Genomic DNA, 80,817 nt, shown 5'->3' with positions numbered 1-80,817 from the left:
CGCGGGGCCCGGCCCCCCCCCTGCCCGGCCCCGCCCCCCCCCCCGGGGGGGGGGGGGGGGGGGCCCCCGGGGGGGGGGGGGGGGCGGGCGGGGGGGGGGGGGGGGGTGCCCCCCCCCCCCCCCCCCCCGGTGATCGCCGCGGAGGAGAAGACGAGGGAGCCCGGACGCGGCGGTTCCGCGGCGGCGTGGACCCGCGCGACGCCGGTCACCGAAGTGTCAGTAGGGGTTGCTACTATCGTCGGGCGGGCAACCGCTCGTCGATAAAGGCAAACCCGGTGCGAGCCGGGGACGCAAAGCCACGGGACCCACGCGGTCAGCCGGGCCGCCGAAGAGAACAGGTCCATGGAGTATGGCTCGGACAACCCAATTCAATATCGCTCCTGACCCGATCGGACGCCATGCCCGCGGGCTCGCGTCAGACGACGCACAGAGCCATCGCGGGACATGCCGGCATGAGTAGCCCCGGTTCCGGGGAGCTGCGGGCGGCCGTGGTCATCGAGGACGACCTCGATATCCGCAACCTGGTCTCGGCCATCCTCGCGCAGGGAGGCTTCCAGGTCACCGGTGCGGCCACGGGCCGGGAGGGCGTCGACGTCGTCCGGCAGGAACATCCGACAGTGGTGACGCTCGACATCGGGCTACCGGACATCGACGGCTACGAGGTGCTGCGGCGGATCCGCTCCACCACCGACTGCTACGTGATCGTCCTGAGCGGTCGCGACGACGAGCTCGACATCCTGACCGCCCTCCAGGCCGGCGCCGACGACTACGTCCTGAAGCCGTTCCGCCCCCGCGAACTGCGGGCCCGTATCGACGCGATGCTCCGCAGGCCCCGGGCCGAGCAGGTGGCGCAGCACCCGTCGGCGCGGTCCGCCTCGCCCGCCGCTGCCCCCGTCCGCACCGAGGACGATCCGCGGGAGCTGTCCGACACCCTCCTGCGCAACGGCATCCTCGTCGTGGACGGCGAGGCCCGCACGGCGAGTTGTGCCGGTGTCGAGTTGCCGCTCACGAAGACCGAGTTCAATCTCCTCCACGAACTGATGCGCAGCAACGGTGCCGTGCGGACCAAGGAGGAGCTGGTGCGTGTGTCGCGGGGCCGGGACTACCGCGGCTACAACTTCGTGAGCCGCACGGACGAGCGGGCCATCGAGGTGCACATCGCCAACCTCCGCCAGAAGCTCGCCCGGACGAAAGGGGATCCGGATGTGATCGTCACCGTACGTGGTGTCGGCTTCCGGATCGTGCCGGGGAGCGCCACGTCGCGCTGAACCGGCGTCATGGGTGTTCGGGGTAGATGTCCCGGAGTTCGCTGACGGTCCCGGCAGCGCAGGCACGCAGCAGCGCCACGGTGCGCCGGGCACCGTCGAGGTTCCCGGCCACGATCAGGCGGTGGGTCGTCCGTCCTGCCTGGACGAGGCGCAGGGCTCCCACCATCGCTGACGACGCTGTCACGCTCAGCACGGCGTCCTCGGCGCCGCGGGGATCCCCCTCCGCGATCCGAAGGTCCAGCCGGTCGATCTTCCCCGCCAGCCCGGCACAGAAATCGCGGGCGAACCGGTGCACGGCCGCCGGGTCGGAGAAGTCGCGCTCCATCTCCTGCAGGACGCGCGGGTCGAGGACCTGCACGGCCTTCCCGGGCGCGTCCGGGACTTCGACGTCTCCCCCGAGGGGCGCGACGCCACGGTCCTGGTGCCGGCCAGGGATAGGCGGGACGGGGTGGATGGGCACAGTCCAAGGGTAGTGACCCGCACCCCGCACGGAGCAGTCCCTCGATGTTCTTGCGCAAAGCTTGCGGAAGGATACCGACCCGTGGTCACCGGAGCTCCCGTCGGCAGTGCCGGCCCTGCGTCCGGGGCAGGTCCGGGCCGATGGCGCGGGCCTCGACCCCCCGGCGCTACGCCGTGAGGTCCTTCAATCCTGCCCCCGCCGCGGCCCGCCACTCGGCCCGGTACTCGGCGTGGCCCGCCCACGGACGGGCGAGCAGGCGGAGGACACCCGCGCTGTGGCGCGTGTCGAGCTCCATGACGGCGTAGCGGAGGAGCTCACGCTTGCCCTCGCACTCCGCGAGGACGCGCTGGGGGTCGTACCAGCCCCCTACCCCCCACACTTCCTCCGGGAGGCTGCCCCTACGGGCCGCATTCTCGTCCTCGGTGATGCGTGCGTCCAGAAAAGCGGCGATGTCGTCCATACGTAGAGGGTAGCGAGCTTCACGCGTATAAGCGCCACGCCACGGGCACCTTAAATTTCCCGCGCCTCCCGCCGGACCCTAGGGGTTCCGCCGTACGGCGTGGCCCGCAGGGGAAGACGGCCGGCCGAGCGGCAGGTCCACCCGGAACCGTGTGCGGCCGGGCGCGCTGCTCACGCTGATCCCCCCACCGTTGGCTTCCACGAGCGCCTGGACGATGGCGAGTCCGAGCCCGGTGCTGCCGGCGTTCGCCGATCGGGCGGCGTCGCCCCTGCTGAACCTCGTGAAGATGGTGTCGAGGAGCGCGGGATCGATCCCCGGCCCGGAGTCGGTGACGGTGATGCTGACCGTGCCACCCGTGACGGTGAGGGCCGTGGCGATGGCAGTGCCCGGGGGCGTGTGCTTGTGCGCGTTGGACAGCAGGTTGATGAGCACCTGCCGGACTTCCGCTTCGACGGCCAGCACCTCGACGGGCTCGGCGGGCAGGTCGAGGCTCCAGGAGTACCCCGGGGCCGCGACCCGGGCGTCGCTCGTCGTCTCAATCACGAGTTCGGTGAGGTCGACGTCGGTCGCCTCTCCGCGCTGGCCCTCGTCGAGGCGCGCGAGGAGCAGGAGGTCCTCGACGAGCGAGGACATGCGCCTCGATTCGCTGTCCACGCGCTCGAGCGCGGCCCGTCCGGACGGGCTGACCGCCTCGCTCATGAGGACGAGCTCGGTGTACCCGCGGATCGAGGTGAGGGGCGTGCGGAGCTCGTGACTGGCGTCGGCCACGAACTGGCGGACCTTGAGCTCGCTCGCGTGGCGTTCCCGGAGGGCACTCGTGACGTGGTCGATCATCCCGTTGAGGGCCAGCCCGACGGTCCCGACCTCCGTACCGGGCCGTGCCACGGCCGGAGGGACACGGACGGGGACGGCCACCTCCCCCGAGGAGAGGGGCAACTGCGAGACGGAGGTCGCGACGGCGGACAGTTCCTCGAGCGGACGCAGCGACCGGCGGATGATCACGGTCCCGGCGAGTCCGGTGAGCACCAGGCCGGCGAGGGAGAGGCCTGCGACGGTGATGTCGAGGGACACGAGCGTGCTGTCGCGCTCGGTCGTGGAGAGGCCCGTGACCAGGACGCCCCCGCCGGAGCCGCCGGCGTCACCGGGGAGGACCGCCGCATCCACACGGTAGTGGCCGGTGCTCAGGGTCAGTTCCTCGGGGCCTGCCACCGGATCGAGGCCTGCCAGCAGGTCGAGGTCCGCGGCGGCGAGGGGATCGGTGCTGCCGTCGTCCTGCACGAGGGCGGAGCTCCGCACGTCGCCTGCGTCGAACACCGCGTTGAGGGTCCCGGGGCGCTGCCCGGCCGCGTTCTCCGGATCGACGTCACGCGAGGGTCGCTGGTCGTCGCCGGGAGGGCGACCGCCGGGGAACCCCGCCCGACCTGCGGCGGGGGTGAGGGCATCGTCGAGCTGCCCGGTGAGGTAGGTGCTCATCGCGAGGTGGCTGAGGACACCGATCGCCATGCAGATCGTCGTGAGGAGGGCGAGCGTCGCGAGGATCAGCTTGGTCCGCAGGTGGAGCTGCCTGCGGCCTGCCGCCGGGCGGGCCCGGGGGGTGCCGGGAGCCGTCACGGAGCTGCGGGCTTGAGGACGTACCCGGCGCCGCGCACCGTGTGGATCATGGGCGTGCGCCCGACGTCGATCTTCTTGCGGAGGTAGGAGATGTAGAGCTCGACGATGTTCGCCTGGCCGCCGAAATCGTAGTTCCAGACGTTGTCGAGGATCTGCGACTTGCTGACCACGCGGCGCGGGTTCTCCATCAGGTAGCGCAGCAGCTCCCACTGGGTGGAGGTCAGGGCGATGTCGTCGCCGCCACGCGTGACCTCGCGCGTGTCGACGTTCATCACGAGGTCACCGACGACCAGTTCGGCGGAATCGGACGCCGCGACGCCCGAGCGCTGGACGAGGCGATGGAGGCGCAGCATCAGCTCCTCCATGCTGAAGGGCTTCGTGACGTAGTCGTCGCCGCCCGCGGACAGCCCGGAGATGCGGTCCTGCACGGCGTCCTTCGCGGTGAGGAACAGTGCGGGGACGTTCGGTGCGAAGGCGCGGATCTTCTTCAGCGCCTCGATACCGTCCACCCCCGGCATCATGACATCGAGGACCAGGACGTCGGGGCGGAAGTCCCGCGCGGCGGACACCGCGGTGCGGCCGTCGTTCGCCGTCGTCACGCTCCAGCCGGCCATGCGCAGGCCCATGCTGACGAGTTCCGCGAGGCTCGTCTCGTCGTCCACCACGAGCGCCCGGATGGGGCTGCCGTCGGGGTGCGCGAGGCGCGGCAGGTTGTCGGTCATGGAGTGGTGCGAGGCGTCGGCCATCGGGTCTTCCTGAAAGCGTCGGAGGTCGTCCTGGGGGACCGGCGCGGGCCGGGCGGGGCATTGCGGTCCAGTATCCACCACGGCGGACGGCGGGCGACGGGACGGTCAGGCCCGCAGGGGGCCGGCGGCGGCGCCTCGGTCGAGCGAACCGCCCGTGTCCTGACGGCGGACGATCGCCTGTTCGGCAGGCGCGGCGGCGACGACGACGGCGTGCGCATCCGCCGCGGGAGCGGCCCCGGCGCTCGCCGGGGCGAACGCCGTGGTGCCGAGCACCGCGGCCAGCGCCATCGCACCCAGCGCGGCCCGCAGGCCCCTGCGTCCGGGCGCGAGGTCGGGGGTGGGGCGATAGCTGATCATGGTGTCCTCCAGGTGGATCGGTCGTTGTTCCTCCACTGTGCCGCCCGCACCTAGCGCGCTCCTTTTCGGAAGCTGTGCGGCCGCTGTGCAGGAGACGTCCAGCGCCCGGACGCCGATGGCACTCGTGGCACACACGGGCGGGGCGTCGGACACCGACCGGAGCCGCCCCCGCCCGCTGTGCCGACGCAGGGCCGCAGGACCGATCCGGCGGGCTACCGCGGGGACGGCACCGTGCCCAGCTTGGACGGCCACCAGATCCTCGGCCCGATGTCGTAGGCCAGCGCGGGGATCAGCAGCGACCGCACCAGCACGGTGTCGAGCAGCACGCCGAACGCCACGATGAAGGCGATCTGCGCGAGGAACAGCACCGGGATGACACCGAGCGCCGCGAAGGTCGCGGCGAGCACCACGCCTGCGGAGGTGATGACCCCGCCGGTGACCCCGAGCCCGCGCAGGATGCCGGGCCGCGTGCCGATCCGGAGGGACTCCTCCCGGACCCGGGTCATCAGGAAGATGTTGTAGTCCACTCCCAGGGCCACCAGGAACACGAAGCCGAACAGCGGCACCGACGCGTCGGCCCCCTCGAACCCGAGGACGGTGTTGAACACCACCGCCGAGACACCGAGGGCCGTGGCATAGGAGAGGGCCACGCTGGCCACGAGGAGGACCGGTGCGAGCACGGAACGGAGCAGGATGATCAGCACGACGAGGATGACTGCGAGGACGATCGGGATGATCTTGACGAGGTCGGCGAGCGCGGTGTCGTTCGTGTCGATCGCCACCGCCGTGACACCGCCCACCAGCGCGTTTCCTCCGCCGGCGTCGTCGAGCGCGGTCCGCAGCCCGCGGACCACGTCCTCCGCCTGCTCGGAGTCGGCCTGGTACTCGAGCGTGCCGCTGATGAGGACCTGCCCGTCCTCGACGACGGCGGCGCCGCCCGGGTCGGCGGTCAGGGCGGCGTCGGAGATGCCCTGCTGCGCCGAGACGACGTCGAGCACGGCCTCCTGATCGGCGTCCGGGGCGATGACGTAGACGGGACTCCCGGAGCCGGCGTCGAAGTGGCGGGCGAGGGCCTCCTGGCCGTCGACCGCGTTGGACGGCGTCAGGATCAGGGCGGACTGCGGGACGCCGTTGGCCTGCAGCTGGGTCAGCCCGAGGGCGCCCGCCACCAGGATGAGCAGTGACGCGATCCACAGCACGCGCGGGCGGCGTCCGACGAGCAGGGCCACGCGCCGCCAGAGCCCCTTCAGCCGTTCGAGCCCGGTCTCCGGCCCGGCGTCGGTCGCCGCGGCATGCCTGCCGTGGTGCGGGGCGACGACGGCGGCCGACTCGGGGTCGTAGCGCGGGAGCAGGGGCCAGAAGGCCACCCTGCCGAACAGGAGGAGGAGCGCGGGGAGGAGCGTGAGTGCCGCGGCGAGCGAGAAGGCGATGCCGATGGCGGCGATCGGCCCGAGGCTCCGGTTCGAGTTGAGATCCGAGAAGAGCAGGCACAACAGGCCGAGGATCACGGTGGCGCCGGAGGCGAGGATCGGCTCGAACGAACCGCGGTAGGCCGCGCGCATGGCCTCCCACTTCGTCTCGTTCTCCATGAGCGCCTCCCGGAACCGGGCGACGAGCAGCAGCGCGTAGTCCGTGGCGGCGCCGATCACGAGGATCGAGAGGATGCCCTGGCTCTGGCCGCTGAGCTGGATCACGTCGAGCGTCGCGAGCCAGAAGACCAGCAGGATCGACGTCGCCAGCGCGAACACCGAGGTCAGCAGGACGAGGAACGGCAGCACGACCGAGCGGTACACGGCGAGGAGGATGATGAACACCGCACCGAGCGCCACGCCGAGCAGGATGCCGTCGATCCCGCCGAACGCCCCGACGAGGTCGTTGGCGAAGCCCGCGGGTCCGGTGACGTACCCGGTCACGCCGTCGGGCAGGTCGTCGTCGAGGATGGTGCGCAACTCGCCGACCACCTCCGCGAGTTCCGCGTCGGAGGAGACGAAGGCGATGTACTGGACGGCGAACCCGTCCTCGGACGGGACCGGCCCGGCCACCGCCGGTGCACCCGCGGCCGGCGGTTCGAGCCCTTCGACCTCCCCGAGCCTGGCGGCGAGGTCCTCGAAGGGGCCGAGGTCCTGCGGCTCGATCGCCGTGTCCGATTCGGCGAGAATCACTGCGGGGACGGCATCGGAGTCGCTGAAGCGCTGCTGCAGTTCGCCCGCCTCCGTCGACTCGGCGCTCGCGGGCAGGAACGACGCCTGGTCGTTGCTCGAGACCTCCTCGAGCCGTCCGAACGTGGGCCCGCCGACCGCCGCCCCGATCAGCCAGACCAGGACGACGACCGCGGGCAACAGCACCCTCAACCACCTGCTCTTCATGGACTTCCCTGCCTTCCCGAAGTTATCTCTATGACAAAGTATATCTATGGTGGAGATAATTGTAACCGGCCTAAACTGAAGGGGAAAGAAGGCGAGGACCCATGGCCGCGAGGGAAGATCTCATGGCACTGTTACGGCAGTTCACCGTCGAGACGGACCGCTACGTCGATGTCGCGAGCGAGCGCGACAGCCTCTACCGCACCGACCTGCACGCCCTGAGCATCATGATGGGCGCGGCCCGTGCCGGGCTCACCGTCACCCCCGGCCTGCTGCGGGAGGAGCTGAACCTCAGTTCGCCCGCCACGACGGCCCTCGTCGACCGCCTCGATTCGGCCGGCCACGTGACCCGGCGTCGCAGCGACGTCGACCGGCGGCAGGTCCACCTCGAGATGACCGAGAAGGCACGCTCCACGGGGGCGATGCTGTTCGCCCCCCTCGCCCGCCACATCAACGCCGCCCTCGACCGCTACTCCGAGGAGCAGCTGGAGCTCCTGCGTGACATGCTGCAGGATGTTACCGAGGCGACGGTCGCGGCCCGGGATGTTGCGCTGGACGACGTGGACGCTGGCTGAGGCCCCTTCCGGCGGTTAGCCTTCGGATCATGAACGACGAGGTCTACTCCCACGGACACCACCCGAGCGTCACGACGGCACACGCAGCGCGGACCGTCGCGTCCTCGGCCGCCTACCTCGAGCCCTTCCTCGAGGCCGGGCTGGACGTACTGGACATCGGCTGCGGACCGGGCAGCATCACGGCCGGGTTCGCCGACCTCGTGGCCCCGGGCTCGGTGGTGGGCGTCGACAGCTCGGCGGACGTCGTCGCGCAGGCGTCCCGGTCCTACGCCGACGTGGCGAACATCGCGTTCCGCGAGGGCAACGTGTACGACCTCGACGTCCCCGACGAATCGTTCGACGTCGTCCACGCGCACCAGCTCCTGCAGCACCTGGCCGACCCCGTGGCGGCACTCCGCGAGATGCGGCGCGTCGTCCGGCCCGGCGGGATCGTCGCCGCACGCGAGGCCGACTTCGGCGCCATGACCTGGTTCCCTGCCGTCGGCGAACTCGACGAGTGGCGTGAGCTCTACCGCACTCTCGCCCGCGCCAACGGGGGCGAGCCCGACGCCGGACGCCGCCTCCCTGGCTGGGCGGCCGAGGCGGGGTTCGCCGACGTCGAGGTGTCGTCGTCGAACTGGATCTACGTCACGGTCGAGGACCGCCGCGTCCACGCGGAGTCCTGGGCCGAGCGGGTGCTGCACTCGGCCTTCGCCGGGCAGACCCTCGAGCGCGGTCTGGCCGATCAGCGCACCCTCGAGCGGCTGGCGGAGGGGTGGCGCAGCTGGTCGAGGGCCGACGGCGGCGTGTTCCTGATGCCGAGCCTGGAGATCCTCGCGCGGGACTGACCCGACGGGGCCCCCTCGCCGACCCTGCCCGGGGCCGGTACCGCAGCTAGGCTGGCCCGATGTACCGCATCGTCACCGTCTGCACCGGGAACATCTGCCGCTCCCCCATGGCCGAACTCATGCTGACCCGTGCGTTCGAGGAGGCGGGCATGGCGGACGACGTCACCGTCGACTCCGCGGGCACCACCGACTGGGAGGCGGGCAGGCCCATCGACGAACGGGCGGCGGCGAAGCTGGCCGAGCTCGGCATCGACAGCAACCGGCACAGGGCACGCCGCTTCGAGCCGGGCTGGTACGGCGAGCGCGACCTCATCCTCGCACTCGACCTGGACCACTACAGCCACCTGCGCGAGAACTCCCCCGACGAGGACGCGCGGGAGAAGATCCACCTCCTCCGCGAGTTCGACCCCTCGACGACGGACACCGGACTGGAACACCTCGGCATCTACGACCCCTGGTACGGCGACGCGAGCGACTTCGAGGCCACCTGGAAGATGGTCGACGGCGCGGTCGACGGCGTCGTGCGGTTCGTACGCCATGAACTCGACGCCGACGGTCCGGACGCCTGACGCGCCGTGCGTACCATGATCGGGTGAACCCCTCCCTCTGGCTGGCGCTCCTCGGCGCCCAGACGCTCATCAGCTTCATGCCCGGCGCGGGAGCCGTGAACACCATGAGCAACGCCCTCACGGCCGGATTCCGCCGCTCCATCTGGGGCATCCTCGGGCAGCAGGCGGCCCTGCTGGTGCACATCGCCATCGCCGGCGCGGGCGTCGGGCTCCTCGTCGCAAAGTCACCCCTCGCCTTCGACCTGATCCGTTACACGGGCGCCGCGTACCTCGTCTACCTCGGCGTGCGGAAATTCCTGCAGAAACCCGACCACAGCGGGGTCCGCGCACTGCAGGGCGGTGAGGGGTCCCTCTCGATGTTCCGCCGCGGCGTGTGGGTCAACCTGCTCAACCCGAAGGCCATCGTCTTCTTCCTCGCGCTCATCCCCCAGTTCATCCGGCCGGAGGAGCCCCTGCTGCGCCAGTACGGGGCGCTGACCGCCACGGTGATCGTCGTCGACGTCCTCGTCATGTGGTTCTTCTATGCCGGCACCGCACGCTCGTTCCGGCGCTTCACGGCGGACGACCGCGGCCAGCTCGTCCTCAACCGCACCTTCGGTTCCCTCTTCGTCGGCGTCGGCGCGCTGCTCGCCCTGGCCTGACCCGTGCCCGCCACACCCGGTACCGCGCCCGCCACCCCGCCCCTGCTCATCGCGATCGACGGGCGGTCCGGTGCCGGCAAGACGACCCTCGCCGTCGAACTCGCCGCCCTGCTCCGCGAGCACCACACGGTCGGCCTCTTCCACCTCGAGGACATCTACCCGGGGTGGGACGGGCTCGACGCCGGGATCACCCGCTACGTGGAGCACGTCCTCACCCCGCTGCGTGAGGGGCGGACGGCACGGTGGAACGCCTGGGACTGGACGCGGGGAGAGGACGGTGCGGAGCGCACGACGACGGCGGCCGACATCGTGCTCCTGGAGGGCGTGGGCGCCGCGGCGGCGGCGGCGCGCTCCCGGCTCGACGCCGTCATCTGGGTGGAGGCCGACGCGCAGGTCCGGCAGCGGACCGCGATCGAGCGCGACGGCGACGCCTACGCCCCGTTCTGGCAGCGCTGGGCCGACCAGGAGGACGCCTGGCTGGCGGCCGACGACCCCGGCGCGGCCGCCGACGTCGTCGTGCAGGGCCACCACGGGCCACCGTCGCCACAAGCCGTACGCCTCGCCCTCACCGGGCTGCCCTCCTGCACCGTGCTGCTGGCGCCGGAGCGTGCGGGCCGGCGCGGGCTCGTCCTCGACTGCGAGCGCCTTCCGGCCTCCCCGGATGCTGCGGCACTGTTCTCCACCCTGTACGGCGACGCGCCCGCGGCGGTCTGGCTCGACAGCTCGGACGCCGGGACGAACCCCCTGACGAACGGGCGCAACCGTTTCAGCATCATGGCCGACGCCGGCGGCACCTTTGGGCAGAGCGCCCTGCACCGGGGCGGCGTCACGGACATCGTGGCCGGGCCGGTGACGACACGGATCAGGGAGCCCTTCTTCCGCTGGCTCGACGACGTCTGGGGCCGGCGGGCCGTGCGTGTGCCCGACGGCCTCGCCTGCGACTTCGGGCTCGGCTGGCTCGGCTACCTCGGCTACGGACTCAAGCGGGAGACGGGCGGTGCCGCCGCCTCGCCCGTGGGGGACCTGCCCGATGCCGCGCTCCTCTTCGCGGGCCGCGCCGTCGTCCTCGACCACGCCGACGGCGCCGTCTTCCTCCTGACCCTCTCCGACGGACGGCCCGACCCCGACCGCGACGCCTGGCTGTCCCGGGCACGGGACGCCGTCGCCGCACCCGGCCCTCCGCCGGTGCCGCCCCCGCTGCCGGTACCCCGCTTCGCAGCGCGGGATACGCGGGACGGGTACCTCGCGAAGATCCGCCGGGCGCAGGCCGAGATCGCCGACGGCAACACCTACGAGGTGTGCCTGACGACGTCGCTGTCGGCGCGGATCGACGGCGCGGACCGCGTGGACCCGCTGGACGCGTACCTCCGACTGCGCGCCGTGAGCCCCGCACCGTTCGCCCACTACCTGCGCTTCCCGGGGTTCGCCGTCGCGAGTACCTCCCCGGAGCGTTTCCTGCGGCTCACCACCGACGGACGGATGCGCGCCGAACCGATCAAGGGGACGCGGGGACGCTCGGCCGACCCCGCCACGGACGCCGCCCTGCTCGACGAGCTCAGGACGTCCGCGAAGGACCGCGCGGAGAACATCATGATCGTCGACCTCCTACGCAACGACCTCTCCCACCACGCGGTGCCGGGCTCGGTCGCGGTGAGCCGGCTGTGCGACATCGAGACGTACGCGACGGTGCACCAGATGGTCAGCACCATCGATGCCCGCCTGCGCCCGGGGAGTGCGCGGGCCGGGGTCGTCGCCTCGGCCTTCCCCGCCGGCTCGATGACCGGGGCGCCGAAGATCAGCACCATGGCGATCCTCGACCGGCTCGAGGGGGCGCCGCGCGGCCCCTACTCCGGCGCCGCCGGATATTTCAGCCTCACGGGTGCCACGGATCTCGCCGTGGTCATCCGCACCCTCGTCCTCGAGGAGGTCGAGGCGGTCGGGGAGGGTGCGGGGGACGGCGGCGGCACCCGCCTGACGCTCGGCGTGGGCGGGGCGATCACCGCCGACTCGGATCCCGGGGAGGAGTGGGAGGAGGTGCGCACGAAGGCGCGCGGGGTTCTCTCGGCCCTCGGCGCGGTCTTCCCGTCGGACGACGGGGTGCACGATCGTCCCGACGCCGCCGAGGGGTCTGCGACGCCCGGAGCGCGGGACCGTCCGGGTGCGGTCGCAGCGGCGGACTAACCGACCGGCCCCCGCCACATCTCGTCCTGGACGTGCCGGGCGAAGGCCCGCAGGTCGCGGACGTCGTTCTCCGTGAAATCCCGTGGCCTGTCGTCCATGACGCACAGCGAGCCGATGCGCCACCCGTCCGGGGTGGTGAGCGGGTGACCGGCATAGAGGCGGACCTTCGGGCCGCCCGTGACGAGGGGGTGTTCCCGGTAGGTGAGGTGCGCGAGGGCGTCGGGGATCACGAGGGTGCGGTCCGCCGCGATCGTCACGGCGCAGAGCGACAGGCCGATGGGCAGGTCCTCGCCGATGGGTCCCGCCAGGGACTTGATCACCTGCCGGTCCTCGGCGATGAGGGCGATCGAGGACGAGCTCACGTCGAACCACTCCCGGGTCCGGGCGGTCAGGCGGTCGAACCGGGCCTCGGCGCCGGTGTCGAGCAGGCCCGACCCGTGGAGGGCCTGGACGCGCTGGAACTCCAGATCCTCCAGCAGGTCCGAGGAAGGGCCCGCCGGTGCGCCTGCGACCGCGTTGCCGATCGGGGCCTCGGGTCGGAGCGCACGGCGGTCGAACCCGTACCCGTCGGGGTCGGTGGTCAACGGCCGGAGATACTCCTCGAACCCCGAGGAGGACGCGGCCCGGTCGGTGCTGTAGTGCGCGCCGTCGGCCATGGACCCGGTGGTGTCGATGATCTCGTTGATCGCGTGGGCGATGAGGTCCCGGTCGCGGGACGGCAGGCGCGTCAGGCCCCGGAGGTATCCCTCGACCTCGAACTCGTCGTGGGTGCCGCCCATCGCGGTGTAGCTCATGCCCACGTGCTCGAGGTCGATGCCTGCTGCACGGGTCGCTTCGAGGGCTGTCCACTGCTGGAGGTACGCGTCTGTCATCGGTGGTTCCTTTCCCGTCGTCGACGATCCCAGGAGGATGCACCGGAAGCCGCCACGGCTGCCTTCCATCGTAGGACCCCCGGCCTCCCGGGCGTGGGAACGTCGGGGATCGGCGCGGGGGTGGACAAAGGGACGGGATTCCGCATGCCCCGCCGGAGCCGACGGCGGGCAGCGGACCGCTGGCCGTATAGTTCTCGGGAGTGGTACCGCGTTCCGGGTACCACCGAACCGGCTCAGCAGGGAGCCCTCCTTCCGTGGTGCGAGCACTGTGCGATGAATGGACGAAGGCCTCAATGCCTGATGAAGACGAACTCGCCTACGAGACCGAGCAGGATCCGGTCGGGGCGCTCCTGCAGGACATGGTCCTCGAGAGCGAGGACGTGCAGGACTTCCTCGCCGGGCTCGCGACCATGGCCTCCGAAGCGTTCACCGGGGCGTACGGCGAGGTGTTCTGCGGGGTGACGCTCCTGCGTCCGCGGTCCATGATCACCGTCGCGAGCAGCAGCGACCGGGCCCGTGAGGTCGACGAGGTGCAGTACGGGTTCGACGACGGCCCCTGCCTCAGGGCTGCCCGCACCGGCGCCACGGTGCACATCCGGGACTTCCTGACCGAGGAGCGCTTCCCCGAGTACCGTGAGGCCATCGCGTCCTACGGACTCCGCTCCGCGCTCGGCATCCCCATCCGGCTCGAGGACGGGGCCAGTGCGGGTCTCGACTTCTACTCCACCAGTCCGGACGTCTTCGACGAGAAGGGCATCGCGGTCGCCGAGGGCCTGGCACGCGACGCCTCGCGGTCCCTGCGGCTGGCCGTCCGCATCGCCACGCTGAGCGAGGACAGCCGCAACCTGAAGGCCGCGATGACGTCCCGCACCACGATCGACACGGCCGTCGGCGCGATCATGGCCCAGAACAGGTGCACGCAGAAGGAGGCGTTCGCGATCCTCCGGCGGGCGTCGTCCTCCCGGAACGTGAAATTGCGGGACCTCGCCGTCACCATCCTCGCGTCGGTCGGTCAGACGGAACCCCTTGCCACCCACTTCGACCACTGAGCCCGGTGACACCCTCCCGCGCGGCCAGGGTCGGGTCATGAGCGCCCTCACCCCCGTCACCCTGCACGGCACCCGCGTCGTCCTCGAGCCGCTCGCGCCCGAGCACCACGACGGTCTCGTCGCGGCAGCCCGCGACGGGGAGCTGTGGAGGCTCTGGTACACCTCGGTGCCCACGCCGGAGGGCATGGCACGGGAGATCGACCGGCGGCTCGCGCTGCAGGGCTCGGGCACGATGCTGCCCTTCACCACGCGGCTGGCCTCCGACGACGGGTCCGGCAGGATCATCGGCATGACCACCTACATGAACATCGACCGGGACACGCCGCGGGTCGAGATCGGATCCACCTGGAACGCAGCCTCGGCCCAGCGGACCGGCACCAACACGGAATCCAAGTACCTCCTGCTCCGCCACGCCTTCGAGGTGATCGGGTGCCCGGCGGTGGAGTTCCGCACGCACTGGCTCAACCACCAGTCGCGCGAGGCGATCACCCGGCTCGGCGCGAAGCAGGACGGCGTGCTCAGGAGCCACACCCGGTCCGGGAACGGGGAACTGCGCGACACCGTCGTCTACTCGATCCTCTCCCACGAGTGGCCCATGGTGCGCGACCACCTCCTCTTCAGGATGTCGGCCCACTGAGCATCCGCCCGGCGGTCCGTTGTCAACCGGATCCTGCCGGTACCGTCCTCCTTCCGGCGGGTGCAGGATGAAGGCGTCAGACCGCGGCAGCTCCGGTGGGCCGCGGACCGGTTCGACTGAAAGCAGGCTCTATGGCGGACATTGGTGGAATGGCTGACAAGGCCAAGGATTACGCACAGGACAACCCCGAGAAGGTGGACCAGGCCAAGGACAAGGCCAAGGACGCCGTCGACGGAAAGAACGACGATCAGAAGTAGCTGATCCCCGACCGGAGGCCGGGCCGCGCAATCGCGGCCCGGCCTCCGCTGCCTGCGCAGGATGCCGCCACCCGCCGCCGGGGCCGCCGCACGGGCTCGCCGGGCCGACGAAGATCGCGACAGGATTGTGTCCGCAATCCCTTGACCCGCTATTTGTTACCGTTCACAATTGCCGCAGGGCTCCCCGCCCCTGCAGCAACGACGGTGCAGATAGCCCCTTGCTGTGGTCCCGAATCGTAGGAGGCAGCAGTGTTCAGGAAATCCCTCGTGGCGGTCGTTGCCGCCACCACCCTCGCCCTCACGGCCTGCGGCGGCGGGTCCGGTTCCGATTCCGGGGGCGGTGGCGCCTCCGACGACACGATCACCATGGGCTTCGCCCAGGTCGGCGCGGAGAGCGGCTGGCGCACCGCCAACACCAAGTCGATCCAGGAATCCGCGGAGGAAGCGGGCGTCGACCTCAAGTTCTCGGACGCGCAGCAGAAGCAGGAGAACCAGATCAAGGCGATCCGGTCCTACATCCAGCAGCAGGTGGACGTCATCGCCTTCTCCCCCGTCGTCGAATCCGGCTGGGACACCGTGCTGAAGGAGGCGAAGGACGCGGAGATCCCCGTCATCCTCACCGACCGGTCCGTCGACTCCACCGACACCTCGCTCTACAGGACCTTCCTCGGCTCGGACTTCGTGGAGGAGGGCAAGAAGGCCGGCGACTGGCTCGTCGAGGACTCGGCCTCGGCCGAGGGTCCGGTCAACATCGTGGAGCTGCAGGGCACCACCGGAGCGGCCCCGGCCATCGACAGGAAGGAAGGGTTCGAGGCGGCCATCGCGGCGGACCCCGACCTCACGATCGTCGAGTCGCAGACCGGCGACTTCACGCGGAGCGGTGGCAAGCAGGTGATGGAGGCGTTCCTGAAGAACACCCCCGACATCGACGTGGTCTACGCCCACAACGACGACATGGGCCTGGGCGCCATCGAGGCCATCGAGGCCGCCGGCAAGGTGCCCGGCCAGGACATCAAGATCATCACCGTGGACGCGGTGAAGGACGGCATGACCGCCCTCGCGGAGGGCAAGATCAACTACATCGTCGAGTGCAACCCGCTCCTCGGTGACCAGCTGATGGACCTGGCGGCCAAGGTGGTCGCGGGTGAGGAGGTACCGGCACGCGTCGTCACCGAGGAGACCACCTTCACGCCCGAGCAGGCCAAGGAAGTCCTCGCGAGCCGCGAGTACTAGGAACCGACCCGGCCGTCCCCCGGGACGGCAGGGTCGCCAGGAGATCGGGATGCGGTGGGCCGGGCCCGCCGCATCCCGGGCACAGGAGGCAGATCCATGACCGAGACCGTCCCCGTGGTGGACATGCAGGGCATCTCCATCGCCTTCCCGGGCGTGAAGGCGCTCGACGGCGTCGACTTCCGGCTGTTCCCCGGGGAGGTCCACGCCCTCCTGGGCGAGAACGGCGCCGGGAAATCCACCCTCATCAAGGCACTCACGGGGGTCTACGCGGTCGACGACGGCACCATCACCGTGATGGGGACCCGTCAGAGCTTCGCGACGCCGGCGGCGGCGCAGGCTGCCGGGATCAGCACCGTGTACCAGGAGGTGAACCTCTGCCCCAACCTCTCCGTGGAGGAGAACATCCTGCTCGGGCGTGAACCCCGCAGGCGTGGCGGGATCCACTGGCGGAACGTCCGCCGGAGGGCGGAGGAGGTGCTCGAGCAGCTGCAGCTGGGACACATCGATCCCCGGTCCGTCCTGTCCTCGCACTCCATCGCCATCCAGCAGCTCGTCGCCATCGCACGCGCCATGCAGGTCGACGCCAGGGTGCTCATCCTCGACGAGCCCACCTCCAGCCTCGACGCCGACGAGGTCCAGCAGCTGTTCTCGGTCATCCGTACCCTGCGCGACCGGGGCGTCGCGATCCTGTTCGTGTCCCACTTCCTCGAGCAGGTGTACGAGGTCTCCGACCGCATGACGGTCCTCCGCAACGGCAGGCTCGTGGGTGAGTACCTGACTCCCGACCTGCCGCGCATGGGCCTGATCTCGAAGATGATCGGCAAGGAGCTGGACGCCCTGGCCGAACTCGAGGAGGCGGAGAGCCGCCGCCATCCGGACCGCACGCAGGAGGTCCCGTTCCTCCGCGCGGAGGGCCTGGGCCGGAAGGGCTCCGTCCGGGACGTCACGGTCACCGTCCACGCCGGTGAGATCCTCGGCCTCGCAGGTCTGCTCGGGTCCGGCCGGACCGAGACGGCCAGGCTCCTCTTCGGCGCCGACAGGGCGGACCAGGGGCAGCTCAGCATCGGCGGGACCGCCCGCACCCTGCGCACCCCGCGATCCGCCATCGACCGGGGCATCGCGTTCTCCTCCGAGAACCGGAAGGAGGAGGGACTGATCGGGGACCTCTCGGTGCGCGACAACCTGATCCTGGCCCTGCAGGCGGGCAAGGGCTGGTGGCGCCGCGTCCCCCGGACCACACAGGACGAACTGGCCGAGCGGTTCATCAGGGCGCTCGACATCCGCCCCTCCAACAAGGACTCGCTCATCCGGGACCTCAGCGGAGGCAACCAGCAGAAGGTGCTGCTCGCACGCTGGCTCATCACCGATCCGAAACTGCTCATCCTCGACGAGCCGACCCGGGGCATCGACATCGGCGCCAAGACGCAGATCCAGAAGCTCATCAGCAGCCTCGCGGCCGACGGCATGTCCGTCGTCTTCATCTCGGCCGAACTCGAGGAAGTGCTGCGCCTCAGCGACCACATCGCCATCCTCAAGGACCGGCAGATGGTGGCGGACATACCCAACGACGGAGTCACCATGGAAGACGTCATGACGGTCATCGCGGGGACGAACGCATGAGCGCGCTGCTGAGGCACCGCCTCACCTGGCCCGTCCTCGCACTGGTCCTCCTGCTCCTGCTCAACCAGCTCTTCCGGGCGGACTTCCTCTCCGTCCGCGTCCAGGACGGCCACCTGTTCGGGAGCCTCATCGACATCCTCCGCAACGGGGCCCCGACCATCCTGATCGCCCTCGGGATGACGCTCGTCATCGCCTCACGGGGCATCGACCTGTCGGTGGGTGCCGTCGCGGCGATCGCCGGCGCCGTCTCCTGCATGTACATCTACAGTTCCCCCGACCCGACCTCCCTGCGGACCGCCGCCACGGGCGTCGCGATCGCCGTCGTCGCCGGCCTCGTCCTCGGCGCGTGGAACGGCTTCCTGGTCTCGGTCATCGGGATCCAGCCCATCATCGCCACGCTCGTCCTCATGACCGCCGGCCGGGGACTGGCGCAGCTGGTCACCGACGGCCAGATCATCTCCGTCTCCAACGACTCCTACCAGGCGATCGGCGCCGGCTTCTTCCTGGGCCTGCCCATCTCGATCCTCATCGCGGCGGCCGCGTTCGGCGTCGCGGGCCTGCTCACGCGCCGCACGGCCCTCGGCACGCTCATCGAGGCCGTGGGCATCAACCCCGTGGCCAGCCGCCTCGCCGGACTCGATGCCCGCACCATCACCTGGACGGTCTACATCTTCAGCGGACTGTGCGCGGCGGTCGCCGGGCTCATGATCAGCTCGAACGTCACGGCTGCGGACTCCAACAACGCCGGGCTGTACATCGAGATGGACGCCATCCTCGCCGTCGTCATCGGCGGCACCTCCCTCGCCGGGGGCCGGTACAGCCTCGTGGGGACGCTCGTCGGAGCGCTCATCATCCAGACCCTGACCACCACCGTCTACACGCTGGGCATCCCGCCCGAAGCCACCCTGGTCTTCAAGGCGCTCGTGGTGATCATCGTCTGCCTCCTGCAGTCCAGCAGGGCCCGCACCCTCCTCGGCCGACGCAGGCGCCCCGTGACCGAGCAGTCCCAGGTGGAGGTGGCCGTCTGATGTCCGTCCTCACGCGCACACCCGCACCGCTCGACCGCTCCCGCCTCAGCCGGCTGCAGGGCAGGGCGCGGTACGCGCCGACCCTCGCGACGGTGGGCCTGTTCCTCGCGATGTTCGCCGTCGGCGCCGCCATGTACCCGGGGTTCCTGTCCGGGCAGGTCTTCCTCAACCTCCTGATCGACAACACCTTCCTGATCGTGCTCGCCGTCGGCATGACGTTCGTGATCCTCACCGGGGGCATCGACCTGTCGGTCGGCTCCGTCGTCGCGCTGTCCATGATGATCGCCGCCTCCCTCCTGCAGGCCGGCTGGAACCCGGTCGCCATGATCGCCCTCGTGCTCCTGACGGGCGCGACCTTCGGCCTGCTCATGGGGCTGGTCATCCAGGTCTTCGAGATCCAGCCGTTCATCGTCACCCTCGCGGGCCTGTTCCTCGCGCGTGGGCTCTGCTACGTCATCAGCGTCGACTCCATCACGGTGACCGACCCGTTCTTCACGTCCATGGCCCAGGCGAGGATCCCGCTGGTGGGGAAGCTGTTCGTCTCCCCCGGCGTCGTGATCGCGCTGCTCGTCGTCGCCGTCGCGTTCTACGTGCTGCACCAGACGCGGTTCGGCCGGACGGTGTACGCCATCGGCGGCGGGGAGTCCTCGGCGCTGCTCATGGGCCTCGCCGTCCCCCGCACGAAGGTCCTCGTGTACGGGATCAGCGGGGTGTGCTCCTCGATCGCCGGGATCCTGTTCTCGTTCTACAGCCTGTCCGGGTACAGCCTGGCGGCCACGGGGCTGGAGCTGGACGCGATCGCCGCCGTGGTGGTGGGCGGGACGCTCCTGACCGGAGGGTACGGCTACGTGCTCGGCTCCCTCGCGGGGGTGCTCGTCCTCGGCATCGTCCAGACCTTCATCTCCTACGAGGGCACCCTCAGCTCCTGGTGGACGCGCATCGTGATCGGCGCCCTGCTCCTCGCGTTCATCCTGCTGCAGAAACTCTTCACCCGGAAGGTGAGACTCACCTGACGACCGCGGATCGACCGGCCGATACGCTGGGCCCATGACCGTTCTCGTGTTCCTCGACCCCGCCTCCGACGACGGCAGGGTCGCCGACGCCTCACAGCCGCAGCTCCTGGCCACCGATCTCGGAGCCACGCGCGGGGACGGGGTCTTCGAATCGATGCTGGCCGTCGACGGGACGCCCCGCAAGGAACAGGCGCACCTGGCCAGGCTCGCGTCGTCGGCCGCCGCCCTCGACCTCGCAGTGCCCGGCGCCGACGCGTGGAGCCGGGCCATCCGCACCGGCCTCCGCGAGTTCGCCGCGGCGGACCCGGGCAGGAGCACCGCCGTCGTGAAGCTGGTCGCCACCCGCGGGGTGGAGGGCGCGGGACGGGCGACGGCGTGGGTACAGGTGGCGCCCGTCCCGGCGGCCACGCTGGCGCAGCGCGAAAAGGGCCTGAAGGTCCTCCTGCTCGAGCGCGGGTACGACAGCACCGTGGGACAGCGCGCGCCGTGGCTGCTCCTGGGGGCCAAGACCCTCTCCTACGCGGTCAACATGGCCGCGATCCGCCACGCGAAGGCCGCCGGCGCCGACGACGTCATCTTCACCTCCTCCGACGGCAAGGTCCTCGAGGGGCCCACCTCCACCGTGCTGCTCGCCCGCGAGCGTGACGGGCGGAAGACCCTCGTCACACCGCAGCTCGAGAGCGGCATCCTGGCGGGCACCTCGCAGGCCGCACTGTTCACGGCGGCGAAGGAGCAGGGGTGGGAGCTCGGGTACGGTCCGCTCGAACCGCACCACCTCTTCGAGGCCGACGCCGTCTGGCTCATCTCGAGCATCCGGCTCCTCGCCCCGGTCCTCTCGCTCGACGGCCGGGAGCTCCGTACCTCGGCCGCCCTGACCGCCGAACTCAGCGGACTCGTCGACCGTTTCGTGTAATCTCCGCCACACAATGCGCCCCGACAGGCGGATTTCCACGTCAAGGAACGGAATAGTGACGTTCCCGTTTTGACCCGGCCCTCCGTGCTGCCCTAGCGTTTTGCTCAAATCAAGAGTTCCAGCCATCGGCCCTGGCCGGCTGGACAGCAACCCTCTCCCGTAGTGGGGTGCTCCAGGTGAAGATTCGGCCGCCGGGTCCAGTCCCCCGGTTGGCAAGTACGGCGTCGTGCGGTCCGTCCCGGTGTTTCGTCCGGGTCCGCCCGCCACAGCGCGCACAGCCCAGAACAGCGAGCGTGTCACCCAGCAGCCAGTAGCCCCCCGCCGGCCCCCGGCGCCCAGCAGCCCCACCCAGCGCGCCCTCACCCGGGCACGCCTCCAAGAAGGACACCATGAACCTCTCCCGCAAGGTCCTCGCGGCACTGACCGTGCCCCTGCTCGCCCTGACCGTCTCCTGCGGCAGCAGCAGCAGCAGCGAACCCACCGAGACCACCGACGCCCTGGCCGGCAGCGACCAGCAGTCGCTGGACAAGTACACCACCGACACCACCACCCCGGTCGAGGAGATCGACACGGCGGAACTCGGCCTCATCACCGACGGCACGCTGCGCGTCGGCACGCTCTCCGACGCCCCGCCGAACATCTTCCTGGAGGACGGCGTCTTCACCGGCTACGACAACGAACTGCTGCGCGCCATCGGCGACAAGCTCGGCCTCGAGGTGGAGTTCGCGTCCACCGACTTCTCCGCGCTCCTCGCCCAGGTGCAGAACAAGCAGTACGACGTCGGATCGTCGTCGATCTCCACGACGGAGGCCCGTCGCGAGAACGTCGGCTTCACCAACGGCTACGACTTCGGCTACATGGCCGTCGTCGCGAAGAACGGCTCCTCGGTCACCGGCTTCGACTCGCTGTCCGAGAGCACCCGCATCGGCGTGGTCCAGGGCACCGTCCAGGACGACTACGTCTCCAACACCCTCGGCCTCGAGCCCGTGCGCTTCCCGGACTACAACACCGTGTACGCCAACGTGAAGAACGGCCAGGTGGACGCGTGGGTCGCGCCGTCGCAGCAGGCCACCGGGCAGGTGAAGGAAGGCGACGACACCACGATCGCCGAGACGATCATCAACACCGAGAACTTCACCGCGTACGCCGTGAACAGCGAGAACCAGCCGCTCATCGACGCCCTCAACGCTGGCCTCGACGCCGTCGTCGCCGACGGCACCTGGACGGAGCTCACCCAGGAGTGGTACCCGGACCGCGAGATGCCCTCCGACTGGAAGCCCGGCAGCAAAGCCGTGGAAGTAAAGTAGCGGTCGCTGCATGGATGCCCTCGAACAGCTCGGGAAGACGTTCTTCGACTGGGAGGCGATGGCCGCCGTCCTGCCCGACCTCCTGACCGTCGGACTGCCGAACACGCTCATGCTCGCCCTCGCGTCAGGGATCATCGGGACGATCGTCGGCATGATCCTCGCGATCATGGGGATCTCGCGGAACCGGGTGCTGCGGTGGATCGCCCGCATCTACACGGACATCTTCCGCGGGCTCCCCGCCGTCGTGATCATCCTGCTCATCGGCCTCGGGCTCGGGCCGATTCTCCGGCAGGTGACGGGCAGCACCAGCCCGTACCCCCTGGGCATCCTCGCCCTCTCGCTGATCGCCTCGGCGTACATCGGCGAGATCTTCCGGTCCGGCATCCAGAGCGTGGAGAAGGGCCAGCTGGAGGCCTCGCGTGCCCTGGGCTTCAGTTACAGCTCGTCCATGCAGCTCGTGGTGGTCCCCCAGGGCGTGCGGCGTGTGCTGCCCGCCCTGGTGAACCAGTTCATCTCGCTCATCAAGGAGTCGTCGCTGATCTACTTCATCGGCCTCGTCGCCAGTGAGCGGGAACTCTTCCGGGTCGGCAACGACGCCGCGAGCAACACCGGCAACCTGTCGCCGCTCATCGCGGCCGGCGTGCTCTACCTGTGCCTGACCATCCCTCTGACGCACCTGGTCAACTTCATCGACAACCGGCTCCGTGTGGGCAAGAAGCAGAAGCCCGAACCGGACGAACTGGCCGCGAAGATCGGCGAAGGAGCAAAGGCGTGACGACTCTCGAATCGGGAACCCTGACCGGGCAGAACCTGCACCTGTCCTTCGGCTCCAACCATGTGCTGCGCGGTATCGACCTGCACGTGGAGCAGGGCACGACGGCGTCCGTCATCGGCCCGTCGGGCTCCGGGAAGTCGACGCTCCTGCGCGTCCTGAACCGGCTGATCGAACCGGACGAGGGGGACATCCTGCTCGACGGCCGGTCCGTCCTCAAGGACAACCCGGACGAGCTGCGGCGGCGCATCGGCATGGTCTTCCAGCAGTTCAACCTGTTCCCGCACAAGACCGTGCTGGAGAACGTCTCGCTGGCCCTCCGGAAGCTCCGCCGGATGCCGGCCGGCGAGGCGCGGGAGAAGGCCCTCGCCCAGCTGGACCTCGTGGGGCTGAAGCACAAGGCCGACGTCCGTCCGGGCAACCTCTCGGGCGGGCAGCAGCAGCGCGTGGCCATCGCGCGGGCGCTCGCCATGGACCCCGAGGTGATGTTCTTCGACGAGGCGACCTCCGCGTTGGACCCCGAACTCGTCAAGGGCGTGCTCGCCCTCATGGCGGATCTCGCGGCGGCGGGCATGACCATGGTCGTCGTCACCCATGAGATGGGTTTCTCGCGCAACGTCTCCGACACCGTGACCTTCATGGATGCCGGCGTCGTGGTGGAGACCGGCCCACCGGCCGCGCTCTTCGACGATCCGCGGACGCCGCGCCTGAAGTCGTTCCTCTCGGACGTGCTCTAGGCCCTGCGTCAGTCCCGGCACGGGGGTCCGCATCGGCGGGCCCCCGTGCCGTTCACGGTGAACCCTCCCGGGACGCCGCGGCGCCCCGGGGCCCGGGAGGCCCGGGAGGCCCGGTCAGGAGAGCAGGAAGTTCCACGTCCCGGCGAGCCTTGCCGCCGTCACCGCGCCCGCGGCGATGAGCAGCCCGACGCCGGCGACGACGGCGTCGAGCCCCGAGAAGGTGCTCGTCCGGGCCCAGGTGCGGCTCGCGCCGCCGAAGCCGCGCGCCTCCATCGCCGTCGCGAGGCGGGTGGCCCGGCGGATGGCCTGAACGATCAGCCCGAAGGACTGCCCCAGCAGGTTCCGGGCGCGGGCGAGCACGGAGCCGTCCGAGCCGATGCCGCGGGCGTGCCGCGCGAGCCCGAGGGTCTCCCACTGCTCCACGAGGAGCCCCACGAGCCGCAGCGCTGCCAGCCCGCCGAGGACGAAGCGGTGGGGCAGGTGCAGCTTCTGCGCGAGGGCGTCGGCGAGGTCCGTGGGGTCCGTGGTGAGGAGGATGAAGATGCCCGGCAGCGCCAGCCCCAGTCCCCTCAGCCCGACGGCGACGCCGGCGGCCACGGATCCCTCGGTGAACAGGAACGGCCCGGCATCGAGCAGGACCGCGCCGGTCTTCTCGGCGAGCAGGGCGGTCCCGTAGGCGCCGACCACGGCGGCGACGAGGAGCGGCCAGATGCGCCGGGCGAGGCCGCCGATGCTGATGCCCAGCAGCGGCATGAGGGCGAGCTCGCAGGCGAGGACCACCGCGGCGCTCACCCAGTCGATGCTGGCCAGGAGCGCCAGCGTGATCGCGACGGCGGCGAAGAGCTTGGACACGGGATTGGCCCGCAGCAGCGTCCTCCCCGTGAGGACCGGGGTCAGGTAATCGCCGCTCATCGGGCCACCAGCCGTCCTGCTCCGCCGGAGATGTGCAGGGTCGCACCTCCGAGGGCGGCGATGAACTCGGCGTCGTGCGTCACCGAGAGGACCGCGACGCCGTCGTCGACGAGTTCGCGCAGCAGGGTCACGAGCTCGGCCCAGGTCAGGGCGTCCTGGCCGAATGTCGGTTCGTCGAGGATGAGGACGCGCGGGGCCGTGGCGAGCATCGTCGCGACGGACAGGCGCCGCTTCTCCCCGCCGGAGAGCGTGAACGGGTTGGCCTTCAGCAGGTGCGTGAGGCGCAGCCGCTCGGCGACCGCCCCGCTGCGGGCCGGGTCCACGGCGCCGGCCTGCCGCGGCCCGAAGGCGAGCTCGTCCTCGACGCTCGCGGTGAGGAACTGGTGCTCGGGCTCCTGGAAGACGGTCCCGATACGCTGGACGAGCTGTGCCGACCGCCAGCGGAACGGGTCGCTGCCGGCCGTTCCCGCGAGGGCCGGCGCGGCGGAGAGGCGTCCGGCGCGGGGGCGCAGCAGGCCCCCGAGCGTCAGGACCGCCGTCGACTTCCCGGCGCCGTTGGGCCCGGTGATGCTCAGGGCTCCCCCGGACCGGACCTGCAGATCGAGGTCTCCGACGGCGACCCGACCACGGCGGGTCCTGGCGACGCCGAGACCCTCCGCCGACAGGAGGGTTCCGCCCCCGGGTCCGGAGGGCACCGTCCCGCCGACCGCCGGTGGCCGCCCCGGCACCCACACACCGGCGGAGGCGAGGCGCGCCCGGGTGTCCTCCTGCCCCAGTACGGTGCCCGGTGTGCCGTCGGCGAGGATGCCTCCCGCGGCGTCGAGGACGATCACGCGGTCGACGACGTCGGCCCAGACGGCCACACGGTGCTCGACGACGACGAGCGTGGCCCCGGTGCGGTCGAGCACCCTGACGACGGCGTCGCGGACCTCCAGGACGCCCTCCGGGTCGAGGTTCGCGGTGGGTTCGTCCAGCAGGAGCAGCCCGGGTTCCATCGCGAGGACGGAGGCGAGGGCGAGGCGCTGCTTCTGGCCGCCGGACAGCGCGGTGGTCGGGTGGTCGAGGGGCAGGTCGAGGCCGACGTCGTCGAGCGCCCGGCCCACACGACGCCAGATCTCCTCCCGGGGCACGGCGAGGTTCTCGGCGGCGAAGGCCACCTCGTCGCCCACGCGCGCGAGGACCACCTGCGTCTCGGGGTCCTGGAGCACGAGCCCGGCCCTCCCCCGCGCCGCCGCGGGCGGGGCGCCGTCGAGCAGGAGTGCGCCCTCCTGCTCGCCCTCGTCGTGGCTCCCGAGCAACCCGGCCAGGCCGTGGAGCACCGTGGACTTGCCGGCTCCCGAGGCACCGAGGAGCAGCACGCGTTCGCCCGGCCGGAGGTCGAGGTCCAGGTGGCGTGCGGCGAAGGCCCTGCGGCCTGCGTGGCGCCACCCCCATCCCCGGGCGCGGACGTGCACGGGGCCCGGGGACGGGGCTGCTGTCACACGTCCGCCGTACGGCCCGCTGCGAAGGCGGACAGGACGCCCGTCCGCGCGAGTCCGCGCATCGCCAGCCAGGACAGCAGGCCCGCGATGACGATGCCGGAGATGCCGGCGAACAGCGCGTAGAGGAGCTTGAACTCGAACGCCCAGAGCGCGTTGTAGAGGATGTTCTCGCTGATCGCGAGCGCCAGGCCCGCCCCGAGGCCGGCGAGCAGCGCGACCGGGAGGTTCCACCGACGGTAGAGGAAGAGCAGGAACACGAGCTCGGCACCCGCGCCCTGGATGGCGCCGGAGAGCAGCACGCTGATGCCGAACTGCGTGCCGATGAGAGCAGAGACCGCCGCGGCGAGGGTCTCGCAGTAGATGGCGGCCCCGGGCTTGCGGATGATGAGCCCGCCGAGCACGCCCGCGATGAGCCAGCCGCCCGTGTACAGGCCGCCGAGGGGCGGGAAGCCGGCGGTGAGGAGACTGATGCCCGAGTAGCCGGCGGACCACGCGAAGAACAGCACGCCGACGGCGACGGCGATGACCGACGCCACGACGATGTCGACGACGCGCCACTGACGGGTGGGTGTCGGGGTGCCCGGAAGGGCTGTTGATGATGCCATGGGATTCCTCCTGGGATGCAGGAGGGGAGGGCGACGGGCCGTCGCCGAAGCGATGTCCGTGCACCCTGAGAACTCGACTCCCTTCGCCGGTACTAGCCGGATCAGGTTCGAGGGTCTGCGGCGGTCCGCACTCTCAGCGCCCGCTCCGGCAGCATGCTGCGGATCGGCGCTCCCCTGTCGTTGTTGGTTGAGCGCTACCGATCCTACACCGGCGGATCACGGCGCCGTGCGCCGGTTCCCGGGTCTCCGCGCCCCACCGCCCTCCCTGCGAAGGGGCGCGGAGCACGACTAGGCTAGGGCGAGGACTATTCGGACCAGAAGGAGAAACCATGACCCCGGTGTTCAAGTTGCTCGGCGTCGGCATGAGCGTTGGTGCGGGCTTCGTCGGGACGAAGCTCGTCGACTTCCTGTGGGAGAAGATCACGGGCGAGGCGCCCCCGAAGAGCAAGGACGGGCTCGAGAACACGCTGCGTTCCGCCCTGGTGTTCGCCATCGTCTCGGGTGCCGTGAGCACCACGATCCAGGTGCTCACCAACCGCTCCACGCAGAAGGCCATCGACCGGTTCTCGAAGACCCGCGACCTGACCTGAGCCGCGACGGAAGGGGAGGAGGGACACCCGTTCGGGGCGTCCCTCCTCCCCTTCGTCGTCCTACTCCGCGCCCTCGATGTGCAGTCCGGGTGTCACGGCCTGCACGATGCGATGCAGGCTCATGGCGATCGCGGCCGCCGCACCGAAGGGCATGTCCCTGGACGACGACTCGTAGGCCGCGGCCGCCAGCACCCTGAGGCTGTCCTGCGCCGTCCGGAGCGTGGCGGCATCGTCCTCCTCGACCGTCCAGAGGTCGAGGACGTCCCCCACGGCCGTGAAGGCGCGCTGGAGGGGTGGCCGCACCGCCGCCGGGATCGGGTGCTCGCGGGGCGTCCCGTGCAGCCCGTCCTGCAGCATGTTGGTGATGTTCAGCGTGTGGGCCGCGACGACCTCCAGGACCTCGACGTGCTCGTAGTCGCGCTGCACGTCGCGCGGGTGGAAGCGCCGTCGCACGTTCCCTTCCGGCTCTCGTCCGCGTACTGCAGGGCGTCCCGCGCGTTCCGGGCGGACGCCGTGAGATCGTCCCGCCGCTCCGACCAGCGCGGGTCGTCCGCGACCCAGTTCTCCTCGAGGGCCTCGCCCATCTCCTGCAGCTGCCGCGCCGCGGTCCTGCGGAGCCGGCTCATCTGGCCGACGGCGTCGTTCAGATGGAGCGGCGGCAGGATCAGCGCGCTCACCGCGAGCCCCACCCCCACCCCCACCACCGTCTGGACGAAGTAGCCCAGCGAGTAGCCGAGGTTCTCGTCGCCGATGACGAGGACGAACAGCCCGGCGGAGGCGATCCCCGAGCCGCCGCCCGCCGTCCTCCTCAGGGCGCCGGCCAGCAGCACGCCCACCCCGACGACGAAGGCGATCGTCCCCCAGTTCGGATCCCCGGCCCAGACCGCGATGTGCGCCAGGACGATCCCGATGGTGAGGCCGATGACGGTCTGCAGCCCCGACTTGAGCGTTCCCGCGACCGTCGGATAGATCGCGAGCAGCGCACCGAGCGGCGCGTAGTAGGGATACCGGGAGGCCTCCCCCGGGATGGCGAGCGCGATGGTCCAGGCGAGGGCGGCGGCGAGGGCGGCCTTCGCTGCGAGCAGGAGCTGGGGGTTGAGCACCGCGGACCGCAGGCGGTCCTTCAGGTCGTCGTCGAGGCGGGCGGCGAGGACGCCACGGCCGGTGGGGATCCTGTTCTTGGCCATCCTGCAGTATCGCAGCCGCGCATGGGACGGGGCCGGGCGCGTCGGGGTTGACGCCGTTGGGATGACCAGTGGATCCCCCGTTCCGTCTCAGGGATGACGCGCCGGGAGGCGCCGGTCCCTACGCTGGACGGGTCGACGGAAGGACGCGGCATGCGATTCGTGCACAGCAGGGCCCTCTGGTTCGTTGCCACCGTGCTGGTGGTGACGCCGATCCTCGTCGCCGCCCACACCGAGACCGGTCGGGGGCTGCAGGCCGCGGTCCTCCTCAGCCTCGCGACGGCGGTGGCGATCGGCGGCCTCAACGCGGCCCTCCTCGGTCGGCGGAAGCACACGCCGGCGACCGGTCGGGAAGCACGAAGGACCGCCCCGGGCGGGACGGTCCTTCAGCGCGAGCAGAGGGATTAGGCCCGCGTCGAGCGGGCTGCCTGTTCGCTGCGCACGAGCGCCCGGTGCTCCTCGATGCGTGCCTGCTGGAGCGGCGTCCTGCTGTTCAGGAACCACGCGCCGCCGAGCAGGATGAACCAGAGGGGTGCCACGAACAGCGCGAGGCGGGTGTCCTCGGCCTGCGCGAGGGCGACGAGCATGAACAGGAAGAACGCCAGGACCACGTACGGCATGAACGAGGACCCGGGCATCTTGAACGTCGACCGCTCGTGCAGTTCGGGTCGGCGACGGCGGAACGCCAGGTAGCTGATGAGGATCATGGACCAGACGAACATCGTCAGGACCGAGGCCACCGAGGTGACGATCGTGAAGGCGCCGATCACGGAATCGCCCGAGTAGAGCAGGATCAGCCCGGCGAGCAGGAAGATGCAGGAGAACAGCAGGGCGTTCTGCGGCACCTTGCGGGAGCTGAGCCTGCCGAACGATTCCGGTGCGTTGCCGTCCTGCGCCAGTCCGAAGACCATGCGGGACGTCGAGTAGATACCCGAGTTGGCGCTGGAGGCGGCCGACGTCAGCACGACGAGGTTCACCACGACGGCGGCGACGCCGAGGCCCGCGAGCGTGAACATGCCGATGAACGGGCTGTTCGCGGCGTCGATGGTCCGCCACGGGTTGACCGCCATGATGACGGTGAGCGCACCGACGTAGAAGAGCAGGACGCGGATGGGGATCGAGTTGACGGCGCGGGGCAGCGTCTTCTCGGGGTCCTTCGTCTCCGCGGCCGCGGTGCCGACGAGTTCGATGCCGGCGAACGCGAAGATCGCGATCTGGAAGCCGAGGATGAAGCCGAAGAGGCCGTGCGGGAACATGCCGCCGTCGTTCCAGATGTTGGCCAGGTCCGCCACCTGGCCGCCGGGTGACTGGAAGCGTGTGGCGATCATGACGATGCCGGTGACGATCAGCGCGAGGATGGCGACCACCTTGATGATGGCGAACCAGAACTCCGCCTCACCGAACGCCTTCACGGTCGGGAGGTTCAGCAGTACCAGCACCACGGGGGTGGCGAGCGCGGGGATCCACAGCGGGGTGCCGGGCGCGAGGATGTCCACGTAGCCCGCGATGGCCACGATGTCGGCGACGCCGGTGACCACCCAGAAGAACCAGTAGGACCAGCCCGTGAAGAATCCGGCCCAGGGGCCGAGCAGGTCGCCGGCGAAGTCGCTGAAGGACTTGTACTCGAGGTTGGAGAGCAGGATCTCGCCCATGGCGCGCATGACGAAGAACAGCATGAAGCCGATGATCATGTACACGAAGATCACCGAGGGGCCGGCGAGCGAGATGGTCTTGCCGGAGCCCATGAACAGGCCGGTGCCGATGGCCCCGCCGATGGCGAGCAGCTGGATGTGGCGGTTGCTCAGGGAGCGGCTCAGGTGGGGTGACGCGTGCTGGTCGCCGACGGCGCGGGCCGCGGAGACCTGCGCCGGGGAAGCGGATTCAGGCATGGGGTATGGGTTCCTTCCGCGGTCGCAGGACATGCGGTGATGCTGCGAGCGCGTGGGTCGGGACGATGGGGGCAGACCTAAAACCCTGAACGGTCCGTGGGCGTGAGTCAAATCACGGGCGCCCCGCCCGGGTCAGGCACCGACGACGGTGAGCCATCCGGCGAGGGCCAGGAGGGTGACGACGAGGACCGGGATGGTCAGGACGATGCCGGTGCGGAAGTACTGGCCCCAGCCGATGTGGATGCCCTTGCGGTCCAGCACGTGGAGCCACAGGAGCGTCGCAAGGCTCCCGATGGGGGTGATCTTCGGGCCGAGGTCGGAACCGATCACGTTCGCGTAGATCATCGCCTCCTGCGTCAGTCCGGTGGCGCCGGCGGAGCCGATGGCGAGGGCCGCGATGAGGACGGTGGGCATGTTGTTCATCAGGGACGCGAGGACGGCGACGATCACGCCGACGCCGAGTGCGGTGAGCAGCACACCGTTGCCGCCGACCGCCGAGAAGACGCCGGCGAGTCGGTCGGTGAGGCCCTGGTTCCGCAGCCCGTAGACGACCAGGTACATGCCGAGGGAGAACAGGACGACCTGCCAGGGCGCCTCCTTCAGGATCCGCGGGACCGAGATCCTCCCGTCCGGGAGCGCGACGGCGCCTCCGCTGCCCGGCGTGGGTACGGCCGCGTCGTCGTCCGGGCGGGACGCGGTGGCACCGCCGCTGCCGGGTCCGGCCGTCGAGCGGTGGGCTGCACCGACGGTCTCGTAGTCGGTGTCCCGCACCGGGCCGGGGGTGCCGGCACGGGTCGGCATGCGGGTGAAGAGGAAGGCGGGTCGGCGGGAGGCGACGAGCACGAGGACGACGGCACCGAGGCCCGCGACGGCGGAGAGCGGGAGGTGCAGGGGGTCGGCGGCGAAGTAGCCCACCAGCAGCATCCCGAGGACCACCCAACCGGTCCTGAAGGTCAGCGGATCCGCGATGGCCGATCCCGGGCTCGGCAGCACGGTGACGTCGTAGTGGCGCGGGATGGCCTTGCGGAAGAACAGGAGCAGGACGCCGAGGCTCGCGGCGACGGACACCAGTCCGACCGGGACCATGACGACGGCGTAGCGGGCGAAGCCGATGTCGAAGAAGTCGGCGGTGACGATGTTCACGAGGTTCGACACGACCAGGGGCAGGCTGCCGGCGTCGGCGATGAACCCGCAGGCGATGACGAATGCGAGCGACGCCCTGGCCGGGAACTCGAGGGCGAGGAGCATCTGGATGACGATCGGCGTGAGGATCAGCGCCGCCCCGTCGTTGGCGAAGACCGCCGCGATGGCTGCCCCGAGCAGCACGACGAGGGTGAACAGCAGCCGTCCGTTGCCGCGCCCCCAGCGTGCGACGTGCAGGGCCGCCCAGGTGAAGAACCCGGATTCGTCGAGGATCAGGGAGATGATGACGATCGCCACGAACGCGAACGTCGCGTTCCACACGATGTCCCAGACGATGGGGATGTCGGACAGGCTCACGACGGTGGTGAGCAGCGCGACCGCGGCCCCGCCGAGCGCGGACCAGCCGATGCCGAGGCCCTTGGGTTGCCAGATGACCAGGGTCAGGGTGGCGAGGAAGATCAGGATGGCGACCACGGTCATGGCGGCAGGGCTCCTTGGGGAGGACGACGCAGGAGAAACCCACGGAAGGACACGGGCAGGGAGGAGCAGGCGAAAGCAGGAGGAAACGGGTGGGCAGGACACTGGATGCGATCGGCAGTCGAGGGTGGTTCTCGGTCGTCGGCAGGCGTGACGCCCGACCGGCGTGGACGGCCGCTGCGGGGCCTATGCCGTGGTGAGGGTGGCGTGCAGGGTGATGACGCGGGCGAGGATGTCGTCGCGGACGAGCCGCATGCGTTCGATGCCGTCGATGCCGCGGTCGCTGGGCTCGTCGGTGTCCCACCGTTCGTAGCGGGTGCCCGGGATCTCGTCGACCCGGGCCTCGGCGCCGAGGATCACGACGACGTCCGCCTGGTTCTGGTCCTCGGCGGTGATCCGGCGGGGGACGTTCCGGCTGATGTCGACTCCCACCTCGGCGAGGACCTCCGCGGAGAGGGCGTTGACGGCGGAGCCCGGCTTCGATCCGGCCGATGCCGCTGTGACGGAACCGCCGGCGACCTTCTCCATGAGGCCGGCGGCCATCTGTGACTTGCCGCCGTTCTTCACGCACACGAACAGGACGGAGGGCGTGTCAGCCTTGAAGCTCACGGGGATGCTCAATTCTTCTGATCGGGCCGGGAAGGGTGCGGGGTCATCGGGCTTCGGTGAGGACACCGGCAAGGGAGTTCAGGGCGCCGGGCACGATCGAGAAGTACGCCCAGACGCCGCGCTTCTCACGGTGCAGGATGCCCGCATCGACGAGGATCTTCAGGTGATGCGACACCGTGGGCTGCCCCAGATCCAGGGGCTCCGTGAGGTCGCAGACACACGCCTCGTTCCCGGGACTGGAGGAGATCAGGGAAACCAGGCGCAGGCGGTTCGGATCGGCGATCGCCTTGAACTGCTTCGCCAGGCCTTCGGCCCGGTCCGCACTCATCGCAGGCGCCCCGGACGGCACGCAGCAACGACTCTCGCCGGTCGCATCGAGCGGCGCAGGGGCCGTCCCGGGGGCTGCAGGGTCCGTCGTCCTGGGCTCGGAGATCGTCGTCATACGCTCAGCATACCCTCGCATTGACAATCGTCGATATATCTCCTCATACTCGGTATCGACGCCACGCGACTCCTGGTTCGACTCCGCCCCACGAGGCACCTGACCGGGGTCGGCTCCTACTCCCCACGCGCCTACCCGGGTTCCCCGGATGCGCTGAACGAAGGATCATCATGAGCACCGAGACAGCAGCAGCGACGACACCCGTCGAGGAGAAGAAGCCCTCGGTCCTGTTCGTCTGCGTGCACAATGCAGGCCGGTCCCAGATGGCTGCGGCCTACCTGAACCACCTGTCCGAGGGGCGTATCGAGGTCCTGTCCGCCGGGTCGCAGCCCGCGGACCAGGTCAATCCCGCCGCCGTCGAGGCGATGAAGGAGGAGGGCATCGACATCACGGCCGAGACCCCGAAGATCCTCACTCCCGAAGCGGTCAAGGCCTCCGACGTCGTCGTGACCATGGGGTGCGGGGACGAGTGCCCGTACTTCCCCGGCAAGCGGTACGAGGACTGGGTCCTCGAGGACCCGGCGGGCAAGGGTGTCGAGTCCGTGCGCCCGATCCGCGACGAGATCAAGGGCCGCATCCGGCAGCTCATCGGTGAACTCCTGCCCGCCACCGGCGCCGGCATCGGCACGCCGAGCGCCTGACCCGCGGGCCCGCATCGCCCGTCGCTCCCAGGATTCGGAAGGCACCGCCATGACAGATGTCCAGCAGGAGAGAATCATCGTCGTCGACCCGCCCACCCCGACGAACCTCCACGGCGTCATCGCCGGCGGGGACGCCGTGGATCACCGCTACCGGCAGGGCATCACCGCCGCCGGTTCCGGGTGCGCCGCAGCGCTGGACGCCGCACGGTACCGCGCCGCACTCGAGGACGCTCCCAGCATCGCCACCGCCCTCATCGAGGAGAACGCCCATGTCTGACCTCCCCAGCACCCCGGACCCCGCCGGCCTGCCCGTCGCCGTCATCGGCGCCGGGCCGATCGGCCTGTCGGCGGCCGCGAACCTCCTCGAGCACGGTCTGACGCCGATCGTCCTCGAGCAGGGCGAGAGCGTCGGTGCGGCGATCCGGCAGTGGGCGCACATCCGCCTCTTCTCGCCCTGGCAGTACGACATCGACCCCGCAGCCCGGCGGCTCCTCGAGCCCACCGGCTGGGTCGGACCGCGGCCGACCGCCCTCCCCTACGGGCGGGAGCTGGTGGAGTCCTACCTCGAACCCCTCGCCGCCATCCCGTCGATCGCCGAGACGCTCCGCTTCAGGAGCACGGTCATCGCGGTCACCCGCCTCGGCATGGACAAGACGCGCACCAGGGACCGCGACACCACGCCGTTCATCGTGCGCGTCAGCAGCCCCGAGGGCACCACCGATCACCTCGTGCGCGCCGTCATCGACGCCTCCGGCACGTGGGACCAGCCCAACCCGGTCGGGCAGGCAGGGCTGCAGGCAGCCGGCGAGGACGCGGCGTCCTCGTTCATCACCACGGCGTTGCCCGACGTGGTCGGCGCCGAACGCGACCGTTTCGCCGGGAAGACGGTGATGGTCGTCGGCGCCGGGCACTCGGCTGCGAACACGCTCATCAATCTCGGCCAGGTCGCCAAGAACGAACCCGGGACCAGGATCCTGTGGGCGGTGCGTGGCAGCGGATCCGTGCAGCGCCTCTACGGCGGCGGGGACCTCGACGGGCTACCTGCCCGCGGAGCCCTCGGCAGCAGGCTGAAGACCCTCGTCGGCGACGGCGTCGTCGAACTGATCACGCACTTCACCATCACCGGCCTCGCGACCGCAGGGCAGGGCCTCGCCGTGACGGCGACGACGCCCGACGGCGTCCGGACCATCGACGTCGACGTGCTCGTGCCGGCTACCGGGTTCCGACCGAACCTCGCGATGCTGCGTGAGCTCCGGCTGGAGCTGGACCCCGCGGTCGAGGCTCCGCGGGCCCTCGGCCCCCTGATCGACCCGGAATTCCATTCCTGCGGGACCGTCCCGGCGCATGGCGCGGACGTCCTCGCTCACCCCGAGAAGGACTTCTACCTGGTCGGGATGAAGTCCTATGGACGGGCGCCGACCTTCCTGCTCGCCACGGGGTACGAGCAGGTTCGTTCCGTCACCGCGGCGATCGCCGGAGACACCGCGGCGGCATCGTGCCTGCGGCTCGAGCTACCCGAGACGGGGGTCTGCAGCACCGACCTCGGCGGTTCCTGCGACGGACCTGCCGCAACCATGCCCAGCGAAGCCGATGGGTCCCGCGGTGCGTCCTGCGGAACCGATGCATCAGCTGACGCCGATGCGGACGGGTGCTGCTCCGCACCCCGGTTGGTGACGATCGGCTTCCCCACGGGCACAGCGCACGGCCGGTCCGGCGACTCGGACTACTGATCACACCACCGCCCTGATCCACCGAGCGGACCGAGGCGGGACAGGAGGAGGACCCGGCGGGCGGATCCGCCCGCCGGTGAGCGCACCAGAAAGGACAGCACGATGAGCACGTCACCGACTGCAGATGCCCCCACCGGCACCCATGAGCACGTCCTGCACCGCATCAGCGACGAACTCGCCGCGGTCTTCGACGGCGTGTTCGGGCCCGACATGGTCGAGCGCTACGTCTTCGAGTCCTACGCAGCCCTCGCCCGCACGGCGAAGATCAGGACCTACCTGCCGATCATCACGCGCCGGTTCGCCCGTGACCGGCTCGATGCCCTCGCCCACGCCCAGGGCAAGCGGCCCAGCGGCGTCCCGGAAGTCCTCTTCGTCTGTGTCCAGAACGCCGGCCGCTCCCAGATGGCCGCAGCCCTCCTCAGGGACCTCACCCAGGGCTCGGTGAATGTCCGCTCCGCAGGCTCGATGCCCGCCGAGCACCTCGACGAGAACGTCGTCACCGCCATGCACGAGATCGGCCTGAACCTCGACGAGCAGTTCCCCAAACCCCTCACCGACGACGTCGTCCGTGCGGCGGACGTCGTCATCACCATGGGATGCGGAGACACCTGCCCCATCTACCCCGGCAAGAAGTACGAGGACTGGAACATCAGCGACCCCGCCGCGATGGACCTCGAAGGAGTCCGCACCGTTCGTGAGGTGCTCAGAACACGGGTCGACAACCTCGCCTCGCAACTCGTGCGCCTGCCCTAGCCGCCCGAACAGCCCCCTCCGGCTCCAGGGCGGGGCCGCCGTCGGGCCCCTTCTCTCGCCCTCCGGACAGCGGCATACTTGCCGCATGACGATCCTCGGCACCCAGGACATCCTCGACGCAGGGCTCGACGACTGGCGCAGACTCGCGCAGGCCCTGCATGCCCGCTTCCTGACGCGCGACTTCGCCACGGGCCTCGCGTTCGTCGCCGCCATCGGTGAACTCGCTGAGGACGCGGGCCACCACCCCGACGTCGCGCTCACCTACCCCCACGTCGATGTGAAGCTCCTCAGCCACGACGCGTCCGGGGTGACGCAGCGCGACGTCGAGCTCGCCCGCCACATCAGTGCGGTCGCCGCGGAGCGGGGCGTCGCCGCCGACCCCGCGGCCCCCGCCGTCGTCGAGCTCGCCCTCGACACGGCCGATGTCGCCGCGATCGGTCCGTTCTGGGCGGCCCTGCTGACCGGTGACGCGGGCGCGGCGGACGGGGACGACGTCGCGGACCCGGGCGGGCAGGTGCCGCTCCTGTGGTTCCAGCACACCGACGCGCACGAGACCCCGCGGCAGCGCTTCCACCTGGATGTGTGGGTACCGCACGACGCGGCCGAAGCGCGGATCGCCGCGGCGGTCGCCGCCGGGGGCACCGTGGTCGACGACGACGCGGCCCCCGCCTTCACCGTGCTGGCGGACGCCGAGGGCAACCGGGCGTGCGTGTGCACGATGCTCGAACGCTGAACGGCCGACGCGGAGACGACGATGACACACGAGAGCACGGCACAGGAGAACGTCGAGGTCCTCGTGGTCGGCGCCGGTCCCACGGGGCTGATGCTGGCGAACTGGCTCGTGAAGCTGGGGGTGCGCATCGCTGTGATCGACGGCAAGGACGGGCCGACCGTGGAGTCACGGGCCCTCGGTGTGCATTCGCGGTCGATGGAGATCTACGACCAGCTCGGGGTCGTCGACCGCGTGCTGGCCGAGGCCGTGCACGTGCAGTCGATCCGGCAGGGCTTCGAGCGCGCCTCGTTCGCGCCCGTCCCGCTCAGCAGGCTGGGCCGGGGCATCACGCCCTACCCCGGCCTGTACATCCTGGAGCAGAGCGCGAACGAGCGGATCCTCGGCGAGAACCTGCGGGCGCTCGGCGGGTCGGTGCTGTGGCAGCACCGGCTGTCGGCGCTGGAGCAGGTCGACGACGGCGTCCTCGCCGTCGTCGGGGGTCCTGCCGGGCCCTCGACGATCCGTGCACGCTTCGCGGTCGGCTGCGACGGGGCGTCGTCCACCGTCCGCTCCCTGTGCGGGACCGCCTTCGAGGGGACGACGAGCCGGCAGACCTTCTACCTCGTCGACGCGGTGGGCGTCGGCGGGCTGACCTCCTCGTCCATCAACGTCCGCCTGGGCGCCACCGCGTTCCTTCTCGCATTCCCCATGCGGCCTGCCGGAGACGGGCGGACGGGGCAGCGCCTGATCGGCATCGCGGGCGACGACGACGCCCCGGCCGTCACCGAGGAGTTCGCGCGCCGCCGCATGTCCGAGGTGTTCGGCGTCACGTACGAGGGCTCCCGCTGGTACTCCACCTACCGCGTGCACCACCGGATCGCCGCGCACTTCCGGACCGGCTCCGTGTTCCTCGCCGGCGACGCGGCCCACGTGCATTCCCCGGTCGGAGCACAGGGCATGAACACCGGGCTCCAGGACGCCCACAACCTCGCGTTCAAGCTCGACGACGTCGTGTCCGGGCGCACCCCCGAACCTCTCCTCGACCGCTACGAGGCCGAGCGCAGGCCGGTGGCCGTGCGCCTCCTGCAGACGACGGACACGGTGTTCCGTGGGCTCACGTCCGGCACGAGGCGGGCCGTCCTGGTGCGCCGGTACGTGCCGCGGGTGGTGCTGCCCGTGGCCCTCGCCGTGCTGCCCCGTCTGCCGATCGGCCGCCGCCTCGCGGGGTACCTCGGCCAGGTGCGCATCCACTACCGGGTGGACGGGTCCCCCGGGGGGCGACGCAGGGATGCGGTCATCGGGCGCCGCCTGCCCTGGACCGGTGACAACTTCCGGGTGCTCCGGTCCGCTACGTGGCAACTCCACCTCTACGCGGCGGACGACGCCGCGGCACGCGAGGCCGTCCCCACGGCCGACGAGCTCGGGCTCCCCCTGCACACCTTCGCGTCGTCCGGCTCGACCCGCCTCCGTCCCGGCCTGCTGTACCTCGTGCGGCCCGACGGGTTCGTGGCTGCCGCGGCCGTTCCCGCGGAAGCGCTCTCCGCGTTCCGGGCGGCGCGGGCCCACCTCCCGCTCCCCTCGTCGCGACCCTCGCCGCGACCCTCGCCGCGACCCTCGGAAGGACGATCATGACGGACACCATCGACACCGGGGTGGCCCCCTCCGGCACCGGCTGCAGGGACTGCGACGACGCGGGCGGCTGGTGGGTGCACCTGCGCCGCTGCGCCGCGTGCGGTCAAGTGGGGTGCTGCGACAGTTCACCGTCGCAGCATGCTTCAGCACACGCCGCGACGGCGGGACATCCGGTGGCCATGTCCTTCGAGCCGGATGAGGACTGGTTCTGGGATTACAGCACGCAGCAGTTCATGGACGGTCCGGCCCTCAGGGAACCCACCAGCCGCCCGGCCGACCAGCCCGCCCCCGGCCCGGCAGGACGCGTGCCGGCCGACTGGCGGCAGAGGATCCACTGAGCCGCACAGCAACCCCGTTCGTCGGAGTGGCCGACATCGCAGCCGTGCGGGTGTCCCGGGATGACCGGGAGGTCGCTGCCGGACCTTTACCAAGCCGGCTTGCCATTCCTCCAGCTACACCGTAGGATCTACGGTGTAGAGCGACCGTTGAGCAACTGCGGATCCTTCGGCTCACATTCCCGAGAATCAGCCCCCTTGCGGGCCTTTCTTGCCGTTTTCCGGCCCCTCACCCGTTTCAGGAGAAACCCTTGGCTAACAGCAACACCGCGCACAGCAACCACACCACCGGCGATCGCGCCGTGGACCGCCGCTCGACCGAGACGAAGGCCTCGACGAAGACCACCGAGTTCTTCGCCTACATCGCGATGGTCGTCGCGACCGTCGTCACGGCGCTCGTCGTCGGGGACGGCGACAACGAGGACGGTATGGACATGTTCAACGCCCACCAGGGCATGGAACTCATCACCTACCTCACCATCGCCTACATGATCGCCCGTGGACTGGCGAAGTCCGGCAGCCGCGAGCACTACAGCGCCTAGCACTTCCCGTCATCCCCGCACCGGAGCAACCCTCCGATGCGGGGATGACGTGTATCCCGGCCGCCGCCGACGACCCTGAGGAACGCCGTGAACCCGACCGGGAGCGGTCGACCCGCCACCACGACCGACGGAGCCACCGACATGACGCCCGAGACGATAACCGAGACGACCGAGACGACCGAGACGACCGCCGGGCGGGCCACGGACGTCACCCGCGACGCGATCCCCGCGGTGCTCGCCCAGGATCGGCTGTCGTGCCGGGTGCACCTCTCCCGGCGCGCCCCGGCGCCCGGACGGTCCCGCCCGCTCTTCGTGATGGTGCACGGGATCGGGATGTCCCACCGCTACTACGACAAGCTGCAGCGGAAGCTCATCGAGCACGGGGACACCCTCATCCTGGACCTCCCGGGTTTCGGCGGGACCGCGACGCCCGACCGGCCCCTCGGTGTCGGGGACTACGCGGTGCTGATCGCACAGGCACTGGACGAGGAGGGCGCACGGGGGTGCGTGGTGATCGGCCACTCGATGGGCGCACAGTTCTCGACCGAGCTCGCCATCAGCCGCCCCGACCTGGTCTCCCACCTCGTCCTGATCGGACCCGTCACCGACGTCGAGCACCGGTCCCCGATCAAGCATGCACTCATGCTCGCCACCGACACGCTGGTCGAACGTCCCGTCACGAACCTGATGGTCGCGACCGCCTATGCCCAGTGCGGGATCCCCTGGTACCTGCAGGAACTGCCCGTCATGCTCGGCTACCGCCTCGACGACAGGCTGCCCCTGGTGACCTGTCCCGTCCTGGTCCTCCGGGGGACCCTGGACATCATCGCCGGCCGGGACTGGTGCGAGAAGCTCAGCAGCAACGCACGGCGAGGTCGCCTCGTCCAGATCACCGGCCAGCCGCACGCGGCCCACCGCGGCGGCGCCGCCACGGTCGCCACGGCGGTCCTGGATCTCGTCCACGACCATCCGTCGCTCCAGGCCCCGTCGGCGCCGGGCGCTCAGGAAGCGGCTTCCGCCGGCGGCCCCACCCACGCGGACCGCTCGGTGAGGTCCTACCCCCTGGAGCAGGACGCGCCGGCGAGGACCGTCGAGATGCGCGGCATCACCGTCCAGGACCGGCAGTGCCGCTCCTACGTCATCGGACACAGCGCGGAGAAGCAGCGGACGGACCCCGGCGAGGGCCCGGCTCCGGTATTCGTGCTCATCCACGGGATCGGCATGTCGCACCGCTACTTCCACCGGCTCGGCTCCCTCCTGTCGGCCCATGGCGAGGTCCACCTGATCGACCTGCCCGGGTACGGGTGGACGAAACGGCCTGCGCACGCCTCCACCACCAAGGCGACGGCGGAGCTCGTCGGGGCGCTCCTCGACGAAGCAGGCGTGTCGTCCTGCGTCGTCGTCGGGCACTCCATGGGGGCGCAGAGCGCCACCGAACTCGCCCTCGAACGACCCGACCTCGTGTCGCACCTCGTCCTGATCGGTGCCGCCGTGGACGCGGAACGCCGTACGGTCCATCAGCAGGCCCTGACCCTGGGCATCAACTCCGTCCTGGAGAAGCCGCTGCTGAGCATGGTGCAGTTCTTCGACGTCCTGCGGTGCGGGCCACGCTGGTACCTGGCCCAACTGGAACTGGCGATGGGCTACCCCCTCGAGGACAGGCTTCCCCTGGCCCACCAGCCGGTCCTCGTGCTCCGGGGTTCACGCGACATCGTCGCCGGGGACGCCTGGTCCCGACGGCTCGCCCGCGGGTCCAGGCGTGGCGAGGCATCCATGATCGACGGCGCACCCCATGCCGCCCATCACAGCGCTCCCGACGCCGTGGCAGCGGCCGTCATCGGCTTCCTCGGTCGGGGCCGGGCCGCCTGAGCCCCCCAGCCTCTCCGTTGTCCGGCGGGCCGACGGACCGGTCACGGGTCGCGCGTTGCACGGCAGTGGCGACGGCGACAGGGTCCGGCCCCTTCTTCCCGGTTCGACATCGCCGCCGATGTCCGTCCTACCGGGAAGTACGCCTGACAGGTCCAGCAGCGGGCCAGGCCTGTGCAGTGGCGGCGGAGACGTGGTGGCAGCGCCCGTACTCCTGCCTCCACCGCCCCCAAGGCCGTGCGGCCCTGGTCGGATCGACGGACCGTCGACCACGACCCGCCGCCTCCCGGACCACTGCGGCGACCCACCTCCGGTGCGTGCCGACATCGGCCTGCCGCCAGGACGGCGCGTGCTGTCTCGCTGAGGGTCAGGTCATTCGCGAAGGCATGCGCCTTGAGCAGCAGCGCGTCGCTGACATCCGTGCGGGTCCGGGCGAGGACCATGCCTGCTGCCTGGTGGATCTTCCGCCCTGGGCGGTGAGCCGGAGCTCAACCATGACTCAGCGCCCTCCCGCTCGGCGCCCCGCCGCTCGTCCGGTCTGAAGCCGTCACCCGCTGGGTGAACCAGTGGATCAGGGAGCGGCTCGAGGTCTCGCACACGCGTCGGGGTGAGTGCTGCAGGGCATGCCATGATTCGACGTCGGCACCGGCACCGGCGTCCTCGAGGAACCGGGTGAGCGGACAATCCTCCAACGGCAGGGGATGCGGCGCGTCCAGGCGGGCGAACTGCCAGTGGTAGGCCAGGGCACCCAGGGCCGTCTGCACCGGCGATCGGTGGAGCCCGAAGGTGAACGAGGCCAACCACCGGGCGCAGTCTTCCGGAGCCAGGGGTTCGGTGAAGAAGTAGCCCTGGCCCAGGGGTGCGCCGAGGACGATCGCGGCCTCGGTCAGGCTCCGTTCCTCCAGCCCCTCGATGACGACGTCGATCGCCAGGTCCCGGCCCATCTGGATGAGGGTCGCCATGATGCTGAGCGTCTCCAGGGGCCTGGCGTAGACGTGCCTGAACAGTCCGCGGTCGAGCTTGATGGCGCTGAAGGGGAAGGAGGACAGCCGTTGCAGACTGCTGTAGCCGGAGCCGAGGTCGTCCATGGCGAGGCCCACCCCCAGAGCGGTGAGTCCCTGCAACCCGGCCCGCTGCGACTCGAGCGTCATGGTCTGGGATTCCAGCAGTTCCAGGCCCAGCCTGCCCGGGCGGATACCGCGGGTGTCGAGCAGATCCTTCACGATCACCGCCAGCGAACCGCTCTCCAGGATCTCGGGCGGCAGGTTCACCGACAGGTCATGGTGGGTACCGGCGCTGTCCCAGGAACCGATGATGTCCAGCGCCTGCTCGAGGACGCCGACGAACAGCACGCGCTGATCCTCCGTGTCCAGGTGGGGCAGGAACTCGCCGGGATACGCGATCCGCCCTTCCGGTAGCCTCAGCCGGGCCAGCGCCTCGAGGAGGTGGACCGACCCGTCGCGGAGATCCACCACGGGTTGGAGGTGCACCACGATGTTCCCGCGGCGCAGGGCATCACGGAAGACGTCCGCCCCGACGGCGCGGCCTCGTGCAGGCTCGTCGCTGCGGGCCTCGGCGGGGGCGGTCGGCCGTGCCTGCCGGGCAGGCACGTCGGGAGATGGCTGGGCGGCGGCCTGCCACCAGGTCGACCTCGGGTGAGGCCTTCTCTTGGTCGCATAGAGGGCGTCGTCGGCGCTGCGCAGGATCGACCGGCTGTCGGTGCCGTCGTCGGGGACCAGCGCGATCCCCATGCTCATGCCGAGGGCCACCTGCTGTCCGTCCACGCTGAAGGGCAGCTCGACGGCGCGGTGGAGACCGCCGAGGATGTCCTGGAGGTCCCTGGACGAGGTATCCCGGGAGATGTCCCGAAGGATGAGGAGGAACTCGTCGCCTCCCATCCGGGCGAGCAGATCCCCTTCGCGCAGGCGCGAGAGGACGCGGGACGCCCACTGCTGCAGCACGGAGTCCCCGGCGGCATGCCCGAGGGTGTTGTTCACGACGCGGAAGTCGTCCAGATCGATCAATCCGATCGCCGTCGTCAGGCCCCTGGAGGGTGGGCCCTGAACTGCTTCCTCCACGGCCCGCTCGGCGGCCGAACGGTTCGGGAGTCCTGTCACATGGTCATGGAGGGCCTGTGTCTCCAATTGCTTGAGCAGCGCGATCTTGTTGCTGATATCGCGTTGGACGCTCACGTAATGGGTGACCTCGGATTCGTTCCCGACGCGCATCGGGATGATCCTCAGTTCGGTCCAGAACGCGGATCCGTCCTTGCGGTAGTTCAGCAATTCCCCTTCGAACACCTCACCCGAGGCCAGGACCTCCCTCATCCGTCGCGTCATCCCGGCGTCCGTGCCCGGCCCCTGCAGGATCCGGCAGTTCCGCCCCACGAGGTCGGCCGACCGGTATCCGGTGATCGCCGTGAAGGAAGCCGACACGTGGACGATCGCCTGGGTGGAATCCGCGATCACGGCGATGTCCGCCGTCGCCGTCCGGGCCGCAGTGAGCACCGCCGCGAGGCCTGCGGCCTCGTGGCCGTCGACATCGGCGTCGCCGGTCCTGGTGCCGTCACCTGCGCTTGTCCGCGGAAGCAAGCTCATGATTACCCTCGAGAGTTCAGCTGGTGGAGGTGGGACTTCTGCCGTCATGCCCGGACGACCTGCGATCAGGGCACGACGAGGCAGCGAGAAGAAGTGGGATGTCAGCGGATGAGGTCGCCCGGGTACTGCTCGGGGCAGCGCCCGGCAGTATGCTCGAACTATGCCCTACACCATCGCTCTACGCTGTAGATGCTACGGCGTAGATATAGTGCTCGCAAGTCGACCCACCGAAGGGTGAAGGGAAGGATTCCGATGAGCAACCGCAAGGCATCGGTCGATGCAGATCCGGCCGATACGCCCATAGATCCACCCGCAGATCCACCCCGGGTTGCCGGCAGCACCGGACGGGGCAAGGGCCGGCAGGGGGACGTCCGCCTGAACCGCGACGTCGTCCTGCGGGCGGCCCTCGACCTGGTCGACGCGGAAGGACTCGAGGCACTGTCCATGCGCCGGCTGGGGAACAGGCTCGGCAAGGACCCGATGGCCCTCTACCGGTACGCGGAGAACCGGGACGCGCTCCTCGACGGCCTGACCGAACTCCTGCTCGATCAGTGGATCGTGGCGAAGGCCGACGACGCGTCGTCCTGGCAGGGGCAGCTCCGCGAGGCCGCCCACGACTTCCGCGCCCTGGTCCTCGCCCACCGCCATGTCGTCCCGCTCCTGGTGACCCGCCCCCTGTCCACCCCCATGGGATTGCGACCCCTGGGCGCGTTGCGGCCCCTGGAGCAGATCCTGGCCGTCCTCAGCAGTGCCGGATTCGAGCCGGCTGATGCCCTCCACGCATACCGCGCCTACTACGGTTTCCTGATCGGCCACATCCTCAACGAGCTCGAGGAATTCGTCGTCAACCCCGACGAGGACGAGCTCGGCCTGAAGCTCGGCCTCCATCGCCTGCCCAAGAAGGATTTCCCGCACCTGCGTGAGCTCGCACCGATGCTGCTGAACTACGACGGAGAGGCGGAACTCGAGCAGGGCATCACCATCCTGCTGCAGGGCCTCGAAGCACAGCTGCGCAGCGCGCCGACGACGGACTGACGCACCGCCGCGGGATTCCCGCACCCCGGAGCCCCTGTCCACGGGCCCGTCACGCGTCGGACCACGGCCAGGGTGTCGTCGGCCACTGCCGGCCCGGGTCAGTCCTCCGGGACGTCACGGGAGGGGCTCGAAGGCTCGGCGTTGATCTCGTCCTCCACGAGACCTGCCAGCTTCCGCAGGAACCGGCCGTCAGCGGCGGAGAAGCCACGCGGCTCCTGGTCGATGACGCAGAGCGTGCCGACGGTCCACCCGCCGGGCCCCCGGAGCGGGTAGCCGGCATAGAAACGGATGAACGGCTCCCCCACGACGAGCGGATTCGTGCCGAAGCGCTCGTCCTCGAGCGCGTCCCTGATGATGAGCGGACCGGCGTTGCGGATCGTGGCATGACAGAACGTGATCTCCCGCGGGAGGTCCTGCTCGATGGGCCCGATCACTGACTTCAGGAACATGCGGCGGTCATCGAGCAACGCGATGATCGACGAGCTGACGTCGAAGTACTCCTTCGCCTGCTCCGTGTAGCGATCGAACCGGGCCTCGGGTTGGGAGTCCAGCAGCTGCGTCCGGTCCAGCGCCGCCAGGCGTTCGGTCTCCTGCTCCTCGGCGCTGAACAGGAAGGCGCCCATCGCGCCGAGGGCTCGCCGCGAGTCCTCGCCGGAGAGACCCGGCTCGTCCTCGGCATCGGTCGGCACCCGGACCCGCACCGGTGACAGCTCGAGCAGTTCGTTCGTGGCTTCCGCGAGAAGATTGCGTTCGTACGCCGGGAGCGAGAGGAGGCCGGCCAGATATGCCTGGACCTCGAAGGCCGAGATCGCCCCGCCGAGCCCGTAGTACCGCACCCACACGTCCTCGATGCTCAGGCCCGTCTCGGAGAGAGCGAACATGGTCATCTTGATCTGTACTCGCCCGTTCATGTACACCCACCGGAGTCGACGGAAATTTCCCACCCGGACTTCACCTCGCCGCCGAGACCCGCGATGATAAGCGCCCTTAGTACCCAAGGATAGCGGTCGTCCCCGTGGGAGGAGGACGTCGGCCGCGCGACCGGCGCCCCACTCCGACCCCGCCGACCGGGACGCCGCCCGGGCGCTATGCGGCTTCCCGGGAGGGAAGGACGTCGTCGAGGTACGCGCGGAGTGCACGCGGGCTGAAGGGCTTCGCCACGAAGTGATCCGAACCGGCTGCCAGGCACTGCTCCTCGGTGAGCTGCGGAGGCCGTGCGGAGATCGTGAGGATGTGCGCGTCGGATCGGGCTCGGAGCTGGGGGCACAAGTCGATGCCGTCCACGTCCGGGAGATTGAGGTCGAGGGTGATGAGGCTCGGCCGGATGGTGTCGACGAGGCGCTGCCCCTCGGCCCCCGTGCCGGCCTCGTGCACGGTGAAGTCCCTGTCCGACAGCACGATGACGAGCAGCCGGCGGATGTCGGCGTCGTCCTCGATGACGACCGCGCTGCGCTGCAGCCTGTTCATTGCCGACCCTAACTCCAGTACCCCGTGATCATCGGAAACCCTACCGTCCACGGGGGGGAGGCACCGCGGTGGCGGCGCCTCCCCACCACGGCTTGACAGGCCGGCACGGGGCAGGGCGGGCAGACGGGAACCTCAGGCGCGGGTCGGCGGGATGTTGTGGTTGCGGCGGAACAGGTTGTGCGGATCATGGTGATCCTTCAGTGCCGTCAGGCGCGCGAGGATGTCCGGGCCGTAGGTCTGCTGCGCGGCCTCCCGCGCATCGATCCCGGCGTCTGCGCCCATGAAGTTGAGGTACTGCCCGCGGTCCGCGAAGGGCTGCATGAGTGCATGGGCCCTCCGCGCGAAGGCGCTCAGCCGCCCGTCCTCGCCGGCGTCCTGCCAGAAGCCGTAGATGTTCAGCCAGTACCGGGCCGACCGGTTCGGGAAGGCGGTGGCATCCTCGCCGACCCGGCCGAACGCCCCACCCATCAGGTGGATGTCGATGCCGGTCCCCGCCCAGGTCACCTCGGACGCGAAACCGGCCAGGACGTCGACGACGTCGTCGTCCAGCCGGGAGAAGGACACGTTCTTCCAGTACCCGCGGGAGCCCCGCGGGAACAGCGCGTCCATCGCCGACTGCCACTCGAGCCAGTCCGCCGGCCCCACCTCCTCCTCGTCCGGCGGCGCGAGGTCCCTCAACCGCTCGATGTACTCGAGGCCCGTCCCGTGGTCCTCCGCCGCCCAGGCGAACCCGACCACCATCCACGGTTCGTCCCCCATCCCGAGCTCCGCCGGGAGCACCAGGAAGGAGACGATGGGATTCATCTCGTCCGGCAGGTCGGTCGACCAGCGGTCGAACGCACCGAGTGCCTCCTTCCAGCGCGGGCGCCGGTAGAAGAAGTTGCCGCCGAGGACGGCCGACGGCAGCGGGCGGGCACGGAAGGTGAAGGAGGACGCCACACCGAAGTTGCCGCCCCCTCCACGCAGGCCCCAGAACAGCTCCGGGTTCTCCTGCTCACCGGCGCGGACATGCTCTCCCTCCGCCGTGACGAGGTCGACGGACACGAGGTTGTCGAGGGTCAGGCCGTCGGTGCGGGTCAGCCACCCCACACCCCCGCCGAGTGTCAGCCCTGCCACACCGGTGCCGCTGATCACCCCGAGCGGGACGGCGAGCCCGTGACCGGCAGTGGCGCGGTCCACGTCCGCAAGGGTCGCCCCGGGTTCGACGGTCACGAGGAGGCGCCGGGCATCGACCGTCACGCCCCGGAGTCCGCCGAGGTCCAGCACGATGCCGCCGTCCACCGTGCCGTGGCCGGCGATGTTGTGGCCTCCGCCGCGCACGGCCAGCGGCAGTCCGGTGGAGCGGACCGCCGCGAGGACGGGGTCGATGTCCGCCACGGATCCTGCGCGGACGACGGCGCGGGGATGCAGGTCGATCATCCCGTTCCACACCTTCCGCGCCTCGTCGTAGAGCGGATCCCCCGGCTCGATGAGGGACCCGGTGAGCCGGGTCCGCAGCCGGCGCAGGGCGTCGAGGGTCTGCTGCTCCGCTTCACTTCCATGGATCGTCGTCATGTCCTTGCCTCCTTCGTGGGGTGACCCCTCGGGTCCGGCGGCGCATCCTTGTGCCGCTGCATCGAGACTAGGGAGGCGGTGGAGGACCCGGCATCGGGCAAATCATGTATCTTCGCCCGCCCTCGCGGTATCGCCCCGTCAGCGGATGGCACCGGATCCCAGTCGCGCCAGCCCGTGATCGTGGGCCCACGCGGCGGCAGCGGTCCGGGAGGACACCCCGATCTTCACGAAGATGTTCGCCAGGTGCCGGCCGACGGTCTTCTCGCTGATGAACAGCTGCGCTGCGACGTCGCGGTTGGAGCTGCCGGCGGCGACGGCGCCCAGGACCTCGACCTCGCGGGCGGTCAGTCCTCCCGGCGCGCTCGCCGCCCGGTGGCGGACGGCGACGGGCGCTGCGCCCAGCTCCCGGAAGATGGCCTCCGCCGCGGCGACGCTGCGCCGGGCCGACTCGCCGCGGCCCAACTCCTCCAGCGCGCTCCCCTGCCAGAGGAGGACCCGCCCCAGGTCGTGGCGGGCACCGATGCTGCGGTAGAACCGCGCTGCCCTCTCGAGGGCTTCGAGGGCTCCTGCCGGACGCCGACGGCTGAGCAGCACCATGCCCCGGGCGGAGGCGGCCCACGCCTCGAAGCCCGGGCTGGCGCACTGTCCGGCCACCGTCTCCAGTTCCGCGGCCAGCGCGTCCGCCTGGGCCGTACGGCCGGTGGCCAGGGCGATCTCGACGCCCGCGGGCAGCAGGCGTACCCGGCCGATCCGATGCCGGGACCCCAGGGACGAGGACAGCGCGCTCCAGGCCTGCTCGGACCGTCCGGCGGCGAAGTCCAGCAGGGTCCTGCCCGGCTGCGGGTCGATGCCGAGCGACTCCGCCCGGTCGTAGGCGGTGCGGGCCCCCGTAGGGTCTCCGCGCAGCCGCCGGAGCTCCCCCAGCTGGTAAAACCCCTCCCCCGCCGCCCACACGTTCCGGACGGCGAGCTGCTCGCTCTCCTGCTCGATGCGCGGCTCCACCTCGTCCCAGCCGCCCTCGATGCTCATCAGCTCGAGCCGGTGCACACGGCACACGCCGGAATACATCACCTCGTTCCCCACGCGGGCACACCAGCGCTCGGTCGCCGCGGTCCATGCCAGCATGCGACGGTAGTCCGCCAGCTCGTGGCAGAGGTGGATGACGGTGCAGTAGATGTCTCCCACCCACACCAGCGGGACCCGGTCCGCGAGGACCGGGAGCATCGCCTCGTCCAGTTCGGCGAAACCGACGTCCGTGCTGCCCGCCCGGAGGTTGGCGAGCCCGGACAACACGAGCCCCAGGGACACGAGGGCGGGTTCCCCGAAGCGCCGGCCCATGTCCTGGAGCTGCTCGGGATATGCCGGCCGGGAGAGCACGCCGGCGAACTCGAGCTCCACGGCCGCCTCGAGGTAGTGGAGATAGCCGTGCGCCGGCCCTTCGGGCACGTCCCGCAGGATCCTGCGGGCCCGGCTGACCCAGCCCGATCCGACGGTCACGTCCCCGCGGAGTACCCACTGCAGGCCCAGCTCCAGCGCGGTCATGGCGGCCGCCTCCGGCGACGACGCCGCCCGGCGGCGGTGGAACACCTCTTCCGAGAGCTCCAGATTCTCCTTGACCAGGCCCAGCCACCACGCCGACCTCGCAAGCGCCTCGAGGTCGTCGACGGCGAGGGACGACGGCCCGGCGGCCCCGAGGGACGTGTAGGCCGTGCGCCAGTCACCCCGGGCGTACGCTTCCCGCCCGGTCTCGACTGGCCCTGCACCGCCGCCCGTGCCCATCAGGCGTCCATGCTATTCCTCCCCCGCGCGGACGGCACCAGCCCTGGCGCACTTCGCGCGAGGGGATGATGCAGGCGATCACGTCCGATCGCCGCCGGCACCCCCATCGGGGGCATCGGTCCTGCCGGGACCTCCGTGGTCGCCGTCGGCGGCCCGTGCGACGACGTCGTCGAGCTCGTCGAGGGTGAGCAGGTCGCGCCGCAGGTGCCGTGTGCGGTAGCCCGCCCGGCCGACCATGTGCGCCGAGACGGGACTGGTGAGCAGCTGGAACACCCAGCACAGCACGAGGACGGGCACCAGGATCCAGCTCCTGTTGTCGACGGCCAGCGCGAGCAGGAGGAGCAGGAGCCCGAGGACCTGCGGCTTGGTGGCGGCATGCATCCGGGAGAGCAGGTCGGGGAAGCGGACGAGGCCGATGCCCGCTGCGAGGGACATCAGGGCCCCGCCGATGAGGAGCGCCGAGACGACGACGTCGTGGACCATGCCGCTACTTCCTGTCCGTCACGAAGCGGGCCACGGTGACGGAGCCGATGAACCCGATGAGCGAGATCGTGACGAGCAGGATCAGGTTGTCGAGGTGCCGGTTCACCACCATGTTCAGGACGAGCGCCGCGCCGATGATGGCCAGGACGACGTCGAGTGCCAGCACGCGGTCGAGGATCGAGGGTCCGCGCACCGCCCGGTAGAGCGCGAGGGCCGCCGCCACGGAGAGTATTCCTCCCATGACATACGCCACGACGGTCATCGGCTCGCCTCCTCGGCCCGGAGCGCTGCGAGGTCCCTGGAGCTCCCCATGACGCGGATGAGCCAGGCCTCCGTGGCCCGGACATCGCGGCGGACGGCCTCGGCGTCCTCCACGGAGGCCACGTTGAGGCAGTGGAGGTAGAGCGTGGACGTCGAGCGGTCCACCTCGAGCACCAGCGACCCCGGGATCAGCGAGATGGCGTGGCCGGTGGCGGTGACCAGGAAGTCGGAGTGGCTGCGCAGGGCGACGGCCACCACGGCGTTGCGGAGCGTCGGGCCCCGCGTCACCGCGAGCCAGAACACCTGGACGCTCGCCGTGACCAGCTGGAGGAGGAACCGCCCGAGGAACGGCACCAGCCAGAGCACGCTGAAGCGGCCCGTCAGCTCGACGGGCGGGAGATAGAAGAAGTTCACGACGACGTAGGCGATGAGGGCGCCGAACACCAGGTTCCCCGGACTGAAGTCCTGCCAGAGGGCGCCCCACACGAGCACGAGCCAGATGACGAGCGGGAGCTCGGTGATCAGCGGGATGTGGCGGCGGTTCATCCGTCGGCCCCCACTCCGAGCACGGCCTCGATGTAGGGGGTGCGGTCGAGCATCTCCTGGGCCGCGTCGTCGCTCAGGGTGAAGAGGGGGCCGGCGAGGAGCGTGAGGGCGAGTCCGAGCGCCACGAGGCCGATGGTGGGGCCGGTCATGGTCCCGGGCAGCAGCGTGACGGGATCCTTGCCCGCGAACTTCCCGGTCTCCTCGCCGGTCACGTGGCGCGAGGTCCCCACGCTGGAGCCGTCGGCCTTGCTGGCGAGCAGGATGGGGTCCGGGTCCTCCGCGTCGGCCGGGCTGCGCCAGAAGGCGCGGTTCCAGACGCGCGCCATGACCAGCAGCGTGAGCAGGCTCGTGAGCACTCCTCCGGCCACCAGCACGTAGGCGAGCGGCGTCCCGAGCTCCACCCCGGCCTGGATGAGCCCGAGCTTGCCGAGGAAGCCCGAGAAGGGCGGGATGCCCGCGAGGTTCATGGCCGGCAGGAAGAAGAGGATGCCGAGGAGCGGCGAGAGCTTCGCGAGTCCGCCGAGCCGGTCCATGTTCGCCGTGCCGCCGCGGCGCTCGATGAGACCCGTGACGAGGAACAGGCTCGTCTGCACGGTGATGTGGTGCGCCACGTAGTAGACGGCGGCACCGAGTCCGATCCGCGTGGAGATGGCCAGTCCGAAGACCATGTACCCGATGTGGCTGACGAGGGTGAAGGACAGCAGCCTCTTGAGGTCGGACTGCGCGAGGGCACCGAGGATCCCCACGATCATCGTGAGCAGGGCGACCACCATGAGGAGGGTGTTGATGCGGTCGCCGGGGAAGAGCAGTGTCTCCACCCGGACCATGGCGTACACGCCCACCTTGGTGAGCAGGCCGGCGAACACCGCGGTCACGGGCGCGGGCGCCGTCGGATAGGAGTCCGGCAGCCAGAAGGAGAGCGGGAAGACGGCTGCCTTGATGCCGAAGGCCACGAGCAGCATGAGGTGCAGCACCAGCTGCGTCGCAGGGTCCACCGACTCCAGCTTCACCGCGAGGTCCGCCATGTTGACCGTCCCGGTGGCGCCGTAGATCATCGCGATGGCGATGAGGAACAGCATCGAGGACACCACGCTGACGACGACGTACGTCACGCCCGCCCGGATGCGCGGCGCCGTCCCGCCCAGGGTCATCAGGACGTAGCTGGCGGTGAGGAGGATCTCGAAGCCGACGTACAGGTTGAAGAGGTCGCCCGTGAGGAAGGCGTTGGACACCCCGGCGACGAGGATCAGGTAGGTGGGATGGAAGATCGACACCGGGCCGTCCTCGTCGCCGTCGGCCATGCCCTGGCCCGCGGCGTAGATCAGCACCGCGAGGCTGACGGCGGACGAGACGACGAGCATGAGCGCGGAGAACTGGTCCACCACGAGCACGATCCCGAACGGCGGCGCCCAGCCCCCGAGCCGCACCGCGTGGGTCCCGGCGGACGGCGCGGCGAGGAGCATGACGACCTCGATCAGCAGGGTGATGCTGAGGGTCGTGATGCTGACCGCGCGCTGCGCCCGCGAGTGGCGGAGGAGCAGGAAGGTCACGGCGGCCCCGAGGAACGGCAGGACGACGGCGAGGGGGGCGAGGTCGGCAGCGATCACGGGGTGTCCTCCGGCCGGTCGGCGCGGTCCCCGCCGGACGCGGACGTCCCGGCCGGTTCGGGGGCTGACCCGTCGTCGGAGAATTCGGTGGTGTCGGCGGCGATGTCGGCGTCGTCCTCGTAGTCGTAGCTGGGCTGGTCCGCGACCCGGCGGTCCTCGGGGTCGTCCTGCACGTCGTCCTGGCGCCCGAGCACCCAGGAGCGGTAGATGATGCCGAGCATGAACGCCGTGACGGCGAACGTGATGACGATCGCCGTCAGGATCAGCGCCTGCGGCAGGCTGTCGGTGTAGTCCTCCGCGGGGGTCCCGGAGACGTAGAGCGGGGACTTGCCCCCGCCCCCGCTCATGGAGAGGAGGAGGATGTTCGCGCCGTTGCCGAGGAGGATCAGGCCGAGCAGCACCCTGGTGAGGCTGCGCTCGAGCAGGAGGTAGATGCCGGCGGCGAAGAAGACGGCCATGAGCACGATCAGGGTGATGTCGACGGTCATGGCCGGATCCCCTCGGTGGCGGGCGGGACGAGGGCGTCCGCCCCGGAGTCCTCCTCGACGGGATCGTCGGACTCGCTGCGCTCGTCGATCTCGGAGCCCAGGCTGCGGAGGACATCGAGCACCAGCCCGACGACGATGATGTACACGCCGATGTCGAAGACGGTGGACGTCACGAACTTCACGTCGCCGAACACGGGCAGCCAGAACTCGAGGATGTAGCTCTCGAGGACGGCGCCGCCGAACAAGAGCGGCGCTGCGGCGGTCACGGACACGATCGCGAGCCCGACGCCGAGCAGGGTGCCGGCGCTCACCGGGCTCGCCTCGGCGAGTTCGAAGCGGCCTCCCGCGAGGTAGCGGATGGCCAGGGCGATTCCGGCGGTGAGCCCTCCGGCGAAGCCCCCGCCGGGCAGGTTGTGGCCCGCGACGAGCAGGTAGACGGACAGCAGGATGATGGTGTGGAAGAGGAGCCGCGTGACGACCTCGAAGATGATCGACCGGCGCTCGGGGGCGAGGGTCCGCCCGGCGACGAGCCACGGGTCGCGCGGGACGTCCGCGAAGCGGGCCGCGAGCGCGAGCGCGGCGCCCGAACGGCCACGGGCGTCGAGGAGTTCCTGGCCCCTGTCCACCGACCCGTCCTCGACGCCGTCGGCCCGGCGCCGGTGGTCGCTGCGGCCCCTGATGAAGATCAGGCTGGCGACGCCGGTGGCGGCGAGGGCCAGCACGGTGATCTCGCCGAGGGTGTCCCAGGCGCGGATGTCCACGAGCAGCACGTTGACGGCGTTCGCGCCGCCGCCGTCGTCGTAGGCCAGCTGCGGGTAGGCGAGCGAGATCGGGGCGGCGTTCCGGGAGGCCATCGCCGACATCGCGATGACGGCCATGATGCCGCCGAACGCGATGCCCAACCCTGCGCGCAGCAGGCGGTGCCGGCTCTCGGCGCGGTTCCACAGCCTCGCGGGCAGCGACCGCAGGGCGAGCACGAAGGCCACGAGCACGATCGTCTCGACGAGCATCTGCGTCAGCGCGAGATCGGGTGCCCCGTGCAGGGCGAACATCGCCGCCATGCCGTAGCCGGTGATCCCGACCATGAGCACCGCCATGAAGCGCTTGTTCGAGCGCAGCGCCGCGACGATCCCCACGATGACGGCACCCGCCACCACGACCTGCGCCGGGGACTGGGCGATCCTGAAGCCGGTGGGCAGCGGGGCGTCGAAGATGACGAGGGCGGTCAGCGGCGTGACGACGGCGGTGGTGAGGATGACGAAGAGGTAGAACGCCAGGGAACCGCGCTGCGTCCGTCCGGTGATCCAGACGGCGACGTCGTCGAGCACGCCGATCACCGACCGGTAGACCACTTCCGCCTCACGCATCGACGGGAGGCGCCCCTGGAACCGCTCGAAGGGCCTGCGGAAGAGGTAGAGCGCCGTTCCGGCGGCCAGGGTGATGCCGGAGAGCAGCAGCGGGAGCCCGAAGCCGTGCCACAGGGCCAGGTGCGGCGCGGCGCCGTCGGACGCGAAGAGGGTGGCGTACGGCTGGACGACGCTGTCGAGCGGTGCGGGCCAGAGGCCGAACACCACGGAGGCGACGGCGAGCAGGGCGGGCGCCAGCACGAAGGAGACGCGGACGCGCTTGAAGGTGGTCCGCGCCCGGCCGTGCTTGAGCGCGAAGGCCCCCCACACGAACCGCGCACTGTAGGCGAACGTGAGGATGGACCCGAGCACCATGCCGCCGAGGAGCAGGATCCCGGCGAGGCCACCCTCGGCCCGGTGCGCGAGCGCCTCGAACACCGATTCCTTCGCGACGAACCCGAGCAGCGACGGGACACCTGCCATGGATCCCGCGGCCACGAGGGCGACGGCGAAGAGCACGGGCGAGGTGGCCCCCACGCCGGACAGGACGCGGAGGTCGCGCGTCCCGGACTGGTGGTCGATGATGCCGACCACGAGGAAGAGCGTCGCCTTGAAGAAACCGTGGGCGAGGAGCAGGCCCAGGCCGGCGACGGCGCCGTCCCGCCCGCCGAGCCCCACCACCATGGTGAGGAAGCCGAGCTGGCTCACGGTCCCGTACGCCAGGACGAGCTTGAGGTCGAACTGCCGCAGCGCCCGCCAGCCGCCGAGCAGCATCGTCGCCATGCCGAGCACGAAGATCAGGGGATGCCAGAACGCCGTCTCGCTGAAGCCGGGGGCGAAGCGGGCGACGAGGAAGACCCCGGCCTTCACCATCGCCGCGGCGTGGAGGTACGCGCTGACCGGGGTCGGCGCCGCCATGGCTGCGGGCAGCCAGAAGTGGAACGGGACCAGCGCCGACTTGGTGACGGCTCCGACCAGCACCAGGGCGATCGCGACGTCCACGAGCGTCCCGCGCGCCACGAGGCGTTCGGCGTCCGCGAGGATCTCCGAGATGCGGTAGGTCCCCGCCTCCTGACCCAGCATGACCAGTCCCACGAGCATCGCCAGGCCGCCGAAGGTCGTGATGATGAGGGCCTGCAGGGCGGACCGGCGGGCGGAGAGGCGGTGCCGTGAGTAGCCGATGAGCAGGTAGGAGAGGATCGTCGTGAGTTCCCAGAAGATGAACATCAGGATCAGGTCGTCGGCGAGGACCAGCCCGAACATCGCGGCCGCGAAGGCGAGGAGCTGCGCCCCGAAGGCGCCGACGTCGGGGTCGTCGTTCTTGAAGTACCGCGCGCAGTAGAAGAGTACGAGGGCCCCGACGCCGAGGATCAGGATGCAGAGGACGGCCGCGAGCGCGTCGAGCCGGAAGGCGAGCTCGAGCTGGAGGCTGGGGATCCACGGGACGACGACCGACGGCGGGGCGGCCGGTGCGCCGGTCGGCGCGGACTGGTCGGCGGCGAGGACTCCCGGCAGCTCGACGAGCAGCCAGGCGAAGGCCGCCGCGGGTGCTGCGGCGAGGACGAAGAAGGCGGATCTGCCGAGCCGGGAGAAGAGGACGGGCGCTCCGAGTGCCAGCGCGAACATCGCGATCAGCACGGTGAGCATGGGGAGTCTCGATCTTCCGCTGGGGGACGGTCGGGCTCCGTCCAGTCTACCGAAGGAATTACTCCAACCTTCCACCGATCGGACGCGGGACTCGCCCTCCGTCGCCGGAGCGAGCCCCGGCGTGACCTACGTCCCGCGGCGTTAGCATTCAGCTATGAGTACGCATCAGCAGCTTCCACCGCCCGCGGAGGCCCCTGCACCCCTGCCGGTCGTGGGTTCCGGCCGCATCTTCAGCAGGCCTGTCCTCGCCTGGGCGTCCTGGGACTGGGGCTCGGCCGCGTTCAACGCCGTCATGACCACGTTCGTGTTCACGGTCTACCTCACGTCGGAGGCGTTCGGCGGGGAGGAGCGGGCGTCGCAGGTCCTCGGGTGGGGCCTCGCCGGCGCGGGCCTGCTGATCGCGCTCCTCGCGCCCGTCATGGGCCAGCGCTCGGACAGCGGCGGGCGCCGGAAGCTGTGGCTGGGCGTCAACAGCGCGATCGTCGCCGTCCTCACGGCCCTGTGCTTCTTCGTGTTCCCCAGCCCGGAGATGCTGATCCTCGGCGTCGCGCTGATCGCCGCCGCGAACATCTTCTTCGAGTTCGCCGGAGTGAACTACAACGCGATGCTGACCCAGATCTCCACGCCGTCCACGATCGGCCGGGTCAGCGGCTTCGGCTGGGCCATGGGGTACGTGGGCGGCATCGCGGCCCTGGTGGTGGTCCTCGTGGTGTTCATCCAGCCCGTCGTCGAGTGGCCGGGGGCATCCAGCGAGGACGGGCTGAACATCCGCCTGGTGGCCGTCTTCTCGGCGCTGTGGTTCGCGGCGTTCGCGGTTCCGGTGATGTTCGCGGTGCCGGAGGTGCCGCGGCGCGCGAAAGCGGCCCAGTTGGGCTTCCTCGCGTCCTACGGGCTGCTGGTGCGGCGTGTGAGGGCGATCTACCGGGAGAGCCCCCACACCATCTTCTTCCTGCTCGCCAGCGCCATCTTCCGCGACGGACTCGCCGCCGTCTTCACCTTCGGCGGGATCCTCGCGGCGGGAGCCTTCGGCTTCTCGGCGAGCATGGTGATCGTCTTCGCGATCGCCGCCAACGTCATCGCCGCGGCCGGAGCCATCGTCGGCGGCTTCCTCGACGACCGGGTGGGCCCCAAGCGCGTGATCATCGGCGCCCTGGTCGGCCTGCTGGTCGCCGGCACGGCGATCCTCGTCCTGGGGACGCGCACGCATTCCTTCTTCGGCATGGACTGGACCTCGGACACCACGTTCTGGGTCTTCGGCCTGCTGCTGACCCTCTTCGTCGGCCCGGCCCAGGCATCGTCACGCGCCTACCTCGCGCGCCTCGCCCCCGTGGGGGACGAGGGGGAACTGTTCGGCCTGTACGCGACGACGGGCCGGGCGGTGAGCTTCCTCGCCCCGACCCTCTTCGCCCTGTGCATCGGGATCTTCGGCTCGCAGCTCTACGGCGTGATCGGCATCCTCGTGGTCCTCCTCGCCGGGCTCCTCGTCCTGCTCCCGGTCAAGCCCCCCGCGCGCGTGACGCGCGCCGTCGTGCCGGAGGCCTGAGCCGCCGTCGCGCCGGAGGCCCGGTCCCGCGATCGGGGCGGCAGGTGCCCCTAGATCCGGGTGCGGTGGAAGTTCAGGTGGCTGCGCGACGCCGTCGGGCCCCGCTGGCCCTGGTACCGGTTGCCGTACTCGCCCGAGCCGTAGGGGTGCTCGGCCGGGGAGGTCAGCTTGAAGAAGCACAGCTGCCCGATCTTCGACCCCGGCCACAGCTTGATCGGCAGGGTCGCCATGTTGGACAGCTCGAGGGTCACGTGACCGGAGAACCCGGGGTCGATGAACCCGGCCGTGGAGTGGGTGAGGAGCCCGAGGCGGCCGAGCGAGGACTTCCCCTCGAGGCGCGCCGCGATGTCGTCGGGCAGCGTCACGGTCTCGTAGGTGGAGCCGAGCACGAACTCGCCGGGGTGCAGGATGAACGGCTCGTCAGGGGTCACCTCGACGAGCCGCGTGAGCTCCGGCTGGTCCTCGGCGGGATCGATGTGCGCGTACTTGTGGTTGTCGAACAGCCGGAAGTAGCGGTCGATGCGGACGTCGACGCTCGAGGGCTGCACCATCGCGGGATCGTGCGGGTCGAGGACGATCCGCCCGGCGTCGAGTTCTGCTCGGATGTCGCGGTCTGAGATCAGCACCGTCCAAAACTACCAGCCCCGCGGGGACGTCCCCGGCGGGTCCCGGAACCTCCGTCAGCGCCCGATCTCGGTGCGGACGGCGAACAGCTCCGGGAAGAACGTGAGTTCCAGTGCGCGCTGGAGGAACCCGACGCCGGACGAGCCGCCCGTCCCCGCCTTGAACCCGATGGTCCGGGCGACCGTCTTCAGGTGCCGGAACCGCCAGAGCTGGAAGTTGTCCTCGAGGTCCACGAGTTCCTCGCACGCCTCGTAGATGTCCCAGTTCCCCGGGGCGTCCTCGTACACCTGCTTGTACACGGCGACCAGCGCGGGCGTGAACTCGTGCGCCAGGCTGACGTCCCGCTCCAGCAGGTCCGCCGGGACGGCGTAGCCGCGCCGGGACAGCAGGGCGATGAACTCGTCGTACACGCTGCTCTGCGCCAGGAGTTCGGTGAGCAGCGCGCGGGCGGCCAGGTCGGCGTCGAACACCTGCAGCATGGCCGCGTTCTTGTTGCCGAGGAGGAACTCCACGGCCCGGTACTGGTAGGACTGGAAGCCGCTCGACGAGCCCAGATCGCCGCGGAACTCGGCGTACTCGGACGGGGTGAGGGTCGCCAGCACGGACCACTGCTCCGTCAGCGAGCGCTGGATGTGCTTGATACGGGCGACGCCCTTCATCGCGGCCCGCAGGTCGTCCGCCCGCAGGTGGACCCGCACGGCGCGCAACTCGTGCAGCACCAGCTTCAGCCACAGCTCCGAGGTCTGGTGCTGGATGATGAAGAGCATCTCGTCGTGGTGCTCCGGCGAGCTCACGGGATGCTGGGCGTCCAGCAGCCGGTCCAGCTCCAGGTACGAGCCGTAGCTCATCTTGTCCGAGAAGTCCCGCTCGATGCCCTGCTCCAGGCCGCGGGTGTTCCGCTCCACGCTCATGCGGCAAGACTACGCGGCGCCGATCATCCTCCGAATGTCGGCCTGCCCGTCTACGGTGGGACCAATTCGAGGAGGCTCCCATGCAGCGAATCCACTGCAGCATCATCCCGCCGCACCTGCTCACGCGCCTCGCGGCCGTCCGGGACGCCCGGCTGTCCGTCGCGTCCGAGGCGGCCCGGCACGCGCTGCTGGAGCTCGCCCCCCTGCTGCAGGTCCGCTCGGAGGTGCTCCGCGCCCCGGTGCGCCCCGGCTCGGCCGTGATGGGGACGCTGACCCGCCGCATCTCCGACGCCGGCGGGCGCGAGGACCTCCCGGGGACCCTCGTGCGGCGGGAGGGGGCCCCGGCGACCGGCGACGCCGCGACGGACGAGGCCTACGACGGACTCGGTGCCACCTACCGGCTGTTCAGCGAGGAGTACGGGCGGTCCTCGATCGACGGCGCGGGCAAGCCGCTCGAGGCCACGGTGCACTACGGGTCCACCTACGACAACGCCTTCTGGGACGGCGAGCGCATGGTGTTCGGCGACGGCGACGGCGAGGTCTTCGGGCGCTTCACGGCGTCCCTCACCGTGATCAGCCACGAACTCACGCACGGCTTCACGCAGTACTCCACCAATCTCGAGTACCAGGGCCAGTCGGGCGCCCTCAACGAGTCCCTGTCGGACGTCTTCGGCGTCCTCGTGGAGCAGCGCGAACTGGGCCAGCAGGCTGCTGCCGCGTCCTGGCTCGTGGGGGCGGGGATCTTCACGGCGGCGGTGGAGGGCAGGGCGCTGCGTTCGCTGGCCGCTCCGGGAACCGCCTACGACGACGACGTCCTCGGCAGGGACCCCCAGCCGGCGACCATGGCGGACTACGTGGAGACGACGTCCGACAACGGTGGAGTCCACATCAACTCGGGCATCCCCAACCACGCGTTCTACCTCGCGGCCATGGCCCTCGGCGGCCGGGCCTGGGAAGGCGCGGGCCGTATCTGGTACGACGCCGTCCTCAGCGGCAGCGTCCCCCCGGACTGCGACTTCCGTGCGTTCGCCCGGGCCACCGGGGAGGCGGCGGAGAAGCGTTTCGGGCCCGGCAGCCGGGAGGCGGCAGCGGTCGCCGACGCCTGGGTGCGGGTCGGCGTGCTGCCGTGAGGATCGAGATCACCCGCTCGGGCGGCTTCGGCGGCGTCACCCGGTCGTGGAGCCTAGATGTGAGCCGCACGGAGGCCGAGCAGCGCTGGCTCCCGCTCGCGGCGGCGGAAGCCGGGACGGACGCGGAGGGCCCGGAGTCCGACGCGACGGGCGCCTCCCGGCGGGGAGCAGCCCCGCAGGGGGGCGGCGTGCAGCGTGACCGCTTCACGTACCGGATCGCGATCGGCTACACAGAGGTGTACCTCTCCGAGAGCCATCTGGGCGACCCGTGGCGGGAACTGATCGAACGGGCGCGGGCCGCGGCGGCCCCGGGTGCTCCGGCCGCAGCGGCGACGCCGGTACCTGGTTCGACGGAGCGCACCGGACCGGTCGGGGACGCGGATCCCGGGAAGCCGGAAGAACTGTTGTAAGGTGATGGAGCGGTTCCACCACCGTGCGGGCGTAGCTCAATGGTAGAGCGCTAGCTTCCCAAGCTCGATACGCGGGTTCGATTCCCGTCGCCCGCTCCCTGCCCCTGACGGGGCCCCACGGTGTATGCCAGGTGTGCCCAAGGACACCTCCCCCGCCCGACGTCCGGCCCGGGATCGGCAGTATCCTTGAGGCGATGAATCGCACACTGTTCAAGTCCAAGATCCACCGCGCCACCGTCACCCACGCGGACCTCCACTACGTCGGTTCCGTGACCGTGGACCTCGACCTGCTCGACGCCGCGGACATCCTGCCCGGCGAACTGGTCTCGATCGTCGACATCACGAACGGCGCGCGGCTCGAGACCTACACCATCGCCGGCGAGCGCGGGTCGGGCGTGATCGGGATCAATGGTGCAGCCGCGCACCTGGTGCAGCGAGGCGACCTCGTCATCCTCATCACCTATGCCCAGATGACCACCGAGGAGGCTCGCGCGTTCGTCCCCACCGTGGTGCACGTCGACGCGGACAACCGGATCGTCGAGCTCGGCTCCGATCCTGCGGAAGCGCTCACGGGCGACGTCGAACGCCCTCCCTTCGCACTGGACGATTCCGCCGCCTCCTGAGGCCGGGCCTGCACGAACACCCTCGTCACGGGATCGTCAGTAGCCTGTCTGGCGATTTGGGACGGCAGGGCATAGGGTCGAAAAGCAAGGTTGCTTAGGCTGTCGATTCGACCGAACCGTCAGCCGGGTTGTCTACAAGGATGTGGAGGCTCGGTACGAATGCCCGTTAGTCGAAGAACGCCCGGCGCCGTGAAGCGCCGCCCGAAATCCGCCGCCCTGGCGGGTCTCGTGATGGGCACGCTGGTGATGAGCGGCTGCGGCCCCGCATCCGCGGACAACACCCTCACCTGGTACATCAATCCGGACGCCGGCGGCCAGGCCGCCATCGCCCAGAAGTGCAGCGACGAGTCCGGTGGCCGCTACAGCATCGAGACCTCGCTCCTCCCGAACGACGCGGCCTCCCAGCGCGAACAGCTCGCACGCCGCCTGGCAGCGGGTGACACGTCGCTCGACATCATGAGCCTCGACCCGCCCTTCGTCCCCGAACTCGCCGAACCCGGCTTCCTCGCGCCGGTGCCCGAGGACGTCGCGGAGGCCACCACGGAGAACGTCGTCGAGGGCGCCATCGCCGGGGCCACCTGGAAGGACGAACTCGTCACCGTCCCGTTCTGGGCCAACACGCAGATCCTCTGGTACCGGAAGTCCGTGGCGCAGGCCGCAGGGATCGACGTGACCCAGCCCGTCACCTGGGAGCAGGTCATGGAGGCGGCGCGGACCCAGGAGAAGACCCTCGGGGTGCAGGGCCAGCAGGGCGAATCCATGACGGTGTGGGTCAACGCCCTCGTCGAATCGGCCGGCGGGTCGATCATCGTGGACCCCGAGGCCACGGCGGAGACCGTCGAACTCGGTCTGGACACCGAGGCCGGGGTCGCCGCCGCCGAAGTCATCTCCACGATCGGCAAGGACGGCCTCGGCGGTCCGGGGCTCCCCACACAGGACGAGAGCGCCTCCCTCATCGGTTTCCAGGGGGACGCCGGATCCTTCATGGTGAACTGGCCGTTCGTCTGGCCCGCCACCGTCGCCGCCGTCGAAGCGGGCACCCTGGACCAGGCGGTCCTCGACGACATCGGGTGGGGCATCTACCCCAGGATGACGGAGGACCAGGAGGCGGCCCCACCGCTCGGGGGCATCAACCTCGGCGTGGGAGCGCAGAGCGACAACCCGGAGCTCGCCTACGAGGCGATCGAATGCATCGTCTCGGTCGAGAACCAGTCGGAGTACTTCGTCACCAACGGCAACCCGCCGGCCAACACGGAAGCCTACGAGGACCCCCGGATCGAGGAGTCCTTCCCCATGGCCGACACCATCAGGGACTCCCTCCAGGCCGCGGCACCCCGCCCGCAGACCCCGTTCTACAACGAGGTCTCCACCGGCATCCAGCAGACCTGGGCGCCACCCTCCGCCGTCGACCCGGACAGCACGCCCGCGTCGTCGAGCGACTTCATCACATCGGTCCTCAGAGGGGAGCAACTCCTGTGACCTCCGCCATCCCAGCGAAGACGACCACGGCGTCACCCGGCGAACCGGGCCCGAGCCTCGAGGCGGGCAGCCGCAACGGCAACCGCGCGAAGACCGGCAGGGTCCCGAGGCAGTACAGCGACCGCACCCGCGCGGAGCGGCGGCTCGGCTGGATCCTCGCCGGTCCCGCGTTCATCATCATGCTGCTCGTGACGCTGTACCCGATCCTGCAGGCCATCTACGAGTCGCTGTTCCGGTTCCGGCTGACGGCGCCCGACGAGCGGGCGTTCATCGGCCTCGAGAACTACATCGTGATCCTGACCGATCCCGTGTGGTGGTCCGGTCTGTGGACGACGGTACTGATCACCGTCATCACCGTGGCCGTCGAGCTCGTCCTCGGCTTCGCCCTGGCCCTCGTGATGCACAAGGCGCTGAAATCGGTCAGGGGTGCCCTGCGCACCGCGATCCTCGTGCCGTACGGCATCATCACCGTGGTCTCGGCCTTCGCGTGGTTCTACGCCTTCGACATCAACTCGGGCTACGTCAACAGCTGGTTCGCCTGGCTGCCGGGCATCGACGAGAACCTCAACTGGTTCGCCCAGGGGCCCACCGCCCTGTTCGTCATCATGGCCTCCGAGATCTGGAAGACCACACCGTTCATCTCGCTGCTCCTCCTCGCCGGCCTCGCGCAGGTACCGGACGAGCTCAGCGAAGCGGCGAAGGTCGACGGCGCCACCTGGTGGGAGCAGATGCGCAAGGTCATCATCCCGAACATGAAGGCCGCGATCATGGTCGCCGTCCTGTTCAGGGCCCTCGACGCCTTCCGCATCTTCGACAACGTGTTCATCATGACCAACGGCGCCTACGGCACGGAGGTGCTCTCGCTGCTCGCCTACCGGCAGTCCATCAGCAGACTGGAGATCGGACTCGGGTCGGCCGTGTCCGTGCTCCTGTTCCTCTGCGTCCTGCTGATCTGCTTCGTGGCGATCAAGCTGTTCAAGGTCGATCTCGCCGGATCGCAGGGAGGAAAGTAATGACGAACACCAGCACCAGGAACAAGGTCCTCTGGACCATCGTCACGATCCTCGTCCTCCTCTACGCGCTCTTCCCGGTGGCCTCGATCCTCGCCACGTCCTTCAAGTCCCCGAGTGACCTGACGAGCGGGAAGTTCCTCCCCTCGTCGGGCACGGCGACCACGGGCAACTACGAGCAGATCCTCGTCGGCGACGCCCAGGGGCTGTTCCTCTCGGCCCTCCGCAACTCCATCGGCATCTCGCTCATCGCGACGTTCATCGCCGTCGTCCTGGCCACGCTGTGCGCCTACGCGATCGCCCGACTGGACTTCCCCGGCAAGAAGCTCATCCTGACCACGGCGCTGGCTGTCTCGATCTTCCCCGTCATCTCGATCGTGACCCCCCTGTTCAACCTGTGGCGCACCATCGGCCTCTACGACACGTGGCTCGGCCTCATCATCCCGTACCTGTCGCTCACGCTCCCCATCTCCATCTGGACCCTCGCCGCGTTCTTCCGGCAGATCCCCTGGGAACTGGAGCAGGCGGCCCAGGTGGACGGTGCGACGACGTGGCAGGCGTTCCGCAAGGCCATCGTCCCGCTCGCCCTGCCGGGGGTGTTCACGACGGCGATCATCGCGTTCTTCATCGCGTGGAACGACTTCGTGTACGGCATCTCGCTGACGTCCACCGAGGCGGCGCGGCCCGTACCCGCCGCACTCGCGTTCTTCACCGGGGCCTCGCAGTTCGAGTCGCCGACCGGAGCCATCTCGGCGGCCGCGATCATCGTCACGATCCCGGTGGTCCTCCTGGTCCTCCTCTTCCAACGCCAGATCGTCTCCGGCCTGACCTCGGGCGCCGTCAAGGGCTGACGGCCCTTCACGGCGCGCTCAAGAAAAGGAATTGCACCATGGCATCAATCACCCTCAACCACCTGGTCAAGAAATACGGCGACGGCTTCCCCGCCGTCAACGACATCAGCATCGACATCGCCGACGGGGAGTTCATCATCCTCGTTGGCCCGTCCGGCTGCGGGAAGTCCACGCTGCTGCGCATGATCGTCGGCCTCGAGGACATCACGGACGGCGACCTCCTCATCGACGGGCAGCGCGTCAACGACAAGGCACCACGCGACCGCAACCTCGCGATGGTGTTCCAGAACTACGCCCTGTACCCGCACCTGACGGTGTACGAGAACATCGCGTTCCCCCTGCGACTGGCCAAGGGCAAGCACTCCGAGGACCAGGTGGACAAGCTCGTCACCGAGGCCGCGGCGACGCTCGAGCTCACCGACCACCTGCAGCGCAAGCCGGCGAACCTCTCGGGCGGCCAGCGGCAGCGCGTCGCGATGGGCCGGGCGATCGTCCGCCAGGCCGACGCGTTCCTCTTCGACGAGCCGCTGTCCAACCTGGACGCCAAGCTGCGCGGCCAGATGCGGTCCGAGATCTCCCAGATGCAGCGGCGCCTCGGCGTCACCTCGGTCTACGTGACGCACGACCAGACCGAGGCGATGACCCTCGGTGACCGCGTGGCGGTGCTGAAGAAGGGCGAGCTGCAGCAGATCGCGTCCCCCCGGGAGCTGTACGAGCAGCCGGTGAACCTCTTCGTGGCCGGCTTCATCGGCTCGCCGTCGATGAATTTCCTGCCGGCCACCCTGGACGGCACCACGCTGAGCACCGCCATCGGCGACATCCGGATCCCCGAGGAGAAGGCCGCCAAGGCGGCCGGCAAGAGGGTGGTCCTCGTGGGCGTCCGTCCGGAGTTCTTCGAGGACGCGAAGCTCGTCGAGGACAGCAAGCGCCCCCACGGCTCCACGTTCATGGCGACCCTGACGCACACCGAATGGCTCGGCAACGAGCAGTACGGGTACATCAACTTCGATCCGGCACCCGAGATGCGGGAACTGCTCAACAGCCTCGCCCGCGACATGGACGCCGACGAGCTACGCCCCCAGGTGGTGGTCACCCTCGACGCCGCGAGCCGCATCCGCGGCGGGCGCGAGGCCGAGATCTGGCTGGACACGCGGAAGCTCCACCTGTTCGACGCGGAGTCGGGCCTGAACCTGACGCGCGACGCCGAGGCCGGCGACGCGCTGACGCGTGAAGCGGCCGAGGACCGTGCGGAGGAGATCGCCACCGCCCAGCAGGCGGACCGGCAGGGAGGCAGCGCCTTCGGCAACAGCCCCTCGGCGGGCGGGACCGCCACGGTGGACGCCGGGGTGGGCCGTTCCGGCGGCGCATCCGCGGCCGGCGGCAAGCACGCCGCCGGCTGACCGGTCCCCGCCAGGGCGGGCAGCGACGGCAGGACCGGCACCCGATCGGGTGCCGGTCCTGCTGTGTAGTGTGGCCCTATGGTCGAACACGACGGCGCGGCCCAGGTCGCCGCCATCACCGCCGGATACGCCTTCGATGGGCCGACCCTGCACCTCGGTGCGGCCCTCGTGGGCGGCACACTGCACGACGACGCGCAGGTCCGCCTGCCGCTCGCGATGATGAACCGCCACGGGCTGATCGCGGGCGCGACGGGTACCGGCAAGACCGTGACGCTGCAGGTCCTCGCCGAACAGCTCTCCGCGCAGGGCGTCCCCGTGTTCCTGTCCGACATCAAGGGTGACCTCACCGGCCTCACCACGCCGGGAACGGCCTCCGAGCGGCTCACGAAGCGGACGGCGAGCGTCGGACAGGACTGGAGGCCGACCGGCTTCCCCGTGGAGTTCCTGTCCCTCGGCGGAGGGGAGGGCATCCCCGTCCGGGCCACCGTCTCCTCCTTCGGACCCCTCCTCCTCAGCCGGGTCCTCGACCTCAACGAGACGCAGGAGTCGAGCCTGCAGCTCGTCTTCCACTACGCGGACAGGAACGGCCTGGAGCTCTACGACCTCGCCGACCTCCGCGCCGTCATCGGCTTCCTCACCTCGGACGAGGGCAAGGACGCCCTCGCCTCCCTCGGTGGGCTGTCCCGTGCCACGGCCGGGGTGATCCTGCGCGAGCTCGTGACGCTCGAGGCCCAGGGCATGGACACGTTCTTCGGCGAACCGGAATTCGACACCGCGGACCTCCTCCGCACCGCCCCGGACGGCCGCGGCATCATCACGGCGCTGGAACTCGTCAGCGTGCAGCAGAAGCCGCGGCTGTTCTCCACCTTCCTCATGTGGCTGCTCGCCGACCTCTTCGCCGAGCTGCCCGAGGTCGGCGACGTCGACAAGCCCCGTCTCGTGTTCTTCCTCGACGAGGCGCACCTGCTCTTCACCGGCTCCTCCAAGGCCTTCCGCGAATCCATCCAGGCCACGGTGCGCCTCATCCGGTCCAAGGGTGTGGGCATTTTCTTCATCACGCAGACTCCGAAGGACGTGCCCGGCGAGGTGCTCGGCCAGCTGGCCAACCGCATCCAGCACGCACTGCGCGCCTTCACGCCCGACGATGCGAAGGCCCTCCGCGCCACCGTCTCCACCTTCCCCATGAGCGCCTACGACCTGGAGGAGGTCCTGACCTCGGCGGGCATCGGCGAGGCCGTGGTCACGGTGATGAACGAGCGCGGCGCCCCCACACCGGTCGCCTGGACGCGGCTCCGCTCCCCCGAGTCCGTCATGGGCCGGGCGCCCGAGGGGACGGTGCCCGCCGTCGTCGCCTCCTCGCCCCTGCTGGCCCGGTACAGCCAGGCCGTGGACCGCCACTCCGCCTACGAGAAGCTCACCGGCCGGGCCGGCACTGTGCCGACCGGGGCTCCCGGGACGCCCTCGGGGGGATCGGGAACCGTCGGGGAGCCTGCCGCGTCCCGCCAGGCACGCGACGACGAGGCACGGCGCATCGAGGAGGAGATCCTCGGCCTCCCGTCCCGTCCGGCGCCGCGGCGTGCCGACGGTCCCCCGAGGGACGAGCGGCGGGACAGGGCCCGGGCCGAAGGGCGCAGCTCCGAACGCTCCGGGGGCGACAGTCGCGACGACCGTGACGGTGGGTACACCGACCCGTACGACGGCGGGTACCGGACGGGCGGGACGCCACAGCGCCGCGGCCCCGACCGGGACGAGATGGCCGATCTCGCCCTGAAGGCCGCCGGGGTCATCGGCAAGGAGCTGGCGCGTGGCCTGTTCGGCACGAAACGCCGCAAGCGCCCATGGTAGGGCCCGACGTCCCTGCCGCAGCCCCCGAAGGACGCACCCCGTGGTCGTGATCGAGTTCGTGACGGCGGCCCTGACGGCGCTCGGCCTCGGGCTGCTCCTCGCCGCGCTCGTCATCCGCCTGGTCTACGGCTCATGGATCAGGACGCAGGCCATCACCTACGACCACGAGGGGCACCCCTACCTCCGCTGGCACGACCACCGGTACCGGATCGTCGAGGCGCTGTGGTCCAGCGGTGTGCGACGGCGGCGGGATGTCGGGCCGCCGCGGCCTCCCGGCGTGGATGTCATCATCTTCTACCAGGCCCGCCACCCCACGCAGTGGTCGCTCGAGGAGCCGTACCGGGGCACCCGGGTGGTCGCCGTCGTCGGGCTCGCGTGCGCGGTGCTCGGGGCGCTCCTGGGCTTCCTCCCCGGCTGACCACCGGCCGGTCCCCGGATCGGCTGTCCGGCGGTACCGGCACAGCCGGTACCGTGGAGGGGTGCAAACCACTCCCGTCGTCAAGGTGCTCGCGGCCTGGCTGCTCGGTCTCCTGCTGGTCGGCACGAGCTTCTTCGCGACCGTCTCCCTCCTCAATGCGCGGCTGTACGGCCCCGAACACCAGGTGGGCCTGTACCTCGAGGCCCTGCGCGACGGCGAGGGCGGGAAGGCCCTGGGCCTGCTCAACGCGTCGGTACCGGACGGGGCCAACCCCGCACTGCTGGACGGGGAGGCCCTCCGCCGGGCCGGCGCCTCCCTGGAGGACGTGGCGGTCGGCGAGGCGCGCGAGACGGGCGCGGACCACGTCGAGGTCCCCGTCACCTACACGCTCGACGGGGCCGGGACGACCACGACCTTCCCCCTCCGGCGCATCGGCACCGAGTGGGGGCTGTTCAACGTGTGGCGGTTCGAGCAGGGCGCCCTCCCGACCGTCGAGGTGTCGGTGGTCAACAGCGTCCAGGCCACGGTGAACGGCATCGACGTCGGCCTTCCGGACGGCAGGGCCACCCTCGCGTCCTTCTACCCGACAGCGGTCACGGCGCAGTACGAGGGGAAGTACTTCTCGGCGCCCGAGCGCCATGTGACGGTCACCGGCAGGGAGGCGCCGCCTCCCCTGGCCCTCGCCACCGAGGTGACACCGGAACTGACCCGGGCGGTCGACGAGCAGCTCCACGCCTTCCTCGACGGATGCGCGCAGCAGACCGTCTTCCAGCCCACGAACTGCCCGTTCAACTACCTGACCGACGAGCGGCTGGCCGGCGACATCACCTGGTCCATCGAGGAGTACCCCGCGGCGTCCGTCACGCCGAAGGACGGCGGGTGGCACCTGGCGCCGCTGCAGGGTTCAGCCCGCATCGACACGCAGCTCCGCGATTTCTTCTCGGGCGCCGTCCGGGACGTGTCGGAGGCCGTGCCGTTCGAGTTCGGCGCAGACCTCGAGGTGACCGGTGACGCCGTCACCGTCACGCCCGTCGTCCGCTACTAGGCGACGAGACCGTGGTAGGGCCTCCGGGCGTCCCAGCCGTGCATCACGGGATGAGGCGCTCCGCGCGGTAGCGGTCGAACAGGGCGAAGAACGCGTCCGGCGTCCTGCGGTATCCGGTGAACCCGGCCACGCGGCTCTTGCCCATGTCCGTGACCACTTCGATGCCGCGCCCGAGGTCGCTGTCGGTGTGCCACCAGGAGGCCATCCGGTCCAGCCGCGGTTCGGCCAGCCCCTGGCGCTGCGCGATCCCCGCCCACTCCTCGTCCCGGCCGGCCATCGCCTGTTCGAGCGGCCGCGGCGCCCCGCTGTAGCCCTCCCACTCCACGCCGAAGTAGGCGGCGAGCTGCGGCCACAGCCAGCGCCACCGGAAGACGTCGCCGTTGACGATGTTGAAGGCCTGATCGGCGGCGGCGGGAGTCGTGGCGGCCCACAGCATGTGCTCGGCGAGGACGCCGGCGTCGGTCATGTCGGTGAGCCCGTTCCACTGCGTCTCCGAGCCGGGGAAGACGAAGGGCTCCCCCGCCTCACGGCAGAGGGTGGCCTGCGTGGCGAGGGTCAGCCCCATGTTCATGGCGTTGCCCACCGCATGGCCGATCACCGTGTGCGCGCGGTGCACGGACCAGCCGAACCCCTGCTCCGCGGCGGCGGCGAACAGCTCGTCCTCCTGGGCGTAGTAGAAGTTCCGCACCGGCAGGCGCGGTTCCTCCTCGTGGAACGGCGTGTCGGCCATCTGCCCGGCGGCGTACGCCTCGAACGGCCCGAGATAGTGCTTCAGCCCCGTCATGAGGGCCACATGGGCCACGGCCTTGCCGCGGAGGGCGACCAGCAGATCGCGCAGCATGCCCGCGTTCACCTCGATGTTCTCCTCCTCGGTGTCCCGGCGGGACCAGGCGGTGAAGAAGACGTGCGTGGGGCGCTCGGGTGCGAGGACCGCGGACAGCGCGTCGACCGAGGTGAGGTCCGCGGAGAGCCAGCGGACGCCGTCGCGCTCCGCGCCGGGTGTGCGGGACAGCGCCAGCACCGGCCACCCCTCCGAGGTGAGCCTCTCGACGAGCGCCGAGCCGGCGATGCCCGTGGCCCCCACCACGAGCGCCGTCCGCTGTTCCTGTACTGCTGGTCCGTTGTCTGTCGTCATGGTGCGCTCCTCGACGTGGTGCTCCCGTGCGTCGCACGGTGCCACGGGTTGCATGGGTGAAGCCGGTGGGTGGGTGCAGGTCCGGGGGACTCCGCACCGGGTGTGGGCACCCGGCGCGGCGGCCCCCGCTAGCGGAAGGTCAGTCGAGGCCCCGCAGGTCCAGGGTCAGGGCCGTGTCGCCGTCGGCCGTGACCGACACCGGGATGCCCCAGTCCTGCTGGTACAGGTGGCAGGCCGCGTGGTCGGGGATCTCCCCGCCCGGCTCGCCGTCGCAGGACGCCGCCCGCGCGGTGATGTGGAGGACGCCGTCGCCCGCGTCGGGGGACAGCACGAGCTCCCGCGTGAGCCCCGTGGACGTGCCGCCGCCGGAGACGAGCAGGGACTCGGGGGACGCGCTGATCTTCAGCTGCGTGGGATCACCCCAGCGGTCGTCGAGCTTCTGGCCGCTGGGCGCGGCGAAGCGGACGGTCAGCGCGACCGGGCCTGCGGCCATCGGCGTCTTCGGCCGCTGCGTCTGGGACGCCCCCTCGTCGACGGCGAGCGCCTCCTTGGGCAGCGGCACGCGGACGAGCTGGTGCCGGTTGGTCTCGACGACGATCAGCAGCGGGTCGCCGCCGTCGGCCACGGGGGTCAGGTCGACGAGGACGTCGGACGGCTCGGACAGTCCGCGCAGCAGCGTGGACACCTGGCGTGTGGCCGGGTCGTAGCGGCGGACGGCTCCGTTGTAGGTGTCGGCGATCGCGATGGAGCCGTCGGGCAGGGCGGTGACGCCGAGCGGGTGCTGCAGGCGTGCCTGGTCGGCGTCGCCGTCGCGGAACCCGAAGTCGAACAGCCCGGTCCCGATGGCCGTCTGCACCTGGACCCGGTTGCGCCCGTTGACCTCGAGGAAGGACAGGATCCGCACGGAGGACGTCTCGGAGTCGGCGATCCAGATGGAGCCGTTCGCGTCCTCGGCGAGGCCGGAGGACTGCGCGAACCAGGCCGCGGAGGCGTCGCCGTCGAGCAGTCCCTCGAGGCCCGTCCCCGCGAGGACCTCGACGGCGTGGGTGCGGGGGTCGTAGCTGAAGATCTGGTGCGTGCCGGCCATGGCGATGACGACCCGGTCCAGGACCGAGGAGTAGAGCACGTCCCAGGGGGAGGACAGGGACACGCCCAGGGCGTCGGTACCGAGGTGCGTCTCGGTGAGGCGCGGCGTCTCGCTCGGGGCGCCGACCTCGTACGCGTTCTCCTGCCGGCCCGTCTTGGTGTGGTTCCCGGCGTCGAGGAGGCGCTGGGTCCCGTTGCCGGCGAGCGTTCGGACCTCGCCGGTTGCGAGGTCCACGCCGCGCAGCCGGTGGTTGACGGAATCGGCGACGACGACGTCGTACCCGACCTCCGCGGCGAGCCCGGCCGGCAGGAGGGCGACGCCCTGGGGCTCGTTGAACTCGGCCTCGCCCGCTGTGCCGTCACGGAAGCCCTTGGTGCCGGAGCCGATGGTGCGGCGCACGGTGACGAGGTCCGCCTCGAGCTCCACGAGCCGGTGGTGGCCGGTGTCCCCGGCGAGGAAGGTGCCGGTGGCAGGCAGGGCGAGGAGCTTGCCCGGGAACTTCAGCTCCCCGGCGGTACTCTCCGCCGGGACGTAGGGCCCGTCCCCCCGGTGCAGGGTGCCCTTCGCTTCGTGCTCTGCCACGAGCTCCTCGACGAGCGAGGTCAGACCGGCGGCGTGGCCCTCACCGGAGAGGTGCGCCACGATGTAGCCCTCGGGGTCGATGACCACGAGCGTGGGCCACGCGCGCGCCGTGTAGGCCTGCCACGTGGTGAGTTCCGGGTCGTCCAGCACCGGGTGGTGGATGTCGTAGCGTTCGACGGCGGCGGCGAGCGCCACCGGGTCGGCCTCGTGCTCGAACTTCGGGGAGTGCACGCCGACGGTCACGAGCACGTCCGAGTACTGCTCCTCGAGGGGGCGCAGCTCGTCGAGGACGTGCAGGCAGTTGATACAGCAGAAGGTCCAGAAATCGAGGATCAGAACCTTGCCTCGGAAGTCCTCCAACGAGAGGTCCTTGTCCCCGGTATTCAGCCAACCGCGCCCGGTCAGCTCGGAGGCACGGACTCGGTAGGCGGTGCGCACGGTGGTCTCGGTCATTCGGTCTCCCCTGCAGGATCTCCTGCGGTCGTGGCCCTCGCCGCGGGCTGCTGCCCGGGACGGCGGGATCCGGCGTCGCGCGCCGCAAGGTCGGCGAACATGCTGTTGTAAGCCGTCAGGTCGGCGTCGTTATTCCTGTCCGCCGCACGATCCTTGCGTTTGGTCTCCCGGGCGTCCGACTTCGACCACATGATCGCGACGCCGATCGCGAGCAGCAGCGTCGGGATCTCGCCGACGCCCCACGTCACCGCGCCTCCCACCTGCTGGTCGGCGAGCGCCGAGGCTCCCCACTCGCGGCCCATGTTGCCGAACCAGGAGGCCTCGAGCAGCGACGTGGAGCCCATGAGGGTGACGCCGAAGAAGGCGTGGAAGGCCATGGTCGCGAAGAGGAGCAGGATCCGCATGGGGAAGGGTGCCCGGAACGGGACGGGGTCGGAGCCGATCATCGAGAGCACGAAGATGTACCCGGTGATGAGGAAGTGCGTGATCATCAGCTCGTGGCCCACGTGCTCGCGGAGCGCGAACCCGAAGAGCGGCGAGTAGTAGAAGACGACGATGGAGGCCACGAAGTTGCCGGCCGCGAAGAGCGGGTGCGTGATGATCCTCGACGGCCAGGAATGCACGATCACGAGGATCCACTCGCGGAGGCCGCGGGTCCCGTCGCGTCGCGCGCCGAGCGCCCTGAGCGCCAGCGTGACGGGCGCGCCGAGGACGAGGAACAACGGCACCACCATGGTCAACGCCATGTGGTCGATCATGTGGGCGCTGAACAGCACCATGCCGTAGATGGCGGGGGCGCCGGACGTGAAGTAGGTCAGCAGGCACAGGCCCACGAGCCAGCTGCCGAGCTTCAGCGGGGACCAGGAGTCGCCGCGACGGTACAGCTTGACCGCGCCGAGGACGTAGGCGACGCCGAGGGTCAGGGCGACCGTGATCCACAGCCAGTCGGGCCGCCACTCGCTGAGCCAGCGGTCCAGGGTGGGGTCGGGCGGGAGGTCGTACCCGGTCAGGATCCGGGCGGGGCCGGCCTCGGTGGGCAGCTCCTCCGCGCGCGGCGGTGCGGTGCGGCCGAGGGCGCCGGCCACACCGGACACCGCGGCCATGATCACGAGTTCGACGGTGATGAGCTGCCACAGCACCCGCCGGGCGGAGAGCTTCGATGCCGCGGTCCCGGCCGGGGCCTCCAGCTGCGGGATGATCCACTGCCGGTGCATCCAGCCGATGCCGCCCAGCAGCAGCGTGGCGATGGTCTTGAAGGTGACGAGCAGTCCCCACTGCGAGCTGAGCTGCGCGAGGTCCGTGATCCGGAGGCTCGCGTTCACCACGCCGGAGCCCACCACGAGGAGGAACGCGAAGCCGGCCAGCGCCGAGAAGCGCTTGAGGACCGGCAATGTCTGGTCCCCCAGCTTGCCGCTGACGACGGCGAGGGAGATGATCCCGCCGATCCACAGGCAGACCCCGACGAGATGCAGCGCGATCGAGTTGACGGCGGCGTTGTGGTCGTCGCCGCTGGCCGAGTGCCCGATCAGCGCCATGGGCAGCAGGTTCAGGAGTGCGAGTACCAGCGCCAGTGCCAGCCCCGTCTGCGAGCGCACCCCGAACAGGACCGTGGCAAGGACGGCGGAGACGATGGACGTCACGAGCCAGGCACGGCCGGTGGAGAAATCGGTGAGGAAGGCCGCGAGCCCCTGCGTGTAGGAGGGGTCGGTGCTGAGCGGGAGGCCCGCCGCGTCGGAGTAGGTGAAGACCATGACGCCGAGCGCCCCGAGCGTCCAGACGACGGCGGAGACGGACGCGAGGAGCAGGACGCGGGAGAAGGCGGGGTGCTCGGCGGCACCGTCCCGGGGCTTGCGCCCCCTGGTGCCGACCTGCCGGGGCAGCATGACGACGGCGAAGACGAGGGCGCCGATGGTCGCGGCGGCCGCCGTGTTGTTGAGGACCTTGGCGACAGGGAGCCCCCACCGGGTCAGGGCGCCGGGGTCACCGAGCTGCCGGGCCGCCGCGGCTCCCGAGAACAGCAGGGCCACCACGAGTGCGGCGAGGACGGCGACGCCGCCGAGGATCAGCCAGGCGGTCCCGATGGCGCGCTCCGGGGAGGTGCTGGCGAGCGTCTCGCGCGGATGATTGGCAGTAGTCGACACATACACCATTCTCTACCCGCAGTAGAAATAGGGCCAATCCCGCGGGGTCCCTCCCGCCTGCGGGGAGCCGGGACGACGGAGGGCCGCTGCCCTGCAGGCAGCGGCCCTCCGGTGGAACAGGGACTACTTGGCGGAAGCCTTCAGCTTCGAGCCGGCGGTCAGCTTGACGCTGTGGCCGGCGGCGATCTGGATGGTCTCGCCGGTCTGGGGGTTGCGGCCGGTGCGCGCTGCGCGGCTGGTGCGCTCGACGGCGAGCCATCCGGGGATGGTGATCTTCTCGTCCTTGGCGATGGACTCGGCGAAGACGTCGAACAGGGCGTCGAGGACGCCGTTGACGGCGGCCTGGCTGGTGTCAGCCTTCGCTGCTACCTCGGCAACAAGTTCACTACGGTTTTTAGCCAATTTAGGTCCTCCTGGACGTCACTCTGCGGAACGAGCTTTTCGCGGTATTCGAAAGCCTCTGTCCGAAAACCTATCAGCTTGGACGCCCTGCCCCGCGTGTTTACGCGGCTTTTCGACCGGATCAGGGTCGTTTCGGGCCAGTTTCGGCGTCTCCCGCGCACATCCGGCGGAGAAAACGGAGAAGCCGGCAACCCGTGGTTGCCGGCTTCTCCGGTGTCGTGCATGGTCGTGCGGGGGCCTGGGCCCGGGTGGCTGTTACCAGCTCGACTTGGTCACGCCGGGCAGCTCGCCGCGGTGCGCCATGTCGCGGAAGCGGATACGCGAGATACCGAACTTCTGGAGCGTGCCACGGGGGCGGCCGTCGATCTGGTCGCGGTTGCGCAGGCGCACCGGCGAGGCGTTGCGCGGGAGCTTCTGCAGGCCGAGGCGTGCCGCTTCGCGTGCTTCGTCGGTGGCGTTCTCGTCGACGAGGGTCTTCTTGAGCTCGAGGCGCTTGGCCGCGTAGCGCTTGACGATGACCTTGCGCTGCTCGTTGCGAGCAATCTTTGACTTCTTGGCCATAGTTAGCGCTCCTCTCGGAATTCGACGTGCTTGCGGATCTTGGGGTCGTACTTCATCAGGACCATGCGGTCCGGATCGTTACGACGGTTCTTGCGCGTCACATAGGTGTAGCCCGTCCCTGCGGTGGACTTCAGCTTGATGATGGGACGTACGTCCTTGTCCTTTGCCATCAGAGCTTCACTCCCCTCGCGAGAATCGACGCGACGACAGCGTCGATGCCGCGGACGTCGATCGTCTTGATGCCGCGGGCGGAGACCTGCAGCGTCACATTGCGGCGCAGGGAAGGCACGTAGTAGCGCTTCTTCTGAATATTGGGGTCGAACCGGCGCTTGTTGCGGCGGTGCGAGTGCGAAATGCTGTGTCCAAAGCCGGGCTCGGCTCCGGTCACTTGGCAGTGGGCTGCCATAACTCTCCTCCAGATTAGATGAACGTGACGGAATCACTTGTTGAGCGTCCCGCCACCAGTAATGACACCGCTATTACTGCAGCTTTCCGGAGGTTGGCCTGGCAGGGTGAGAACCTGCCGAAGCGCCTCGCCGCGGGGAAGACGGTGAAGATCGGGCGGGGCGCGGCCTTCCGGCCGGCACAGCCCTACATTCCAGGTAGTCGCGGGCAGCTGGATGGACTCCGGTCCGCCCGTGGACGGTCGGCGTCAGCTCCAGCCAAACGCCTTACCATACTACCGACTGGATCTGGCTTGACCAAAACACGTCAGTCGCCCATCCGCCCGTCCCGGTCGACGACCGCGGGCTCGCCCGGTCCGGCACCTTCGCGCCGCCCCGAGACGACGGCGTCCGAGTCGACGATCGCGTGGCGGACCAGGCCGTCCGCGGTGACCCGCACGCGGTTCAGGAGCACCGAGTCCTCCACGACGGCGCCCGCCTCGATCGTGACCCCCGAGCCGATGACGCTCCTGCGGACGGTGCCCCGGATCGTGGATCCCGGTGCGATCAGCGCATCGGCGATGACGGCGCCGTCGCCGACGAAGGCCGGTGCCAGCTGCGGGGGTTCGGTGAGGATGGGCCACTGCGGGTCGGCGAGGTCGAGCCCTGTGCCGTCCACGAGGTCGAGGTGGGCGCGGAGGTAGTTGACCGGCGTCCCGAGGTCGCGCCAGTACCCTTCGAGCCGGTGCTCCACCACGGTGCCCCGCTCCACGAGGTGGGGCACCAGGTGGTGGCCGTAGTCGCCCAGGCCGTCCTCGGTGTCCTGCAGGAGTTCCAGCGTGTCGAGGAGCGCTGCCGTGGTGTAGAGGAAGATCTCCGCCGCGACGAGGCTCGTCGGGGGCTCGTCCGGCTTGTAGGCGAAGCCGGTGACCCGGCCGTCGTCGTCGACCGTCGCGACCCCGTGGGCGGAGGCGTCGCCGTCGAAATCGACGGTGACCATGGTCAGGTCCGCGCCCGACCCGAGGTGGGTCTCGACGACGTCGCGGTAGTCCAGGCGGTACAGGTGGTCCGAGCTGAGCACCAGCACGAGGTCCGGGGCGAAGTCCCGGATGAACGACGCCTGGCGGAGCAGGCCGTCGGCGTTCCCGTCGGCGAAGCCGGCACCCTCGTTGCCACTGAAGGGCGGCAGGACCAGCAGGCCGCCCCGGGTGCGGTCGAGGTCCCAGGGGCGTCCGTTGCGGAGGTGGTCGTTGATGGTCTTCGGCTGGTACTGCTCCATGATCCAGACATCGGAGATCCCGCTGTGGTGCAGGTTCGAGAGGGCGACGTCGATGAGCCTGAAGCTGCCCCCGAGGGGCATGGCCGGCTTGGCGCGGTGGTCCGTGAGCGCGCCGAGGCGACCTCCCGCCCCACCTGCCAGGACGATCGCGAGGATGCGGGGTCGGTGCCGGAACTGCGCGTGCTGGTGCATCTGACGTCCTGTCCTGCCCGGGGCGTGGCCCGGCGCTGCGTGGTGCTCGGTGGTGTCGGCTGGTGCCGGCTGGTGCTGCGGGGACATGGGACTCCGCGCCTCAGGGCGGAAGGGGTGCGGCGCCTGTCCCGGCACCCGGCGGCGGCACCGCGGTCGACTCCTGCGCGGTCCTCCCGGCCGTCTCCCCGCCGGGCTCGTCGCCGTCGGACAGGATCCAGTGCGCCCCGTCCATCCCGCGGAGGATCTTGCGGCCCACCCGCTCGAGGTCGGCGACGTCCTTCCCGTCGAGGGCGTCGAAGACCGTGGCGCGGACCTGCGCGACGTGCGACACCGCGAGTGCGGTCAGCATGTCGAGACCGGCGGTGGTGAGGGACGCCGTCGTCACCCGGCCGTCGGAGGAGGAGGGGAGGCGGTCCACCCAGCCGCGGGCCTCCAGTTTCTTCACCACGTGGCTGAGGCGGGAGAGCGACGCCGTCGAGCGGGCGGCGAGCTCGCTCATGGGCAGGCACGTGCCCTCGGACTCGGAGAGCATCGCGAGGACGTGGTAGTCGAAGAGGGTGATACGCGCTTCGCGGAACAGGTGTGCATCGAGGTGCGCCGGGACGAGGGCCGTCAGCGCATACAGTGCCAGCCATGCGCGCCGCTCGTCGGATGTGAGCCATTGCGCCGCCATCCGCTCATTCTGGCACACCGGTTCCCGGCCGCCGAGGGGCCCGGGGAGGATCGGCGCCGGCTTGCACGACTCCTCGGGGGGTGCTTGTCAGCGGAGGAGGATCTGCGACTCCGCCGGCAGCTCGGTGCCCGTGGAGGTCCGGAAGGCGAGGGGCAGGCCTCGTGCACTGTTCCACTCGATGCTGTCCGTGACCTGGAGGTGCACGTGGGGCTGGGTGCTGTTGCCGGAGTTCCCGCATTCGGCCAGCGGCCGGCCCGCGACCACCCGGTCCCCCACCCGGACCCGGAGTGAGTCCCTGCGCAGGTGGGCCACGAGCACGAAGGGTCCGCTCGTTCCGATGGCGATGACCACGTGGTTGCCCGCGATCGCCGCCGGCCCGTCCCGGACCCGCCGTGCCTGGCCCGCCAGGTAGGCCAGCAGGGCCACCTGCGACCTCCGCGCCTCGTGATCGTCCTCGCCGTCGTGGGCGATGACGACCGTGCCGGCGGAGGGCGCGAGGACCGGCGCGCCGAATCCGAGGAAGTCCCCGGGCTGTTCGGTGGCCAGGAGGGTGCGCCAGCTGCGGGCTGCGACCCGGCCCCGCGCGTCGACGGGGACGAGGTCGATCGCGTAGGTGGTGCCCATGAGGTGGGTGCCGTGGCTCGGTACCCGGCGGGCGGGACTGTTGCGCGCCCGGAAGTGTCCCCGGAGCGGGTACTCGAGCACGACCGGCTCCCTGCCGGCCGGGCTGGTGCTGTCCTCAGTCATGGGTCACGTTCCCGAGCCGCTCGCGCAGGATGACGCTGGTGCCGTTCAGGCCGACGATGTCCACGGCCGTCCCATGGCGGCGGTACTTCTCCGTGATCGCGTCCAGGGCTGCGATCGTCGACGCGTCCCAGAGGTGGGAGGCGTGCAGGTCGATGATGACGTGCCCGGGGTCCACGGCGTACTGGAACTGCGTGTACAGGTCGTTGGAGGAGGCGAAGAACAGCTCACCGTCCACCACATAGCTCGCGGTCTCCCGCCCGTCGACGACCGTGACGGTCCGTTCGACGGTGACGAGGTGCGCGACCCTGCGGGCGAAGGCGACCATGGCGACGAGGACGCCGATGCCGACGCCGACGGCGAGGTTGTGCGTGGCGACGACCACCAGGACGGTGACGACCATGACCAGGGTCTCGCTCCTGGGCATCGTCCTCAGGGTGCGGGGCCGGACACTGTGCCAGTCGAACGTCGCCCAGGAGACGAAGATCATGACCGACACCAGGGCTGCCATGGGGATGAGCGACACCACGTCGCCGAACACGACGACGAGGACGAGCAGGAAGGCGCCGGCCAGGAACGTGGAGATGCGGGTGCGCGCGCCGGAGGCCTTCACGTTGATCATGGTCTGGCCGATCATCGCGCAGCCGCCCATGCCGCCGGTGAACCCCGTGACGATGTTCGCCACGCCCTGGCCCCAGGCCTCACGGCTCTTGTGCGAGCGCGTATCGGTGACGTCGTCGACCAGCTTGGCCGTCATCAGGGACTCGAGCAGGCCCACGAACGCCATGGCGAGCGCGAACGGGACGACGACCCGCAGGGTCTCGAGGGTCAGCGGGACGTCGGGGAGGAGCAGGCCCGGCAGGGATTCAGGCAGGTCGCCCTTGTCGCCGACGGTCGGGACGGCCACGGAGGCGGAGACCGTGAGGAGTGTCAGCACGATGATGGCGACCAGCGGGGCCGGCACGGCCCGGGTCAGCTGAGGGAACCCGAAGACGATCAGGAGCCCCGCCACGACGAGGGGGTAGACGAGCCAGGGGACACCGATCAGCTCGGGGACCTGGGAGGCGAAGATCAGGATCGCCAGTGCGTTGACGAAACCCACCATCACCGAGCGGGGGACGAAGCGCATGAGCTTCGCGAACCCCGAGAGACCGAGGACGATCTGGAACACCCCGGCCAGGATGACGGCGGCGATGACATGGTCCACGCCGTGGGAGTCGACCAGCGGTGCGATGACCAGGGCGACGGCGCCGGTCGCCGCCGAGATCATCGCAGGGCGCCCTCCCACGAAGGCGATCGTCACGGCCATGGTGAAGGAGGCGAAGAGTCCGAGTCTCGGGTCCACGCCGGCGATGACCGAGAACGCGATGGCCTCGGGGATCAGGGCGAGGGCGACGACGAGTCCGGCGAGGACCTCGGTCCTGAGCCGGCGCGGGGACCGGAGCGTCGCCCTGACGGACTGCAGCTCCTCGGGGGTGCCGGCGGAGAGGCCTGCGGTGGTCGTGCCGGCCATTGCTGGCTCCGTTCGTGGTCAGGGGCGCACGGGACAGCGGGTCCTCCGGGCGGCGGTGCAGGACGGCCCGATGAGCGACGCCCGCACGCGACACGCCCGGCGCGGCATCGCGGCCCGTCGGGCGGTGACGATCAGGCGGTGACGGACGCCCGGTCGGGGTGGACCGGCGTGGGGTACTTCGCGGTCAGCTCGTCACCGGACGAGACGCCGCGCAGGCGTCGCCCCACCCAGGGCTTCAGGTACTCCCGCGCCCACTGCGCGTCGGCCCGCAGCTGCTCGGTCCGCCGGAGGACGGGACGTGTGCCGAGTTCCGGCAGGTCGATCCTGTGGGAGGCCTTCAGGGCCTCGAGCACGCGTGCGGCCATGAGCGTGTGCCCGGCCGCCGACATGTGCATCCGGTCGACGTCCCAGTAGCCCCAGTCCTGGAACTCGCGCAGCCGCCAGTAGTCCACGATCGCGGCCCCCCGCTTGTCGGCGATCTCGCGGACCCATTCGTTGTAGACGGCGGTGCGCCCGCGGGTCTTCCCGAAGACG

General features: G+C 70.4%; 80 protein-coding genes, 1 tRNA gene, 1 pseudogene and 3 riboswitches (1 of these 85 only partly in view). Of the genes and pseudogenes, 41 read left to right on the top strand and 41 right to left on the bottom strand.

Annotated features, from left to right (window positions below):
• Positions 1–255: 255 nt before the first annotated feature.
• A riboswitch (cyclic di-GMP riboswitch) is annotated at positions 256–330 on the top strand.
• A 122-nt stretch (positions 331–452) separates the two neighbouring features.
• The gene (locus CXQ97_RS13695; RefSeq protein WP_104181417.1) at positions 453–1,268 is read left to right on the top strand and encodes a response regulator transcription factor; all 816 of its coding nucleotides are present in this window, start codon (positions 453–455) and stop codon (positions 1,266–1,268) included.
• A 7-nt stretch (positions 1,269–1,275) separates the two neighbouring features.
• Here the strand turns inward: CXQ97_RS13695 and CXQ97_RS13690 are convergent, their stop codons facing one another.
• From CXQ97_RS13690 to CXQ97_RS13665, 6 genes are all read right to left on the bottom strand, one after another.
• Positions 1,276–1,728 (bottom strand): hypothetical protein, encoded by a 453-nt coding sequence (locus CXQ97_RS13690; RefSeq protein ID WP_146069651.1) that lies wholly within the window; start codon positions 1,726–1,728, stop codon positions 1,276–1,278.
• Between the two features lie 166 nt (positions 1,729–1,894).
• The gene (locus tag CXQ97_RS13685) at positions 1,895–2,188 is read right to left on the bottom strand and encodes a DUF6221 family protein (protein WP_104181415.1); all 294 of its coding nucleotides are present in this window, start codon (positions 2,186–2,188) and stop codon (positions 1,895–1,897) included.
• A 78-nt stretch (positions 2,189–2,266) separates the two neighbouring features.
• On the bottom strand, positions 2,267–3,799 hold the full coding sequence (locus CXQ97_RS13680) for a cell wall metabolism sensor histidine kinase WalK (protein WP_258062574.1): 1,533 nt from the start codon (positions 3,797–3,799) through the stop codon (positions 2,267–2,269).
• Positions 3,796–4,545 (bottom strand): response regulator transcription factor, encoded by a 750-nt coding sequence (locus CXQ97_RS13675; RefSeq protein ID WP_104181414.1) that lies wholly within the window; start codon positions 4,543–4,545, stop codon positions 3,796–3,798. The genes CXQ97_RS13680 and CXQ97_RS13675 overlap by 4 nt, the downstream gene beginning before the upstream one ends.
• 105 nt (positions 4,546–4,650) lie before the next feature.
• The gene (locus CXQ97_RS13670) at positions 4,651–4,902 is read right to left on the bottom strand and encodes a hypothetical protein (RefSeq protein WP_146069650.1); all 252 of its coding nucleotides are present in this window, start codon (positions 4,900–4,902) and stop codon (positions 4,651–4,653) included.
• A gap of 212 nt (positions 4,903–5,114) precedes the next feature.
• Complete coding sequence (locus CXQ97_RS13665; RefSeq protein ID WP_104181412.1) at positions 5,115–7,268, bottom strand: efflux RND transporter permease subunit; 2,154 nt, start codon at positions 7,266–7,268, stop codon at positions 5,115–5,117.
• A gap of 122 nt (positions 7,269–7,390) precedes the next feature.
• Here CXQ97_RS13665 and CXQ97_RS13660 point away from each other — a divergent pair, with 122 nt between their 5' ends.
• The 5 genes from CXQ97_RS13660 to CXQ97_RS13640 are packed head-to-tail and all read left to right on the top strand — an operon-like array spanning position 7,391 to position 12,058.
• The gene (locus tag CXQ97_RS13660) at positions 7,391–7,840 is read left to right on the top strand and encodes a MarR family winged helix-turn-helix transcriptional regulator (protein WP_258062572.1); all 450 of its coding nucleotides are present in this window, start codon (positions 7,391–7,393) and stop codon (positions 7,838–7,840) included.
• Positions 7,841–7,869: 29 nt separating this feature from the next.
• Entirely contained in the window at positions 7,870–8,667 is a 798-nt protein-coding gene (locus CXQ97_RS13655; RefSeq protein ID WP_104181410.1) for a methyltransferase domain-containing protein, read from the top strand.
• A gap of 59 nt (positions 8,668–8,726) precedes the next feature.
• Entirely contained in the window at positions 8,727–9,236 is a 510-nt protein-coding gene (locus CXQ97_RS13650; protein ID WP_104181409.1) for a low molecular weight protein-tyrosine-phosphatase, read from the top strand.
• A gap of 23 nt (positions 9,237–9,259) precedes the next feature.
• Entirely contained in the window at positions 9,260–9,877 is a 618-nt protein-coding gene (locus tag CXQ97_RS13645) for a LysE family transporter (protein WP_104181408.1), read from the top strand.
• Positions 9,878–9,880: 3 nt separating this feature from the next.
• Positions 9,881–12,058 carry a chorismate-binding protein gene (locus tag CXQ97_RS13640; RefSeq protein WP_104181407.1) on the top strand — a complete coding sequence of 726 codons (2,178 nt, stop codon included), beginning with the start codon at positions 9,881–9,883 and terminating at the stop codon, positions 12,056–12,058.
• On the opposite strand, the gene CXQ97_RS13635 is transcribed toward CXQ97_RS13640, so the two are convergent.
• The gene (locus tag CXQ97_RS13635) at positions 12,055–12,930 is read right to left on the bottom strand and encodes a GAF domain-containing protein (RefSeq protein ID WP_181035075.1); all 876 of its coding nucleotides are present in this window, start codon (positions 12,928–12,930) and stop codon (positions 12,055–12,057) included. The genes CXQ97_RS13640 and CXQ97_RS13635 overlap by 4 nt on opposite strands.
• A gap of 293 nt (positions 12,931–13,223) precedes the next feature.
• Between CXQ97_RS13635 and CXQ97_RS13630 the strand changes: the two genes are divergently transcribed.
• From CXQ97_RS13630 to CXQ97_RS13585, 11 genes are all read left to right on the top strand, one after another.
• Positions 13,224–13,979 (top strand): GAF and ANTAR domain-containing protein, encoded by a 756-nt coding sequence (locus CXQ97_RS13630; protein WP_104181405.1) that lies wholly within the window; start codon positions 13,224–13,226, stop codon positions 13,977–13,979.
• A 37-nt stretch (positions 13,980–14,016) separates the two neighbouring features.
• On the top strand, positions 14,017–14,616 hold the full coding sequence (locus CXQ97_RS13625) for a GNAT family N-acetyltransferase (protein WP_104181404.1): 600 nt from the start codon (positions 14,017–14,019) through the stop codon (positions 14,614–14,616).
• A 149-nt stretch (positions 14,617–14,765) separates the two neighbouring features.
• Complete coding sequence (locus CXQ97_RS19890) at positions 14,766–14,873, top strand: Rv0909 family putative TA system antitoxin (RefSeq protein WP_181035074.1); 108 nt, start codon at positions 14,766–14,768, stop codon at positions 14,871–14,873.
• Between the two features lie 249 nt (positions 14,874–15,122).
• Positions 15,123–16,106, top strand: a complete 984-nt coding sequence (locus tag CXQ97_RS13620) for an ABC transporter substrate-binding protein (RefSeq protein ID WP_104181403.1) — start codon at positions 15,123–15,125, stop codon at positions 16,104–16,106.
• A gap of 96 nt (positions 16,107–16,202) precedes the next feature.
• The gene (locus tag CXQ97_RS13615; RefSeq protein WP_104181402.1) at positions 16,203–17,726 is read left to right on the top strand and encodes a sugar ABC transporter ATP-binding protein; all 1,524 of its coding nucleotides are present in this window, start codon (positions 16,203–16,205) and stop codon (positions 17,724–17,726) included.
• Positions 17,723–18,754, top strand: a complete 1,032-nt coding sequence (locus CXQ97_RS13610) for an ABC transporter permease (protein ID WP_104181401.1) — start codon at positions 17,723–17,725, stop codon at positions 18,752–18,754. Before CXQ97_RS13615 ends, CXQ97_RS13610 begins: the two co-directional genes overlap by 4 nt.
• The gene (gene yjfF, locus CXQ97_RS13605) at positions 18,754–19,767 is read left to right on the top strand and encodes a galactofuranose ABC transporter, permease protein YjfF (protein WP_104181400.1); all 1,014 of its coding nucleotides are present in this window, start codon (positions 18,754–18,756) and stop codon (positions 19,765–19,767) included. Before CXQ97_RS13610 ends, yjfF begins: the two co-directional genes overlap by 1 nt.
• Before the next feature lie 34 nt (positions 19,768–19,801).
• A complete protein-coding gene (locus CXQ97_RS13600; protein WP_104181399.1) occupies positions 19,802–20,680 on the top strand; it encodes an aminodeoxychorismate lyase in 879 nt (292 codons plus the stop codon).
• 107 nt (positions 20,681–20,787) lie between these two features.
• Positions 20,788–20,905, top strand: a riboswitch (SAM riboswitch).
• A gap of 164 nt (positions 20,906–21,069) precedes the next feature.
• Complete coding sequence (locus CXQ97_RS13595) at positions 21,070–21,987, top strand: ABC transporter substrate-binding protein (protein ID WP_104181398.1); 918 nt, start codon at positions 21,070–21,072, stop codon at positions 21,985–21,987.
• A gap of 10 nt (positions 21,988–21,997) precedes the next feature.
• Positions 21,998–22,762, top strand: coding sequence for an amino acid ABC transporter permease (locus tag CXQ97_RS13590; protein ID WP_104181397.1), 765 nt, complete (start codon positions 21,998–22,000; stop codon positions 22,760–22,762).
• Complete coding sequence (locus CXQ97_RS13585) at positions 22,759–23,496, top strand: amino acid ABC transporter ATP-binding protein (protein ID WP_104181396.1); 738 nt, start codon at positions 22,759–22,761, stop codon at positions 23,494–23,496. The genes CXQ97_RS13590 and CXQ97_RS13585 overlap by 4 nt, the downstream gene beginning before the upstream one ends.
• Positions 23,497–23,610: 114 nt before the next feature.
• On the opposite strand, the gene CXQ97_RS13580 is transcribed toward CXQ97_RS13585, so the two are convergent.
• The 3 genes from CXQ97_RS13580 to CXQ97_RS13570 are packed head-to-tail and all read right to left on the bottom strand — an operon-like array spanning position 23,611 to position 26,494.
• On the bottom strand, positions 23,611–24,408 hold the full coding sequence (locus CXQ97_RS13580; protein ID WP_104181395.1) for an energy-coupling factor transporter transmembrane protein EcfT: 798 nt from the start codon (positions 24,406–24,408) through the stop codon (positions 23,611–23,613).
• Positions 24,405–25,889, bottom strand: a complete 1,485-nt coding sequence (locus tag CXQ97_RS13575; RefSeq protein WP_104181394.1) for an ABC transporter ATP-binding protein — start codon at positions 25,887–25,889, stop codon at positions 24,405–24,407. Before CXQ97_RS13575 ends, CXQ97_RS13580 begins: the two co-directional genes overlap by 4 nt.
• Positions 25,886–26,494, bottom strand: coding sequence for an ECF transporter S component (locus CXQ97_RS13570; RefSeq protein WP_104181393.1), 609 nt, complete (start codon positions 26,492–26,494; stop codon positions 25,886–25,888). The genes CXQ97_RS13575 and CXQ97_RS13570 overlap by 4 nt, the downstream gene beginning before the upstream one ends.
• Positions 26,495–26,555: 61 nt before the next feature.
• Positions 26,556–26,680: riboswitch (TPP riboswitch) on the bottom strand.
• Between the two features lie 143 nt (positions 26,681–26,823).
• On the opposite strand from CXQ97_RS13570, the gene CXQ97_RS13565 reads away from it, so the two are divergent.
• A complete protein-coding gene (locus CXQ97_RS13565; RefSeq protein WP_104181392.1) occupies positions 26,824–27,084 on the top strand; it encodes a DUF4235 domain-containing protein in 261 nt (86 codons plus the stop codon).
• Between the two features lie 60 nt (positions 27,085–27,144).
• Here the strand turns inward: CXQ97_RS13565 and CXQ97_RS13560 are convergent, their stop codons facing one another.
• A complete protein-coding gene (locus CXQ97_RS13560) occupies positions 27,145–27,510 on the bottom strand; it encodes a hypothetical protein (protein WP_104181391.1) in 366 nt (121 codons plus the stop codon).
• Complete coding sequence (locus CXQ97_RS13555) at positions 27,453–28,271, bottom strand: aromatic acid exporter family protein (protein WP_104181390.1); 819 nt, start codon at positions 28,269–28,271, stop codon at positions 27,453–27,455. Before CXQ97_RS13555 ends, CXQ97_RS13560 begins: the two co-directional genes overlap by 58 nt.
• A gap of 150 nt (positions 28,272–28,421) precedes the next feature.
• Between CXQ97_RS13555 and CXQ97_RS13550 the strand changes: the two genes are divergently transcribed.
• Entirely contained in the window at positions 28,422–28,676 is a 255-nt protein-coding gene (locus tag CXQ97_RS13550; RefSeq protein WP_104181389.1) for a hypothetical protein, read from the top strand.
• Here the strand turns inward: CXQ97_RS13550 and CXQ97_RS13545 are convergent.
• From CXQ97_RS13545 to CXQ97_RS13530, 4 genes are all read right to left on the bottom strand, one after another.
• Positions 28,673–30,157: an amino acid permease gene (locus tag CXQ97_RS13545; RefSeq protein WP_104181388.1), complete on the bottom strand. Its 1,485-nt coding sequence runs from the start codon at positions 30,155–30,157 to the stop codon at positions 28,673–28,675. The two genes, CXQ97_RS13550 and CXQ97_RS13545, sit on opposite strands and share 4 nt — an antisense overlap.
• 132 nt (positions 30,158–30,289) lie before the next feature.
• Positions 30,290–31,780, bottom strand: coding sequence for an arsenic transporter (locus CXQ97_RS13540; RefSeq protein WP_104181387.1), 1,491 nt, complete (start codon positions 31,778–31,780; stop codon positions 30,290–30,292).
• Positions 31,781–31,963: 183 nt separating this feature from the next.
• A complete protein-coding gene (locus CXQ97_RS13535) occupies positions 31,964–32,386 on the bottom strand; it encodes a low molecular weight phosphatase family protein (RefSeq protein ID WP_104181386.1) in 423 nt (140 codons plus the stop codon).
• 43 nt (positions 32,387–32,429) lie between these two features.
• Complete coding sequence (locus CXQ97_RS13530; protein WP_258062580.1) at positions 32,430–32,714, bottom strand: helix-turn-helix transcriptional regulator; 285 nt, start codon at positions 32,712–32,714, stop codon at positions 32,430–32,432.
• A gap of 284 nt (positions 32,715–32,998) precedes the next feature.
• Between CXQ97_RS13530 and CXQ97_RS13525 the strand changes: the two genes are divergently transcribed.
• From CXQ97_RS13525 to CXQ97_RS13485, 9 genes and pseudogenes are all read left to right on the top strand, one after another.
• Positions 32,999–33,469, top strand: coding sequence for an arsenate reductase ArsC (locus CXQ97_RS13525; protein WP_104181384.1), 471 nt, complete (start codon positions 32,999–33,001; stop codon positions 33,467–33,469).
• A gap of 76 nt (positions 33,470–33,545) precedes the next feature.
• Positions 33,546–33,746, top strand: a pseudogene (locus CXQ97_RS13520) (thioredoxin-disulfide reductase); the annotation flags it as partial.
• Complete coding sequence (locus CXQ97_RS13515; RefSeq protein WP_104181383.1) at positions 33,739–35,199, top strand: NAD(P)-binding protein; 1,461 nt, start codon at positions 33,739–33,741, stop codon at positions 35,197–35,199. The pseudogene CXQ97_RS13520 and the gene CXQ97_RS13515, both read left to right, overlap by 8 nt.
• A gap of 102 nt (positions 35,200–35,301) precedes the next feature.
• A complete protein-coding gene (locus CXQ97_RS13510; RefSeq protein ID WP_104181382.1) occupies positions 35,302–35,952 on the top strand; it encodes a low molecular weight phosphatase family protein in 651 nt (216 codons plus the stop codon).
• An 85-nt stretch (positions 35,953–36,037) separates the two neighbouring features.
• Entirely contained in the window at positions 36,038–36,685 is a 648-nt protein-coding gene (locus CXQ97_RS13505) for a 4a-hydroxytetrahydrobiopterin dehydratase (RefSeq protein ID WP_104181381.1), read from the top strand.
• A 21-nt stretch (positions 36,686–36,706) separates the two neighbouring features.
• Positions 36,707–38,296 carry an FAD-dependent monooxygenase gene (locus CXQ97_RS13500; RefSeq protein ID WP_104181380.1) on the top strand — a complete coding sequence of 530 codons (1,590 nt, stop codon included), beginning with the start codon at positions 36,707–36,709 and terminating at the stop codon, positions 38,294–38,296.
• Positions 38,293–38,634, top strand: a complete 342-nt coding sequence (locus CXQ97_RS13495; protein ID WP_104181379.1) for a UBP-type zinc finger domain-containing protein — start codon at positions 38,293–38,295, stop codon at positions 38,632–38,634. The genes CXQ97_RS13500 and CXQ97_RS13495 overlap by 4 nt, the downstream gene beginning before the upstream one ends.
• A 248-nt stretch (positions 38,635–38,882) precedes the next feature.
• Positions 38,883–39,173 carry a hypothetical protein gene (locus tag CXQ97_RS13490; protein WP_219815420.1) on the top strand — a complete coding sequence of 97 codons (291 nt, stop codon included), beginning with the start codon at positions 38,883–38,885 and terminating at the stop codon, positions 39,171–39,173.
• 87 nt (positions 39,174–39,260) lie between these two features.
• Positions 39,261–41,042: an alpha/beta fold hydrolase gene (locus CXQ97_RS13485; protein ID WP_104181377.1), complete on the top strand. Its 1,782-nt coding sequence runs from the start codon at positions 39,261–39,263 to the stop codon at positions 41,040–41,042.
• Positions 41,043–41,527: 485 nt separating this feature from the next.
• On the opposite strand, the gene CXQ97_RS13480 is transcribed toward CXQ97_RS13485, so the two are convergent.
• On the bottom strand, positions 41,528–43,636 hold the full coding sequence (locus CXQ97_RS13480) for a bifunctional diguanylate cyclase/phosphodiesterase (protein WP_181035073.1): 2,109 nt from the start codon (positions 43,634–43,636) through the stop codon (positions 41,528–41,530).
• 252 nt (positions 43,637–43,888) lie between these two features.
• On the opposite strand from CXQ97_RS13480, the gene CXQ97_RS13475 reads away from it, so the two are divergent.
• Entirely contained in the window at positions 43,889–44,671 is a 783-nt protein-coding gene (locus CXQ97_RS13475) for a TetR/AcrR family transcriptional regulator C-terminal domain-containing protein (protein WP_104181375.1), read from the top strand.
• Between the two features lie 98 nt (positions 44,672–44,769).
• Here the strand turns inward: CXQ97_RS13475 and CXQ97_RS13470 are convergent, their stop codons facing one another.
• From CXQ97_RS13470 to CXQ97_RS13425, 10 genes are all read right to left on the bottom strand, one after another.
• Positions 44,770–45,582, bottom strand: coding sequence for a GAF domain-containing protein (locus tag CXQ97_RS13470; RefSeq protein ID WP_104181374.1), 813 nt, complete (start codon positions 45,580–45,582; stop codon positions 44,770–44,772).
• Positions 45,583–45,757: 175 nt separating this feature from the next.
• Positions 45,758–46,138, bottom strand: coding sequence for a response regulator transcription factor (locus CXQ97_RS13465; protein WP_104181373.1), 381 nt, complete (start codon positions 46,136–46,138; stop codon positions 45,758–45,760).
• A 132-nt stretch (positions 46,139–46,270) separates the two neighbouring features.
• Positions 46,271–47,692: an FAD-binding oxidoreductase gene (locus CXQ97_RS13460; RefSeq protein ID WP_104181372.1), complete on the bottom strand. Its 1,422-nt coding sequence runs from the start codon at positions 47,690–47,692 to the stop codon at positions 46,271–46,273.
• A 138-nt stretch (positions 47,693–47,830) separates the two neighbouring features.
• Positions 47,831–49,471 (bottom strand): helix-turn-helix transcriptional regulator, encoded by a 1,641-nt coding sequence (locus tag CXQ97_RS13455; RefSeq protein ID WP_104181371.1) that lies wholly within the window; start codon positions 49,469–49,471, stop codon positions 47,831–47,833.
• A 78-nt stretch (positions 49,472–49,549) separates the two neighbouring features.
• Entirely contained in the window at positions 49,550–49,954 is a 405-nt protein-coding gene (gene mnhG, locus CXQ97_RS13450; protein WP_104181370.1) for a monovalent cation/H(+) antiporter subunit G, read from the bottom strand.
• Positions 49,955–49,958: 4 nt separating this feature from the next.
• Positions 49,959–50,216, bottom strand: coding sequence for a monovalent cation/H+ antiporter complex subunit F (locus tag CXQ97_RS13445; protein ID WP_104181369.1), 258 nt, complete (start codon positions 50,214–50,216; stop codon positions 49,959–49,961).
• Complete coding sequence (locus CXQ97_RS13440) at positions 50,213–50,761, bottom strand: Na+/H+ antiporter subunit E (protein ID WP_104181368.1); 549 nt, start codon at positions 50,759–50,761, stop codon at positions 50,213–50,215. Before CXQ97_RS13440 ends, CXQ97_RS13445 begins: the two co-directional genes overlap by 4 nt.
• The gene (locus CXQ97_RS13435) at positions 50,758–52,368 is read right to left on the bottom strand and encodes a Na+/H+ antiporter subunit D (RefSeq protein ID WP_104181367.1); all 1,611 of its coding nucleotides are present in this window, start codon (positions 52,366–52,368) and stop codon (positions 50,758–50,760) included. Before CXQ97_RS13435 ends, CXQ97_RS13440 begins: the two co-directional genes overlap by 4 nt.
• The gene (locus CXQ97_RS13430) at positions 52,365–52,856 is read right to left on the bottom strand and encodes a Na(+)/H(+) antiporter subunit C (RefSeq protein WP_104181366.1); all 492 of its coding nucleotides are present in this window, start codon (positions 52,854–52,856) and stop codon (positions 52,365–52,367) included. Before CXQ97_RS13430 ends, CXQ97_RS13435 begins: the two co-directional genes overlap by 4 nt.
• Positions 52,853–55,849: a Na+/H+ antiporter subunit A gene (locus tag CXQ97_RS13425; RefSeq protein ID WP_104181365.1), complete on the bottom strand. Its 2,997-nt coding sequence runs from the start codon at positions 55,847–55,849 to the stop codon at positions 52,853–52,855. The genes CXQ97_RS13430 and CXQ97_RS13425 overlap by 4 nt, the downstream gene beginning before the upstream one ends.
• Before the next feature lie 154 nt (positions 55,850–56,003).
• On the opposite strand from CXQ97_RS13425, the gene CXQ97_RS13420 reads away from it, so the two are divergent.
• Positions 56,004–57,392, top strand: coding sequence for an MFS transporter (locus CXQ97_RS13420; protein WP_104181364.1), 1,389 nt, complete (start codon positions 56,004–56,006; stop codon positions 57,390–57,392).
• 50 nt (positions 57,393–57,442) lie between these two features.
• Here CXQ97_RS13420 and dcd read toward each other — a convergent pair whose 3' ends face one another.
• Positions 57,443–58,018 (bottom strand): dCTP deaminase, encoded by a 576-nt coding sequence (gene dcd, locus CXQ97_RS13415; RefSeq protein WP_104181363.1) that lies wholly within the window; start codon positions 58,016–58,018, stop codon positions 57,443–57,445.
• A gap of 54 nt (positions 58,019–58,072) precedes the next feature.
• Positions 58,073–58,927, bottom strand: a complete 855-nt coding sequence (locus CXQ97_RS13410) for a tryptophan 2,3-dioxygenase (protein WP_104181362.1) — start codon at positions 58,925–58,927, stop codon at positions 58,073–58,075.
• Positions 58,928–59,016: 89 nt separating this feature from the next.
• Here CXQ97_RS13410 and CXQ97_RS13405 point away from each other — a divergent pair, with 89 nt between their 5' ends.
• The 11 genes from CXQ97_RS13405 (at position 59,017) to CXQ97_RS13355 (ending at position 69,138) form a co-directional block, all read left to right on the top strand.
• Positions 59,017–60,057 carry a M4 family metallopeptidase gene (locus CXQ97_RS13405; RefSeq protein ID WP_258062578.1) on the top strand — a complete coding sequence of 347 codons (1,041 nt, stop codon included), beginning with the start codon at positions 59,017–59,019 and terminating at the stop codon, positions 60,055–60,057.
• Positions 60,054–60,467 carry a protealysin inhibitor emfourin gene (locus tag CXQ97_RS13400; RefSeq protein ID WP_104181360.1) on the top strand — a complete coding sequence of 138 codons (414 nt, stop codon included), beginning with the start codon at positions 60,054–60,056 and terminating at the stop codon, positions 60,465–60,467. Before CXQ97_RS13405 ends, CXQ97_RS13400 begins: the two co-directional genes overlap by 4 nt.
• A gap of 25 nt (positions 60,468–60,492) precedes the next feature.
• A tRNA-Gly gene (locus tag CXQ97_RS13395) sits at positions 60,493–60,563 on the top strand.
• A 98-nt stretch (positions 60,564–60,661) separates the two neighbouring features.
• Positions 60,662–61,090: an aspartate 1-decarboxylase gene (panD, locus tag CXQ97_RS13390; protein ID WP_104181359.1), complete on the top strand. Its 429-nt coding sequence runs from the start codon at positions 60,662–60,664 to the stop codon at positions 61,088–61,090.
• Between the two features lie 231 nt (positions 61,091–61,321).
• A complete protein-coding gene (locus tag CXQ97_RS13385) occupies positions 61,322–62,569 on the top strand; it encodes an extracellular solute-binding protein (RefSeq protein ID WP_258062577.1) in 1,248 nt (415 codons plus the stop codon).
• On the top strand, positions 62,566–63,582 hold the full coding sequence (locus CXQ97_RS13380) for a carbohydrate ABC transporter permease (protein ID WP_258062568.1): 1,017 nt from the start codon (positions 62,566–62,568) through the stop codon (positions 63,580–63,582). The genes CXQ97_RS13385 and CXQ97_RS13380 overlap by 4 nt, the downstream gene beginning before the upstream one ends.
• Positions 63,582–64,430, top strand: a complete 849-nt coding sequence (locus CXQ97_RS13375) for a carbohydrate ABC transporter permease (protein WP_104181357.1) — start codon at positions 63,582–63,584, stop codon at positions 64,428–64,430. The genes CXQ97_RS13380 and CXQ97_RS13375 overlap by 1 nt, the downstream gene beginning before the upstream one ends.
• Before the next feature lie 38 nt (positions 64,431–64,468).
• Complete coding sequence (locus CXQ97_RS13370) at positions 64,469–65,830, top strand: ABC transporter ATP-binding protein (protein ID WP_104181356.1); 1,362 nt, start codon at positions 64,469–64,471, stop codon at positions 65,828–65,830.
• 78 nt (positions 65,831–65,908) lie between these two features.
• A complete protein-coding gene (locus tag CXQ97_RS13365) occupies positions 65,909–67,675 on the top strand; it encodes a helicase HerA-like domain-containing protein (RefSeq protein ID WP_104181355.1) in 1,767 nt (588 codons plus the stop codon).
• A gap of 40 nt (positions 67,676–67,715) precedes the next feature.
• Positions 67,716–68,093, top strand: coding sequence for a hypothetical protein (locus CXQ97_RS13360; protein WP_104181354.1), 378 nt, complete (start codon positions 67,716–67,718; stop codon positions 68,091–68,093).
• A 61-nt stretch (positions 68,094–68,154) separates the two neighbouring features.
• Positions 68,155–69,138 carry a hypothetical protein gene (locus CXQ97_RS13355; protein ID WP_104181353.1) on the top strand — a complete coding sequence of 328 codons (984 nt, stop codon included), beginning with the start codon at positions 68,155–68,157 and terminating at the stop codon, positions 69,136–69,138.
• A gap of 43 nt (positions 69,139–69,181) precedes the next feature.
• On the opposite strand, the gene CXQ97_RS13350 is transcribed toward CXQ97_RS13355, so the two are convergent.
• The 12 genes from CXQ97_RS13350 to CXQ97_RS13295 all read right to left on the bottom strand — a co-directional run.
• On the bottom strand, positions 69,182–70,273 hold the full coding sequence (locus CXQ97_RS13350; RefSeq protein WP_104181429.1) for an SDR family oxidoreductase: 1,092 nt from the start codon (positions 70,271–70,273) through the stop codon (positions 69,182–69,184).
• A gap of 139 nt (positions 70,274–70,412) precedes the next feature.
• The gene (locus CXQ97_RS13345) at positions 70,413–72,395 is read right to left on the bottom strand and encodes an NHL domain-containing thioredoxin family protein (RefSeq protein ID WP_104181352.1); all 1,983 of its coding nucleotides are present in this window, start codon (positions 72,393–72,395) and stop codon (positions 70,413–70,415) included.
• The gene (locus CXQ97_RS13340) at positions 72,392–74,425 is read right to left on the bottom strand and encodes a bifunctional copper resistance protein CopD/cytochrome c oxidase assembly protein (RefSeq protein WP_258062576.1); all 2,034 of its coding nucleotides are present in this window, start codon (positions 74,423–74,425) and stop codon (positions 72,392–72,394) included. Before CXQ97_RS13340 ends, CXQ97_RS13345 begins: the two co-directional genes overlap by 4 nt.
• A 234-nt stretch (positions 74,426–74,659) precedes the next feature.
• Positions 74,660–74,938, bottom strand: coding sequence for an HU family DNA-binding protein (locus tag CXQ97_RS13335; protein ID WP_104181350.1), 279 nt, complete (start codon positions 74,936–74,938; stop codon positions 74,660–74,662).
• A 255-nt stretch (positions 74,939–75,193) separates the two neighbouring features.
• The gene (gene rpsN, locus CXQ97_RS13330; protein WP_104181349.1) at positions 75,194–75,499 is read right to left on the bottom strand and encodes a 30S ribosomal protein S14; all 306 of its coding nucleotides are present in this window, start codon (positions 75,497–75,499) and stop codon (positions 75,194–75,196) included.
• A gap of 2 nt (positions 75,500–75,501) precedes the next feature.
• The gene (rpmG, locus tag CXQ97_RS13325; RefSeq protein ID WP_219815424.1) at positions 75,502–75,672 is read right to left on the bottom strand and encodes a 50S ribosomal protein L33; all 171 of its coding nucleotides are present in this window, start codon (positions 75,670–75,672) and stop codon (positions 75,502–75,504) included.
• Positions 75,669–75,905, bottom strand: coding sequence for a 50S ribosomal protein L28 (rpmB, locus tag CXQ97_RS13320; protein ID WP_043441573.1), 237 nt, complete (start codon positions 75,903–75,905; stop codon positions 75,669–75,671). The genes rpmG and rpmB overlap by 4 nt, the downstream gene beginning before the upstream one ends.
• 305 nt (positions 75,906–76,210) lie before the next feature.
• Entirely contained in the window at positions 76,211–77,440 is a 1,230-nt protein-coding gene (locus CXQ97_RS13315; protein ID WP_258062566.1) for a glucose-1-phosphate adenylyltransferase family protein, read from the bottom strand.
• 13 nt (positions 77,441–77,453) lie between these two features.
• Positions 77,454–78,026 carry a MarR family winged helix-turn-helix transcriptional regulator gene (locus CXQ97_RS13310; protein ID WP_104181347.1) on the bottom strand — a complete coding sequence of 191 codons (573 nt, stop codon included), beginning with the start codon at positions 78,024–78,026 and terminating at the stop codon, positions 77,454–77,456.
• Between the two features lie 87 nt (positions 78,027–78,113).
• Entirely contained in the window at positions 78,114–78,773 is a 660-nt protein-coding gene (locus tag CXQ97_RS13305; RefSeq protein ID WP_104181346.1) for a M23 family metallopeptidase, read from the bottom strand.
• On the bottom strand, positions 78,766–80,283 hold the full coding sequence (locus CXQ97_RS13300; protein WP_104181345.1) for a SulP family inorganic anion transporter: 1,518 nt from the start codon (positions 80,281–80,283) through the stop codon (positions 78,766–78,768). Before CXQ97_RS13300 ends, CXQ97_RS13305 begins: the two co-directional genes overlap by 8 nt.
• A gap of 131 nt (positions 80,284–80,414) precedes the next feature.
• On the bottom strand, positions 80,415–80,817 hold the 3' portion of the coding sequence (locus CXQ97_RS13295; protein WP_104181344.1) for an SGNH/GDSL hydrolase family protein. It continues 380 nt past the right edge of the window; only the last 403 of its 783 coding nucleotides appear in the window; the start codon falls outside the window, past its right edge; its stop codon occupies positions 80,415–80,417.

The sequence above is a fragment of the Arthrobacter sp. B0490 genome (genome assembly GCF_002929355.1).
In the GTDB taxonomy this organism is placed as follows: domain Bacteria; phylum Actinomycetota; class Actinomycetes; order Actinomycetales; family Micrococcaceae; genus Arthrobacter_D.
The sequence above is the reverse complement of the archived record's forward strand: the minus strand, read 5'-3'. Positions and strand labels throughout refer to the sequence as shown.

Bases quoted from the DNA above. Each gene is read 5' to 3' on its own strand.
- CXQ97_RS13675 (WP_104181414.1), bottom strand. From the start codon at position 4,545: ATGGCCGACGCCTCGCACCACTCCATGACCGACAACCTGCCGCGCCTC.
- CXQ97_RS13670 (WP_146069650.1), bottom strand. From the start codon at position 4,902: ATGATCAGCTATCGCCCCACCCCCGACCTCGCGCCCGGACGCAGGGGC.
- CXQ97_RS13470 (WP_104181374.1), bottom strand. From the start codon at position 45,582: ATGAACGGGCGAGTACAGATCAAGATGACCATGTTCGCTCTCTCCGAG.
- rpsN (WP_104181349.1), bottom strand. From the start codon at position 75,499: ATGGCCAAGAAGTCAAAGATTGCTCGCAACGAGCAGCGCAAGGTCATC.
- CXQ97_RS13300 (WP_104181345.1), bottom strand. From the start codon at position 80,283: ATGGCCGGCACGACCACCGCAGGCCTCTCCGCCGGCACCCCCGAGGAG.
- CXQ97_RS13515 (WP_104181383.1), top strand. From the start codon at position 33,739: ATGTCTGACCTCCCCAGCACCCCGGACCCCGCCGGCCTGCCCGTCGCC.
- CXQ97_RS13375 (WP_104181357.1), top strand. From the start codon at position 63,582: ATGACGAACACCAGCACCAGGAACAAGGTCCTCTGGACCATCGTCACG.
- CXQ97_RS13315 (WP_258062566.1), bottom strand. From the start codon at position 77,440: ATGTCCCCGCAGCACCAGCCGGCACCAGCCGACACCACCGAGCACCAC.
- CXQ97_RS13570 (WP_104181393.1), bottom strand. From the start codon at position 26,494: ATGGCATCATCAACAGCCCTTCCGGGCACCCCGACACCCACCCGTCAG.
- CXQ97_RS13510 (WP_104181382.1), top strand. From the start codon at position 35,302: ATGAGCACGTCACCGACTGCAGATGCCCCCACCGGCACCCATGAGCAC.
- CXQ97_RS13440 (WP_104181368.1), bottom strand. From the start codon at position 50,761: ATGAACCGCCGCCACATCCCGCTGATCACCGAGCTCCCGCTCGTCATC.
- CXQ97_RS13625 (WP_104181404.1), top strand. From the start codon at position 14,017: ATGAGCGCCCTCACCCCCGTCACCCTGCACGGCACCCGCGTCGTCCTC.
- CXQ97_RS13600 (WP_104181399.1), top strand. From the start codon at position 19,802: ATGACCGTTCTCGTGTTCCTCGACCCCGCCTCCGACGACGGCAGGGTC.
- CXQ97_RS13420 (WP_104181364.1), top strand. From the start codon at position 56,004: ATGAGTACGCATCAGCAGCTTCCACCGCCCGCGGAGGCCCCTGCACCC.
- CXQ97_RS13565 (WP_104181392.1), top strand. From the start codon at position 26,824: ATGACCCCGGTGTTCAAGTTGCTCGGCGTCGGCATGAGCGTTGGTGCG.
- CXQ97_RS13615 (WP_104181402.1), top strand. From the start codon at position 16,203: ATGACCGAGACCGTCCCCGTGGTGGACATGCAGGGCATCTCCATCGCC.
- CXQ97_RS13465 (WP_104181373.1), bottom strand. From the start codon at position 46,138: ATGAACAGGCTGCAGCGCAGCGCGGTCGTCATCGAGGACGACGCCGAC.
- CXQ97_RS13475 (WP_104181375.1), top strand. From the start codon at position 43,889: ATGAGCAACCGCAAGGCATCGGTCGATGCAGATCCGGCCGATACGCCC.
- yjfF (WP_104181400.1), top strand. From the start codon at position 18,754: ATGTCCGTCCTCACGCGCACACCCGCACCGCTCGACCGCTCCCGCCTC.
- CXQ97_RS13595 (WP_104181398.1), top strand. From the start codon at position 21,070: ATGAACCTCTCCCGCAAGGTCCTCGCGGCACTGACCGTGCCCCTGCTC.
- rpmB (WP_043441573.1), bottom strand. From the start codon at position 75,905: ATGGCAGCCCACTGCCAAGTGACCGGAGCCGAGCCCGGCTTTGGACAC.
- CXQ97_RS13555 (WP_104181390.1), bottom strand. From the start codon at position 28,271: ATGGCCAAGAACAGGATCCCCACCGGCCGTGGCGTCCTCGCCGCCCGC.
- CXQ97_RS13345 (WP_104181352.1), bottom strand. From the start codon at position 72,395: ATGACCGAGACCACCGTGCGCACCGCCTACCGAGTCCGTGCCTCCGAG.
- CXQ97_RS13500 (WP_104181380.1), top strand. From the start codon at position 36,707: ATGACACACGAGAGCACGGCACAGGAGAACGTCGAGGTCCTCGTGGTC.
- CXQ97_RS13365 (WP_104181355.1), top strand. From the start codon at position 65,909: ATGGTCGAACACGACGGCGCGGCCCAGGTCGCCGCCATCACCGCCGGA.
- CXQ97_RS13630 (WP_104181405.1), top strand. From the start codon at position 13,224: ATGCCTGATGAAGACGAACTCGCCTACGAGACCGAGCAGGATCCGGTC.
- CXQ97_RS13305 (WP_104181346.1), bottom strand. From the start codon at position 78,773: ATGACTGAGGACAGCACCAGCCCGGCCGGCAGGGAGCCGGTCGTGCTC.
- CXQ97_RS13685 (WP_104181415.1), bottom strand. From the start codon at position 2,188: ATGGACGACATCGCCGCTTTTCTGGACGCACGCATCACCGAGGACGAG.
- CXQ97_RS13455 (WP_104181371.1), bottom strand. From the start codon at position 49,471: ATGGGCACGGGCGGCGGTGCAGGGCCAGTCGAGACCGGGCGGGAAGCG.
- CXQ97_RS13350 (WP_104181429.1), bottom strand. From the start codon at position 70,273: ATGACGACAGACAACGGACCAGCAGTACAGGAACAGCGGACGGCGCTC.
- CXQ97_RS13665 (WP_104181412.1), bottom strand. From the start codon at position 7,268: ATGAAGAGCAGGTGGTTGAGGGTGCTGTTGCCCGCGGTCGTCGTCCTG.
- CXQ97_RS13695 (WP_104181417.1), top strand. From the start codon at position 453: ATGAGTAGCCCCGGTTCCGGGGAGCTGCGGGCGGCCGTGGTCATCGAG.
- CXQ97_RS13635 (WP_181035075.1), bottom strand. From the start codon at position 12,930: ATGACAGACGCGTACCTCCAGCAGTGGACAGCCCTCGAAGCGACCCGT.
- CXQ97_RS13495 (WP_104181379.1), top strand. From the start codon at position 38,293: ATGACGGACACCATCGACACCGGGGTGGCCCCCTCCGGCACCGGCTGC.
- CXQ97_RS13505 (WP_104181381.1), top strand. From the start codon at position 36,038: ATGACGATCCTCGGCACCCAGGACATCCTCGACGCAGGGCTCGACGAC.
- panD (WP_104181359.1), top strand. From the start codon at position 60,662: ATGAATCGCACACTGTTCAAGTCCAAGATCCACCGCGCCACCGTCACC.
- CXQ97_RS19890 (WP_181035074.1), top strand. From the start codon at position 14,766: ATGGCTGACAAGGCCAAGGATTACGCACAGGACAACCCCGAGAAGGTG.
- CXQ97_RS13310 (WP_104181347.1), bottom strand. From the start codon at position 78,026: ATGGCGGCGCAATGGCTCACATCCGACGAGCGGCGCGCATGGCTGGCA.
- CXQ97_RS13410 (WP_104181362.1), bottom strand. From the start codon at position 58,927: ATGAGCGTGGAGCGGAACACCCGCGGCCTGGAGCAGGGCATCGAGCGG.
- CXQ97_RS13550 (WP_104181389.1), top strand. From the start codon at position 28,422: ATGCGATTCGTGCACAGCAGGGCCCTCTGGTTCGTTGCCACCGTGCTG.
- CXQ97_RS13610 (WP_104181401.1), top strand. From the start codon at position 17,723: ATGAGCGCGCTGCTGAGGCACCGCCTCACCTGGCCCGTCCTCGCACTG.
- CXQ97_RS13655 (WP_104181410.1), top strand. From the start codon at position 7,870: ATGAACGACGAGGTCTACTCCCACGGACACCACCCGAGCGTCACGACG.
- CXQ97_RS13540 (WP_104181387.1), bottom strand. From the start codon at position 31,780: ATGACCGTGGTCGCCATCCTGATCTTCCTCGCCACCCTGACCCTGGTC.
- CXQ97_RS13525 (WP_104181384.1), top strand. From the start codon at position 32,999: ATGAGCACCGAGACAGCAGCAGCGACGACACCCGTCGAGGAGAAGAAG.
- CXQ97_RS13370 (WP_104181356.1), top strand. From the start codon at position 64,469: ATGGCATCAATCACCCTCAACCACCTGGTCAAGAAATACGGCGACGGC.
- CXQ97_RS13580 (WP_104181395.1), bottom strand. From the start codon at position 24,408: ATGAGCGGCGATTACCTGACCCCGGTCCTCACGGGGAGGACGCTGCTG.
- CXQ97_RS13445 (WP_104181369.1), bottom strand. From the start codon at position 50,216: ATGACCGTCGTGGCGTATGTCATGGGAGGAATACTCTCCGTGGCGGCG.
- CXQ97_RS13430 (WP_104181366.1), bottom strand. From the start codon at position 52,856: ATGACCGTCGACATCACCCTGATCGTGCTCATGGCCGTCTTCTTCGCC.
- CXQ97_RS13660 (WP_258062572.1), top strand. From the start codon at position 7,391: ATGGCACTGTTACGGCAGTTCACCGTCGAGACGGACCGCTACGTCGAT.
- CXQ97_RS13480 (WP_181035073.1), bottom strand. From the start codon at position 43,636: ATGAGCTTGCTTCCGCGGACAAGCGCAGGTGACGGCACCAGGACCGGC.
- CXQ97_RS13385 (WP_258062577.1), top strand. From the start codon at position 61,322: ATGGGCACGCTGGTGATGAGCGGCTGCGGCCCCGCATCCGCGGACAAC.
- CXQ97_RS13590 (WP_104181397.1), top strand. From the start codon at position 21,998: ATGGATGCCCTCGAACAGCTCGGGAAGACGTTCTTCGACTGGGAGGCG.
- mnhG (WP_104181370.1), bottom strand. From the start codon at position 49,954: ATGGTCCACGACGTCGTCGTCTCGGCGCTCCTCATCGGCGGGGCCCTG.
- CXQ97_RS13530 (WP_258062580.1), bottom strand. From the start codon at position 32,714: ATGAGTGCGGACCGGGCCGAAGGCCTGGCGAAGCAGTTCAAGGCGATC.
- CXQ97_RS13425 (WP_104181365.1), bottom strand. From the start codon at position 55,849: ATGCTCACCGTGCTGATCGCGATGTTCGCGCTGGCACTCGGAGCGCCC.
- CXQ97_RS13650 (WP_104181409.1), top strand. From the start codon at position 8,727: ATGTACCGCATCGTCACCGTCTGCACCGGGAACATCTGCCGCTCCCCC.
- CXQ97_RS13460 (WP_104181372.1), bottom strand. From the start codon at position 47,692: ATGACGACGATCCATGGAAGTGAAGCGGAGCAGCAGACCCTCGACGCC.
- CXQ97_RS13545 (WP_104181388.1), bottom strand. From the start codon at position 30,157: ATGCCTGAATCCGCTTCCCCGGCGCAGGTCTCCGCGGCCCGCGCCGTC.